General features: G+C 54.2%; 101 protein-coding genes, 1 tRNA gene and 2 riboswitches. Of the genes, 20 read left to right on the top strand and 82 right to left on the bottom strand.

Annotated features, from left to right (window positions below; genetic code table 11):
- Window positions 1-167: 167 nt before the first annotated feature.
- The 13 genes from cobD to UCI88_RS05325 form a co-directional block, all read right to left on the bottom strand.
- The gene (cobD, locus tag UCI88_RS05385) at window positions 168-1,250 is read right to left on the bottom strand and encodes a threonine-phosphate decarboxylase CobD (protein ID WP_256179531.1); all 1,083 of its coding nucleotides are present in this window, start codon (window positions 1,248-1,250) and stop codon (window positions 168-170) included.
- 6 nt (window positions 1,251-1,256) lie between these two features.
- Window positions 1,257-2,117 carry a GHMP family kinase ATP-binding protein gene (locus UCI88_RS05380; RefSeq protein WP_044503914.1) on the bottom strand — a complete coding sequence of 287 codons (861 nt, stop codon included), beginning with the start codon at window positions 2,115-2,117 and terminating at the stop codon, window positions 1,257-1,259.
- Window positions 2,108-3,067, bottom strand: coding sequence for an adenosylcobinamide-phosphate synthase CbiB (gene cbiB, locus UCI88_RS05375; protein ID WP_044503915.1), 960 nt, complete (start codon window positions 3,065-3,067; stop codon window positions 2,108-2,110). The genes UCI88_RS05380 and cbiB overlap by 10 nt, the downstream gene beginning before the upstream one ends.
- A complete protein-coding gene (locus UCI88_RS05370) occupies window positions 3,064-4,593 on the bottom strand; it encodes a cobyric acid synthase (protein ID WP_256179532.1) in 1,530 nt (509 codons plus the stop codon). The genes cbiB and UCI88_RS05370 overlap by 4 nt, the downstream gene beginning before the upstream one ends.
- 139 nt (window positions 4,594-4,732) lie before the next feature.
- On the bottom strand, window positions 4,733-5,590 hold the full coding sequence (htpX, locus tag UCI88_RS05365; RefSeq protein WP_065360128.1) for a zinc metalloprotease HtpX: 858 nt from the start codon (window positions 5,588-5,590) through the stop codon (window positions 4,733-4,735).
- 93 nt (window positions 5,591-5,683) lie between these two features.
- Entirely contained in the window at window positions 5,684-6,232 is a 549-nt protein-coding gene (locus tag UCI88_RS05360; RefSeq protein WP_256179533.1) for a hypothetical protein, read from the bottom strand.
- Window positions 6,233-6,241: 9 nt separating this feature from the next.
- Window positions 6,242-6,868, bottom strand: coding sequence for a site-2 protease family protein (locus UCI88_RS05355; RefSeq protein WP_044503919.1), 627 nt, complete (start codon window positions 6,866-6,868; stop codon window positions 6,242-6,244).
- Window positions 6,869-6,975: 107 nt separating this feature from the next.
- Complete coding sequence (locus UCI88_RS05350) at window positions 6,976-7,596, bottom strand: cyclodeaminase/cyclohydrolase family protein (RefSeq protein ID WP_044503920.1); 621 nt, start codon at window positions 7,594-7,596, stop codon at window positions 6,976-6,978.
- A gap of 1 nt (window position 7,597) precedes the next feature.
- Entirely contained in the window at window positions 7,598-9,277 is a 1,680-nt protein-coding gene (locus tag UCI88_RS05345) for a formate--tetrahydrofolate ligase (RefSeq protein WP_256179534.1), read from the bottom strand.
- 45 nt (window positions 9,278-9,322) lie between these two features.
- A riboswitch (ZMP/ZTP riboswitch) is annotated at window positions 9,323-9,400 on the bottom strand.
- Window positions 9,401-9,487: 87 nt separating this feature from the next.
- A complete protein-coding gene (locus UCI88_RS05340; RefSeq protein ID WP_044503922.1) occupies window positions 9,488-10,999 on the bottom strand; it encodes a phosphohexomutase domain-containing protein in 1,512 nt (503 codons plus the stop codon).
- A 109-nt stretch (window positions 11,000-11,108) separates the two neighbouring features.
- Complete coding sequence (locus UCI88_RS05335) at window positions 11,109-11,927, bottom strand: Cof-type HAD-IIB family hydrolase (protein WP_256179535.1); 819 nt, start codon at window positions 11,925-11,927, stop codon at window positions 11,109-11,111.
- Between the two features lie 141 nt (window positions 11,928-12,068).
- A complete protein-coding gene (locus tag UCI88_RS05330; RefSeq protein ID WP_049917313.1) occupies window positions 12,069-12,533 on the bottom strand; it encodes a DUF2076 domain-containing protein in 465 nt (154 codons plus the stop codon).
- Between the two features lie 46 nt (window positions 12,534-12,579).
- Entirely contained in the window at window positions 12,580-13,023 is a 444-nt protein-coding gene (locus tag UCI88_RS05325) for an RrF2 family transcriptional regulator (RefSeq protein WP_256179536.1), read from the bottom strand.
- Window positions 13,024-13,257: 234 nt separating this feature from the next.
- On the opposite strand from UCI88_RS05325, the gene UCI88_RS05320 reads away from it, so the two are divergent.
- Complete coding sequence (locus UCI88_RS05320; protein WP_044503925.1) at window positions 13,258-14,868, top strand: peptide chain release factor 3; 1,611 nt, start codon at window positions 13,258-13,260, stop codon at window positions 14,866-14,868.
- 107 nt (window positions 14,869-14,975) lie between these two features.
- Here the strand turns inward: UCI88_RS05320 and UCI88_RS05315 are convergent, their stop codons facing one another.
- The 4 genes from UCI88_RS05315 to UCI88_RS05300 all read right to left on the bottom strand — a co-directional run bounded on the left by UCI88_RS05315 (window position 14,976) and on the right by UCI88_RS05300 (window position 21,644).
- Entirely contained in the window at window positions 14,976-15,899 is a 924-nt protein-coding gene (locus UCI88_RS05315) for a metallophosphoesterase family protein (RefSeq protein ID WP_256179537.1), read from the bottom strand.
- Window positions 15,900-16,042: 143 nt separating this feature from the next.
- Window positions 16,043-17,017 (bottom strand): Gfo/Idh/MocA family protein, encoded by a 975-nt coding sequence (locus UCI88_RS05310; protein WP_330024086.1) that lies wholly within the window; start codon window positions 17,015-17,017, stop codon window positions 16,043-16,045.
- A gap of 16 nt (window positions 17,018-17,033) precedes the next feature.
- Window positions 17,034-19,505, bottom strand: coding sequence for a homocysteine S-methyltransferase family protein (locus UCI88_RS05305; RefSeq protein WP_256179538.1), 2,472 nt, complete (start codon window positions 19,503-19,505; stop codon window positions 17,034-17,036).
- A gap of 12 nt (window positions 19,506-19,517) precedes the next feature.
- The gene (locus UCI88_RS05300; RefSeq protein WP_256179539.1) at window positions 19,518-21,644 is read right to left on the bottom strand and encodes an ASKHA domain-containing protein; all 2,127 of its coding nucleotides are present in this window, start codon (window positions 21,642-21,644) and stop codon (window positions 19,518-19,520) included.
- 258 nt (window positions 21,645-21,902) lie between these two features.
- On the opposite strand from UCI88_RS05300, the gene UCI88_RS05295 reads away from it, so the two are divergent.
- A tRNA-Ile gene (locus UCI88_RS05295) sits at window positions 21,903-21,977 on the top strand.
- Between the two features lie 353 nt (window positions 21,978-22,330).
- On the opposite strand, the gene UCI88_RS05290 is transcribed toward UCI88_RS05295, so the two are convergent.
- The 8 genes from UCI88_RS05290 to dnaG form a co-directional block, all read right to left on the bottom strand.
- Entirely contained in the window at window positions 22,331-22,480 is a 150-nt protein-coding gene (locus tag UCI88_RS05290) for a FeoB-associated Cys-rich membrane protein (protein ID WP_154651875.1), read from the bottom strand.
- A 21-nt stretch (window positions 22,481-22,501) separates the two neighbouring features.
- A complete protein-coding gene (gene feoB, locus UCI88_RS05285; RefSeq protein WP_256179540.1) occupies window positions 22,502-24,895 on the bottom strand; it encodes a ferrous iron transport protein B in 2,394 nt (797 codons plus the stop codon).
- Between the two features lie 600 nt (window positions 24,896-25,495).
- Window positions 25,496-26,752, bottom strand: a complete 1,257-nt coding sequence (locus UCI88_RS05280) for a hypothetical protein (protein WP_256179541.1) — start codon at window positions 26,750-26,752, stop codon at window positions 25,496-25,498.
- A 38-nt stretch (window positions 26,753-26,790) separates the two neighbouring features.
- A complete protein-coding gene (locus UCI88_RS05275; protein WP_256179542.1) occupies window positions 26,791-27,696 on the bottom strand; it encodes a Fic family protein in 906 nt (301 codons plus the stop codon).
- A gap of 45 nt (window positions 27,697-27,741) precedes the next feature.
- Window positions 27,742-27,990 carry a hypothetical protein gene (locus tag UCI88_RS05270; protein WP_256179543.1) on the bottom strand — a complete coding sequence of 83 codons (249 nt, stop codon included), beginning with the start codon at window positions 27,988-27,990 and terminating at the stop codon, window positions 27,742-27,744.
- Between the two features lie 65 nt (window positions 27,991-28,055).
- Entirely contained in the window at window positions 28,056-28,871 is an 816-nt protein-coding gene (locus tag UCI88_RS05265) for a RibD family protein (RefSeq protein ID WP_256179544.1), read from the bottom strand.
- 54 nt (window positions 28,872-28,925) lie between these two features.
- A complete protein-coding gene (gene rpoD, locus UCI88_RS05260; protein ID WP_256179545.1) occupies window positions 28,926-30,176 on the bottom strand; it encodes an RNA polymerase sigma factor RpoD in 1,251 nt (416 codons plus the stop codon).
- Between the two features lie 24 nt (window positions 30,177-30,200).
- Entirely contained in the window at window positions 30,201-31,994 is a 1,794-nt protein-coding gene (gene dnaG, locus UCI88_RS05255; protein WP_044503932.1) for a DNA primase, read from the bottom strand.
- A 320-nt stretch (window positions 31,995-32,314) separates the two neighbouring features.
- On the opposite strand from dnaG, the gene UCI88_RS05250 reads away from it, so the two are divergent.
- The 7 genes from UCI88_RS05250 to UCI88_RS05220 all read left to right on the top strand — a co-directional run bounded on the left by UCI88_RS05250 (window position 32,315) and on the right by UCI88_RS05220 (window position 39,128).
- Window positions 32,315-33,196, top strand: a complete 882-nt coding sequence (locus UCI88_RS05250) for an RluA family pseudouridine synthase (protein ID WP_044503933.1) — start codon at window positions 32,315-32,317, stop codon at window positions 33,194-33,196.
- Between the two features lie 37 nt (window positions 33,197-33,233).
- Window positions 33,234-34,199 carry a class II fructose-1,6-bisphosphate aldolase gene (gene fba, locus UCI88_RS05245; RefSeq protein ID WP_044503934.1) on the top strand — a complete coding sequence of 322 codons (966 nt, stop codon included), beginning with the start codon at window positions 33,234-33,236 and terminating at the stop codon, window positions 34,197-34,199.
- Between the two features lie 90 nt (window positions 34,200-34,289).
- Window positions 34,290-34,556 (top strand): 30S ribosomal protein S20, encoded by a 267-nt coding sequence (gene rpsT / locus UCI88_RS05240; protein ID WP_044503935.1) that lies wholly within the window; start codon window positions 34,290-34,292, stop codon window positions 34,554-34,556.
- 62 nt (window positions 34,557-34,618) lie between these two features.
- Window positions 34,619-35,956, top strand: a complete 1,338-nt coding sequence (locus UCI88_RS05235) for an MATE family efflux transporter (protein WP_044503936.1) — start codon at window positions 34,619-34,621, stop codon at window positions 35,954-35,956.
- Window positions 35,957-35,977: 21 nt separating this feature from the next.
- Window positions 35,978-37,210: an aminopeptidase gene (locus tag UCI88_RS05230; protein ID WP_256179546.1), complete on the top strand. Its 1,233-nt coding sequence runs from the start codon at window positions 35,978-35,980 to the stop codon at window positions 37,208-37,210.
- A gap of 59 nt (window positions 37,211-37,269) precedes the next feature.
- A riboswitch (SAM riboswitch) is annotated at window positions 37,270-37,367 on the top strand.
- An 83-nt stretch (window positions 37,368-37,450) separates the two neighbouring features.
- Window positions 37,451-38,494 carry a methionine ABC transporter ATP-binding protein gene (locus UCI88_RS05225; protein ID WP_225069536.1) on the top strand — a complete coding sequence of 348 codons (1,044 nt, stop codon included), beginning with the start codon at window positions 37,451-37,453 and terminating at the stop codon, window positions 38,492-38,494.
- Window positions 38,475-39,128 carry a methionine ABC transporter permease gene (locus UCI88_RS05220; RefSeq protein ID WP_044503940.1) on the top strand — a complete coding sequence of 218 codons (654 nt, stop codon included), beginning with the start codon at window positions 38,475-38,477 and terminating at the stop codon, window positions 39,126-39,128. Before UCI88_RS05225 ends, UCI88_RS05220 begins: the two co-directional genes overlap by 20 nt.
- A 249-nt stretch (window positions 39,129-39,377) precedes the next feature.
- Here the strand turns inward: UCI88_RS05220 and UCI88_RS05215 are convergent, their stop codons facing one another.
- From UCI88_RS05215 to UCI88_RS05190, 6 genes are all read right to left on the bottom strand, one after another.
- On the bottom strand, window positions 39,378-40,295 hold the full coding sequence (locus UCI88_RS05215) for a dihydroorotate dehydrogenase (RefSeq protein ID WP_256179547.1): 918 nt from the start codon (window positions 40,293-40,295) through the stop codon (window positions 39,378-39,380).
- The gene (locus UCI88_RS05210; RefSeq protein WP_256179548.1) at window positions 40,295-41,056 is read right to left on the bottom strand and encodes a dihydroorotate dehydrogenase electron transfer subunit; all 762 of its coding nucleotides are present in this window, start codon (window positions 41,054-41,056) and stop codon (window positions 40,295-40,297) included. Before UCI88_RS05210 ends, UCI88_RS05215 begins: the two co-directional genes overlap by 1 nt.
- A gap of 671 nt (window positions 41,057-41,727) precedes the next feature.
- Window positions 41,728-42,585: a MurR/RpiR family transcriptional regulator gene (locus tag UCI88_RS05205; RefSeq protein WP_256179549.1), complete on the bottom strand. Its 858-nt coding sequence runs from the start codon at window positions 42,583-42,585 to the stop codon at window positions 41,728-41,730.
- A 35-nt stretch (window positions 42,586-42,620) separates the two neighbouring features.
- A complete protein-coding gene (locus UCI88_RS05200; protein WP_044503944.1) occupies window positions 42,621-43,940 on the bottom strand; it encodes a gluconate:H+ symporter in 1,320 nt (439 codons plus the stop codon).
- A 15-nt stretch (window positions 43,941-43,955) separates the two neighbouring features.
- Window positions 43,956-45,368, bottom strand: coding sequence for a decarboxylating NADP(+)-dependent phosphogluconate dehydrogenase (gene gnd, locus UCI88_RS05195; protein ID WP_256179550.1), 1,413 nt, complete (start codon window positions 45,366-45,368; stop codon window positions 43,956-43,958).
- Between the two features lie 29 nt (window positions 45,369-45,397).
- Entirely contained in the window at window positions 45,398-46,960 is a 1,563-nt protein-coding gene (locus UCI88_RS05190) for a gluconokinase (RefSeq protein ID WP_256179551.1), read from the bottom strand.
- A 284-nt stretch (window positions 46,961-47,244) separates the two neighbouring features.
- Here UCI88_RS05190 and UCI88_RS05185 point away from each other — a divergent pair, with 284 nt between their 5' ends.
- The 8 genes from UCI88_RS05185 (at window position 47,245) to UCI88_RS11440 (ending at window position 54,817) form a co-directional block, all read left to right on the top strand.
- On the top strand, window positions 47,245-47,808 hold the full coding sequence (locus tag UCI88_RS05185) for a flavodoxin family protein (protein WP_256179552.1): 564 nt from the start codon (window positions 47,245-47,247) through the stop codon (window positions 47,806-47,808).
- Window positions 47,809-47,956: 148 nt separating this feature from the next.
- The gene (locus UCI88_RS05180) at window positions 47,957-48,604 is read left to right on the top strand and encodes a precorrin-2 dehydrogenase/sirohydrochlorin ferrochelatase family protein (protein WP_256179553.1); all 648 of its coding nucleotides are present in this window, start codon (window positions 47,957-47,959) and stop codon (window positions 48,602-48,604) included.
- A complete protein-coding gene (gene hemC / locus UCI88_RS05175) occupies window positions 48,594-49,529 on the top strand; it encodes a hydroxymethylbilane synthase (protein ID WP_256179554.1) in 936 nt (311 codons plus the stop codon). The genes UCI88_RS05180 and hemC overlap by 11 nt, the downstream gene beginning before the upstream one ends.
- A gap of 12 nt (window positions 49,530-49,541) precedes the next feature.
- Window positions 49,542-51,062: a uroporphyrinogen-III C-methyltransferase gene (gene cobA, locus UCI88_RS05170; RefSeq protein WP_302357022.1), complete on the top strand. Its 1,521-nt coding sequence runs from the start codon at window positions 49,542-49,544 to the stop codon at window positions 51,060-51,062.
- Window positions 51,059-52,048, top strand: a complete 990-nt coding sequence (gene hemB / locus UCI88_RS05165) for a porphobilinogen synthase (RefSeq protein ID WP_256179556.1) — start codon at window positions 51,059-51,061, stop codon at window positions 52,046-52,048. Before cobA ends, hemB begins: the two co-directional genes overlap by 4 nt.
- Before the next feature lie 2 nt (window positions 52,049-52,050).
- Window positions 52,051-53,319 carry a glutamyl-tRNA reductase gene (gene hemA / locus UCI88_RS05160; RefSeq protein ID WP_044503951.1) on the top strand — a complete coding sequence of 423 codons (1,269 nt, stop codon included), beginning with the start codon at window positions 52,051-52,053 and terminating at the stop codon, window positions 53,317-53,319.
- Window positions 53,320-53,331: 12 nt separating this feature from the next.
- The gene (hemL, locus tag UCI88_RS05155; RefSeq protein ID WP_256179557.1) at window positions 53,332-54,621 is read left to right on the top strand and encodes a glutamate-1-semialdehyde 2,1-aminomutase; all 1,290 of its coding nucleotides are present in this window, start codon (window positions 53,332-53,334) and stop codon (window positions 54,619-54,621) included.
- Window positions 54,503-54,817, top strand: coding sequence for a ribbon-helix-helix protein, CopG family (locus UCI88_RS11440; RefSeq protein WP_353867030.1), 315 nt, complete (start codon window positions 54,503-54,505; stop codon window positions 54,815-54,817). Before hemL ends, UCI88_RS11440 begins: the two co-directional genes overlap by 119 nt.
- Window positions 54,818-54,910: 93 nt before the next feature.
- Here UCI88_RS11440 and UCI88_RS05150 read toward each other — a convergent pair whose 3' ends face one another.
- The 24 genes from UCI88_RS05150 to UCI88_RS05035 form a co-directional block, all read right to left on the bottom strand.
- A complete protein-coding gene (locus tag UCI88_RS05150; protein ID WP_044503953.1) occupies window positions 54,911-55,630 on the bottom strand; it encodes an amino acid ABC transporter ATP-binding protein in 720 nt (239 codons plus the stop codon).
- Window positions 55,617-56,282, bottom strand: a complete 666-nt coding sequence (locus UCI88_RS05145; protein WP_044503954.1) for an amino acid ABC transporter permease — start codon at window positions 56,280-56,282, stop codon at window positions 55,617-55,619. Before UCI88_RS05145 ends, UCI88_RS05150 begins: the two co-directional genes overlap by 14 nt.
- A gap of 241 nt (window positions 56,283-56,523) precedes the next feature.
- Window positions 56,524-57,486, bottom strand: a complete 963-nt coding sequence (pfkA, locus tag UCI88_RS05140) for a 6-phosphofructokinase (RefSeq protein ID WP_044503955.1) — start codon at window positions 57,484-57,486, stop codon at window positions 56,524-56,526.
- Window positions 57,483-58,043, bottom strand: coding sequence for a shikimate kinase (locus UCI88_RS05135; protein ID WP_081651710.1), 561 nt, complete (start codon window positions 58,041-58,043; stop codon window positions 57,483-57,485). The genes pfkA and UCI88_RS05135 overlap by 4 nt, the downstream gene beginning before the upstream one ends.
- Before the next feature lie 346 nt (window positions 58,044-58,389).
- A complete protein-coding gene (bioB, locus tag UCI88_RS05130) occupies window positions 58,390-59,394 on the bottom strand; it encodes a biotin synthase BioB (RefSeq protein WP_256179558.1) in 1,005 nt (334 codons plus the stop codon).
- A 205-nt stretch (window positions 59,395-59,599) separates the two neighbouring features.
- Entirely contained in the window at window positions 59,600-59,941 is a 342-nt protein-coding gene (gene rplS, locus UCI88_RS05125) for a 50S ribosomal protein L19 (protein WP_044503957.1), read from the bottom strand.
- Window positions 59,942-60,124: 183 nt separating this feature from the next.
- A complete protein-coding gene (locus UCI88_RS05120; RefSeq protein WP_044503958.1) occupies window positions 60,125-60,685 on the bottom strand; it encodes a hypothetical protein in 561 nt (186 codons plus the stop codon).
- Window positions 60,686-60,818: 133 nt separating this feature from the next.
- Window positions 60,819-62,867 carry a glycine--tRNA ligase subunit beta gene (glyS, locus tag UCI88_RS05115; protein ID WP_256179559.1) on the bottom strand — a complete coding sequence of 683 codons (2,049 nt, stop codon included), beginning with the start codon at window positions 62,865-62,867 and terminating at the stop codon, window positions 60,819-60,821.
- A 1-nt stretch (window position 62,868) separates the two neighbouring features.
- Complete coding sequence (glyQ, locus tag UCI88_RS05110; protein WP_044503959.1) at window positions 62,869-63,747, bottom strand: glycine--tRNA ligase subunit alpha; 879 nt, start codon at window positions 63,745-63,747, stop codon at window positions 62,869-62,871.
- Window positions 63,748-64,106: 359 nt separating this feature from the next.
- The gene (locus tag UCI88_RS05105) at window positions 64,107-64,529 is read right to left on the bottom strand and encodes a F0F1 ATP synthase subunit epsilon (protein ID WP_044503960.1); all 423 of its coding nucleotides are present in this window, start codon (window positions 64,527-64,529) and stop codon (window positions 64,107-64,109) included.
- Between the two features lie 3 nt (window positions 64,530-64,532).
- Window positions 64,533-65,951 (bottom strand): F0F1 ATP synthase subunit beta, encoded by a 1,419-nt coding sequence (gene atpD, locus UCI88_RS05100; protein WP_044503961.1) that lies wholly within the window; start codon window positions 65,949-65,951, stop codon window positions 64,533-64,535.
- A gap of 58 nt (window positions 65,952-66,009) precedes the next feature.
- Entirely contained in the window at window positions 66,010-66,873 is an 864-nt protein-coding gene (gene atpG, locus UCI88_RS05095; RefSeq protein WP_044503962.1) for an ATP synthase F1 subunit gamma, read from the bottom strand.
- Between the two features lie 3 nt (window positions 66,874-66,876).
- Window positions 66,877-68,412, bottom strand: coding sequence for a F0F1 ATP synthase subunit alpha (gene atpA / locus UCI88_RS05090; protein WP_065360088.1), 1,536 nt, complete (start codon window positions 68,410-68,412; stop codon window positions 66,877-66,879).
- The gene (locus UCI88_RS05085; RefSeq protein WP_065360087.1) at window positions 68,412-68,978 is read right to left on the bottom strand and encodes a F0F1 ATP synthase subunit delta; all 567 of its coding nucleotides are present in this window, start codon (window positions 68,976-68,978) and stop codon (window positions 68,412-68,414) included. The genes atpA and UCI88_RS05085 overlap by 1 nt, the downstream gene beginning before the upstream one ends.
- 4 nt (window positions 68,979-68,982) lie before the next feature.
- Window positions 68,983-69,480, bottom strand: coding sequence for a F0F1 ATP synthase subunit B (gene atpF, locus UCI88_RS05080; RefSeq protein WP_044503965.1), 498 nt, complete (start codon window positions 69,478-69,480; stop codon window positions 68,983-68,985).
- Window positions 69,481-69,519: 39 nt separating this feature from the next.
- Window positions 69,520-69,777, bottom strand: coding sequence for a F0F1 ATP synthase subunit C (atpE, locus tag UCI88_RS05075; RefSeq protein WP_044503966.1), 258 nt, complete (start codon window positions 69,775-69,777; stop codon window positions 69,520-69,522).
- A 66-nt stretch (window positions 69,778-69,843) separates the two neighbouring features.
- Window positions 69,844-70,515, bottom strand: a complete 672-nt coding sequence (atpB, locus tag UCI88_RS05070) for a F0F1 ATP synthase subunit A (protein ID WP_256179560.1) — start codon at window positions 70,513-70,515, stop codon at window positions 69,844-69,846.
- Between the two features lie 19 nt (window positions 70,516-70,534).
- Window positions 70,535-70,903 carry an ATP synthase subunit I gene (locus UCI88_RS05065; protein ID WP_044503968.1) on the bottom strand — a complete coding sequence of 123 codons (369 nt, stop codon included), beginning with the start codon at window positions 70,901-70,903 and terminating at the stop codon, window positions 70,535-70,537.
- 19 nt (window positions 70,904-70,922) lie between these two features.
- On the bottom strand, window positions 70,923-71,159 hold the full coding sequence (locus UCI88_RS05060; protein ID WP_287770367.1) for an AtpZ/AtpI family protein: 237 nt from the start codon (window positions 71,157-71,159) through the stop codon (window positions 70,923-70,925).
- A gap of 222 nt (window positions 71,160-71,381) precedes the next feature.
- Window positions 71,382-72,527 carry a non-hydrolyzing UDP-N-acetylglucosamine 2-epimerase gene (wecB, locus tag UCI88_RS05055; RefSeq protein WP_044503970.1) on the bottom strand — a complete coding sequence of 382 codons (1,146 nt, stop codon included), beginning with the start codon at window positions 72,525-72,527 and terminating at the stop codon, window positions 71,382-71,384.
- 40 nt (window positions 72,528-72,567) lie between these two features.
- Complete coding sequence (locus tag UCI88_RS05050; protein WP_044503971.1) at window positions 72,568-73,605, bottom strand: glycosyltransferase family 4 protein; 1,038 nt, start codon at window positions 73,603-73,605, stop codon at window positions 72,568-72,570.
- 30 nt (window positions 73,606-73,635) lie between these two features.
- Complete coding sequence (locus tag UCI88_RS05045) at window positions 73,636-74,994, bottom strand: PFL family protein (protein WP_044503972.1); 1,359 nt, start codon at window positions 74,992-74,994, stop codon at window positions 73,636-73,638.
- 11 nt (window positions 74,995-75,005) lie between these two features.
- Entirely contained in the window at window positions 75,006-75,278 is a 273-nt protein-coding gene (locus UCI88_RS05040) for an ACT domain-containing protein (RefSeq protein ID WP_044503973.1), read from the bottom strand.
- 135 nt (window positions 75,279-75,413) lie between these two features.
- The gene (locus tag UCI88_RS05035) at window positions 75,414-77,051 is read right to left on the bottom strand and encodes a phosphoglucomutase (protein WP_256179561.1); all 1,638 of its coding nucleotides are present in this window, start codon (window positions 77,049-77,051) and stop codon (window positions 75,414-75,416) included.
- A gap of 202 nt (window positions 77,052-77,253) precedes the next feature.
- Between UCI88_RS05035 and UCI88_RS05030 the strand changes: the two genes are divergently transcribed.
- Window positions 77,254-78,009, top strand: a complete 756-nt coding sequence (locus UCI88_RS05030) for an exodeoxyribonuclease III (RefSeq protein ID WP_256179562.1) — start codon at window positions 77,254-77,256, stop codon at window positions 78,007-78,009.
- A gap of 81 nt (window positions 78,010-78,090) precedes the next feature.
- On the opposite strand, the gene UCI88_RS05025 is transcribed toward UCI88_RS05030, so the two are convergent.
- The 4 genes from UCI88_RS05025 to UCI88_RS05010 all read right to left on the bottom strand — a co-directional run bounded on the left by UCI88_RS05025 (window position 78,091) and on the right by UCI88_RS05010 (window position 81,292).
- Entirely contained in the window at window positions 78,091-79,992 is a 1,902-nt protein-coding gene (locus tag UCI88_RS05025) for a type I glutamate--ammonia ligase (RefSeq protein WP_044503976.1), read from the bottom strand.
- Window positions 79,993-80,153: 161 nt separating this feature from the next.
- Window positions 80,154-80,603 carry a GatB/YqeY domain-containing protein gene (locus UCI88_RS05020; RefSeq protein WP_044503977.1) on the bottom strand — a complete coding sequence of 150 codons (450 nt, stop codon included), beginning with the start codon at window positions 80,601-80,603 and terminating at the stop codon, window positions 80,154-80,156.
- A gap of 25 nt (window positions 80,604-80,628) precedes the next feature.
- Window positions 80,629-80,808, bottom strand: coding sequence for a 30S ribosomal protein S21 (gene rpsU, locus UCI88_RS05015; RefSeq protein ID WP_020311403.1), 180 nt, complete (start codon window positions 80,806-80,808; stop codon window positions 80,629-80,631).
- 238 nt (window positions 80,809-81,046) lie between these two features.
- Window positions 81,047-81,292: a hypothetical protein gene (locus UCI88_RS05010; protein ID WP_141669481.1), complete on the bottom strand. Its 246-nt coding sequence runs from the start codon at window positions 81,290-81,292 to the stop codon at window positions 81,047-81,049.
- Between the two features lie 135 nt (window positions 81,293-81,427).
- On the opposite strand from UCI88_RS05010, the gene UCI88_RS05005 reads away from it, so the two are divergent.
- A complete protein-coding gene (locus UCI88_RS05005; protein WP_256179563.1) occupies window positions 81,428-82,354 on the top strand; it encodes a helix-turn-helix domain-containing protein in 927 nt (308 codons plus the stop codon).
- 107 nt (window positions 82,355-82,461) lie between these two features.
- Here UCI88_RS05005 and hemW read toward each other — a convergent pair whose 3' ends face one another.
- The 18 genes from hemW to UCI88_RS04915 form a co-directional block, all read right to left on the bottom strand.
- Complete coding sequence (gene hemW, locus UCI88_RS05000) at window positions 82,462-83,583, bottom strand: radical SAM family heme chaperone HemW (RefSeq protein ID WP_256179564.1); 1,122 nt, start codon at window positions 83,581-83,583, stop codon at window positions 82,462-82,464.
- On the bottom strand, window positions 83,583-85,385 hold the full coding sequence (gene lepA / locus UCI88_RS04995) for a translation elongation factor 4 (RefSeq protein ID WP_226869802.1): 1,803 nt from the start codon (window positions 85,383-85,385) through the stop codon (window positions 83,583-83,585). The genes hemW and lepA overlap by 1 nt, the downstream gene beginning before the upstream one ends.
- A gap of 19 nt (window positions 85,386-85,404) precedes the next feature.
- A complete protein-coding gene (gene mnmA, locus UCI88_RS04990; protein WP_256179565.1) occupies window positions 85,405-86,484 on the bottom strand; it encodes a tRNA 2-thiouridine(34) synthase MnmA in 1,080 nt (359 codons plus the stop codon).
- A gap of 2 nt (window positions 86,485-86,486) precedes the next feature.
- On the bottom strand, window positions 86,487-87,629 hold the full coding sequence (locus tag UCI88_RS04985) for a cysteine desulfurase family protein (protein ID WP_256179566.1): 1,143 nt from the start codon (window positions 87,627-87,629) through the stop codon (window positions 86,487-86,489).
- Between the two features lie 112 nt (window positions 87,630-87,741).
- Complete coding sequence (locus UCI88_RS04980; protein ID WP_256179567.1) at window positions 87,742-89,874, bottom strand: DNA topoisomerase III; 2,133 nt, start codon at window positions 89,872-89,874, stop codon at window positions 87,742-87,744.
- Between the two features lie 96 nt (window positions 89,875-89,970).
- Complete coding sequence (locus UCI88_RS04975) at window positions 89,971-91,632, bottom strand: ATP-dependent nuclease (RefSeq protein ID WP_256179568.1); 1,662 nt, start codon at window positions 91,630-91,632, stop codon at window positions 89,971-89,973.
- A gap of 106 nt (window positions 91,633-91,738) precedes the next feature.
- Window positions 91,739-95,149, bottom strand: a complete 3,411-nt coding sequence (gene malQ, locus UCI88_RS04970; protein ID WP_256179569.1) for a 4-alpha-glucanotransferase — start codon at window positions 95,147-95,149, stop codon at window positions 91,739-91,741.
- Window positions 95,150-95,199: 50 nt separating this feature from the next.
- A complete protein-coding gene (gene glgA / locus UCI88_RS04965; RefSeq protein ID WP_256179570.1) occupies window positions 95,200-96,636 on the bottom strand; it encodes a glycogen synthase GlgA in 1,437 nt (478 codons plus the stop codon).
- Window positions 96,637-96,790: 154 nt separating this feature from the next.
- Complete coding sequence (glgB, locus tag UCI88_RS04960) at window positions 96,791-98,728, bottom strand: 1,4-alpha-glucan branching protein GlgB (protein ID WP_256179571.1); 1,938 nt, start codon at window positions 98,726-98,728, stop codon at window positions 96,791-96,793.
- An 18-nt stretch (window positions 98,729-98,746) separates the two neighbouring features.
- Entirely contained in the window at window positions 98,747-101,179 is a 2,433-nt protein-coding gene (locus UCI88_RS04955; RefSeq protein ID WP_256179572.1) for a glycogen/starch/alpha-glucan phosphorylase, read from the bottom strand.
- Window positions 101,180-101,207: 28 nt separating this feature from the next.
- Window positions 101,208-102,329 carry a glucose-1-phosphate adenylyltransferase subunit GlgD gene (gene glgD, locus UCI88_RS04950; RefSeq protein WP_256179573.1) on the bottom strand — a complete coding sequence of 374 codons (1,122 nt, stop codon included), beginning with the start codon at window positions 102,327-102,329 and terminating at the stop codon, window positions 101,208-101,210.
- On the bottom strand, window positions 102,326-103,501 hold the full coding sequence (locus tag UCI88_RS04945) for a glucose-1-phosphate adenylyltransferase (protein WP_256179574.1): 1,176 nt from the start codon (window positions 103,499-103,501) through the stop codon (window positions 102,326-102,328). The genes glgD and UCI88_RS04945 overlap by 4 nt, the downstream gene beginning before the upstream one ends.
- A gap of 407 nt (window positions 103,502-103,908) precedes the next feature.
- Complete coding sequence (locus UCI88_RS04940) at window positions 103,909-104,163, bottom strand: DUF4911 domain-containing protein (protein WP_044503991.1); 255 nt, start codon at window positions 104,161-104,163, stop codon at window positions 103,909-103,911.
- Complete coding sequence (locus tag UCI88_RS04935; protein ID WP_256179575.1) at window positions 104,156-105,394, bottom strand: peptidase U32 family protein; 1,239 nt, start codon at window positions 105,392-105,394, stop codon at window positions 104,156-104,158. The genes UCI88_RS04940 and UCI88_RS04935 overlap by 8 nt, the downstream gene beginning before the upstream one ends.
- Window positions 105,395-105,399: 5 nt before the next feature.
- The gene (locus tag UCI88_RS04930) at window positions 105,400-105,987 is read right to left on the bottom strand and encodes an O-methyltransferase (protein ID WP_256179576.1); all 588 of its coding nucleotides are present in this window, start codon (window positions 105,985-105,987) and stop codon (window positions 105,400-105,402) included.
- Window positions 105,984-107,045 carry an endolytic transglycosylase MltG gene (gene mltG, locus UCI88_RS04925; RefSeq protein ID WP_256179577.1) on the bottom strand — a complete coding sequence of 354 codons (1,062 nt, stop codon included), beginning with the start codon at window positions 107,043-107,045 and terminating at the stop codon, window positions 105,984-105,986. Before mltG ends, UCI88_RS04930 begins: the two co-directional genes overlap by 4 nt.
- A 29-nt stretch (window positions 107,046-107,074) precedes the next feature.
- Complete coding sequence (locus UCI88_RS04920) at window positions 107,075-108,913, bottom strand: DUF4127 family protein (protein ID WP_256179578.1); 1,839 nt, start codon at window positions 108,911-108,913, stop codon at window positions 107,075-107,077.
- Between the two features lie 56 nt (window positions 108,914-108,969).
- On the bottom strand, window positions 108,970-109,635 hold the full coding sequence (locus UCI88_RS04915) for a trimeric intracellular cation channel family protein (RefSeq protein ID WP_044503996.1): 666 nt from the start codon (window positions 109,633-109,635) through the stop codon (window positions 108,970-108,972).
- A gap of 67 nt (window positions 109,636-109,702) precedes the next feature.
- Between UCI88_RS04915 and tadA the strand changes: the two genes are divergently transcribed.
- A complete protein-coding gene (gene tadA, locus UCI88_RS04910) occupies window positions 109,703-110,197 on the top strand; it encodes a tRNA adenosine(34) deaminase TadA (protein WP_256179579.1) in 495 nt (164 codons plus the stop codon).
- Here tadA and galU read toward each other — a convergent pair.
- The 5 genes from galU to UCI88_RS04885 all read right to left on the bottom strand — a co-directional run bounded on the left by galU (window position 110,163) and on the right by UCI88_RS04885 (window position 115,087).
- Entirely contained in the window at window positions 110,163-111,038 is an 876-nt protein-coding gene (galU, locus tag UCI88_RS04905) for a UTP--glucose-1-phosphate uridylyltransferase GalU (RefSeq protein ID WP_044503998.1), read from the bottom strand. The two genes, tadA and galU, sit on opposite strands and share 35 nt — an antisense overlap.
- Window positions 111,039-111,042: 4 nt before the next feature.
- Window positions 111,043-112,137 (bottom strand): UDP-galactopyranose mutase, encoded by a 1,095-nt coding sequence (gene glf / locus UCI88_RS04900; RefSeq protein WP_256179580.1) that lies wholly within the window; start codon window positions 112,135-112,137, stop codon window positions 111,043-111,045.
- A gap of 108 nt (window positions 112,138-112,245) precedes the next feature.
- On the bottom strand, window positions 112,246-113,226 hold the full coding sequence (locus tag UCI88_RS04895) for a P1 family peptidase (RefSeq protein ID WP_256179581.1): 981 nt from the start codon (window positions 113,224-113,226) through the stop codon (window positions 112,246-112,248).
- Between the two features lie 13 nt (window positions 113,227-113,239).
- Window positions 113,240-113,770 carry a dCTP deaminase gene (dcd, locus tag UCI88_RS04890; protein WP_044504001.1) on the bottom strand — a complete coding sequence of 177 codons (531 nt, stop codon included), beginning with the start codon at window positions 113,768-113,770 and terminating at the stop codon, window positions 113,240-113,242.
- 27 nt (window positions 113,771-113,797) lie between these two features.
- A complete protein-coding gene (locus UCI88_RS04885) occupies window positions 113,798-115,087 on the bottom strand; it encodes a tetratricopeptide repeat protein (protein ID WP_256179582.1) in 1,290 nt (429 codons plus the stop codon).
- Window positions 115,088-115,343: the final 256 nt, after the last annotated feature.

Here is a 115,343-nt window from a genome sequence, read left to right as displayed (position 1 = left end):
CCTCCTAACAATTAATCGTGTCAATAAATAATAAGGACGCTGAATCGATTAAATTAAATAATTTAATCTTGAATTTATTCTATCATAAAAAAGGAAAAAAATCACGAATTCATGTCAACTTTAATCTAATTCTAATAGACAAAGGTCCATCTTTTAATATTTTTTCGTTAATCATGTAAATTCGTTAGTTTTTCTTGTAAAATCTGTATAAACGATTTGTTATCCAAAGGAGAACGGACGGCTGTCCTTATATAGGACGGCGATAAACCGACGTAATTGGCACAGGAGCGGACTAAGATTCCCTCTTCACGAAGGGCGGATATGAGCGGTTCTGCCAAGGATCCGTCGACCAGGCGCCATAGGAGGAAGTTGACGCAGGGCCGCCAGACTTCGATGCCGGGCATATGGGTTAAGGCCTCATAGAGCCGATCGCGTTCCGCGGCGACGAGGCGACGCGACGCGTTTTGGTAGTCCCGGTCCCCTAAGGCGGCGACGCCGGCATACTGGGCCAGGACGTTGACGTTCCAATCGTCTTTATGGCCTTCCATGAGACTTCGCCGTAAGGGCGTCGTCACGCCAAAACCGAGGCGCAGCCCCGGCAGGGCATAAAATTTAGTCAGGGATCGAATGACGAACAGCGAATCCGTCTCCTGTGCCAGTTCTCGGACGGAATAAGCCTCTTCCGATGGGAGAAAATCGAGAAAAGACTCATCGACGAGAATGTCCGTCCCCTTGCGGGCCGCAAGATCCGTAAGGGCTTTCAGCTCATGAGCCGAGGCCAAAGTCCCTGTGGGATTATTGGGATTGCCGATAATGATGCAGTCGACGTGACCACAGGCAGAGCGCAGGGTTTCCCAGGGATAAGAAAAATCCCCTTCCGCCGACAAATGACAGTAGTCAATGACGGCTCCGCAGGCCCGTGCCGCCCGTTCGTACTCGCTGAAGGACGGCACGGGAATCAAGACCCGCCGGGGCCGAAACGTATGCATATAGAGATAAAAGAGTTCGGCTGCCCCATTTCCCAGGAGGAGAGAATCTTTGGAGACGCCGTACGTTCTTTCAAGGGCTTCCCGAAGGGCCGTCCCCTTGGGATCGGGATAGTGGACGACGGCGTCTATGTGAGCCGTCATGGCATCTCTCACATCCGGCGAGAGTCCCAGTGGATTGATGTTGGCACTGAAATCGAGCCAGGCCTTCCCCGGCGGCGGAGCCGCATAAATATTGCCGCCATGTTCAAATCGTTTAAGCACTGCCTATCACCTCCTTTCCATAAAAATGCCGCCCTCTTGGAGACGGACCGTATCGACGTAGGTCCAGTCGGGAAAGGCAGCCGTCAAGGGGCGGACGATGTCCGCTCGGACGTCAAGGCCCTCCCCTTCGGTAAAAAAGACACCGGCAACGGTCCCGCTATGGGCCGTATTGACACCGACGACACAGGGCTTTTGGAGGGCCCTTTCGACGAAGGCCGGAAAGTCCGGCTTTTCGAGGAGAGCCTGATTGGCCAGGGCGCTGTACGTCGCCGCCCGCCCCAGGTTCTCGGCCGTAAGTGGGTCCTGTAAGAGGGCCATGCCGGCCGCCATGGCCTTTGAATCGGGATGTCTTCGGCGCCGCCCCTTTTCGTGGAAGGCGACGGTATCGACGATGCCGCCGGAGTCAAAGACGGCGATGGAAAGCTTGGGAACCTGTGAAAATACGGCCTTGATGCGTCCCGTATCGGGCTCGATGACGGCCATGCCCCGACAAAAAATGCCGTCGGTCGGCTCGATAGAAGCGGCCAGGCGGCCAATCTCTTGTTCACGTAAGGGGCGTCCTAAAACGAAGCCGACGGCGGCCAGGACGGCGCAGATATCGGCTGAACTCGAGGCCATGCCCTTGCCTTCCGGGAGATCAGACGTAAGGTAAAAATCATAGGGCAGCTCGGATACCCGGCAGTAAGTCAGGGCCAGAGAAAAAGCGCGTTTCGCCTTGGCCCCGCCGCCGACAAGGCGTCCCGTCCCCGAACGGACCGTAACCGTACTGTAGCGGTCGATGGGACAGGTCACCAAAAAGGGCTCGCCCTGCCAATAGCCCTGCATGATTTCCCCGCAGGAACCGGGTACGCGGACGATCAGCTCCATAGGCCGTACCGTGCCCAGGACAAGAGGGCCGTCATGGCCCCTGCCAACAGGGACGCGCCGTACATCAGGCGGATGGTCTGTTTAATATGGATCGGTTCCAATTCGCGGCCGGCATCGCCCATGTATTCCCGGAAGGTATCTTTTCCGAAATAGCGATTGTGGCCGCCCAGGCGGATACCGAGGGCACCGGCCACGGTCGCTTCAGCGTAACCGCCATTGGGGCTGGGGTGCTTTTTCGCATCGCGGCCCATGATGTTCCAGGCCTGTTTGTAGTCATGGCCCAGGATGGCAGCGACGGCGATGAATAAGAGGCCGGTCAGTCTTGCCGGGATGTAGTTTAAGACGTCGTCGATGCGGGCAGCGACGCGGCCGAAGTAGAGGTAGCGGTCGTTCTTATAGCCGATCATGGAATCGAGGGTATTGGCCGCCCGATAGACGACGGCCAAAGGCAGCCCGCCGAGGGCGAAGAAAAATAAGGGCGATACGATGCCGTCGACGGTATTTTCGGCAATCGTTTCCACCGTCGCTCTCGTCACTTCCGGACTGTCGAGGTGCTTCGTGTCCCGGCCGACGATCTGGCCGACCTTGATGCGGGCCATGCGCAGGTGGTGGCGCAGGAGATAATTATATATATCCCGGCCGGCTTTGGCCAGGCTGTGAGGGCAGATCATAAAGGACAAGATAAGGCCCTGGATGGCGTAATTCACCCCTTGGTGAGGAAGAAATTCCAAGATCAGGACGATGGCCAGGGTCAGATTATAGAAAAATAACAAGGTGATGAAAACCAAGAGACCGCCTAAGATGAAATGCTCCCACTTCGATGATTTTTCATTGTAAAAGAGTCTTTCGAGCATGCTGATAAAGGACCCCATCAAGGCGACGGGATGAAGCGTCGTCCGCGGGTCGCCGATGATAAAATCGATAATGAATGCCGTGATGACCGTAATCATCGTATCCCCTCCTCTATGATGCGCTGCAGGCGTGGCATGTCGAGGGATTCTCTCACGACGGCAGCCAAGCGATCGTACTTTTCTTCTTTTTCCTGTCGGTAGTGCAGGGAAACGGGAAGATCCTGCCAGCCTTTGCGGCGGCGCAGGACGTTCAGGAACCGGCACCGGAAGTCATCGTTGTCAAAGATGCCGTGAATGTAAGTTCCCCAGGCCAGGCCATCAGCCCGGGCCGCACCGACCGTTACTTGGCAGGGCGCTTTCGAGCGGCTGGTTACGATAAAGGGATGGGCATCGCTGCCATCAACGTCGGTCCGTCCCATATGGATTTCGTAGCCCGTAAGCGTCCCGGCGTCGATAGACTCGCCCAAAAAGGGCAGGCTCCGGCATTCGGCCGTCACCTGAAAGGTCAGCTTCTCCGGGCTGAAAGTCGTCGTCCCCTGAAGGATGTGAAGGCCTTCGACGGATCCTAAGTCGGATTCGCTCCCGTCGGGATCGACGACGGCATCGCCCATCATCTGGTAGCCGCCGCAGATGCCGACGACCGGTTTTCCCTGCTCCATGAAGGCCACAAGCGCCTGATCCCAGCCGTGTTCTTTCAGGAACAATAAGTCTTCCGTCGTATTCTTGCTGCCCGGCAGGATGACGGCGTCGGCACCGTGAAGTTCGTCAGGTCGACTGATATAATAGAGATTGGTATCTTCTTCCCGCGACAGGCTGTCGAAGTCGGTGAAATTGGAAATCTTGGGAACTTTCACAACGGCGATGTTTACCGTATCGGCCAGCGGCCCGCTTCCCTTGTCCTCCAAGGACACGGAATCTTCGTCGTCGATGCCGAGGTCGCCGATATAGGGAATGACGCCTAAGACGGGCTTTCCCGTCTTTTTTTCTAAGAACTCGACAGCCGGCGTAAAGAGGGAGACGTCGCCGCGGAATTTATTGATGATGAGGCCTTTGACGTGAGCCCGTTCTTCTTCATCGAGGAGTTCCAAGGTGCCCACCAGTGCCGCCAGGGACCCGCCGCGGTCGATATCGGCTACTAAGAGGACCGGTGCGCCCAGGTATTTGGCGACGCGCATATTGACGATGTCATGATCTTTTAAGTTAATCTCGGCGGGACTTCCGGCGCCTTCGATGACCAAGGTGTCGTAGGCCTTGTCGAGACGTTTTAGAGCCGCCTTTACGGCGTCAAAGGCTTTTATGGCATAGCCCTTGTGGTATTCCCGGGCCGACATATTGCCTACGGGCCGGCCGTCAATGATGACCTGGGAGCAGGCATTTCCCGTCGGCTTCAAGAGGACGGGGTTCATGTCGACCATGGGAAGGAGGCCTGCCGCCTCGGCTTGGGCGACCTGGGCCCGGCCCATTTCCAGCCCGTCGGCGGTTACATAAGAATTGAGGGCCATATTCTGGGCCTTAAAGGGAACGACGCGCTGTCCCTCTTGTAAAAAAATACGGCACAAGGCCGTCGTAAGGATGCTCTTGCCGACATGGGAACTCGTCCCCTGCAGCATGATATATTGTGCCAACCCTTATCCCCTCCTGTCATAAAAAAAACGGTGTGGCTGCAATGGTTTAATTATATCGTTTCTGCAAAAAAATGCAAACGCCGGGAAACGGAAAAAGCCGCCCTCCGGAAATAATTTCCAGAGAGCGGCTGCATAGGTTTTATCCGTGTAATTGTCTGTCTAAGTCTTCGAGGCGTGCAATGCGTTCTTCTGTCGGCGGATGAGTGCTGAACAAGTTCATCAGCGTGCTGCGGGCGCCGGAAAAGGGATTGATGATGCACATGTGGGCCGTTGCCTTGCTGGCACCGGGCAATACCTGATAGTGGGCGTAATTGTCGATTTTCGCCAAGGCACGGGCCAAGGCGATGGGATCGTCGATCATGCGTCCCCCTTCTTCATCGGCCATGTATTCCCGCGTCCGCGAGATACCCATTTGGATGACCGACGCCGCTAAGGGCGCTAAGAGAGCCGTTGCGATGAGGGCGATGGGATTGCCGCCTTCGCCGTCATTATCGCGGCCGCTGCCGAAGATGGCAGCCCACTGGGCCATATTGGCAATCATGGCGATGGCACTGGCAAAGGAAGCGACGATGGTACTGATGAGGATGTCGCGGTGAAGGACGTGGCTCATTTCATGGGCCAAAACGCCGCGGATTTCATCTTCATCGAGGAGATTCATGATCCCTGCCGTTGCCGCTACGGCTGCGTGGGACGGATTTCGTCCGGTTGCAAAGGCGTTGGGCACGTCGGTCGGAATGATGTAGACTTTGGGCATAGGCAAATCGGCACGCTGCGCCAAATCGGCTACGATGCGGTACAGATAGTGATCTTCTCCGACTTGTTCGGCCTTATAAGCCCGCAGTACCATGGTATCGCTGAACCAATAGGAGAAGAAATTCATACCCATGGCGATAATAAACATAATCATGACGCCGCTGCGGCCGCCGAAAATGCCGCCCAGAGCCATGAGGATACAGGCCAGGGCCGTCATGAGGAATACCGTTTTCACACTGTTCATAAAACTCACCCTCTTCAAAAAAAGCTAAAGGTCAAAAGGTTAAATCAACTATGACCCTATTATATACGTTCTCAGGTTCATTGTCAACAAAGGCTATTTCAGGATCTCGTTGTTGTAGCGGCGGATGTAGACGATGTAGTCGCCGTCACTGTCCTTTTGGCCGTCAAAGGCGACGGTGATGGAGACGTCGTCTTGTTTCCATTCCACTTCCTTATCGCTCTGTTTGACCGGGAAGTTTTCCATATTGGAATAGATAGTGGCTACGAGGCGGGTGTAAATGGACTTGGCCGTGGCCTTGTCCTTGGTCTTGAAATAGTTGTCAAAGGCAAGGACCCGGCCTTTGGCCGACGTATCAGCGGAGAAGATTTCAATGCCTTCCGTGACGGAAACGTTCTTGACGACCGACGTCCGTTCGGCTTTTTCCGTGAAGGACACGGTGCTGCCGTAGAAGGTCCAATCCGATAAAACCGAGAAGTTGCCGTCAAAATCGGCTCTCGGCATGCCGAGGTACACCGTCTGATAGGCCGTCAAGGGATTGGCCGCGATTTCATCGACGGACTGGTTATAGTCAAAAGCGCCGGCCGAGGCCGTAAGGGCCGTCCACAATAAACCGGCTGCGATTATTTTCTTATACATCATCATAAACCCTCCTTACCAAAAGGGAGCCAAAAGCAGCGAGAACAACGTGAAGATCAAGCGCTGCAGGGGAATCAAAATATACGTAAAAACAGGGGTCATCATCAAGGCGATGAGGATCAGGAAGCTGTAGCGTTCGATGCCAGCCAGCTTATACGACCATTCCGTCGGCAAAAAGCACATCAGGACCCGTGAGCCGTCGAGGGGCGGCAAGGGCAGCATGTTGAAGATAGCGAAGTTGACGTTGTACAAGACGATGAGCTGCAGCACCATGGGCAGGGCCGTCGAGGTGAAGAGGTTCAGCTTGGCGAAAATCAGCTGGACGACGAGGGCGATAAAGCCCGTGATCAGGTTGGATACGGGGCCGGCTAAGGCGACGCAGATCTCCCCTTTCCGCCAGTTGCGGAAGTTGCCGGGGTTGATCATGACCGGTTTCGCCCAGCCAAAGCGGGCTACGAGGAGCATCATCAGTCCTACCGGATCGATGTGAGCTACGGGATTCAGTGTCAGGCGCCCCATCATTCGCGGCGTATCGTCCCCCATCCAGTCTGCGACTTGGGCGTGGGCATATTCGTGAATGACCAGGGCAATGAGCAGGCCGGGGATACCGGCGATAATCGCGAGTATATTAAAATCAAACATTGTATTCTCCTTTCGTATACTTTATATTATACGGTATCTTGCCCTATATAACAAGAGAGGCTGCCGCACACGGGTACGACAGTCTCTCTCAGGTTATGCTGTTTTTATTATCGCTGACGATATTCGTATTCTACATTCTGTTCGACCATGACGGCCTTTTCTTCAATTTCGCGAATCTGGGCAATCATCCGGGCTACGAAGGCTTCGTCTTTGATGGACCGCAGATTGATGCGGACGCTGTAGAAGGCAGACCTCATGGCGGCTCTGGCGTTCATGGCGGCAATGGCCCCGTCAGTGATGACCCAGGCGTTGCCGTAGCGGACGACCTGTTCCGCTAATTGCAGGAGGGCGAAGATGTCCTTCCCCAACTCAAAGGGCGACGTAGCCGCATCTTTAAAGGCCTGCTGGACGATGGCCGCCCGATTGGGCGTATCCTTGGGCAGGCGGACAGAACGGATGACGTTGTCGAAGGCCGCCGCGTCTTCGGCGATGCCTTCGAGATACCGCTGCCGCAGCACCCGGGCCTTATCGCGAATGGAAATCATGAGTTTTTCGATTTCTTCATACCCTTTTTTCCCAATGGTCAGGTTGGCCACCATTTCGACCAAGGCTGCTGCCGACGCAGCCGTCATGGCAGCGATGCCGCCGCCGCCGGGAATAGGTTCTTTCGATGCCGTAACGGTCAGGAGCTCGTCGAGGGGCATCGATTGGAACTTCGTATAATCCATCTTAGAAGAGACCTGTAATGACGCCGTTTTCGTCGATGTCCATGCGGTTGGCCGCCGGGACCTTCGGCAGGCCCGGCATGGTCATGATATTGCTCGTCTGGCAGACGATGAAGCCGGCACCGGTGCAGACGCGGACGTCTTTGACGGTGACCGTAAAGTTTTTGGGAGCACCGAGGAGGGCCGGATTGTCCGACAGGGAATATTGGGTCTTAGCGACGCAGATCGGCATGTGGTCGAGACCGAAGGATTCCAGTTCCTGAATCTGTTTTTTCGCGTTGCCTTCAAAGACGACGCCGTCGCCGCCGTATACTTTTTGGACGATGGCCGTCAGTTTTTCCGGAATGGAGGCGTTGACGTCGTAGATCGGTTTGTACGGCGTCTTGGGCTGTTCCAGCATCTTGAGGACCTTTTCGCCCATTTCGACGCCGCCCTTGCCGCCTTCAGCCCAGCAGTTGTTGAGGGCTGCTTCGACGCCGTAGTCGGCGCAGAGGTCGCGCAGGGCCTGGATTTCCGCATCCGTATCGCTGATGAATTTATTGATGCCGACAACGACGGGAACGTCGAAGAGGCGCATGTTTTCAATGTGTTTGGCAAGATTGGCAAAGCCTTTCTTCAAGGCTTCGACGTTTTCTTCCTGGAGGTTCTTCTTATCGACGCCGCCGTGCATCTTGAGGGCCCGGACGGTAGCGACGATGACGACGGCATCGGGTTTGATCCCGGCGAAACGGCACTTGATGTCCATGAACTTTTCAGCGCCGAGGTCGGCACCGAAACCGGCTTCCGTAACGGCGATGTCGCCCATCTTCATGGCCAGTTTCGTGGCGACGACGGAGTTGCAGCCGTGGGCGATGTTGGCAAAGGGACCGCCATGAACGAGGGCCGGCGTATGTTCGATGGTCTGGACCAGATTCGGTTTGATGGCATCTTTCATGAGGATGGCCATGGCCCCTTCGACGCCGAGCTGACGGGCCGTAACCAAATTTCCGTCCAGGTCATAAGCGACGGTGATGTCCCCCATCCGCTTCTTGAGGTCCATGAGGTCACGGGCTAAGCATAAAGCAGCCATGATTTCCGAAGCGACGGTGATCATGAAGTGGTCTTCCCGAGGGAAGCCGCAGACCTTACCGCCCATGCCGACGACGAGGTTTCTAAGGGCCCGGTCGTTCATATCCATGACCCGCTTCCAGATGATGCGGCGCACGTCGATGCGAAGGGCGTTGCCCTGATGGACGTGGTTGTCGATGGCCGCTGCCAGAAGGTTGTTGGCCGCCGTAATGGCGTGCATGTCACCGGTAAAATGGAGGTTGATGTCTTCCATGGGCAGGACCTGGGAATAACCGCCGCCGGCAGCGCCGCCTTTGATGCCAAAGACAGGGCCCAGAGAGGGTTCGCGCAGGGCGACGACGGCCTTATGGCCCATGTAATTCAAAGCCTGTGCCAAACCAATGGTCGTTAAGGTCTTGCCTTCGCCGGCCGGCGTCGGCGTAATGGCCGTAACCAAGACAAGTTTGCCGTCTTTTTCTTTAGAAAGGCGCTTGATGGCGTCAAAGGAAATCTTAGCCTTGTATTTCCCGTAGAGTTCCAAGTCGTCGTCGGTCAGTCCGACCTTTTTTGCAATGGTCGTAATCGGTTCTAATGTCGTCTGTTGTGCAATTTCGATATCGCTTAATACCTTTGCCATGGTAGTCACTCCTTGTCCGCTGCATAAAAAAAGGCCGCTCCGCTGGTAAGTTGCCCAGACGGTCGGCTTCAAGAAATCATGCTCCCCGTGGTAACTCCACTTCCGTCAGTCACATGATTGTGCATTTATTATACAAAAAAACAGCCCTCGTCGTCAAGGGCTGTTTTTACGTACGGTATGAATGGACGTTGGAACAAGACGCCGCCGGTCTTAGTCCGGAAGGACGGTAATGTCTAAGCGGTCAAAACCGGCCAGGAAACCTTTTACGGTCTTGGCGATGGTTTCACATCCGCCGACGGTCTTGCTTTCGATGTTAAGGGGCATATTGGGGTCGTGGAGGGACATGCGCAGGAGGGCCCAGCCGCCGTCGAATACGAGGCGGACGCCTTCATAAGACGGTTTGGCAATGGCAATGCCCTTTTCTTCGGCCCGCTGTTCAAAGGCCTTGAGGACGTCAGCCCCGTAGGCCTGTACGTCGCCGTCACCGGTGATCTTAAGGCGATATTCCACGCCTTCCGCAGGCTGGCCGAGGGCTTTGATGAGGTCGCCTAAGGGTTTTCCGGCCTTCTTGGCTTTGGCGGCAGCCATGAGGAGTTTGACGGCCAAATAAGCGCCGTCGTCGAGGTAGTAATTTTCGCTTAAGGCGCCGTGGCCCGACGTTTCGATGGCCAAGGGCGATACGGTGCCGGCCTTGTTGAGGCGGATACATTCGTCGATGACGTTCTTATAGCCCCGCATGTAACGATGATGGACGAGGTGCAGTTCGTCCTGAAGGAAGGTCGTCAATTCATCGGACGTGACCGAGTCGGTAATGATGGTACTGCCCGGATAGTCCGGCGCCAAAATGGCAGCCATCATGGCGATGAGGGCGTTGCGGTTGATTTCTTCCCCACTGGGCAGGACGGCGCTCATGCGGTCGACGTCGGTATCGAAGATGAGGCCCAGGTCGGCCTTGTTGTCGAGGACGGCTTTCCGGATGGAGGCCATGGCTTCTTTGTTTTCCGGATTGGGGATATGGTTCGGGAAGTGGCCGTCCGGTTCGAGGAACTGGCTCCCCGTCGTATCGGCGCCGAGAGGTGCCAAGACCTTCGTCGCAAAGAAACCGCCGCTGCCGTTGCCGGCGTCGACGACGATGTGCATCCCTTCTAAGGGGCGGTCGAACATGCCGGCACAGAGGCCGGCGCAGATCTTCTGACGCAGGTGGAGGGCGTAGCGTTCAATGAGGTCCAAAGAGGCGATGGCTGCCGTCGATACGGCCGTTGCCGTAAGGTTCGACGCCAGCGTCAGGACTTCTTTGACCTCCTTCTTTTCAAGGCCGCCGTCCTTGGTAAAGAATTTGAGGCCGTTTCGATTGTACGGCAAGTGGCTGGCCGTGATCATGATGGACCCGTCCATGGCCGTGTCTTCAAAAATGATGGACATGAACATGGCCGGCGTCGATGCCAGACCGCAGTCCGTAACGTAAACGCCCCGGCCGAGGAGACCGGCAAAGACGGCTTCTTTCATCATATCAGCCGAGATGCGCGAGTCGTGACCGACGGCGATGCGTAAGTCCCCTTCCTTTTTTCCCAGCTTCTGCGCTAAAAATTTGGCAAAGCCGGCGGCAATGCGGTTGACCGCTTCCGGCGTCAGGTTGACCTTTTCGTCAGGGACGCCTTCGACGGCGATGCCGCGGACGTCACTGCCATTCTGTAATTTTAAGATAGCTTCGGTAGAGTTCATATGCCTGTTCCTGCTGCCTATTCCCGATAAGACAGCTTTTCCTTTCTGTAATCTACATCTATCATACTGAAAATCGGCCCCTGACGCAAGGCGTGCAGGGACCTGTCCCTTATAATACGTATTTTTCGACGGCTTCAGCGACGGCGCCTTCGTTGTTGGTAGCTTCCGTCACGACGTCGCAGTACGGGCGGATGGCCGGATTCAAGTTGCGGACGCCGACGGACAGGCCGGCGGCTTTGAGCATGTCGATGTCGTTGATGTTGTCGCCGATGGCCATCGTTTCTTCCGGACGCACGCCGAGGATGTCGGCCAATTTCAAGAGGCCGGCGCCCTTATTGACGCCTTTATGCATGAATTCGATGTAGCGGTTGCTGGAGAAGCTGACCGTAATGTCGTCGAGGAGGGGTTTCAATTCGGCATGAACTCGTTCCAAATAGTCGTAGTCCGTATTGGTCAGGATCAATTTCCCGACTTCTTCTTTACCGCGGATAAAATCGAGGGTCGTTTCTTCGCAGGGCGTGTAGGCCATGCGGCCCTTCAGGAAGGCTTCTTCGTCAGGCGTAATATTGGTGATGTAGACGACGTCCCGCGTATAGATGTGCAGGCACTGGCCGTAGGAAGCACACTTGCAAAAAATCTGATCGGCCAGGTCAAAGGGAATAGGGTCCCAGAAAAGGGAGCGGCTGCCCTTATTTTCCGTGATGTTGCCGCCATTGAGGCCGATGACGTACTGGTCGGGCTGTTCAAAAAGACGGAGTGTCTTCAAGACGCCGTCAATGGTGCGAAAACTCCGACCCGTGCAGGGCACGAATTTGACGCCCTTTGCGACAGCCTTGGCAATGGCTTCGATATTGCGCTGACAAATCGTCGCATCGCTGCTGAGCAGCGTTTCATCCATATCACAAGCAATGATTTTATAGTTATTCATGACCTACTCCTTTACAAATCGCATGACGGGATAGTTACTAACTGATACTACGAACATATCATGTCTGAGGCATTCCCGCCACCCCAGGGACAGAATCAGTCCCATTATAGTCAAAAAAGAAGGGCTTCTGCCCTTCCTTTTTTATGATCGATGCCGCCGGTCGCGGATGGCCCGCCACACAGCCGACACGGCCTTAAACAGCACATAAATGAGTACTACATTAAACAACAGGCCGAGAAAATCGGCGGCCCAGCCAAAGTTCCCCATGCCAAAGAGGCTGCTCAACATGCTGCCCAGGAACATGCCCCCGGCAAAGAGGCCGATGCCGCGCATAGCGCCGCCCCAAGCCGACGAGCGATTGGCTGTCGTATTGGCGTTGGCCCGAGGCGCAGCCGTCTGATTGCGAGTCTGGGATTGTGCCGATGAAGCGTTATTATTCGTATTGGCCTTAGGCGCCGCTTTGGGAGCCGTCACCGCCGGTGCCGACCGCGGGGCCGACATGCGAATACCGCCTTTTGCAGCTTGGACCGGCTGGTACACAGGCGCCGCAAAAAAGGCCGTCTGGAGAAGTAAGAGACAAGTCACGCAAAAAAGCTTTTTCTTCATGGTAATTCCTTTCCTATCTATCGATGAACCGGAACGGCGTCCGGCGTTATTCTGCTTTCTCTGCCGGAAGCGGATCCGTTTTTTCCCCCGAAGCAGAGATCAAAGTGTGTAAGGGGATAGCCGCCAAGTTTTCCGCCAGTTTATCCTGAATGGCTGCATAGGCATCATGGGTCGGGCAAGAGCCGTGACGGCGGCGATACAGGCATTCAAAGTTGCCGTCGAGGCAGCTGATGATCATGTTATCCCGATCCATAACGGTGATAACGTCCATCAGGTTCAATTCATGCAAATCTTTCACCAGTCGGCAGCCGCCTTGGGCTCCGCGGATGATTTCAATATATCCGGCCTGTTCGAGCTTCTTGGAAATCTTGTAAGCAAACTGACGAGGAATCAGCTGTTCATCGCTGATTTCCCGAATATTCTTCTGTTCCCAATCGGCCAGGGACCGTAAAATACGTATTGCGTAGTCAGTTTCTCTTGTTATTATCACTTTAACATGCTCCTTCTCTATTCTCTATGGATTAAGTCTATTATAACCTGAAATCAAGAGGAAGGCTATACTTTACTCATAGGAAATGATAAAAAATTCATATCTATCTAAAATTTATAAGTAAGGGCCTGAAGGACCCGTTTTATGCATAATAGAATCTTGCCAGTGACTGCAAAAACTTATATAATAAAGAGTACTTGCATATTTTAGCTTTAACAATAGATGAGGTGTACTATGTCATTAATCGATGAAGTAAATAATCGCCGTACTTTTGCCATCATCTCTCACCCCGATGCCGGTAAGACGACGCTGACTGAAAAATTGCTGCTCTACGGAGGCGCCATCCACCTGGCCGGTTCCGTCAAAGCCCGGAAAACGGCCAAGCACGCCGTTTCCGACTGGATGGAAATCGAAAAGCAGCGTGGGATCTCGGTTACCAGCTCGGTCCTGCAGTTCGACTACGAAGGCCATCACATCAACATCCTCGATACGCCGGGCCATCAGGACTTCAGTGAAGACACGTACCGGACGCTCATGGCCGCCGACAGCGCCGTCATGCTCATCGACGTCGCCAAAGGCGTCGAAGCGCAGACAAAAAAGTTATTCCGCGTCTGTAAAGAACGGGGCATCCCCATCTTTACCTTTGTCAATAAAATCGACCACTTCGGCCGCAACCCCTTCGACCTCATGGATGAAATCGAAGACATCCTGGGCATCCACGCCTACCCCATGAACTGGCCTATCGGCCTCAACGGCAGCTACCAGGGCATTTACGACCGGGCCTCGTCGTCTATCGAACTCTTTGAAAAGGACACGACCCACGGCCAGAGAAAATTAGCCTCGACCAAGGGCTCGGCCGACGATCCGATTTTCAAGGAACTCCTCGAGGAAGACGTCCACCAGGGCCTCATCGACGACATCGAACTCCTCGACGAAGCCGGTGATGAATTCGACATGGAAAAGGTCAAGCGCGGCGAATTGACGCCCATGTTCTTCGGCTCGGCCATGACCAACTTCGGCGTCAAGCCCTTCCTCGAAGAATTCCTGCGCATGGCCCCGAAACCGCAGCCGCGAAAATGCCTCGAAGGCTCCGTCGACCCGACGTCGGATCAGTTCACGTCCTTCGTCTTTAAGATTCAGGCCAACATGAATCCCCAGCACCACGACCGCATCGTCTTCATGCGCATCTGCTCGGGCAAATTCGAAAAGGGCATGTCCGTCACCCACCGTCAGTCCGGCAAGACACTGCGGCTCATGCAGCCCCAGCAGTTCCTGGCAACGGAACGGACGATCATCGAAGATGCCTACCCGGGCGACATCATCGGCGTCTTTGACAACGGCACCATGGGCGTCGGCGACACCTTATACGACGGCAAAAAGAAGGTCACCTTTAAAGACTTCCCGACCTTCCCGCCGGAACTCTTCGCCCGCATCCGCGCCAAGGACTCCATGAAGCGCAAACAGTTCCTCAAGGGCATGACCCAGTTAGCCCAGGAAGGGGCCGTCCAGATCTATGAAAACATGGGCTCCATGGAAAGCTACATCGTCGGCGCCGTCGGCCAATTGCAGTTCGAAGTCCTCGAATACCGGCTGAAGCACGAATACGGCGTCGATTTAGAAATGAACCGCCTGCCCTACACCGTCGCCCGCTGGATCCAGGACAACGGAAACGACTATAAGGACCTCAAGAATATCGACAGCGCCATGATCGTCAAAGACCATAAACAGCGCGTCGTCCTGCTCATCACCAACGAATGGCAGGCCAACTGGATCGTCGAACGGAATCCCGATTTCACCTTCTGCACGACGCCGGACCAACTGGCCATCGAAGACGAAGAAGAATAATCACAATCATCGTAAGCACGCTGAAAAGACCGGAAAGAAATGGAATGCACTTCTTTCCGGTCTTCTTTATATGCTGAACAAGATAAGGGTTGATTCCAATATACAGACTAAGCGACGGCGCGGCACCATTCCGGCAGGGTGATGGTGCGGTCGAAGGCCGGCAGCCAAATGCCCTCGGTATGATTATAAGTCCGAACGAGGATGCGGTCGTTGTAAAGATAGATAGAGTTGGAATAGATGGTATCTTCGTCCCAGTCGCTGTTATAGACGTTGAGGACCCGGCCTTCATAATAGTTCTGGTCATCCATAAAGGTCGCATCGTCCGGCATGGTATGGGTGTGTCCCGATACCCACAGGCGGACCTGGTGGTGGCGGGCCAGGATGCGGCGGATGTCGGCGGCGGGCTGGGCGGAGTTGCGCGGCGACGGCAGGCTGACGCCGTTCTTTTCGGGAACGGCTGTATTTTCTAAGGGAGCGTGACAGAAGATGATCGTCGGCATCTGACGGTGAGCGGCCAAAGTTTGGTCGAGCCAGGTCAGCTGCTGGTGAGATAATTCGACGGCAGCGCCGCCGGTAACCGTGTCCGGCGACAGGAAGACGAGGAGATAGCCCCGCTGTTCCTTGGCATAATAAAGGGGCCCGAAGGTCTTGGTATAGCGGGCAAAGTGCAGGATTCGTTCCGTACTGCTGCAGGGCCGGAGATCCTCGCCGTGGCCCGTATAGAGCAGTTCATGATTGCCGGCAATGAAGGCTTTCCGCTTTTTCAGGCCGTTGACGACGAGCCGCACCAGGCGGTATTCTTCGGCACTGCCGTTACGCTGGACCATATCGCCCGTAAAGACGGCTAAATCAAGGTCGCGCCAGTCGTTCATATCCTGCAGGGCCCCCTCTTTGGCAGCCATATAGCGCAGGCGCTCTTTCGGCGTGACCAGCTTTTTACACGGATAATGGAAATCACTAATGATGGACAGGCGCGAATAATTTTTTCTTTCCAGGTCGTCTCGATTCCTGGAAAACAGTGACGAAAACATGGCATCTCCTCCTCATCCCCAATAAAAACAGGCTCTCGCTGTACATACTAAGTATAGCGAGAGCCTGTATAACTTTTGCAAAGACTGGTGGAAATGTCTGTAAAAGGACGCGTTCTATAAGGTCCTTTCAGTCTCAATTATGCCTATTCTTCTTCCGGATAAGTCAGGCCCCACTGCTGACGGATGGCAGTCATGAGGTCCATGACGTCTTTCGTGTATTCCTGGCACATGCCCTTGCCGCCGTTAGCAACGGCCTGTTCCATGTCGAGGACTTCGTACTGCAGGGCCTTGGCCGTGCTGCCTTCCCGGATGACTTCCTTGCGGCCGTCTTCGGTGTAAGTAATAGTCGCTTCTTGAGCCCGGGGATAGTCGTAGATTTCGATATAGCCCTTATCGAAGGCGGCCATGCCTCGTTTCGGCTGCTTGGCGTGAAGGGACAGGGCTAAGGTTGCCATTTCCCCTTCTTTATTCTGAAGGAGGATGCCCGCCTGTTCATCGACGCCGGTCGGGGCCCGCAGGACCTGAGAGGCGATTTGGTCGGGCTGAGCCGTCATGAAGTAGCGCACGAAGGACAGGGCGTAGACTCCGATATCGAGGAGGGCGCCGCCGGCTAAGCTGCGGTTGAAGAAACGGTTCTTCATATCGTAGTCTTTATAGCTGCCGAAATTCATCTGGACGAAGCGCATTTTCCCTAAAGCACCGGAATTTACGAGTTCAGAAAGTTTCTTATAAATCGGCATGTGGTACAAGGTCATGGCTTCGGCCAGGACGACGCCTTTTTCGTCGGCGACCTTACGGGCCCGGGCCAGTTCGTCACTGTTGAGGGTAATCGACTTTTCACAGAGGACGTGCTTGCCCGCTTCAAGGGCCGGAATCAGGTACTGGATATGGGTATTATGCGGCGTCGATAAGTAGACGATATCGACGTCGGGGTCGGAAAAGATGTCTTCCGGCTTGTCATAAACTTTGGAAATGCCGTATTTTTCGGCAAAGGAGACGGCTTTAGCATGGGTCCGATTGCCGACGCCATACAAGTTTCCCCCTAACTGCTGCATGGCCTGAGCCAATTCATTGCCGATAACACCGCAGCCTAAGGTTGCCCAACGATAAGATGTCATGATACAAATCCCCCTTTTACGATAACAGGCGGCTGACGAGTTTCACACAGTCTGCCGCGTCTTTAGAATAGCCGTCGGCACCGATTTCATCAGAAAAGCTCGGCGTCACAGCGGCGCCGCCGATAATGATTTTTCCGTCATAATGCCGTTCGGCGGCTTCAGCAATGACATCTTTCATATGCATCATGGTCGTCGTCATCAAGGCCGACAGGCCGACGACAGACGCCTTGTGGCAAAGGGCCGTTTCGATGATCTTGCCGGCCGGCACGTCTTTGCCGAGGTCGATGACCTTATAGCCGTAGTTGCGCAGCATGAGGCCGACGAGGTTCTTGCCGATGTCATGGACATCGCCTTCGACGGTGGCGATGATGATGGTCGCCATGTCGCTCTCGCCCGGTGCCTTTTGGATGAGGGGCTCAAGGTAAGCAATGGCCGTCTCCATCGTATTAGCGCTGGCAATGAGCTGGGGCAGGAAATAAATCTGCTTGTCGTATAAGTCACCGACTTTCGTAATGGCCGGAATGAGCTGTTCATCGATGACGGCCCCAGGGGTCATCCCCTTGGCCAGCTCCGCTTGAGCCAGGGCAACGATGGCCTCTTTCTCGCCGTCTAAGACGGCCTGATAGACGGGACTGACCGGCTTTTCGTCCGTGCCCTCAGACTCCCCCGAGGCCGGTCCGGACAAGGATTCACCATGACGGGCCAAGAGTTCCGCTTCCTGCTGACGTTTCGCTTCGGCTTCTTTCTTGTCGAAATACTGCATGCGGCGAATATACCCGAGGTCGCTTCCTTCGCGGTTCATGAGCATATTGGCAGCGGCTGCCGTATTCATCAAGAGGTCCTGAGACGGATTGGCAATGGCCATGGTCAGGCCGCTGGCAATAGCCATGGAAAGGAAGGCGGCATTGACGTACATCCGGTCGGGCAGGCCGAAGGAAATGTTGGACAGGCCGCAGACCGTGGCCAGGCCCAAATCTTTTTTACAGTGGGAAAAGGTCGCCATGCAGTCGAGAGCTGCCGACGGCGCCGCGCCGACGGTCGCCACTAAGGCGTCGACGACGATGTCTTCCGGCTTAAATCCGGCCTTATAGGCGTGATCCAAGAGTTCGTCGAGGACGGCGTGTTTTTCCGCTAACGTCTTGGGAATGCCCTCATCCGATACGGGAAGGGCGATGAACATGGCGCCGTACTTCTTGACAACGGGCAGGAGCTTTTCGTATTTTTCCGTTTCACAGGAAATGGAGTTGACCAAGGCCCGTCCGGGATAGATCCGAAGGGCCGCTTCCATGATGTCCGGCGAACTGGTGTCAATGCTCAGCGGCAGTCCCGATACACCGGTTACTTCATAGATGGCTTTGAGCATCATGTCTTTTTCGTCGATGCCGTTGGTCCCCATGTTGACGTCGAGAATGGACGCCCCGTACCGTTCCTGTTCGCGGGCCATGGAGCGGACTAAGTCGAGTTTTCCCGCTCTCAATTCAGCCTGGAGTTTTTTCTTGCCCGTCGGGTTGATGCGTTCGCCAATGACTTGAAAATCGCCGTCGAGGTGAATTTCTAATACCTGCCGTTCCGAGGCCAGTACGCGGGAATGGACGGCCTGAGGAACTTTCGGCGTCAAATCTTTTACGGCGTCGGCCAAGGCCTTGATATGAGCCGGCGTCGTTCCGCAGCAGCCGCCGACGATATGGGCCCCGGCTTCGATGAGGAGGAGTCCGTCTTTGGCAAATTCTTCGGGCGTCGTCTTATAGACCGTCTTGTCACCGTCAAGTTCCGGAAGGCCCGCATTGGGCTTGGCGATGATAGGGATATTGGCGTACTCGTACATCGTCCGCACCGTATCGACCATGTCGGCCGGCCCTGTCGAGCAGTTAAGACCGACGGCGTCGACGCCTAAGTGTTCGAGGACGACGACAGCCGCTTCCGGCGGCGTACCGTATAAGGTGCGGCCGTCTTTCTCAAAGGTCAGGGTGGCCAGGATGGGCAAATCGCAGACTTCTTTGATGGCCAGGACGCAGGCCCGCGTTTCTTGAAGGCTCATCATCGTTTCGACGACAAAGAGGTCGACGCCGGCTTCATAAAGGACCTTCGCCTGTTCCTTATAGACCGTCACCAATTCTTCAAAGGTCAAATCCCCCATGGGATAGAGCTGGCGGCCGGTCATGGTCATGTCGCCGGCGACCAGGGCCTTGTCTCCAGCCGCTTCTTTCGAAATGGCCACCAACCCCTCATTGATGGCTTTTAAATCATCGTCTAATCCGTATTCCGCCAGTTTCAGGCGGTTTCCCGTAAAGGTCGGCGCATAGACGATCTGCGTGCCGGCATCGATGAATTTCCGCTGCAAGTCGATCATGACTTGACGATTTTCCAAAATCCATTGTTCCGGGCAGACGCCGATAGGCATGCCGGCCTGCTGTAAATTGGTTCCCGTGGCGCCGTCGAGGAGGACGACGCCGCTGTCTAAGAGCCGCTGAAATGCTTCGTTGGTCAATCTACCTTCCCCCTAAAAATTCATATATGAAATGTACAAGCGTTGAAAAGCTTCTTCGTTGCCAAGGACAATTTCTTCAGCCCCGGCGGCAGCCGTCCGCAGGTTCTCCTCCGAAAGGGATCCTGACAGGAAGGCCGCTGCCCCTTGGAGGGCCGTATTGCCGACAGCTGTCGCCTTAGCCGCTAAATCAGGCGGCAAGAGGCCGATGACGGCGGCTTTCTCCGGGTCGAGGCGATAACCGAACCCCCCGGCCAGGCAAACCCGATCGATGCGTCGGCGATCGATGCCGCTCCGTTCGATGAGGGTTTCAATACCGGCCCGAATGGCACTCTTAGCCATTTGGATTTCCCGAATATCCTTCTGGCTGAGGACGATGCGTTCATAATCGAGGGTCGACCCCAGGGTAAAGCCCATGGTGAAATAAGGTTCCTCTAATTTTCCCGTCTCATCGACGAGTCCTTCTGAAACGAGGCCGGCCATGGCTTCGATGATGCCGGTCCCGCAGATACCGACGGGAACGGCGCCGTCAATGGTGCGGACAACGGCTTTACCGCCTTCGATTCGGACGCCGCAGATGGCGCCGGAGACGCTGGCCGTCCCCCACTTTAGTTTGCCCCCTTCGAGGGCCGGTCCTGCCGGCGCCGAGGCGATGAAGCGCTGATTCCGATTGCCCAGGACCAATTCCCCATTGGTACCTAAATCGATGAATAAGGTAACTTCGTCGGAATCCATGAGGCCGCAGGCGGCAATGCCGGCCGTAATGTCGCCGCCGACGTAGGTACTCATACCGGGAATCAAGGTAACCTGACAGTCCGTCAGGAAGCCGCCCTTTCCAAAGACCTCGCTGAACGAATAGGTCTCGCCGCCTAAGGAGACCGGCGTAAAGGGCCAATTTCCAAGGCCTTCACAGGACCAGCCCATGAGCAGGTGAATCATGGTCGTATTGGCCGCGATGGCAACCTTATGGCACGAGGCTTTGGCTTCGGGATGATCGTCAAAGAGTTTTTCCATCAGTCCCAGAATATCCCGGCGAACGGCTTTCTGCAAGGCCTTGCCCTTGCCCTTATTGGCCGCATCGATACGGCTGATGACGTCGGCCCCAAAGGAGCGCTGATGGCTTCCGGTCGTCGCCGCAGCCACGATGCGGCCGTCCCTTTGATCGACGAGGGCCGCAGCAATGGTCGTCGTCCCGATATCGACGGCAATGCCGCAGCCATGGTTCGCCAAAAGGTCATCGCCGGAGGTCTCATCTTCATGAAGGGCCAGTGCCGAAAATCCCTGCTGTTCGCGAAGAGGTACGGCGATCTCCGTGTCTTCCGTCGTTTCGGCCTGACAGGCCAGCCGCCAACCTTCACGCAATTGGCTGTCGGAGAAGACGTTGCGGTCGGCCGGCGTCACGGCAAGCGTTCCCGACACGACGCGGACGCGGCACTTTCCGCAGCGGCCCTTGCCGCCGCAGGGCATGGGAAGGCTCGTTCCCTGTCCTTGGATGGCCTCATCGACCTTAACCCCGGCCGGAACGGTCACGACGGCTTCGCCGCCCTTATCCTGCCGGCGGTCACAGTCGGTCTTAGGGCAGGCCGCACAGTCATGGGCCGCGCGAAATACGTTGGCATCGGGCCCGACGTCAAAGACCAGGCTCATCGATTTGGCCGGCGACAGGACGGAGTCTCGATTCACGGTGACGCCGACGGACTGACGGGCCTTCGTTTCTCGCACAGCGTCGGCCTGGGCCGTTATGGGAATGTCACTGCCCGGTTCGTGACGGCCCGTAATGCCGCAGCCCTTTTGCCGGCAGATGAGTTGAAGCTTCTGAAGGACGTCTGCTTCAAGGGCCATGAGGCAAGTATCGGCCAAGGCATTGAACAAGAGAGAATCCATGACGTCGCCGTCTTTTTCATATCGGTCAAGCTGGCGGCTGACGGCCTCGCCTAACGTCAGGATCGCATAGACCTTGTCGTCGGTAAACGCCAAAACGGCCTTAGCCTGCATCAACGGGCGCAGGACCGGTACCAATTCCTGACAGCGAGCAAGGCTCTTGTCCCGGCCAAGACCGGCCTTCTGATAGCCGGCAAAGTGCAGCGCCTGATCGACGTCGGGAACAATCCGTTGTCCCCTTAAAATACGAATATCAGCCATGACCTTTTCCCCCTTACATAATTATTTAAGCTATATTATAACGAAAATCGAAGGAGACTGCCACCGATAATTGCAAATTTATGGGATTTTGCCGCTGACAGGCTAAAAATCGTCCCACTTCCACGAGTTTAGGCACGGCTTCCTCGTCAGTTCCCCTCATAGACCGGCGTACCGTCGGCGACCATGCCATCTCCCTTCTTGACGGCCCTTTCCGATTGGCGTATAATAACTTGGTAAGACTTTACGCGCTGATTACATGGGCCTATAGCTCAGCGGTAGAGCCACCGGCTCATAACCGGTTGGTCCTTGGTTCGATCCCAAGTGGGCCCACCAATTACAACGCTTTCTTCAGCAAAGGAGAACCCGTTACAGCACGACACAAAAATACGACGACCTTATCCCAGAGATAACAGGTCGTCGTATTTTTTTGCTTTTTATGCCGTTAAAAAGGGCCTGGCCGCGGCACCTGAGGCGGGATTCCAAGAGGCTGCCGTCAGGTATCCTTGAGACTTCCCGCTTCTTATAAATCAATAATATGTGTAGTTCCTGTTGTCCGACGACGCGGTCCATAACCGATTCTGACGCATCCCTATGCCGCAGGCGTCCATAATTTCAAAGATGCCTTAAAGGACGCGCGGAAACGACTTTACCGGGTGACTGTCACCGCCAGGTTTTAGCAGCATCCCTCACCCTTTTCGTCTCCCTTCCTTGCAGCGCATCGAGCATCCGGAACAGTTGCCGCCGCATGAATTTCCGCCGCCTTTTAGAACGCTGCGGACGGCAAGGACGAATAACACGCCGATGACGGCCAATAACAGAAAACTCGCCGCATTCATGCGTATCTCACCTCACTTTCGCTAGACGAACCCCATGAGGAGTCCGATTTCACGGACAATAAAAGCGACAACCCAGGCAATGGCACACTGTACCACGACGGTAACGGCGGCTGCCCGGGCCGACCCCATCTCCCGACGCACCGTTGCCACCGCTGCCACGCAGGGCGTATAAAGCAGGGTAAACACCAGGAATATAAGGGCCGTAAAGGGCGTAAACAACGTCGACAGGGCCGATACATCATCACCTAATAATACGGACAGCGTCGAAACGACACTCTCTTTGGCCGTAAAGCCCGTTATCAGGGCCGTCGCCACCCGCCAATCGCCAAAGCCCAGGGGCTTGAAAATCGGTGCCGTCAGGCTGCCGATCATGGCCAGCAGACTCGTATCCGGCGAGGCCGCCACGTTAAGCTGCGTATCGAAGGTCTGCAGGGCCCAGATGATGATCGTCGCCGCAAAAATAATGGTAAAGGCCTTCTGAATGAAGCCCTTGGCTTTCTCCCAAATGAGGCGGACGACACTCTTGGCCGACGGCAGCCGATAGTTCGGCAGTTCCATGACGAAGGGCACGGGTTCGCCTCTATACACCCGCCCTTTCAGCAGCAGCGCATAGAGGATACCGCAGAAAATTCCGAAGAAATATAAGCCGATCATGACCACAGCCTGCCACTGTTTCGGGAAAAAGGCACTGACCATGAGCCCGTAAATCGGCAGTTTGGCACTGCAGCTCATAAAGGGCGTGAGGAGGATGGTCATTTTGCGATCCCGTTCACTGGACAGGGTCCTCGTGGCCATAATGGCCGGGACAGAACAGCCAAAGCCGATCAGCATGGGCACAAAACTCCGACCGGACAAGCCGACGCGCCGCAGCAGTCTATCCATGACAAAGGCGACGCGGGCCATATAGCCGCTGTCCTCGAGGATAGAGAGGAAGAAAAACAAGGTGACGATGGTGGGAAGAAAACTCAAGACGCTGCCGACGCCATTACAGATCCCATCGATGACCAGGGCATGGACCAGGGGATTGATGGCGGCGGCCGTCAGTCCCGCGTCGATCAAGCCCGTCACGGCATCTACGCCCATGGCCATGAGCTCCGACAGGCCGGCTCCGATAAAGTTGAAAGTCATGACAAAAATGAAGGCCATAATTCCCAGAAAAGCCGGAATGGCCGTATATTTTCCGGTCAATATCCGATCCAGGGCGACGCTGCGTCGGTGCTCCCGGCTTTCATGAGGCTTTACGACGGTCTTCGCGCAGACATTTTCAATGAAAGTAAAGCGCATATTGGCAAGGGCCGCTTCCCGATCAAGGGCGCTGTCCTTTTCCATGACGCGTACGATTTGTTCCAACGCCGTTTGGGCTTCCGGCGGCAAGGCCAGCGCTTTCCCGATCAAAGGGTCATTCTCAATCACCTTGGTCGCCGAAAAACGGACCGGAAGATCGGCTGCTTTCGCATAGGGCTCGATGAGATGAACCGTGCTGTGAATGGCTCGATGCACGGCGCCGACCTGATCTCCCGGCATGTCGCTTTCGGCACAGAAATCAATCCGGGCCGGGATTTCCCGATGCCTTGCCACATGAATGGCATGGTCAACGAGCTCGTCAATCCCTTCATTTTTTACAGCCGAAATAGGCACTACCGGAATGCCCAGGGTTTGCTCTAATTCGTTGATGCGGACAGAACCGCCATTGGCCCGTACCTCATCCATCATATTCAGCGCCAGGACCATGGGGATTCCCAACTCCATGAGCTGCATGGTCAGGTACAAATTGCGCTCAATATTGGAGGCGTCGACAATATTGATGATCCCGGACGGCCTGGTTTTCATCAGGAAATCCCGGGTTACAATTTCCTCACTGGAATAGGGCGACAGGGAATAAATCCCCGGCAAATCGGTAACCGTAGCTTCCGGATAATGGCGAATGGTCCCGTCTTTTCGATCGACGGTGACACCGGGAAAATTCCCGACATGCTGCTTGGCTCCGGTCAATTGATTAAACAAGGTCGTCTTGCCGCAATTCTGGTTCCCGGCTAAGGCAAAGGTCAAGGGCTGCCCTTTGGCAATGGCGTCCGCCTTGTCATGGACATGGTAGTCCCCGTCCGTTCCCAATTCCCCCACGCCGGGATGGGCAATGGGTCGGTAGGATTCCGATTGGCTCTTGGGCTGCGCCTTTTGATGAATATCCTCTACCTCTATCTTTTTCGCTTCATCGAGGCGCAGGGTCAATTCATAGCCGCGCAGTTCAATTTGGATCGGATCTCCCAGGGGCGCGATTTTACGGAGCGTAACCTCGGTCTTCGGCGTCAGCCCCATATCCAATAAATGATGCCGAAGGGCACCGCTGCCGCCAATGGCACGGATATAGGCACTCTGTTTCGGCCTTAATTGATCCATGGTTATCATGTCGTTCATCGTATGTCTACTCTTTTGCAATGTGTTCCCGGCCTTTCTCAATCACAGGGCATATCTGCCTGTCAGCCAACGGATTGCAGATTTGTCGGCCGATACTGTGTGTTTTATCAAAGGGCTTGCTTTCCGTATCTTGTCTGCAACCCCTTCCCTTCAAGGATTGCAGGCAAGATACCTGCATCCTATATGGATAGGACTCAATGGCTTTATACATCTATTCAGGCAGCCATCAAATAATCGTTTAATCGTTATATCTGTAGTATGATGCTATATGAGAATAAAGTCAATCCATTCCCTTACAGTCTGCCAAAAGGGCGGAAACCATGTCCAAACGAGCAGCAGAGGGCACCTTGAGAGATTCCGCATGACACCATCACCGAGAAACAGCCAGCCGCATCGGGGCGGCACCTGCGTTTGATATGAGGAAAACCATGGACCCCCTGACAAGAAAAGCAGTCCCGAACAAGGGGGACTGCTTTTCTGCTATCGCCTGATCAACATCCTATAATGTACACTCGGACTGCTTCACCAAGGCGTCGGCGCATATTTTTTTACTTTGCAGCCGTTATCACAAGGCCAAGACATTTTTTCTCAACGAGGCTCTTAATCGGTAGCCGTCAGGCGATGGTGCTTCTCCCGGGCTTCATATAAATCAATAATACGCTGAGCCCGCAGGCGAACGAAGTTCGTCAGCCGTGCCAAGGTCTTTTCCGGCAAGGGACAGGTCGGATGATTTTCAAAGGAAAAGACCGTCAGCCTCTTAAGAGCCTCTATATGGCGGGGCTCCACAAAGAATTGGGCCAGGATATCGAAGGGCATCGACGCGCCTTGCCTGCCGGACGTCCGCAGGTATTCATCGATATGTTCCAATTCATAGGAATTGGCATCATAGAGCAAAGAACAACCATTATCAAACAACGGTGCCGGCTGTAATAATCGGCCCGTCCGGGTATCGTAAAGATAGCCGAAATTTCCATAGTGGCGGTCCTTATTGCAGATTAGGCTGTCAAATATCATCATATCAGCATATTCGCACCGTCCGTAGAGCTCAGCCATGACGTGCTGCATCTCTAAACTATAGGTCTGAAAAGCATTCCTATCAAGACCTTTATAGGAAAAATACGTATAGGCATCGACATAGCCCACATCGGTACTGGTGAACAGTTTTCCCAGGCATACCGTTTCCCTCGTCCCGTCGGAATGAGTATAGGTTTCCAGCTCATAAAGAGCGTGAGAAAATGCCATGACGGCAGCGACCTTAGCGGCGTACCATTCCAGCACGGCCTGATTCAAGCCTTCAGGAGACGGCATAAAATCGACTCCCTTTCTTAAATAGATATCGCCGCCTTTTCGAATCCAGCATTTTCTCAGCATCCCGCAAGTCGTGATTTCCGGCGTCGCAATCATGCCGGACACAGAGCCTCCCGCCCCGGTAAAAGCAATCTGTGTCAGCCTGTCATCGAAGGGATTATCGTATAAATTACAGTCCGCCCAGGAAGTCGAATCATCCGCAGCGGTAATCCAATAGACATCATTGAGGGACAAGGCTCGCGTCACATCAACATAACCGAGGAACCGGCCGCCGTCAAGGGAAGCGCGGATAGACTCGGAAAAACGACGATTCCGGGGAACTTTACGGCACTGTATCCAGTGGAAAAGCCTTTCTCCCGTAAGAGGGCCGCCTATTTTAAGAGCCATGGGCAAGAGGGCCTCCTGTTCTGAATAGAACTTATTGATTTCAATCCGATACTTTGTATACGAGGCGTGAGCGATCATGGCTTTCTCTAGATACAGGGAAAAATCAAGCAATGCCGTATCGTGAGATCGCAGGGTATAGCTCTTACTTCTCTCTTCTTTCATCACACTCCCCTCCTTAAGTGCTCATCGACAGCCGTTGACTAGTAAGAGCGGCCGTACATCGAAAAAAATTCAGCCAAGCGTTCTTCCAAGCACTCCATTAAAAGCTCCCTCAAGGGCTGGATCTCGTCGTCCAGCTCATAGGCTTCGAGGGCCTGAAAATACTCCGCCTGCTGTGCTTTTTGTATCGAAAGAGGCGGATAGCCGGCCGCTACTAAGGGGTAATTCATCATCAGGCGGGCTGTCGGTCCGTTTCCCGACAAAAAAGGTTGGATCTTACTGAATTCACCGTGGATCCGGGCGGCCCGCTCAAGGGGACTAGAAAAGTTGTCGGCGGCAATATAATCCGCCAATGTTTTCATTCTCTCACCCACACTCTCGGCCGTCGCCAAAACAGCCTGTGATCCGCGGATATAGACGGGGTACTCCCTATAACGACCGTCCATCGTATCTAAAGGCGCTGCCAATCTACGGATGTCTCCTATCAGCGCTTCTGTCAAGGGAAGGCCCGCCGCTGCCGCCTCTCTCAGCGCTGTCCAGGCCCGGTCGTAACCGCGTACGGCCTCGTAGTCAGCGACTTTGGTCCCGGCCGGAATGATGCCGTCGAAGAGGATCATCTTGACGTCGAGGACGGTCAGAAGGCTCCCTTCAATCCCCGTCGAATCATGGGTAAAGCGGAGGCGAAATTCTTCCTGCCAGTCCCATTTTTCAAAATCACTGAGGGTCCTTAAGCGACGACGAAAACGCTCTATCTTGTCTTGCAATCGATCCATGGCTGACCTCCCATAAAGCTCCGTAATTCGACCGCCTGCCGAAACGATGCTTATCGCCTTCCAATTCGGCTGTACCGGCCCCGGACCGTCGGCAAAGGCCATCACAACCGTCCGCGGACAGACGCCAAAGGCGTCTCCCGTCCCTATGCCGGATTGGGCAGTGTCTCTCTCCAAAGGGCCTTACTCCTTTTGCGTCTTCATAATATATATACCATTATATCATAAAAAGAACGGCCCTTCCCCATGAAGGCCAAAGGCAAAAAAAACTCCTCCGACAGGCCGCACGACGGCGACACTTGTCAGAGGAGTTCGTTTTTTGTTAAATCGTCTGTTTGCACGTTTCCGGTGTAAAGACCAGACGCGGTTAGTAAAGGCGCATTTGTCCTTCATGGCGTCAAAGAAATCGCCTTCTTTAAAGAATTCAGCCTTGCCGGTCAAAAGGCATCCCATGCCCATCTTGCCCTGCACTTCGTGGCTCCCGAGGGAGACTTCGATGTACGGATTGTCATGGACGTTCTTTTGGGAATCCTCCTTTACGGATTACCGACCTTGGCCAGCATATCCTGAACGGCCTGATATTCACTGTCAGCGGCAAAATCGTGTTGACTCTTCCCCTTTACGTCATAGCGCAGCCAAACCTTGCCGTCGGCCATGACCTTACAGTCTTTCACGGAAAAGACGACGGGCTGGTCGTCAGAAAAACCGGGCCGGGCCATGAACAAGGTCTGCGTGTCGGCACTGCCGTCGGCTGCCGGGGCGATGACGACGCTCACTTCGTCGCATAAGCCCTGTTGGAGGAAGCTCCAGTTGATGGCTCCGCCTCCGCCGAGCATGACCGAATCGAGGTGAAGGACGTCTTTCAATTTGCGGCAGGTCAGCTCCAAGTCGATATTGTCTTTCCCGCAGATCAAATAGCTGACGCCCTTGTCGCGCAGGTAGGCTTTATAGGCATTCGTCGCCTGTTCCGACAGGACTTCGACGACCTGGGCTTTTTCATGGCCGTAGAAATCGGTGAGCTGTCCCTCTTCCCAGGCCACGCGGCCCTTGGAGTCGGTGACGATGAGGTAGAAGCCCGTCTTGCCGTCGTCGGCTAAAAAGTCTCCGTCGGGAACGGGAGCGGCGCTCTCATCGACGTCAGGTGTCTTATAAAAGGTGAAATTGTCTTCCACCGTCGTCCGGCCGTTTAAGAGTGCCTGGGGCTTAAAGTACGCCTTGGGGCCGGAAAACAAGGTGTAAAACGAATCTTCTTCAGCGTTTGTTTCTTCGATCCAAAGGTACTTCCCCATGATCTTGCCGTCAAGAGACGTCTCCATATGGCAGAAGATGTAGGGGCGATTGGCTTTATCCATGAAACTGCCTCCTTCGAAAGAAACGAGATCCTATATAATAGAAATATAAATGGCTTAGAGGAAATCCTTGATTTTTTCCCGCTTGCCCCAGTTGCGAAGCTTGCTCAACGCCTTGCCTTCAATCTGGCGGATACGTTCACGGGTGACGTTAAAGTGCTGCCCTACTTCTTCTAGGGTCCGCGGCCGGCCGTCTTTGAGGCCAAAGCGAAGGTAGAGGACCTTTCGTTCGCGGTCCGTGAGACACGAGAAGACGTCTTCGATCTGTTCTTTCAAGAGGATGAAGGACGCTGCGTCATCGGGGGCAACGGCTTCCGAGTCTTCGATGAAGTCGCCTAAGTGGGAGTCTTCTTCTTCGCCGATTGGCGTTTCGAGGGAGACCGGTTCCTGGGCGATCTTCATGATTTCCCGAACGCGTTCGACGGGGATATCCATCTTTTCAGCGATTTCTTCCGGAAGGGGTTCGCGGCCCTTGTCCTGGAGGAGCTGACGGGAAATGCGGATCAGTTTATTGATCGTTTCGACCATGTGGACCGGGATTCGAATGGTCCGGGCCTGGTCGGCAATGGCGCGGGTAATGGCCTGGCGGATCCACCAAGTAGCATAGGTACTGAATTTATAGCCCTTGCTGTAGTCGAATTTATCGACGGCTTTCAAGAGGCCCAGATTGCCTTCCTGAATGAGGTCGAGGAACAGCATGCCGCGGCCGACGTAGCGCTTGGCGATACTGACGACGAGACGCAGGTTGGCGTCGGTCAGTTTTTTCTTGGCAATGGTGCCGGCTTTGATATCTTCTTCCGTCGCATCGGGAGCGTTCCCTTGCTCAATGGCCTTAGCCAGGGTAATTTCTTCCGTTGCCGACAAGAGGGGCACGCGGCCGATTTCTTTTAAATACATGCGGACCGGGTCGTCGATGTTGATGCCTTCGGGCACGCTGAGGTCGACGGTATGCATATCCGGTACTTTTTCCGTATCTTCATCATCTATGTCATCACGATCGCGCATGGAGTCATCTTCTCCGATGATGTCGATGCCCTTATCGGCAAAGAGTTCATACATCTTGTCGATTTGGTCCGGCGTCAAGTCGTCTTCTTCCATGAGGTTCATGATTTCCGTATAGGTCAGGCTGCCCTTCTTCTGCCCCGTTTGCAGGAGTTGCTGTATGTGCTGCAGGGCCAGTTCCCGACGTTCTTTTTCCGTCAGGGCCGGTTTCGCCGACGCGTCTTTCTTCTTCGTCGTCTTGCGGCGTACGGTCTTCTTTGTCGTTTTATTCGTTTCGTTCATATCGTCTGTCTTTTTATTCACCATGGTGTACAGGCTCCTTTCTGCTCCTTAAGACCATTGCTTCATTTCATCGTTAATTTGTTTGCAGATGGCAAGCTCAGCTGCCAATCTTGCATCGCCCGTGCGGCTGTAGCCGGCAGCCAGGCGGCTGTGTTCAAGGTACTGTTTTTGCAGGTCCGCCAGGCGAAACCGTTTGACATAATCCATCAACACGTTTTCGTCCAACGGGACATCTTGCAGAACCATAATTCTTGCAACTTCTTCGGCCTCCTCAGGAGTTAATTTTTGCTGGATGTCATGTAGTGTGTACATCCCTTGGTGTGCATATGTATCTAATATAATTTGATAAATACGGCGGCGCCGTTCATCGGCAAAGAACACCGGGTCTACTTTCGCGCGGATGCGCTCACAAGCCGCCGGCTTTTCCAAGAGAAAGCGCAGGATGTTTTCTTCGGCGACTGCCATGGTTCCCGTGCCGCGGGCGGCAGCATTGTGCTGCGATACAGACGGCGAGATGACGACCTGCTGTTGTCCGGCCTCCGGATGGGCTGCGACGTATTTATTAAATTCACTGCGAACGGCGTCTTCGCCGATTTGCAGCTGACCGGCCATTTTTTTCAAAAAAGCCTCTAAGAGGACCCGATTGTCGACGGCGGCCACGACGGGGAGGACCATGGCCGTAATGGCCGACTTTCCTTCCAAGGTCGCCGCATCGTAAAGGGTCAGGGCCCGTCTCAGCATGTAGTCGAGAACGTTGGGCGCATCGCCTACGGCTTCCCGGAATTTATCCGGCCCGGCAGCATTGATGTATTCATCAGGGTCCTTCCCTTGAGGCAGGGACAGGATGCGAATGTGCATGCCGAGGCCTCTGACGATGGTCATGGCCCGCTGGGTGGCCTGGCGGCCGGCGCCGTCCATATCGTAGGCCAGGACGAGTTCTTTAGCCTGACGCTGGAGGAGCCGCGCCTGTTCATCTGTAAAGGACGTCCCCAAGGACGCTACGACGTTGTGAATGCCTCGGTTATGGGCCGAGATGACATCCATATAGCCTTCTACCAAAATGGCCCGCCCTTCTTCGAAAATCGCCTTATGGGCCATATCCATGGCAAACAAGAGGCGCCGTTTATTGAAGATCGGCGTTTCCGGGGAATTGAGGTATTTCGGCTTGCTGTCGTCGAGGACTCGCCCGCCGAAACCGACGATGCGGCTGCGGCCGTCGCGGATGGGAAACATGACCCGGCCGCGAAAAGCGTCGTAAAAGTGGCCGTTTTTTTCTTTTGCCAGACCCAGTGCAACCAGTTCTTTGCCGGTGACGCCCTTTTTCATAAAGGCGCCGGTCAGCTTATCCCAGCTGTCCGGTGCAAAGCCCAGCTTAAAGGCGTCAATCGTATCGCCCGATACGTGACGCTTGTGAAAATAGGCCAGCCCCGGTTCCCCGTAATGGGTCTTTACCAGGCAGTTATGGAAGAAATTCCCTGCCATTTCATTGATTTCATAGAGTCGGTCCCGCAGTTTATCGCGGGCTACTTCTTCAGCCGACCGTTCGATGACGGGCAGGGCAATATGGGCCCGTTCGGCCAATCGCTCGACGGCGTCTGCAAAGGAAAGGTTTTCTTTTTTCATAATGAACTGAAAAACGTCGCCATGGGCATGGCAGCCGAAGCAGTAGAAAAATCCCTTATCGGCCGTGACGCTGAAGGACGCCGTCTTTTCATTATGGAAAGGACAGCAGGCCCAAAAATTGCGGCCCCGTCTGTTCAGCGAGACGTAATCCGAGATGACGCTGACGATGTCATTGGCCTGGCGAACCTGTTCAATAAATTCGCTGGAAAACCGTTTCACTCCTTATCACCTGCTTTGTTTCAATTAAGCTGATGTATTTATATATTCTCTGTCGACCTGTCCAATTCCTTCTTTTTGAAAGGCCCTTTTCGCAGAAATGCCGAAAACGGATACATAGCCTTTCTATGTTATACTATTTCGACGCATAGCGTCAAGTTTCCTGTTTATGAAGATGAAATTTTCTCCATTTTCTCAAAATCAGCGTATTTCCTTGCTTGCGGGCTAAAATATAGCCCACCTCTTTTCCTGAAATGTGTGGATTTATTTATTTCTATTGGGTATAATAAGAATAGACAACGCCAAGATAGAGGAATATGCCAATGATTCATTTTACAGTCGGTCCGCTCCACCGGCCTACGACCGTAGCCGGCGCGATGAAACACTTCGGCGTCTCATCCACACTAAGACGCCGCATCAAGCACAGCGGCAGCTGTACCATCAACGGCCAGCCTGCCTCGACGCGCGATTTCGTCCGGGAAGGGGATGTCGTGTCCATCGTCATTCCCGTCAAAAACGAATTTGCACCCGAGGATATCCCCATCGGCATCGTCTACGAAGACGACTACCTCATGGTCATCGATAAGCCGGCAGGCATCTTAATGCATCCGACGTCGGCCGTTCGAGACGGGACGTTGGCCAACGCCGTGGCCTATCACTACGCCGCGACGGGTCAACACTGCTCATATCACCCCATGCATCGCCTCGATAAAAATACGTCGGGCCTGTGCATGGTCGCCAAAGAACCGCAGATTCAGTACGCCTTCGACAAAAAAGATCTCAGCTATAAACGGCTGTATCTGGCCATTTGTCAGGGACGATACCCTGCGCGGGTCACAACTGTACACGCCCCCATCGGAAGATGTCCCGACAGCATCATTACCCGCTGTGTCAGGCTCGACGGCAAGCCGGCTCATTCCGATTTCACCTGCCTGGCGAGGTCCTCTGAATACAGCCTGCTCCAAGTGGTGCTTCATACCGGACGGACTCATCAGATTCGGGTCCACAGCAGTTACCTCGGCTATCCCCTCTTAGGGGACGACCTCTACGGCGGTTCCCGCCGACTCATGCAGCGTCAGGCCCTCCACGCCTACTGCCTGCAGTTTACCCACCCCATGACACATCGCTTCATTACCGTTAATTCCCGGCTGCCTGAAGATATGGACGCCCTCGTCCGTCAGGCCGGCTGGAATTATATACATTAACACTATTCTATACGTAACTTGTAGGAGGAATGTAAACATGCCATTAATTGGAACTACAGAAATGTTTAAAAAAGCCTATGAAGGCCACTATGCCATCGGTGCATTCAACATCAACAACATGGAAATCGTCCAGGCTGTCACAGAAGCTGCTGCTGAATTGAAATCCCCGATCATCCTTCAGGCTTCGGCCGGTGCCCGCAAATATGCGAAACCGTCGTACTTGAAACATCTCGTAGCCGCAGCCCTGGAAGATTACGATCTCCCCATCGCCCTTCACCTCGACCACGGTGCTGACTTTGAAACCTGCAAAGACTGCATCGACAGCGGATTCACGTCTGTCATGATCGACGGCTCCAAACATTCTTTCGAAGACAATATTGCTTTGACGAAAAAAGTCGTTGAATATGCTCATTCCAAGGGCGTCGTCGTCGAAGGCGAACTCGGTCAGCTGGCCGGCATCGAAGACGATGTCAACGTCTCGGCTGAAGAAGCTCACTACACTCGTCCGGAAGAAGTCGAAGAATTCGTATCCCGCACGGGCGTCGATTCCTTGGCTATCGCTATCGGCACCAGCCACGGCGCTTTCAAATTCACTCCGGAACAGTGCACGCGCAACGCCGACGGCGTTCTCGTACCGCCGACGCTCCGCTTCGACATCCTCGAAGACATTTCCAAACGCCTGCCGGGCTTCCCGATCGTACTCCACGGTGCTTCCTCTGTCGTACCGGAATACGTCAAGATCATCAATTCCAACGGCGGCGACCTCGCTGATGCTGTCGGTATCCCCGAAGATCAGCTCCGCAAAGCAGCCTCTCTCTCGGTCTGCAAGATCAACATCGACTCTGACCTCCGTCTCGGCCTGACTGCCGGCATCCGCCAGCACATGGCTCAGCATCCGGATCACTTCGACCCGCGCCAGTACCTGACCGACGGCCGTCAGTTCGTTCACGACATCGTAGCTCACAAAATTAAATCCGTCCTCGGTTCGGAAGGTAAAGCCTAATCGCATGTCCTGCAAAAAAACTATTGATTTTTTCTGTGGCATATGGTAAAATTTTTTCTAGTGTTCTTGTAAATTAGGGAGGTGAATCCATTGCCGCAGATTAAATCCAACATGAAAACGATGGAAAAAGACGCAGCTCGTCATGCAGCTAACTCTCGAGTAAAATCTTCCGTTCATACCGCTATCCGCCGTACGAACGAAGCCATCCTCGGCGGTGACGCTGATGCCGTTAAACAGGCATTTGATAAAGCTAGCAGCGTAATCGACAGCGCCGCACGTAAAGGCGTTCTCCATAAAAATACGGCAGCTCGTAAAAAATCCCGTTTGGCTTCCAAAGTCAATGCGATGGGCAAATAAGTTGAACTGTAGAAAAAGCGTTGTCCTCTGAGACAACGCTTTTTTCGTATAAGGAGGTTTCTATGTTCCCCCATCGCAGCCAATGGCGTCATTTTCTGACCCTGTTTTTTCCCCTGCTCTTGACCCAGATGGCCCAAGTCGGCACGTCGGTCTTCAGCTCGATTTTCAGCGGCCGTGCCGGTACGGTCGATCTGGCCGGTGTCGCCGTTGCCGTCAACATCTGGATTCCCGTCTTTGCCGGCCTGTGCGGCATCTTCTTCGGCATCTCGCCGATCATCGCCCAGCTCCGCGGCGCCAAAAAGACGGAAGAGATTCCCATATATATCATGCAGAGCCTCTATCTGAGCCTGGCCTTTACGGTCGTGATTTTCCTCTTAGGCTATGTGCTGCTGCCGCCCTTTCTCGACTTCATGGGCCTTGAGCCAAAGGTTCATTATATTGCCTGGGAATATCTCAAGGCCCTGGCTTTGGGACTGGTTCCCATTTGTCTTCAGGCGACGATTCGCTACGTCGTCGACGCCCACGGCAAGACCCAGATATCGATGGCCATCCTCATGACCAACTTGGTTCTCACCATTATCCTCTTTCGCCTGCTCATCTTCGGCGCCGGCCCCATTCCGGCCATGGGCGGCATCGGCACGGGCTATGCCATTACCATCGCCGGCTGGGTGTCCTTTTTACTCTTCGTCGCCGTCCTGACCTTTATGGAACCCTTTCGCTCGTACGATTTATGGCGCCGCCTGCGTCCTTTCAGCTGGCATCACGCCTATCACCAGTTGGAACTGGGCATTCCCATCTTCATCGCCGTCTTCTGTGAGACCAGCCTCTTTTCCATCGTCAGCCTTTTGATGGCAGAATTCGGGACCTTATATCTCGCCGCCAACCAGGGCGCCATCAGCTTCACGACCTTGACCTATACCATTCCCTGGAGCATCAGCCTGGCGGCAACCATCGTCATCGGCTACGAAGTAGGCGCCAAAAACTATCAGGGTGCCCGGCAATACGCCGTTCTCTGTCAAATCACGGCCCTCATCATCGCCGTCGGCGTTACCTTATTCACCTACGTCTTCGTCGACGACATTGCCGCCATCTTTACGACGGATGCCGAAACCTTCCGGGCCCTCCGAACCTTCCTCTTGTGTGCCGTAGCCTTTGCCTTCTGCGATGCTATGGGTACGCCCGTCCAGGGGATCCTCCGCGGCTATAAAGACGTCCGCATCATTACCTACATCGCCTTTATCACCTACTGGTTCATCAGCATTCCCATGGGCTATGCCATGGCCCATCTCACGCCCTACGGCCCCTTCGGCTACTGGCTCAGCCTGATCATCAGCCTGGCCATCAACGCCGCGGCCCTCAACTGGCGGCTGTGGAAACAGACGGCCTGGCGTTTATCATAGTTATATAAAGGAGTTGATTCTATGCCAACGATTGAACAATTAACGGCCTACGCACAGGTATTACTGCAAAAAGGCCTCAATCTTCAAAAAGAACAGACCTTAGTCATCAATGCCCCCGTCGAAGGCCACGACTTCGTCACCTTACTGAGTAAAGAAGCCTACACCATGGGTGCCTCTGAAGTCGTCGTCAACTGGCGTTCCGACGACATGACCCGCCTGCGCTACGAACACGAAGACCTGTCGTCTTTTGAGTCCCTGCCCGACTGGCGCCGCGACTTCAGCCTTCATTACTATCATAAAAAAGCGGCCTTCCTGAGCCTCATTTCGGCCAATCCCAAACTCCTGAGCGGCATCGATACGAAGAAAATCTTTGCCCAGCAAAAGGCGCACAATAAGGCCTTAAAAGAATATATCGACGGCATGATGGCCTCGAAGACGACGTGGCTCGTCGCCGCCGTACCGAGCGCCGTCTGGGCCAAGCTCCTCTATCCTGATCTTGACGCCGACAAAGCCTATGACGCCCTTTGGAACCAGATTCTCCAATCGTCAAGAGCCGATGGAAAAGACCCCTTGGCCGACTGGGATGCCCATCTGGCCAACCTCAAGGCCCGCCGGACGTGGATGACGAATCAGCACTTCACGAGCCTTCACTACACCAACAGCCTGGGCACGGATCTTACCGTCGGCCTTCCCGATAACCATATCTGGCAGGGCGGCATGGAAGAAACGGCAAGCGGCATCTTATTCAATGCCAACGTGCCGACGGAAGAAATCTACTCGGCTCCCAAGGCCGATGCCGTAAACGGTACGGTATACAGTACGCGGCCCCTCGTATACAACGGCAACACCATCGATCAATTCCACCTGACCTTTAAAGACGGCAAGGTCGTCGACGCCGCCGCTAAAGTCGGTGAAGACGTCTTACAGAAGCTCGTCGCCGTCGATGAAGGCGCCGGCCGCCTGGGCGAAGTGGCCCTCATCCCCTACGCCTCTCCCATTTCCCTGTCGGGCATCTTATTCTACGAAACCTTATTTGATGAAAATGCCTCCTGCCATTTAGCCCTGGGCGCGTCGTACCCGACCTGCCTTGAAGGCGGCACAGAACTCGACAAAGAAGGCCTTTCTAAAGCCGGCCTCAACGATTCCATGATCCACGTCGACTTCATGGTCGGTTCCAAAGACCTTACCATTACGGGCCTAAAAAAAGACGGCACCGTCGTCCCTGTATTCACCAACGGAAACTGGGCCGAGTAAAGATTACTTATTGACAACGGCAAAAAGCCGTGCTATTATAAGTTGCAACAACGATATACCTTTCATCCAGAGCAGCTGAGGGACTGGCCCGATGACGCTGCGGCAACCCCCATTCGGGAAGGTGCCAAGTCCACCGGAACATTCCGACAGATGAAGTAACACCGTATTGACGGCCGTCATCTGCATGACGGCCTTTTTTATTGTCTTTATCCCTGTACGCCTGGCTCAAGGAGTGATACTGTGATTACCTTAAAGAACATTACCAAAACCTACGGCGGCGCTGCCCAAATCCAAGCCTTAAAGGGCATCAACCTGACCATCGAAGACGGCGAGATCTTCGGCATCATCGGCAAGAGCGGCGCCGGTAAATCGACCCTCGTCCGCTGCATCAATATGCTGGAAAAACCGACCAGCGGCGAAGTCATCATCGACGACAAAGACCTGTGCAAAATGAGCGAATCCCAGCTTCGGGCAGAACGCAAAAATATCGGCATGATTTTCCAGCACTTCAACCTCCTCTCCTCGCGGACGGTTGCCGAAAACATCGCCTTCCCCTTGGAACTGGTCGGCGCCTCGAAAGACGTCATCCATAAAAAAGTCGAATCCCTGTTGGAACTGGTCGGCCTCAGCGACCGCGCTGCCAACTATCCGTCTCAGCTCTCAGGCGGTCAAAAACAGCGCGTCGGCATTGCCCGTGCCCTGGCCAGCGACCCCAAGATTCTCCTTTGCGACGAAGCGACGTCGGCCCTCGACCCGCAGACGACGAAATCCATCTTGGAACTCCTCCAGGACATCAACCAGCGCCTGGGCATTACCATCGTCATCATCACCCATGAAATGGCCGTCGTCCAAAACATCTGCCATCGGGCAGCCGTCATCGAAGGCGGCGTCATCAAGGAACTGGGCCGCGTCGTCGACATCTTCACCAATCCCCAGTCCCAGACCATGAAGGACTTCGTCACGTCCGTCATCAACATGGAACTGCCGAAGGGGATCAAGAATCTCGGCGTCTCCGACCAACCGACGCCGGACCGGGATATGCTCGTCCGCCTGCGCTTTAAAGGTCAGGCTACCCATGAACCGGTCGTCTCGGAAATCGTCAGCACCTTCCACGTCAAGGTCAGCGTTCTCTACGGCAACATCGACTACATCCAGGATGAACCTTTCGGTTACTTGATCATCGTCATCATGGGCGATATGGAAACCCAGGCCAAGGCCTTCTCGTATATTAAAACATTACCGATAGGAAGTGAGGTATTAGGTTATGTCCCAAGAAATCATTAAGTTAATGCTCCAAGGCATTGAAGAAACGTTCTATATGGTCGCCGTAGCCACGGTCATCGCCGGCATCATCGGCATTCCCCTGGGCGTCACCTTAGTCACGACCAGCAAGGGCCACATCCTGCAAAACCTCTTCATCAACCGGATTTTGGGCACCATCGTCAACATCATCCGTTCCGTGCCCTTCATCATCCTCATGGTGGCCATCATCCCCTTGACCCGACTCATTGCCGGCACGTCCATCGGTACGGCAGCGGCCTGCGTCCCCTTGACCATCGTCGCCATTCCCTTCCTCAGCCGCCTCGTCGAAACGTCGATCCGCGATGTCGATTACGGCCTCGTCGAAGCTGCTGAATCCATGGGCGCTACGCCTTTCCAGATCATCCGCAAGGTCCTCCTGCCGGAAGCCCTGCCGACGATCATCAACAACGTTACGGTCCTCATCGTCAACCTCATCGGCGCATCGGCCATGGCCGGTGCCATCGGTGGCGGCGGCCTCGGGGACATCGCCATCCGCTACGGCTACCAGCGCTTCCGTCCCGACGTCATGTTAGCGACGATCATCATCCTCATCGTCGTCGTCAACCTCATCCAGTACGGCGGCGACCTGGCATCGCATAAGAAGAATAAAAAATAACAGATCTGCCAAAAAAGACATGAACAGCTATTTTCGGTTCATGTCTTTTTTTATATCCCTTGGTCACACGCTCCTTGCGCAGAACGTTACATTCAGCCGCAAATAAATGCTTCATAGCCGAAGTGAGGCATACCCTATCGATCAAGCTTCCATCGCTTAGGCAGCGCGTCATAAAAAGACGCACTCAGGACACGACAAAAAACGCCCTGCGAACGGGAATGTCCGCAAGACGTTGTTGTATAAGCTTTCTTATGCTTCTAATTGACCGACGATATCGCTGATATGGGCGATGCCCTGGTCTTTACAGTATTGGTCGAGGCCTTCGGCGACGGTTTCGACAGCTCGGGGGTCGACGAAGTTATGGGCGCCGACAGCGACCGTGCTGGCGCCGGCCAGCATGAATTCTACCGCATCCTGCCAAGTCACAATACCACCGAGGCCGAGGATGGGAATAGATACGGCCTTCGACGCCTGCCAAACCATGCGCAGGGCGATGGGCTTTATGGCAGGACCGGACAGGCCGCCGGTGATGTTGCCCAAGATGGGCCGACGCGTCGTGATGTCGATGGCCATGCCGGTCAGGGTGTTGATGAGAGAAATGGCATCGGCACCGGCTGCTTCGACAGCCTTGGCCATGGTCGTAATGTCCGTAACGTTGGGCGATAATTTGACGATGACCGGCTTTTTCGTGTTGTCCTTGACACTGCGCGTAACGGCGGCAGCCGCTTCGGGCTGGGTACCGAAGACGATGCCCCCTTCTTTGACGTTGGGGCAGGAAATATTGACTTCAAGGCCTGCGACGCCGTCGACGTCGAGGTCGGCTGCGATTTTTCCGTATTCTTCGACGCTGCCGGCGGAGACATTGACGATGAGCGGCGTTTGACAGGAAGCCGTTACCTTCGGCAGGATGTCCCGTTTAAAGGCGTCGACACCGGGGTTTTCCAAACCGATGCAGTTGAGCATGCCTGCCGGCGTTTCGGCGACGCGGACACCGGGATTGCCCGGCCGCGGCAAGGGCGTAATCCCTTTGGAAATGATGGCCCCGACGGCGTCGAGGTCGAGAAAGTCACTGTATTCGATGCCGAATCCGAAGGTTCCCGATGCCCCCATGACGGGCGTTTTCATCGAGATACCGGCAAATTCGACGGCAATCCGTTCACTGATCATCAGAAGACCTCCTTTGCCGAAAATACGGGTCCGTCGCTGCAGACTTTATAGCGCTTGCCGTCCAGCTTGCTTTCAAAGGTACAGCCCAGACAGACGCCGAAGCCGCAGGCCATCCGTTTTTCCATGGAGACTTCGCAGTCGATGCCGGCCTTGGCCGATCCTTCGGCAATGGTCTTCATCATCATCGTCGGACCGCAGACCGATACGCGATCGATAGGATGCTCGGAAAAGATGGTCGGCAGGGCATCGACGGCAAAGCCTTTGATTCCCTTAGAGCCGTCATCAGTAGTGACATAAATCTGTTCGGCATAGGGTTCAAAGAACTCCGTCCAAAACGTTTCGGCTGCCGTCTTGCCGGCGACGAGCACGATGGGATGATCAAGCTGTTTCGCCAAGAAGATGAGCGGCGCCAGGCCCACGCCGCCGCCGGCCAGGAGGACCTTCCCCGGCGTCGTCGTAAAGATGCCGTCGCCCAAGGGCCCTTCGACGTTGATCATATCGCCGGGACGGAGGTCCTTCATTTCTTCCGTGCCGACGCCGACCAAGCGGTAAATAATGGTCACCGTTCCCGCATCGACATCGGCATCGACGATGCCGAAGGGACGGCGCAAAAAGGTCTGTCCCCCATCGCGATGGACGTTGACAAATTGACCGGCCTTGGCTTCCTTGGCCGTCTTCGGCGCTTGGAAGACCATTTTCCAAACTTCCGGAATGATGGCTGTATTTTCGACAATGGTCGCCATTTCCACAAATTTTTTCACCCTCTGATCATCCTTCCTCATTTCTATATAGCGATTCTATTATTCCACAAATTGCTCAAAAAGTCCACATCTGAGTTGACGCCTTTTAGATCTCTTCACCCTATCATTGACTCCGCGTAACGATTCTGCTACACTGATTGTATCAGGAACCATGTTCTGCTGTTGAACAGCAGACAAGCCTTCGCGGTTTGCCATCCTATGTACGTCACTTGTGGCGTATTGGATGGGCATGGCCCTTTTTTTATGATATCATGAAATAGCCTTACTTATGTTTCTAATCGAAGCGGCTAACATCGACTCATGCACGATCCCTGTTGTCCATTTTTGACGCCGGACTGTCCTTTGCCTTTAGATGATGTGACGGTTTTGCGCCTTATCAAGGCTGCCTTCGATTGCCGGATCTCAGCTCGGACTCTTTTGAAGGTATTATTGACGCCAGTTCGTAATTCGGCTATACTTATGGGACTAGGAACCATGTTCTGTCGTTTGTGAACGACAGACAGACCGTCACGGTTTGCCACTGATGTACACCATTTACGGTGTATTGGTGGACATGGCTCTTTTTTATGGACTCCTAACGGGAGATTCCCTTCATAATCCTTTCCTTGGCGAAAAAAGCAGTCTGCTGCTTCATGAACAGCAGGCTGCTTTTCCATGCGTAATACCAAAGATCAATACTGCCGCCGCTTGCCGATTTCTTTTCGCATCTTTTCCATATTGCCCCGGAAAAGGCTCTTTTCCTGCATGGCAATCCGCGTGTAGAGGACATCGCCAATGGCCATGTGGATCAAGCGCGAGGCCCCGGCTTCCGACGTGTACTGGACTTCGCGGCCCATGCCGCAGAGGCAGATATCGGCTTCTTCCGCCAGGAGCGACCGGCCGTGGCTGGTGATGACGATGATGCCGGCACCGGCCTTCTTGGCCGCCCGAACGGACTGGAGGAGTTCCTTTGTAGCCCCACTGTGAGAGACGGCAATGACGACGTCGTCGGCCGTCATCAGGGCTGCTTCGGTAACCTGCATATGGGAATCGGATTCGGCCCGGATGGCCAAGCCCAGGCGCAAAAACCGGGTCTCCATATCGGCACAAACCGTGGCCGAATTGCCGAAGCCGAAGACATAGACTCTGTTGGCCGCCAAAACCATAGCCGCCGCCCTATCGAGGGCCTCATAATCGAGGAGACTCAGCGTATCCTGAAGTCCTTCAGATATATTGGCAAAGATTTTGGAGGCTACGTCGCGGCCGCCGTCGCCGGACGCAATATCGTGAAAATCTTTTTGCGGCGCTGTCGACAGCCCTGCGGCCAACATCACTTTCAATTCTTTCAGGCCGCTGCAGCCTAATTTCTTACAAAACCGTGAAATGGTGATTTCTGAACTTTCCGTCTGCGCCGCCAAGTCGGCTACGGTCTGTTCCATGACGACGCCGGCGTGATTGGCAATATAATCGGCAATACGGCGCTCTGACTTGGTCAGACCGCCGTATACACTGCGCAGGACGGGAAATCGCTGGATGTTTGCTTCTTCCATAAGATTCTCTCCTACTCATTATTTACTTTCTTATTTTACCCTACAAATACGTTTAAGACAAGGACGCCGATGAGGCCCATGACGGCGATGATCGTTTCCAGGGCGCACCACGTGCGGACCGTTTCTTTGATGGTCAAGCCGAAAAATTCTTTGAACAACCAGAAACCGGGATCATTGGGCGGGCTGAAGATGAGTGACCCGGCACCGGTTGCCAGGACCATCAATTCCGGGTTGGCACCGGTAGCGACCGCAATAGGAGCGGCAATCCCGCCGGCCGTGAGGGCTGCGACGGTGGCCGAACCGCAGGCCGTGCGGATGACGGCAGCTACCAGCCAAGCCAGGAAGAGCGGCGAGAGGTCGGAGTTAGCGACAAGTTCCCCGATATAAAGACCGAGGCCACTGTCGATGAGGACCTGCTTCAAGGCACCGCCGCCGCCGACGATGAGTAAAATCATGGCAATGGCAAGGACCGCATCCTGTACGGTCTTCATGACGTCTTCCATCGATTTGCCGCGGCCGATACCGAAGGTATAGATAGCGATGGCCACCGAAATGGTCAGGGCAATATCGGGCTGGCCGAAGAAGGTCAGGACGTGACGCAGGGGCAAATCAGCATCCATGGTCAATTTAGAGATAGCCGATGCGGCCATGAGGATGACCGGAACCAGGGCCGTAAAGACGGAGATGCCGAAGCTTGGCATTTCTTCGTCCTTAAAGATTTTCGGATTGTACATACCCTTGGGGATTTCCGGATTGATATCCTTGGTCAAGTTGCAGTACAAGGGGCCGGCGACGATGGCCGTCGGAATGGCAATGGCAGCGCCATACAATAAGGTCGTGCCGATATCGGCATTATAGATGATGGCAATGGCCGTCGGACCGGGATGAGGCGGCAGGAAACCGTGGGTGACCGACAGAGCCGCTGCCATGGGGATACCGACTTCGAGGAGAGGGATTTTCGCTTCCGCGGCGATAGTAAAGACTAAAGGAATGAGAAGGACGAAGCCGATTTCATAGAACAAGGCGATGCCGACGATGAAGCCCGTCAGGCAGACGGCCCATTTTACCTTTTCCCGTCCGAAGACGTTAATCAGCGTCGTGGCGATGCGCTGGGCGCCGCCGCTTTCGGCCATGAGCTTGCCCAGCATGGCGCCGAAGGATACGACGATGGCAAGGCCGCCTAAGGTACCGCCAAGGCCCTTTTCAATGGTCGGGATCAATTGATCGATAGGCATGCCTTCAGCAAGGCCGACGAGGCCGGCGACGAGGAGCAAGGCCAGAAAACTATTGAGTTTTACTTTTACAATGAGGAAAAATAAGATGAGAATGCCAATGGCAAGGATGACGAGTGGCATGATGAAAAACCCCCTTTATTTCGTATAGTGTTCGTGCCACTGATGATGGAAGGTACCTTCTTTATCGACGCGCTTAAAGGTATGAGCTCCGAAGTAATCGCGCAGGGCCTGGATGAGGTTAGCCCCAACCTTAGGGCTGCTGTAGGCATCGACGTACTGGAGTGCTGCCGAGAAAGCCGGAATGGGAAGTCCCTGACTGACGGCGAGGCCGATGATGCGGCGCAGGGCACCTTGGTTGTCATTGATTTTTTTGAGGAAGAAATCGTCGAACAAAAGGTTGTCGAGGTCGGGATTCTTGCCGTAAGCTTCGGTGATCTTGGTCAAAAATTCGGCCTGGATGATGCAGCCGGCCCGGAAAATGGAAGCGATGGCGCCGTAATCAAGATGCCAGTCATACGTTTCCGAAGCGCTCTTATAGAGGGAGAAGCCTTGGGCGTAGGCGACGATTTTAGCGGCGTACAGGCTCTGGCGGACGGCTTCGATGAAATCGTCCCCGCTCTCGGGCGTAATAGCCGGTCGGACGATGGCCTGCTGCGCTTTGACACGGCTCGGTGCATTGGACATGACCCGGGCGTTGCAGGCTGCCGTAATCATGGAGATATCGACGCCTTGTTTCATCGATTCGATGCTGGTCCAGCGACCGGTCCCCTTCTGGCCGGCGGCGTCGACGATCTTGTCGAGGACCTGACCGCCGTCTTCGTCGTCTTCGGCAAAGATATCGGCGGCGATACCGATGAGGAAGCTCTTGAGTTCCCCTTGGTTCCAGTCGTGGAAAATCTTGGAGATAGCCGCGTTATCATAGCCGCCGACGTATTTCAGCAACAAATAAGCTTCGGCAATGAGCTGCATATCGGCGTATTCGATGCCGTTGTGAACCATCTTGACGTAGTGGCCGGCACCGTCGGAACCGATATAGGTGCAGCAAGGCTTGCCGTCCGAGGCTTTGGCGGCAATGGCTTCATAAATGGGCTGGATTTCGGCGTACGTTTCCTTATTGCCGCCGGGCATGATAGCCGGGCCGCGGCGGGCTCCCGTTTCCCCGCCGGAAATGCCCATGCCGTAGAAGTGAATCCCCGCTTCTTGGCAGCGTTCGCAGCGGCGCTGAGTATCACCGAAGTAGGAGTTGCCGCCGTCGATGATGATATCTCCCTTATCGAGGCGCGAGAGGAGCTGGTCGATCATGCTGTCGACAGGCGCTCCGGCCATGATCATGAGCATGATTTTGCGCGGCCGTTTGAGGGAGGCCAGGAATTCATCGAGTTCTAAAAAACCATGGATCTTATCGTGAGGCCGTTCTTCGAGGAATTTTTCCGTCAAATCCGGCGTGTAGTTGTATACAGCGACGTCATAACCGTGGTCGGCCATGTTGAGGGCCAGGTTACTGCCCATAACAGCCATGCCGACGACGCCAATATCATGAAGCATCATAAGTACATCCCCTTTTCTGCTGAAAATGATTATTTTGATTTCTGCTGGTATGCCGCAATATCGGCAAATTCACCTTGTAATTTTTGGTAGAGACGAGTGAAAATATCGTAGAGCTCACGGTATACGGCGGCGTTTTCTTCAATGGGCGTATAGACTTTCTTGGCGTGAACCAAGTTGGCCGTATCGGCGATGCTCTTTAATTTACCGCTTGAAATGAAGCCCAGGACGGCGGCACCAAAGGCTGCGCCTTCACTGTTGTCGGGCAAGGTAATCGGTTCATTGAAGACATCTGACATGATCTGAAGCCAGAGCTTCGATTTGGTAAAGCTGCCGCTGACCCGGATGTCCTTGACCTCGCCGAATTCCCGCAGGGCGGCCATGACGCTGTTCAAGCTGTAGCAAATGCCTTCCATGACGGCACGGATCATATGGGATCGACTGTGATTGAGGGAAAAGCCGAAGAACATGCCCCGCAGTTCGGAGTTCCAGTGCGGTGCCCGTTCGCCCGTAAAGCAAGGCAGGCAGATGAGGCCGTCGGCACCGGCATCGACGTGTTCGGCCTTCATGGTCATCAGGTCGTAGGGATCGATGTCGAGCATTTCCAGGGCGTTTCCGCCGTAATGGCAAATCTTGTCACGGACCCAGCGCAGGATCATGCCGCCGTTGTTGATGGCCCCGCCGGCGACCCACATGTCGTCAGTCAGGTTGTAGCACCAAGTACGCATCTGCGGATCGATCTTAGGTTGACGGGTCAGCATGCGAAGAGCCCCACTGGTACCGATGGTACCGCTGATCTGTCCCGGTTCGACGGCACCGATGCCGACGTTGACCAAGACGCCGTCTGTGGCGCCGATGACGACGGGAAGGCCTTCGGAAAGGCGAAGATCCTTGGCTGCCTTTTCACTCAGTCCATGGCTGTACGTCGTCGAGACGACGGGCGGAAGCTGGTCTTTGGTGATACCGGCATAGGCGATGATTTCGTCGTCCCATTCAAGGGTGTGTTCGTTGTACATGCCCGTCGTGCTGGCCGTCGACTTATCGACGAGCCACTCACCGGTCAGATGATAGTATAAGTAATCTTTCAGGGAACCGACGAAACGCATTTGGCGGAACAGTTCGGGCTGGTTCTGACGGAGCCAGATGATTTTGGCCAAGGGATAGCAGGCGTGAATCGGGCAGCCTGTCCGTTCGTAGAAAGAGCGGCACAAGGCTTCGTCTTTCTTCATGTCCCGGACGATGGCAGCACTGCGGCTGTCGGCCCAGGTCTGCATATCATGGAGAGGTTCAAAATTTTCGTCGAGGGCGGCAAAGCTGTGCATGGCCGTACTCAAGGCAATGCCTGCCAGTTCCTTATTCTTATAGCGGAGCTGGCCTGTCGTCTTACGGATGACATCCTGGACGGCTTCGAGAATCTGGAGCGGGCTTTCTTCGGCCCAATCGGGACGAGGTGTCAACAACGGATAAAAGGCTTCGGATGAGCAGACATTGATCCCCTCTTCCGTATAAGCAATGGCACGGACACCGGTCGTTCCGACATCGACGCCAATCCAGACTTCCTGATTGGCGGAATCCATCGGCGTAATTGTATTCATAAGTCATACTTCCTTTCATGAATCATGGCTAGTCTTTTCGATGCCCTTATGATACCACGCCTATTTCCTAAATGCAATAAAAAATATCATTTTTAATTTTATATTTTGATATTTTTATTTCATAAGAAAGACTTTTTCTATGCTAAAAAGGCAATCATCCTTCCTGACGATGACCGCCTTGCTCCATTTCCCTTCCTGTGGTATAGTTATCTTGGTATATATAGATATATATGATCGTTTTGTTGGCTGAGCCTATTCAGTCACCCATCTAGGAGGGATTTTCCATGAAGGTTATCTTATTAAATGGCAGCCGCCGCGAAAAGGGCTGCACCTATACGGCCCTGTCCGTCGTCGCCGATACGCTCCGTGAAAACGGCATCGATGCGGAAATCATCCACGCCGTCCCTGATAAAGCCGTCGTCACGGCCGTTGCGGAAAAGTTGAATGCAGCTGACGGCCTGGTTATCGGTTCTCCGGTCTACTGGGCTTCGCCGACAGGCGAAATCATGTCCTTCATGGACCAATTAGCCGGCATGGCAGGTTCGGCCTTGGTCCATAAAGTCGGTGCTACCGTCGCCTCTGCCCGCCGGGCCGGCACGACGGCGACCTTAGACGTCCTCAATAAATACCTGGCCTACCATCAGATGATCAGCGTCGCTTCGAGTTACTGGCCCATGGTCCACGGCAACACGCCGGACGAAGTCAAACGCGACGAAGAAGGCCTTCAGATCATGCGCACCTTAGGCCGCAACATGGCCTGGATTTTGAAATGCATCGAAGCCGGGAAAAAAGCCGGTATCGACGCACCTCAGACGGAAGCCAAGATCATGACCAACTTCATCCGCTGATTTTTTTCTTCCAGCCAATCAATCCGTACAGTCCCGCACTGTACGGATTTTCTCATATCCCTCTTTCCAAAAGTGTTGTCGTTGCCACGCTTTTTTCCGGAGAATTGTGTATAATAAGGAATATATTATAAAAAAGCGAGGATTCCCTATGTATCCTATAAATGTAGATCTCCGAAACCGCCCCTGTCTGGTCATCGGCGGCGGTACCGTTGCCGAACGAAAAGCGGCCCGCCTCCTCGACGAAGGCGCCGCCGTCACCATCATCGCTCCGACGGCAACGAACACGGTAAAAGACTGGGCCGCTTCCCACCGGCTCACGTGGAAGGCCCGTCCCTATGAGGTGGGCGACGAAAAGCCCTTCTTCCTCATCATCTGCGCCACCGATGATGAAGCCGTAAGCCGTATAGCCTCGCAGGCCGCTGAAGAAGCAGGTAAACCGATCAACGTCTGCGATGTCCCCGAACTATGCAGTTTCACCCTGCCGGCCGTCGTCCGCCAAGGGGACTTGCAGCTTGCCATTTCAACGAACGGCAAGGGGCCGGCCTTCTCGCGCTGGCTGCGGCAACGATTAGAAAAACGCTTTGATGACCGCTACAGTCGCTGGCTCGACGAAGTGGCCCGCGTCAGAAGTGCTGCCAAAGAGGCCCTGCCGTCCTCGAAAGACCGTCATGCTTTTTGGCGCACGGCCCTTTCGGACGACATCATGGACCTCGTCGAAGCCAATGACATCGACGAAGCCGGCCGCCGCCTATTCCAAAAGCTTATCGAATTTGAAAGGAGCCGCCATGAAACGTAACCTGACCATCGGCACCCGCAAAAGCGCCCTGGCCTTATGGCAGGCCGAATACATCAAAAAAGCCCTCGAAGGTCACGATTCGGAACTGACCGTAACCCTCGAGCATATCGTTACGAAAGGGGACAAGATCCTCGACGTCCCCTTGGCCCGCATCGGTGGCAAAGGACTCTTTACGACAGAACTCGAATCGCGGCTCCTCACCGGTACCATCGATTTAGCCGTCCACAGCCTGAAAGATTTGCCTGCCGACCTCCCGGACGGTCTCTGCTTAGCCGCCGTCACGGCCAGGTCTCATGTCCACGACGTCTTGGTATCGAATCGCTATACATCCCTCGACGCCCTGCCGCAGGAGGCCTGCGTCGGCACGTCGAGCCTGCGCCGAAGGGCCCAGCTTCTCGCCTACCGTCCCGACCTTACGGTTCGGGACCTTCGGGGCAACGTCGATACGCGGCTCAAAAAACTCGATGACGGCGAGTACGATGCCATCATCTTAGCCGAAGCCGGCCTCCATCGCCTGGGCCTTGCGAACCGCATCAGCCAGCTTCTCCCGACGGACATCATGATTCCTGCCGTCGGCCAAGGGGCGCTTGCCATCGAGACCCGCACCGACGACGATGAACTGAAACAGGCCTTAGCCTTTCTTTGCGACCCGGGCACGACGGCGGCCACGACGGCGGAACGGGCCTTTTTAGCCGCCATCAACGGCAGCTGCCAGGTCCCCGTCGGCGTCTACGGCAAGGCCAAAGACGGGCAGCTTACCTTGTCCTGCATCATCGCCGCCCCCGACGGCAGCCGCGTCTTCCGCCATACGGCGACAGGCCCTGTTTCTGACAGCCGGGCCCTTGGCCAAGCGGCTGCCAAGACCCTCCTCGACTGTGGGGGCCGCCAAATTTTGACAGACCTCGGCATCACCCCTGCCGAATAAAGGAGGTTTTCCATGAACGGCATTGTATATCTCACCGGCGCCGGCCCCGGCGACTACCGCCTCTTGACCTTAAAGGGCCGCGACGTCCTCCGTCTCGCCGACGTCGTCATCTACGACTACCTGGCGGATGAACGGCTCCTCGATTTTACCCGGCCCGATGCAGAAAAAATATACGTCGGCAAAAAAGCCGCCGACCACACCCTCTCCCAAGAGAAAATCATCGACTTACTCCTTGAAAAAGCCCGTGCCGGAAAGGTCGTCGTCCGCCTCAAAGGCGGCGACCCTTTCGTCTTCGGCCGCGGCGGCGAAGAAAGCCGGGCCCTTCACGACGCCGGCATCCCCTTTGAAATCATTCCCGGCGTGACCTCAGCCATCGGCGCTGCGGCCTACGCCGGCATTCCCGTCACCGACCGGACAGCGGCTTCGTCCTTTGCCGTCGTCACCGGCCATGAAGATCCGACGAAGAAAGAATCGTCCATCCGTTGGGACAAACTGGCAACGGCCGTCGATACCTTAGTCTTCCTCATGGGCGTCCACAACCTGCCCTTGATTACGAAAGAATTAATGGCCCACGGAAGAAGGGCCGACACGCCGGCGGCCCTCGTCCGCTGGGGCACCAAGCCCATCCAGGAAACGTTAGTGGCTACCGTCGGCGATATCGCCCAAAAGGCTGCCGAACAAGGCTTCAAGGCGCCGGCCATCTTCGTCGTCGGCGACGTCGTATCCCTTAGGCCATCCATGCAGTGGTTCGATACGAAACCGCTCTTTGGCCTGCGCATCGCCGTCACCCGCACCCATGCCCAGGCGCCGGCCCTGACCCGGCAGCTGGAAGACTTGGGCGCATCGTGTATCGAAGTCCCGACGATCCGCATCGAACGGCCGAGCGACGATTATGCCGCCCTCGATACCGCCATCGACAAGATTTCAGGCTACGACTGGCTGATTTTCACCAGCACCAACGGCGTCGACACCTTTTTCCGCCGCCTGTCGAAAAAAAATCTCGACAGCCGCGCCTTAGGACGGGCTAAACTGGCCGCCATCGGCAGCGCCACGGCAGAGGCCCTCTTAACACACGGCCTGACCGCCGACGTCGTCCCCCGGGCCTACTGTGCCGAAGGACTCTTCGAAGCCTTATCACCCCACCTTAGAGGCGGCGAAAAAATCCTCATCCCCCGCGCCAAAGAAGCCCGCTCCTTCTTGCCCGATACCCTCCGCCGTCACGGGGCCTCCGTCGATATCTGTGAAGCCTACCAAACCGTCGGCGCCGTCGAAAATAAGGAACGCCTGGAAAAACTATTGACGGACGGAAAAATCGACGTCGTCACCGTCACCAGTTCGTCGGCAGTCCGCCATTTTCTGGAACTCACCAAAGATGCCGGCACCGCCCTCGACGACCTGACCTTTGCCTGCATCGGTCCCATTACGGCCCGGACGTGCCGCGAACAGGGCCTGAACCATATCCTGACAGCCTCGACCTACACGACAAGAGGTCTGACTGATTGTATAAAAGATTGGAGATTAGAAAAACAATGACCATAAATACCCTCCGTCCCCGCCGTCTGCGCCGTTCGGCACCGATGCGGGCTATGATACGGGAAAATCACCTGTCCCTGAACGATTTCATCTACCCCATTTTCGTCGTCCCCGGAACGAAGGTCAAAGAAGAGATTCCCAGCATGCCCGGCTGTTACCACCTGTCCGTCGACAATGCCGTCGCCTTAGCTGAAGAAATCCGGGAACTCGGCATCAAAGGCATCGAAATCTTCGGCCTGCCGGCCTATAAAGACGACATCGGTTCCAGTGCCTGGGATCCGGAAAGCCCGGTCCAGCGTGCCATGAAGGCCATCAAAAAAGCCGTGCCCGACATGGTCATCGTCGGCGACGTCTGCCTCTGTCAGTATACGAGCCACGGCCACTGCGGCAAACTTTGCGGCCACGAAGTCGATAACGATGCCACCTTGGAACTCCTCAATAAAGTTGCCCTCAGCCAGGCAGAAGCCGGTGCCGACATCATCGCCCCGTCAGACATGATGGACGGCCGCGTCGCTTCCATCCGAAAGGCTCTCGACGATCATGGTTTCACGGACATCAGCATCATGTCCTACGCCGCTAAATACGCCTCGGCCTATTACGGCCCCTTCCGCGATGCGGCCGATTCGGCACCTCACTTCGGCGACCGCCGGGGCTATCAGATGGACCCGGCCAACAGCCGCGAAGCCATGAAAGAAATCGACCTCGACCTCGACGAAGGTGCCGACATCATCATGGTCAAACCGGCCCTGGCCTACCTCGACATTGTCCACCAGGCCCGGGAACGCTGCCAGCGGCCCATTGCCACGTACAACGTCAGCGGCGAGTACGCCATGGTCAAGGCGGCGGCCCAAAAAGGCTGGATCGACGAAAAGCGCATCGTCACCGAATCCCTGCTCAGCATGAAGCGAGCCGGTTCGGACATCATCATCACCTACCACGCCATCGACGTCGCCCGATGGCTGAAAAACGGCGACATCGAGGTTTAGCCATGGATTTAGTCATCGTCGGACTCAATCATAAAACGGTCCCCGTCGCCATTCGGGAACAATTTGCCATGACACCGGACGCCATCGGCAGCAGCCTTCAGCACCTCGACGACTACGGCGGCCTTCGCGAAGCCGTTGTCCTGTCGACGTGCAACCGCTCCGAAGTCTACGCCGTCGTCGATGACATCCGGGAAAACGAACAGGCCCTGCGCGACTTCTTCCTCGATTTGGCGGGAAAACCGACCTATAACCCGTCCTATTTCTACCGCTACACAGGAAAGGAATGCATCGCCCATTTATTCACCGTCGCCGCCAGTCTCGACTCCCTCGTCATCGGCGAAGGCCAAATCTTAAGCCAGGTCAAACAGGCCTACGTCATGGCCCATGAACACGGGGCTACCGGGGCCATCTTAAATATGCTCTTTCAGCAGGCCATCGCCGTCGGAAAAAGGATCCGAACGGACACGCACATCGCCTACCACGCCGTATCGGTCAGTTATACGGCCGTCCAAATGGCGGAAAAGGTCTTCGGTTCCTTAAAAGGAAAAGGGCTTCTTCTCTACGGTGCCGGCCAGATGGCCCGCCTGACGGCCCAAAACTTTCTCGGAAAAGGCGCCGATAAACTCTACATCGTCAACCGCCACTTAGAACGCGCCCAAGAACTGGCCGGCGACGTCGGCGGTCAGGCCGTTCATTACAAAGAAGCCGAAACGATCGTGGACGACGTCGACATCGTCATCGCCTCGACGGGGGCACCGCATTACGTCGTCACCGTCCCCCGCCTGCGCCGCTTCCAGGAACGGCGTAAGGGGCGGCCCCTCCTGCTCATCGACATCGCCGTCCCCCGCGACATTTCTCCCGATGCCGCTGCTATCGACGGCGTCACCTTATACAATATCGACGATTTAGAAGACATCGTCCACGACAACGAAGCGGCCCGACAGCGAGAAGCCGTCGCCGCCAAAGTCATCGTCGACGAAGCCGTCACCGCCATGGTCGAGCGCTACCGCTACCTTTCGGTCCGGCCCGTCGTCGTCAGCCTCTCTCAGCAGGCCGAACAGACGCGGCGCCACTTCGTCAAAAAGGCCCGCAGCAAACTGCCGGAACTGACGGACGAACAATTTCGCGTCGTCGAAAACTTATCGCACATCTTAGTCCGCAAAATCCTGCGTGCGCCCTTGCAGCGCACCGTCGAAGCGGCCCATACGCCTGACGAAGCGCAGGTCGTCCGCGAACTGCAAAACGTATTCAAGTTAGACATTAAAGAGTAAGGAGGCCTTTCCATGATTTCCTTAGAAAAATCAAGGGCCGCGTTTTCCGAAGCGCAGACCCTCATGCCGGGCGGCGTCAACAGCCCGGTCCGTTCCTACAGCCGTATCGGCTGCCCGCCGCCTTTTATCGCCCGGGCCAAGGGCAGTACCATCATCGACATCGACGGCAACGAGTATATCGACTACGTCGGATCCTGGGGTCCCATGATCGTCGGCCACGCCCATCCCCGCGTCGTCAAAGCCCTCCAGGAAGCGGCCGAACGGGGCACGAGCTACGGCGCACCGACCCTCGTCGAGTCCGATTTGGCCAAACTCGTTCGCCAGGTCTACCCGTCCATCGAAAAACTGCGCATGGTCAATTCCGGTACGGAAGCGACGATGAGCGCCATCCGCGCCGCCCGAGGCTATACGGGCCGGGAAAAGATCGTCAAATTCATCGGCTGCTATCACGGCCACGGCGACAGCCTCTTAGTCAAGGCCGGCAGCGGCGCCGCCACCTTCGGTCAGCCTGACAGCCCGGGGGTTACGGCCGGCACGGCCAAAGATACCCTGACCGTCCCTTATAACGATGCCGCCGCCTTTAAGGCCCTGATGGACCGTAGCGGCGACGATATCGCTGCCGTCATCGTCGAACCCATTGCCGGCAACATGGGCCTCGTCCTCCCCCAAGAAGGCTACCTCGACCTCCTCCGGGAAGAAACGAAGAAACACGGCACGGTCCTCATCTTTGACGAAGTCATGTGCGGTTTCCGCTCGGCCCTTCACGGGGCTCAGAGCCTCTACCATATTGAGCCCGACATGACGACCTTAGGGAAGATCATTGGCGGCGGCCTGCCCGTCGCAGCCTACGGCGGAAAAAAAGCCATCATGGACTGCGTCTCGCCGGAGGGTCCGGTCTACCAGGCAGGCACCTTAAGCGGCAACCCCCTGGCCATGGCAGCCGGCCTTGAAACGCTGCGCATCATTACGGAAGATCCGAACTATATCGAAAAGGTCACGGAAAAGACATCGACCCTTACCGAAGGAATCCGTCAGGCCGCCGAAAAAGCCGGCGTCCAGGTCCAGGTCCCCCAGGCCGGCACCATGTTCAGCGTCTTTTTCAGCGACCGACCGGTCACGAACTACGCCGATGCCGAAGGCTGCGACGCCGAGGCCTTCAAGAGCTACTTCCTGTCTATGCTGAATGACGGCATTTACCTGGCTCCGTCGCCCTTTGAAACGAACTTCGTCTCCGGCGCTCACAGCGATGCCGACATCGAAAAGACGATTAAAGCTGCTGAAAAGGCCTTCCGCACCTTATAATATATATAAGACCGAAAGAAGGTACATCGTGATAAATCAGCCCGACAAAAAGGAAAAGACAAAAGCAATACAATTCAGAATCGATGAAACGTTACTTAAGCGATTTAATGAAGTGACAGAACGCTATAGCGTTAATAAGAGTGCATTAATTAGAAGCTGGATAGAACAATACCTGGAAAAGCATAAAGATGATTAAATAACAAACTTATCCCCACACAAAAAATCCCGTCTGAGCCATCGCTCAAACGGGATTTTTTCACAGCCCTTCTCTTTTAGGAAAAGCTGTCTCTTATAAGATTTTCGACAAGAAAGCCTGGGTCCGTTCTTCCTTCGGATGAGAGAAGAGATCGTCCGGTTTCCCCTGTTCCAGAATCTTGCCTTCATCGACGAATAAGACTCGATCGGCCACTTCGCGGGCAAAACCCATTTCGTGGGTGACGATGGCCATGGACATGCCGTCGTGGGCCAGGTCTTTGATGACGTCGAGAACTTCGCGGACCATTTCCGGGTCAAGGGCCGACGTCGGTTCGTCGAAGAGGATGAATTTCGGCTTCATAGCCAAGGCGCGGGCAATGGCCACACGCTGCTGCTGGCCGCCGGATAAGGTTTCGGGATAGGCATCCTTCTTATCGGCCAGACCGACTTTTTCGAGGAGCTGAAGAGCCACTTCCGTCGCGGCTTCCTTGCTTTCCCCACGGGTCTTCATGGGCGACAAGATGATGTTTTCCAAGACCGTCATGTGCGGGAAGAGATTGAACCGCTGGAAGACCATGCCGACTTCCTTGCGGACGCTGTTGATGCTCTTAGCATCGTTCATGCTGATGCCGTCGACGATGATTTCGCCGGCCGTCGGTTCTTCCAGGTAATTGATACAGCGGAGAATCGTACTCTTGCCGGACCCGGACGGGCCGATGATGACGACGACTTCTTTATCTTGAATGGTCAAATCGATGCCCCGAAGAACCTCGTGTTTGCCAAAGCTTTTTTTCAACCCTTTAATTTCTATCATCCGTTGCAAACCTCCGTTCCAAATAGCTTACCAACTGGGCGATGGTAAAGGTCATGACCAAATAAATAAAAGCGACGGTCAGCCAGATTTCAAACGAGCCGTAGGTCTTAGCGATGATCAGCTGGCCCCGGCGGGTCAATTCTTCAAAGCCGATGACCGAAACCAGGGACGTTTCTTTGGTCATGGAAATAAATTCATTGCCAAGAGGCGGAATGACGTGTTTGAAAGCCTGGGGCAAAATGATGTAGCGCATAGTCTGCATCCACGACAGGCCGAGAGACCGACCGGCTTCCATTTGTCCCTTATCGACAGACTGAATGCCGGCACGGAAGATTTCTGCCACATAAGCCCCACTGTTGACAGAACAGGCGGCAACGGCAGCGACGAAGGGGTTGATCCGTTCGCCGATGATCATGGGCAGGGCAAAGTAAATCAAAAAGATCTGGACTAAGAGCGGCGTCCCGCGGATAATATTGACGTAGCAGACAGCCAGGATGTTCAATATTTTGACTCCTGACAAGCGGCACACACTGGTAATCAGGCCGAATACAAAACCTAAGCCGACGGCAATGGCCGTGATTTCAATGGTAACACCGGCGCCTGCCAACAGCAGAGGCAATGAATTCCAAATCAGGCTAAAATCAAATGACATGAATAACACTCCTCTTGATGATACAGATAAATATACAAAAACACATGCTATCTTATTATACTTGCATATTTATGTGATGTCAATTCAGATTTAATAAATTTTCTTCATCTCCTGCCGCTTTTTTGCCCGTATTTGACAGAAAACGACAAAAAAAGGAATGCATAAAGGAAGGCTCCCTTATGTATTCCCTATTTGCAGGCACAGCGGCAAAAGCCGACGGGCAGCCGCTGTGAGAAGATATCTATCGGCCTAAGAAATGAACCAGTTCAAAGAGGTTTTCGTCAATGGGATAGCGAAGCTTGGCGGCTTCTTCATAGGGCGTGGCAACGACCTTGTTGTCGATGAGGCCGATGACACTGTTATAAGTGCCGTCTAAGAGGCTGTCGACAGCTTTCTGGGCAAAGCGGCCGGCCATGATGGCATCGTAAGCCGACGGAGCCCCGCCGCGCTGTACGTAGCCGAGGACGGTCAGGTTCGGCGACAGATACGTATGTTCCTTGATATAGTCGACGACGTCAGAGCCTTTAGCAGCCCCTTCGGCGACGATGACGATGCTGCTCAGCTTCTTCATGCGGTGCGATTCTTCCAAATGCTCGCAGAGCGCCGCCAGGTCGACTTTATGTTCCGGAATCAAGACGGCTTCGGCACCGGAGGCCATGCCGGCGTTAAGGGCGATGAAGCCGGCTTCGCGGCCCATGACTTCAATGACGGCGACGCGGTCGTGGGAAAAGGCCGTATCACGGATCTTATTGACCGATTCGAGGACCGTATTGACGGCCGTGTCGAAACCTAAGGTATACTGGGTCCCGACCATATCGTTGTCGATGGTCCCGGGAATGGTAACCGTCGGAAAACCAAAGCCGGCCAAGGCTTCGGCACCGCGCATGGAACCGTCACCGCCGATGACGACTAAGGCGTCGATTTCCTGTTCCCGTAAATATTCAGCAGCTTTCTGCTGCGTTTCTTTTTCTTTGAATTCCAAGCAGCGGGCTGTCCGAAGTACAGTCCCCCCGTGATGAATGATCGCGCCGACATCGCGTCGACCCAAGGGACGCGTTTCATGACGCAGTAAACCTTCATAACCGCGAATAATCCCTTCGACGGTCAGGCCGCGCTGAATAGCATACCGCGTGACCCCGCGGATGGCCGCATTCATTCCCGGCGCATCCCCGCCGCTGGTCAATACTCCGATTTTGTTGATCATTTTACATCAGTCTCCTTCTTTTCCCTGGCAATAAACTGCACATGCCTTTCATTGATTTTATGGACAATGGATTCGACGATCTGTGACGCTCCCCCGCGTGTCGTATCGACGACGCCGTCGCAGTACGGATAGATCTCTTCCCACTGTTTCATCATAGTATGGACAAAATCATGAAGATTGTCGTAGTCCACGGTCGGCCGCTTTCCAATGTGGCGGCTGACTCTTTCCTCGACGCGAAACGGCTCGGATAAGAGGGCAACGATAAAGCCATGACGATGCAAGATACGATACGTATCGACATTCATGGGAAAGTTGCCGCCAAAAGAAATTACCGCTTCATGATACCGGCTGACTTGCTGTAAGATATTGAGCTCCCGCTCTCGAAACGCCTGTTCTCCATGGCTGGCAAAGAAATCGGCAATCGTCATGCCTACGGCCCGCTCGATACGCCTATCCGTGTCGACAAACTGCCAATTGAGGCGTTGCGCCAGCTTACGGCCAATATGACTCTTACCGCTCCCCATCATCCCGACGAGGACGATATTCCGCTTCATCATGATCGGCACACCTCCTCCAAGTAGTCTATTCTGCATATGTACCTTCCTATTTTATCATACTTCTTTCCTGTTGACACAAAAAAAGCCGTACTTTTTCTTCATATTACTATAAATAGAGCGGGACAGTCAAAAAAGAAGAACCCTCTCCACGATTGCCGAAAACGTGCTCGAGCCCGTCATTCTGCCAATCGTCGCGGCCCTTTTCCAAGGGGAATAAAAAAACAGAGTGTCCCTACGGGGTCTATTTAGGTCCCACTTTGTAGGACCTTATAAAAAAAAGAGACCTGCCCAAGGCAAATCTCTTGTATCGTCAGCCGAAAGCTCCCGAAGGGCCCTCACAGCTTTTTTACGAAGCGCAGGTCGTGCCGCAGTTTCCCCCTTCTTCAGCAGCGTCATTGGTCAGTCCCAGGCGCTTGATCATGGCCATGTCTTCGACGATGGTCGAGCCCGACGTGGTCAGCATATTGCCCGTAATCGACGCCGAAGCGCCGGCAAGGAGGGCCGTAGCCCCGTTTTCAGGTAAAAGTTTGCGGCCGGCAGCCAGGCGGATGTTGGCTTCGGGATTGATGAAGCGGAAGAAGGCAATGGTCCGCAGGATATCGTCGCCGGACAGTTCTTTCCTACCTTCAAAGGGCGTGCCGGGAATGGGCATCAAGGCGTTGATGGGGATCGATTCGATGCCGAGTTCGGAGAGGCTAAGGGCCATATCCAAGCGGTCTTCCCAGGTTTCGCCCATGCCGATGATGCCGCCGGAACAGACGCAGAGGCCTTCGGCCTGGGCATCTTTAATCGTCCGGATGCGGTCGTCATACGTATGGGTCGTGCAAATCTCCGGGAAGAATCGCCGCGACGTTTCGATGTTGTGATGGTAGCTGGTAACGCCCGTTTGGCGAAGAGCGTGGAGCTGCGCTCTCGAAAGCAAGCCGTGGGAGGCGCAGAGACCGATGTGGAGTTCCCCCTTCATCGCCCGATAGGTGTCGAGGGCTTTTTCAAAATCCTTCCCCGACAAGGCCCGGCCGGAGGTAACGATGGCAAAGCGGTTGGCTCCGGCGTCCTGATTGGCCTTGGCATTGGCCATGATTTCTTCTTTGGGAAGGAAATCGTATTCGTCACAGCCAGTATGATGACAGGCCGATTGCGCACAGTATTTACAGTCTTCGCTGCAGCGGCCGCTGCGGCCGTTGATGATGGTGCAGAAGTCGACGTGATTGCCGCAAAAATGGCGCTGCAGTACGCCGGCCCCTTCTTGCAGTTCAGCCAGCGGTGCCGTCAAAAAAAGGCTCAGATCGTCACCCCGTTTGATGCGATAGCCTTGTAAAATTCGTTCCGTTAAACCTGCGATTGTATTCATTGTTAACCAATGCCCCTCTTTCTATTAGTGACTATGGGATTATTATACGCGCTGAAAGGCCTCTAGTCAACCAATTATTTCACGGTAATAGGTTAACAATAAACTCGTACTTCTCCGTGACAGGCGCTGTCAACTCCCCTAAGGGCACAAAAAAAGGCCCGTCGCAGTTGCGACAGACCTTTTTTCAAGTGTTCTTGCCAATAGCTTATCGGCGTTCGCGGATACGGGCAGCTTTGCCGGTAAGACCGCGGAGATAGTGCAGTTTTGCACGGCGAACGATACCGTGGCGAACGACTTCGATTTTAGCCAGACGCGGCGAATGTACTAAGAAAGTACGTTCAACACCGACGCCATAGGAAATGCGGCGGACAGTGAAAGTTTCGCGGACACCGCCGTTCTGACGGCCGATAACGACACCTTCAAAGATCTGGATACGTTCACGATTGCCTTCGACAACCTTTACGTGAACTTTGACAGTATCCCCAGGGCGGAATGCCGGGATATCGTCACGAAGCTGTTCCTGTTCAAGTACGCTGATAATGTTCATTGCTCTTTTTCCTCCTATAAGACATTCTTACCCCGTTGCCGCCATGGTACGCAGCAATCGTCATATGATACCGATCATATCGGGCAGCGGACTGCCTAAAATAACAAAGGAATTATATCATAAAAAATCCTTTGTGTAAAGCCTTTTTTCTCGCAAAATCGCAAATACGAAGAAACCTGAGGCCTACATCCGGACGTTCGGCAGGAAGGTACGGGACATGTGGGAGATGATAGCCTGGTACTTATCCCGCTTGTCCGTCGGATAGGTTACGGTAAAGGCCACATAGGTCTTGTTCTTGTCGTTGATGTAAAGTTCGTGATAGTAAGACGTCTTGCCGTCGGTCCAGCCGATGGCGTAGCTGTCCTTGGTCTTGATGTTGGTCGTCAATTCCGGCGATTCGTTCATGCCGATAGCCATGTTATACAATTCATCGATGGAAAAGCCCATGGTATTCTTGGCGGCATAGGTCCGGAAAACGGCATCGTCCTTCGGGTCCTGGAAGTAAGCCCCGTCCCCGTCGGTCGTCATATCGGCGGCCGTCGCACTGCGCGGGATGTCGACGGCATACTGATAGGCGCTGTTGTAATACTGATAGTAGTCCTTATCCTTCGTCGTCATGACCTGAACGACGTCATAACTGTCGGCATTGGAGCTTTTGATGTTGACTTTTTCAGCAGCCAGTGCCGTCGAGCCTGCGATACAGGTCAAGGCAGCGACTAAGAGGGCAACGTTCTTTAATTTCATGGATATCACTCCTTTATTTTCTGGTGCGATGGAACTTGCGAAAAGAGGGCTTTCAAATAAATAACAGATGCAGGCAGGCTGCATCTGTCATCTATTATACCATATTCAAAATTAGCTGCACAAGAAAGGCGGCTTACGATAATTTTTTGATATCGCCCAGCGGCTGAATAAGGCTGTACGTCAAGGCCAGGAGATGGAGTCGGTTTTCTTTGACGGCTTCATCCTTATGCATGACCAGAACGTTGTCCAAGAATTCGTTGATGACGGCAATGCCTTCGGACAAGGTATTGGCTACGCTCTGGTAGTCATAGACGGCGTACTGCTGGGACAAGTTGACCTGCATAGCCTGGCAGGCGCTGTAGAGGGCCCGTTCTTCGTCGGTTTCAAAGAGGTCGGGATCGACGTCGGTATCATCGGCGCCTTTGATCATATTGCTGACCCGGGTGAAGGCCTGAAGAAGATCGGTCTTGCTCATGATATCGGCATCGATGAGGGCCTGAGCGCGGCGAGCCGCTTCATTGGCATTGAGCGTATCGGAACTGAGGACGCAGTCGATGATATGGTAATCCATGCCCTTGTCCTGGAAGATGTTCTTTAAGCGCAGGGTAAAGTAATCGTCGAGTTGACCCATGACAGAAGCGGCATCTTCACCGGTGACGCCGAGGAGGTTTAAGATGAAGGCAAAGACTTCATGGCAGTTGATATTCCAACCGGCATCCATGACGATGTTCAAGATGCCGATGGTCTGGCGGCGCAGGGCAAAGGGGTCCTGGGAGCCCGTCGGAATGAAACCGCGGCTGAACATGCCCGTAATGGTATCGAATTTATCGGCAATGCCGAGGATTCGGCCCATGTCGGTCGCCGGCAGTTCGTCGCCGGCAAAGCGCGGCTGATACTGTTCGTTGATGGCTTCGGCAACGCCTTCGTCTTCCCCGTCGATGAGGGCGTATTCCTTACCCATGACGCCCTGGAGTTCCGTAAATTCCATGACCATCTGGGTGGCAAGGTCGGCTTTGGCCAGTTCAGAAGCCCGTTGGAGTTTGGCATCGTCGAGGCCGAGATCGAGTTTCTGATTAAGGAATACCGTGATCTGTGCCAGGCGCTGAGCCTTGTCGTGGAGCGTACCGAGGCCGTCCTGGAAGACGATCTTCTTCAATTTTTCCGTATAATCGACCAGTTTATGTTTCTTATCTTCTTCAAAGAAGAACTTGGCGTCGTCGAGGCGGGCACGAAGGACGCGTTCGTTGCCGTGCTGAACCGTTTCCAAATGGTAGTCATTGCCGTTGCGGACGGTCAAGAAGAGGTTCATGAGCTTGCCTTCTCCATCACGCATGGGGAAATAGCGCTGGTGGTCCTTCATGGGCGTAATGATGGCCGCTTCAGGGAGCTTCAAATAATCTTTATCGAATTCACCACAGAGGGCCGTCGGATATTCGACGAGGTAAACGACTTCTTCCAGGAGGTCGTCGTCCATGATGACCGTCCCTCCCTTTTCGTCAGCCAGTTTCTGAAGGCCGTCGAGGATGAGCTGACGGCGCTTTTCCGGGTCGACGATGAGGAAGTGTTCTTCGCAGACGGCTTCATAAGAGGCCGGATTTTCGATGGTAAAGTCGCCCGTGCCGAGGAAGCGATGACCGCGGCTGACCTTTCCCGACGAAACGTTGGCCAATTCAAAGGGAATGACGTCTGTATCAAAGAGGGCCACGAACCAGCGGATAGGCCGTACGAAGTGGAAGTCGAGGCTCCCCCAGTGCATGCTCTTGGGGAAGTTGAGGCCCGTTACGATGCCTTTCATGAGGTCCGGCAAAAGGCCCTTTGTTTCAGCACCGACGCTGGTGACGTTGGCGTAGACGTAACCGTCTTCAACGGTCAAGTCTTCGACGGCAATCTTCTGACCGCGGGCAAAGCCCATGGCAGCCTTGGTCGGCTTGCCGTCGCCGTCATAGGCGATAGAGACCGACGGGCCCTTGTGTTTGGCCGAGACGTCAGCCTGTTTTTCAGCGACACCTTTCATCAGCAAGGCGATGCGGCGCGGCGTGCCCAAGGTGCGGACCGATTCATAAGCGATATTGGCTTCGCCAAACGATTTTTCAGCCAAGTCTTTGACCTGGCCGAGGATACTCGGCATATAATGAGCCGGGATTTCTTCGGTACCGATTTCAAGTAACAAATCTTTGCTCATCTTATTTTTCCTCCTTGGAAAGCATTGGGAATCCTAATTTTTCACGCTGTTCCAGGTATGCCTTAGCGCAGGCCCGGGCCATACTGCGGACGCGGCCGATGAAGGCAGCTCGTTCGCTGACGCTGATGGCGCCGCGGGCATCGAGGAGGTTGAACGTGTGCGAGCATTTCAATACGTAGTCATAGGCCGGAAGGACGAAGCCGGCTTTGATGACCCGCATGGCTTCTTTTTCATATTCATCGAAGAGGTGGAACAAGAGGTCGGCGTTGCTCAGTTCAAAGGCATACGTCGACTGTTCGACTTCGTTCTGATGGAAGATGTCGCCGTAAGTGGCCGTTTCGTTCCACTGGAGGTCATAGACGTTTTCTACGCCCTGGATATACATGGCCAAGCGTTCCATGCCGTATGTGATTTCCGACGATACGGGTGCGACGTCGATGCCGCCGACTTGCTGGAAGTAGGTAAACTGCGTGACTTCCATGCCGTCGAGCCAGACTTCCCAGCCAAGGCCCCAGGCGCCGAGGGTCGGCGATTCCCAGTTGTCTTCGACGAAGCGGATGTCGTGTTCAGCCGGGTTGATGCCCAAGGTTTCCAAACTCTTTAAATAGAGTTCCTGAATGTTGTCCGGCGACGGTTTGCAGATGACCTGGAACTGATGGTGCTGATAAAGGCGGTTCGGATTGTCGCCGTAGCGGCCGTCTGCCGGGCGGCGCGACGGTTCAACATAAGCTACGTGCCACGGTTCCGGGCCGAGCGTTCTGAGGAACGTCGCCGGGTTCATGGTCCCTGCCCCTTTTTCTACATCATACGGTTCGTAGATGATACAGCCCTGAGAAGACCAGAAGTTCTTCAATGCGAATATCATGTCTTGAAAATTCATCGTATTCCCTCCTACATGCAAAAAAGTCCCTGTAACATAGATAAGTATGTTACAGGGACGAGTATACGTACCCGCGGTTCCACCCTGATTGGTCCAAAAGACCCGCTTGATTTACCGGCCATACACATCGACTGACTTCCGGCCGCGGCCTTCAGAGCGCCTTCCGCATCGGCAGCCGGCTCACACTGTCCCGGCCTCGCTGATAAGATACGTACTTGTTCTCTTGCATCGCCTATGTAATTGTACGTTCCTTATCATAGCAAACTTAAGGGTAAAAGTCAATCTTTTCCCCCATCAAAAAAGGATTGTCGCTAAAGGCATAAAACCTTTAGGAGACAATCCTTTTCAATCGGGTAATCCTATTGCTTGCCGTATTTGCGGGCTACGTCGATGCGGCGCAGAGCACGCTGCAGGGACGCTTGGGCACGGGTTTCGTCGAGATCGGCAGCGTGTTTCGCCAATAAGGCTTCGGCACGCTTTTCCGATTCGATGGCTCGCTCTAAGTCGATGTCTTCCGGCTTTTCCGAAGCCGGCGTAATGACCGTGACCGTATTGCCATGGACTTCGAGGAAGCCTCCGGCAACGGTGACGCAGCCGCGGCTTCCGTCCTTGTCATAGCATAAGGGCCAAATCGACAGGGAGGCGATGAGCGGCGCATGGTTGGGCATGATGCCCAAATCGCCGTCTAAGGCACGGACGAGGATGAAATCCACGTCTTCATGGAGTACGGCAGCATCGGGCGTTATGACTTCCAAATGGAGTGTCTTTCCTGCTTCTGCCATAGACTATTCCCCTTTCAGCGTCTTGGCCTTTTCATAGGCTTCTTCAATATTGCCGACCATGTAGAATGCCTGTTCAGGCATGTCGTCACATTTACCGGACAAGATTTCTTTGAAGCCTTCGATCGTTTCTTTCAGCGGGACGTAACGGCCTTCCTGACCGGTAAACTGTTCAGCAACGGCGAAAGGCTGGCTGAGGAAACGCTGTACTTTACGGGCACGGGCAACGGTCAGCTTATCTTCTTCTGACAGTTCGTCGATACCCAAGATGGCGATGATATCCTGCAGGTCGTTGTACTTCTGGAGGATTTCCTGTACGGCACGGGCCGTATTGTAGTGATCGTCGCCGATGATGTTCGGGTCGAGGATACGAGACGTGGAGTCCAAAGGATCGACGGCCGGGTAAATCCCGAGTTCGGCGATCTGACGGGACAGAACCGTCGTCGCATCGAGGTGCGCGAAGGTAGCAGCCGGAGCCGGGTCCGTGAGGTCGTCGGCAGGGACGTAAACGGCCTGGACGGACGTGATAGAACCGTCTTTGGTCGACGTAATGCGTTCCTGCAGGGCGCCGACGTCGGTACCCAGGGTCGGCTGGTAACCGACGGCAGACGGAATACGGCCGAGAAGGGCCGAAACTTCGGAACCTGCCTGGATGAAACGGAAGATGTTGTCGATGAACAACAAGACGTCCTTGTGTTCCTTATCGCGGAAGTATTCGGCCATGGTAAGACCGGTCAGGCCGACGCGCATACGGGCTCCTGGCGGTTCATTCATCTGACCGTAGACGAGGGCCGTCTTGTCGATAACGCCGGATTCCTTCATTTCGTTCCAAAGGTCATTGCCTTCACGGGTACGTTCACCGACACCGGTGAAGACGGAATAACCGCCGTGGCCCGTAGCAACGTTGTGAATCAATTCCATGATGAGGACTGTTTTACCGACGCCGGCACCGCCGAAGAGGCCGATCTTACCACCCTTAGCATAAGGGCAGATGAGGTCGACGACTTTGATCCCCGTTTCAAAGATTTCTGTTTCCGTCGCCTGGTTTTCGAATTTCGGAACCGGACGGTGGATCGGCCAGTAATCATCGGCTTCGACCTTGGCGTCGACTTTGTCAACGGTATTGCCGAGGACGTTGAAGATACGGCCTAAGACGCCTTTGCCGACAGGGACCTTGATCGGGTCGCCGGTATTTTCGGCTGCCATGCCGCGGACGAGGCCATCTGTGGAGTCCATGGAAACGCAGCGGACGACGTCGTCACCTAAGTGCTGCATGGCTTCTACAATGAGGTCGATCTTCTGGTCGCCTTCACCGCCCGTGATATGGATGGCGTTGTAGATGGACGGCAAGTCTGCTTCGGAAGCAAACCGCACGTCGACGACCGGGCCGATGACCTGGACTACTTTCCCAATGTTATTGCTCATGAAGAGGTTCTCCTCTCTTTCAAGAATTGTAACAGCAGCGCGTGACGAGAATCACGTCTTATTTCAAGGCGTTGGCGCCACTTACGATTTCCGTCAGTTCGTTGGTAATACCAGCCTGGCGGACTTTATTGTAGGTAACAGTCAGTTTTTCGATCAGCTCACCGGCGTTGTCCGTAGCCGACGTCATGGCCGTCATGCGGGCACCGAGTTCACTGGCAGCTGACTGAAGGAGACTGTTGTAGATAAACAGATCTAAGTACTGGGGCAGCAAAGAATCGAGGACCTGGGATGCATCGGGAGCAAACAAGTACTCTTCCCGCGGCCCCTGGTCACCGGCCTGTTCTTCCTGAGAAATAGGCAGCATCTTCACGATTTTTGCTTCCTGGGACAAGGCCGTTTTGAAGTGCGTATAGATGACATAGACTTCATCGACTTCGCCGTCGAGGAACTTCTGCGTCGCCAAATGGGCGATTTCCTGGGCATTGATGAGCTGCGGCTTATCCGAAAAACCGGACCATTTTTCTTCCGGCGTAATATGCAGGTGCTTTAAGTACTCTGCCGGTTTGCGGCCGGAGACGAAAAGGACCGACGCACTGCGCGGCTTATCCTTTAAGACGGATACCATGGTCTTGTTGATGTTGGCGTTGAAGGCACCGGCCAGGCCCTTGTCAGCCCCGATGATGATATAGCACGTCTTCTTGACGTCATCGCGGGACTGGAACAAAGGGTTCCCGGAATCGGGGGATGCCGCCGACAAGCGGCGCAGCATGCCTTCCATTTTTTCGGTATACGGGGCAGTAGCCAGTGCCCGTTCCTGTGCACGGCGCAGTCGCACGGAAGAGACCATCTTCATGGCCTTGGTGATCTGCTGAGTATTGGTAACGGATTTTATCCGTCGATTTATTTCGCGTGCACTCGGCATAGCTTATTCCTCCTCTTTAACCAGTTCGTGAGAAGTACCGTACTGCTTGAGGTATTCCGCAATGGCTTTCTTGAGGGTTTCTTCTGCATCTTTGCCGAGTTCCTTCGTCGATTTAATGCTTTCACCGACTTCCGGATAGTTGCTGTGCATGAAGGTAACGAAGCCGTCTGCAAATTCTGCAACTTCATCGACCTGGACAGGCATCAGGTAGTTCTTAACGGCCAAATAAATCTGCATGACCTGATCTTCAACGGCCATCGGCTTATACTGCGGCTGAATGAGGAGCTGCATCGTCCGTTCACCGGCATCGATCTGGGCTTTCGTGTTCTTATCGAGGTCGGAGCCGAACTGAGCAAAAGCTGCCAATTCGCGGTACTGGGCCAGGTTCAAACGGAGCGTACCGGCAATGCTCTTCATGGCCTTGATCTGAGCCGAACCGCCGACACGGGATACGGAGAGGCCGACGTTGATAGCCGGACGGATCCCGGAGTTGAAGGCTTCTGTTTCGAGGAAAATCTGGCCGTCGGTAATGGAAATGACGTTGGTCGGAATATAGGCCGACAAGTCACCGGCCAAGGTTTCGATGATCGGCAGGGCCGTAATCGAGCCGCCGCCCAATTCATCGGACAGTTTAGCCGCCCGTTCGAGCAGACGGGAATGTAAGTAGAATACGTCGCCGGGATACGCTTCACGTCCTGGCGGACGACGGAGAAGCAAACTCATGGCACGGTATGCCTGAGCGTGTTTGGACAAATCGTCGTATACGCAGAGGCAGTCTTTGCCCTGGAGCATGAAATATTCGGCAATGGATACGCCGGAATACGGAGCAAGATACTGGAGCGGAGCCCCGTCGGAGGCCGTTGCGGCAACGACGATGGTATAGGCCATAGCGCCGTGTTCTTCGAGGGTCCGTACGACGCGGGCAACGGTCGACGATTTCTGACCGATGGCGACGTAGACACAGATGACGCCCGTATCCTTCTGATTCAAGATCGTATCGATGGCAATGGCCGTCTTGCCCGTGCCGCGGTCGCCGATGATGAGTTCACGCTGGCCACGGCCGATAGGGACCATGGAGTCGATGGCTTTCAGACCCGTCTGGAGCGGTACCTTGACCGGCTGGCGGTCGGCAATACCGTAGGCCTTGACTTCGATAAGACGGGATTCCGTCGTCTTGATGTCCCCTTTGCCGTCAATGGCCATCCCTAAGGGATTGACGACGCGGCCAATCATGTTTTCGCCGACAGGGACACGCATAACGCGGCCTGTACGACGGACGGTGTCGCCTTCTTTGATGAGGGCGTCATCGCCGAGCAGTACGGCGCCGACGTTATCTTCTTCCAAGTTCAGGGCCATGCCGTAAACGCCGTGCGGCAGTTCCAGTAATTCCCCGGACATGGCTTTTTCCAAACCGTAAATGTGGGCAATGCCGTCCCCGACTTCCAAGACGGTACCGACGTCATCGACGTTCATTTCCACATTATAATCTTCGATTTGTTTCTTGATTATAGCCGTAATTTCTTCTGGCTTCATATTCATTATTCGTCCGTCACCCCATTCGTCGCGTCAGCCTGGAGCAGGCTATTCTGCATATCCTGCAGATGCCGCTTAAGGCTGCCGTCTATTAATTTATCGCCAATTTGGATGACCATGCCGCCGATAAGCGACGGATCGACGTAGTACAGCGGTTCTATCTGCTGTCCCGTCATGGCTTCCAGGCTGGCTACGAGCTTGGTCTGTTCTTTCTTGGACAGCGGCTTGACGACGCGGATTTTGGCCACTTCGATGTTCTGAGCCTTACGGGCCAAATCGATAAACCCGTCAATGCCCAAAACCAAAGCCGCTTCACGGCGCCGGTCGATCATGACATACATGAACTGCATGACCATCGGCGACACGCTGTCCCCAAAAATCTTTTTCAATGTGTCCTTTTTGGACTGCGGCGGTACGAGGGGATGATTCAGGAATTTCCATAAATCGGGATTTTCCTGAAACGTATCCCGTACGCCTTTTAATTCTGTTCCGAACTCGGTAAGCTTCTTCTGTTCGCTGGCAATGTCAAACATAGCCTGGCTGTATTTGCTGTAGATCGTTTCGGGTATCATAAGATCAGTTCCCCTTTACGCGCTGCGTCTGGATCTGGTCAATGCAGTCGGCTACGAGTTTCGCGTTCATATCGGAATCGATATTCTTCTTGAGCAGTTTTTCTGCCACAGCCATCGACAGATTGACTACTTCCTTACGCATTTCCCGGATAGCCGCTTCCCGTTCATTGGCGATTTCAGCCTGGGCAATCTGTTTTTCCCGGGCGATCTGATCGCGAATGGCTTCGAGCTGGGCCTGTGCTTCTTTATCGGCCTGCTTTACCGCCTTGTCGACGATGGCCTGCGCTTCTGCACGGGCATCGCGGATCTGAGCTTCATAATCGGCTCTCATCTTTTCAGCCGTTTCTTTAGCTTTCGCGGCATCGCTGAGATCGGAGGCAATCTTATTGCGGCGGTCTTCCAGCACTTTGAGCAGCGGTTTGTAAGCGAACTTCGCCAAAATAGCAACTAAGACGAAGAAGTTGATAAACTGGAACAGCAAGGTACCATTAATACTAACCAATGTACTTCCCTCCCCGGCTGTATAGTAGAATCATTCAGATTAAAGCAGGCTGACGAACGGATTGGCAAAGACCAATACGATGGAGATGACAGCTGCGATAATCGGCATGGATTCGATCAAGCCGATGGAGATAAGCATGTTGACCAAGAGTTTGCCGCCCATTTCAGGCTGACGAGCCGTACCTTCGAGCATTTTCGATGCGGCATGACCGTCACCGATAGCAGCGCCGAGAGCTGCCAAACCAATACCCAAGCATGCACCAAAAGCGGACAATGCCAATACGATAGCTTTTTCCATAATAAATAACCTCCTAGTTTCTGTGAATAAGATGAAAATTTCAGTGTAAAACAGTATCCGGCACGATTAGTCGTCTGCAAAAGACGGAGCCAGATAAGACGTGGTCAGGATCGTAAAGATAAATGCCTGAATGAGACCGATGACCAGGCTGAACACCAGCCAGATGATTGGAATGCCGATAGGCACGAGGAAGTACAGGACTTCCAACAAAATTTCCCCGGCCAGTATATTGCCAAATAGACGGAAGGCCAACGTTAACGGTTTGGTAATTTCTTCCATCAGATTGATGATAACAAATGGCGCAAAGGGTTTAAAGAAGCTCTTGAAATGTTTTTTGAACCCCTGGTTCTTCAAGGCCATAAAATGGACCATAAAAGAAGATACCAGTGCCAGGGCGACAGTCGTATTCAAGTCATTCGTCGGCGAAGCCAGGATTTCCGGATTCGGAATCATGCCCAATTCGTTGGCGAACAGGATGAATAAGAACATGGTCAATAAGACCGATACGACTTGGCCGTATTTCGGTCCCAACGTTTCCCTGAACTGATCGAGGAGGGATTCGATGACCATTTCCATGGCATTCTGCAGGCCCGACGGGACGAGGGAACGTCCCCTTGTGGCAGAGACGGTGACGATGATAACCAGCGCTGCAACGAGCCAGGTCATCATCAGCGTATCCAGGTTCACATTCAGACCCAGAAGCTGAACGACCACATGATGCCCTGCATGTAATTCCATACGCAATACCTCCTTTCCTTTACCGTCTGAAGCGTGCGGTCAACACATCTGCAAAGATCAGGACGCGGTATGAAAAGATACCGGCCACGGCAGCTCCCAGTGAAATGGACGGGAACTGCAAGATCACGATGACGGCCAGGCAGACGAAAATCAGCCGGAACACGGCACCGCCGCGGATGAATGCCGCCGCCTGCTCGGGCGGCAGTTTCAAGGCCCGTACCGAACGGCTGCTGAGCATGAAAAAATAGACGATGTTCAAGCCGCTGCCGATACACCAGCCACTTATGTACTGCCACCACCCGCCCAGTAAGAGCACGGCGGCGACGATACATGTAAAACCAATGAGTTTGCAAATTGTTGCCTTCACATAGGTGTAAAAAGCTTCCATAGACTATCCTCCGCGGTTCTCATCGGCTCGATGACGATCCATTCCGGCGGGATTCATCCCGTTCATAGGACAAGGCTTTTTTGTAAAGCGTCCAGAACCCGGAAACGGCACCGATCAGGGAAAAGAGGATCAATCCCCACGGCGATGTGCCCGTATAGACATCGATAAAACGGCCGATGGCGACGCCGACGCAGATGCAGACAAAGAGCGACAGGCCGAGAGATGCGGCAATGGCAACGATGTCTAAAAGCCTCATAGAAGACCTTTTGTCACTGTGAGAATCATTCTTTTTTCTCATAGCACACACACTCCTGCTCAGGCGATAGCAGTCTTTCCACAACCGCGCCGCGCATAGAAAACCTACGTTTAGCCGCGATTATTGCTTATTTTAGCACGGAAAAACAGGAAAATCAACACAAAATGAAAGAAAAAGCGAGTATATAGCTAAAAACTATTCTCAATATAACTGAAGCTTATTTTAACGGCAGAAGTCGTCAGGAACGGCTTCCTTGCCGGCAAAAACATGGAGAATGGCTTCGACGATGCGCCGCGATGCCTGGCCGTCGCCATAGGGATTTATGGCGTTGCTCATGGCGTCATAAGCGGCCTTGTCGGTCAAGAGGCGCTTCGTTTCTTCATAGACGACGTCTTTATGCGTGCCGATGAGGCGGACCGTCCCGGCTTCCACGGCTTCCGGCCGTTCCGTCGTATTGCGCAGGACCAGAACCGGTTTGCCAAGAGACGGCGCTTCTTCCTGGATGCCGCCGGAATCGGTCAGTACCAGATAGCTGAGGCTCATGAGGTTGGCAAAGGGTTCATATTCCATGGGGTCGATGAGATGGATCCGGTCGATGCCGGACAGTTCATCTTCGACGACCTTGCGGACTTTCGGGTTGCGGTGGACGGGAAAGACGATTTCCGTATCGGGAATCTCTTCGATGATGCGGCGCAGGGCCTTATAGATATGGCGCATGGGCTCGCCGAGGTTTTCCCGACGGTGCGTCGTCAAGAGGATGACTCGGTGGTGCTTGAAGTCCACCGATTTCAATTGGTCGCCGAAGTCATAGTCGCCGGCAACGGTCGTCATCAAGGCGTCGATGACGGTATTCCCCGTTACGTAAATCTGAGACGGATCTATATTTTCACGGACGAGATTGGCCCGTGCCGTCGAGGTCGGGGCAAAATGAATGGCCGCAATGGCCCCGGTGAGCTTGCGGTTCATTTCTTCCGGGAACGGCGAATATATATCCCCTGTCCGAAGGCCGGCTTCGACGTGGCCGACGGGGATCTGCTGATAATAGGACGCCAGGGCCCCGGCAAAGGTCGTCGTCGTATCGCCGTGAACGAGGACCAGATCCGGCTGTTCTTTGGCCAGGACATCCTTGAGACCCAGGAGCGACTTCGTCGTAATATCGTATAAGGTCTGGCCCTTGGCCATGATGTCCAGGTCGTAATCCGGCGTAATCCGGAACAACTCCAGGACCTGGTCGAGCATCTGGCGATGCTGGGCCGTGACGGCAACGACCGTCTGAATGCTGTCGGCATGTTTCTGTAATTCCTTGACGACCGGTGCCATTTTAATCGCCTCCGGCCGCGTGCCGAATACAGTCATTACCTTAATCATAATACAAATTCCTCCTTATATGACGAACCGATTCTTCCCGTCATGGTTTGCGGGTCGAATCGGTCGTTGATTTACGCAGTATGCCGATGCGCTTTGCCGAGTAGATGATAACGGCAAGAACGACCAAGACAGTCACGATCCCCGTCTGATAGCTTACGTTGGCTACGAAGAGGGCGACGATGCCTAACATCATGCTGACAAAATACATGATCAGTACGGCTTGCTTCTGTGTCATACCCAGGGCCAGGAGACGATGGTGCAGATGACCCTTATCCGGCTGAAATATGGGAACGCCGCTCATCCGGCGTCGGATGATGGCGAAGGTCGTATCGAGAATGGGAAGGCCTAAGGCGATGATGGGCACGACCAGTGCCACCGTCGCCGCCGTCTTGACCAGGCCGAGAACGGCCGAGACGGCCAGGGTATATCCGAGAAGCATACTCCCCGTATCGCCCATGAAGATTTTGGCAGGGTTAAAGTTGTACTGCAAAAATCCCAAGGCTGCACCGGCCATGGACACAATGATGAGGGCCGGCAGGAATTGATTGAGGTTTACCGCCAAGAGGAACATCGAAATCGAGGCGATGAAGGCTACGCCGGCAGCCAGTCCGTCCAGACCGTCGATGAGGTTCACCGTATTGGTAAAGCCGATGATCCAGAAAATCGTCACCGGAATGGCAATGACTTCCGGCAGGACCAGGATATCTCCGAAAGGATTGGTCAGCCATTCGATTTGAATGCCGAAGGCCACGGGAATACAGGCCGCTGCAATCTGGCCGACGAGCTTGACCCGGGCCGGGATGTTGCAGATATCGTCCCAAATGCCGATGGCGACGATGGCCGTACAGCCGAGGAGCATGCCGATGAGTTCATGGTGCAGGGGCACGCAGAACAAGACGGCCGCCATAAAGCCGATATAAATAGCCAGCCCGCCGAGCCGCGGGATGACATGAGTATGTACCTTTCTTGCATTGGGCCGGTCCACGGCGCCAACCTTGATGGCCACCTTCTTGACGCCCGGCGTCAAAAGATAGGAAACGACCAAGGCAATGATAAAGGGTACAACATATTGGAGCACAACACACGCCTACTTTCCGTTAATCTATCATCAGTTGGTCAGACTGCGCATGGGCGCCGGAATGCGGCCGCCGCGGGCAATGAATTCATCTGACTTATATTTATTGACATTGATAATCGGGCAATGGCCGAGAAGGCCGCCAAACTCGACGTTATCGCCGACGCCCTTGCCCGGTACGGGGATGACGCGGACGGCCGTCGTCTTGTTGTTGATCATGCCGATGGCTGCTTCATCGGCGATGATGGCCGAAATGGTCGACGCCGGTGTATCGCCGGGAATGGCGATCATATCGAGGCCGACAGAGCAGACGCAGGTCATGGCTTCGAGTTTTTCAAGGCTCAGGCTGCCGCGGCCGACGGCTTCGAGCATGCCCTTGTCTTCGCTGACCGGAATGAAGGCGCCTGACAGGCCGCCGACGCGGGACGAAGCCATGAGGCCGCCCTTCTTGACGGCGTCATTTAAAAGCGCCAGGGCTGCCGTCGTACCGCAGGCCCCGCAGCTTTCAAGACCCATTTCTTCAAGAATGGAAGCCACACTGTCACCGACAGCCGGTGTCGGTGCCAAGGATAAGTCGATGATGCCAAAGGGCATATTGAGGCGTTTCGACGCTTCCATGGCGACCAATTGGCCGACACGGGTAATCTTAAAGGCCGTCTTCTTAATCGTTTCGGCGACGACATCGAAAGGTTCGCCCTTCACGTTTTCTAGGGCTACTTTTACGACGCCCGGGCCGCTGACGCCGACGCTGATACAGGAATCGCCGTTAGTGACGCCGTGGAAGGCGCCGGCCATGAAGGGATTGTCTTCTACCGCATTGGAGAAGACGACCAGTTTGGCACAGCCTAAGGCATCCTGTTCCTTCGTCCGTTCGGCCAAATCCTTAAAGACCCGCCCCATTTCAGCGACGGCATCCATGTTGATGCCGGCCTTCGTCGAGCCGACGGCAACGGAGCTGCAGACGAGATCGGTCACAGCCAGGCTTTCGGCGATGGAATCGATGAGGATCCGGTCGCCCTTGCTCATGCCCCGTTCGACGAGGGCCGAAAAGCCGCCGATGAAGTTGATGCCGATCGTCTTGGCCGCCTTATCAAGGGTCCGGGCGATATCGACATAACTCGTCATATCGCTGGCCCCGGCGACGAGGCTGATGGGCGTCACAGACACGCGTTTATTGATGATGGGCACGCCGTATTCGCGGGAAATGGCTTCCCCCGTCTCTACCAGGTGCTCGCCGTAGCGCGTAATCTTATCGTAAATGTTGCTGCACAACGTCTTGCCGTCACTGGCACAGCAGTCGAGGAGACTGATGCCCATGGTAATCGTCCGGACGTCAAGGTTGTTCTTTTGAATCATTTGATTCGTTTCAAGTACGTCATGGATTGTCAGCATATTCCCTCTCCTTAGCCCACACGATGCATGGCATCAAAAATAGCCTGGTTCTGGGCTCTGATTTCGACACCGAGGGTTTCACCCTTCTGCTTGAGCAAATCCTGAAGAGTATCTAAATCAATATCTGCAGGGTCCATATCAACAATCATGGCCATGTTGAAAATGCCATCTAAAATAACCTGATTAATGGTCAGTATATTTACCTTATGTTCCGCCATGATCTGACTGACGGCGGCGATGATACCCGTACGGTCCACGCCGACTACCGTGATTACAACTTTCACAGCTGCCCACCCCTTTGAGTTAGATTCTACGCTCCCCATTATAGCACAGGTAACGCAGTAAATGCCACTTTCGGCCCATGAAAAGGCCTTATGATACGAAAATCGAGTAAATCATTTCGATTTGAAAGAAACTTTCTATGCATCCAAAGCCTTACTGATGAGGGACTTCCCTTCTTCAAGAAGCTTTCCGGCCTGTTCCTGGGAGACGAAGCTTTCGGCATAGAGCTTATACATGTCTTCCGTTCCCGACGGGCGGGCTGCGACCCAGCCGTCATCGGTCGTAATCTTGACGCCGCCGATAGCCGAATTGCCGTAAGGCGAACGGGACAGGACGGCCGTAATGGGACTGCCGCAGAGATTCTTTTCGGTTACATCCTTTTCCGTAAGCGAGCTGATCTTGTCCTTTTCTTCAAGCGTCGCCGGCGCATCGCTGCGCACGGTGTAGGGCCGGCCCAGTTCTTCACAGAGGCCTTCATAGTAAGCCAGGGGCGATTTTCCCGTAACGGCGTAGATTTCCGCTGCCAAGAGGCAGAGAATGATGCCGTCCTTGTCCGTCGTCCAGACGCTGCCGTCTTTAGCGATAAAGGAAGCACCGGCACTTTCTTCGCCGGAAAAGGCGATTTTCCCGTCTTCATAGAGGGGGCCGAAATACTTAAAGCCGACGGGGACTTCATAGAGAGGTACGTCGAGTTTTTTCGCCGCCCGAGCCAGCATATCCGTCGTAACGACGGTTTTAGCGATGCCCAGACCGTCGAAATGGCGATGGGTCATGAGGTAGTGCGCAGCGACGGTCAAAAAGGCGTTGGCCGTAATCATGCCGTCCGTGCCGCAGACGATGCCGAAACGGTCATAGTCGGGGTCATTTGCCAAAATGAGGCGATAATCGGCTGCCTGACCGGTAACGGCCGACATGACGTATGCCGACGAGCAGTCCATACGGACCTTGCCGTCGTGGTCGTAATTCATAAAGGTGAACTGCGGATCGTACGTATCGTTAACAAAAGACAGGTTCAAATGGTAGCGTTCGGAAATACGGTGCCAGTAATTCATGCCCGAACCGCCGAGGGCATTGACCAAAATGGGAAGTCCGGCATCGCGGATGGCCTCCATGTCAAGGATGGACGCCAATTCAGCGACATATAAGCCTTTATAATCATAAGGGACGACAAAATCGCTCTTAGCCGCTTCTTCATAAGAAATAGCTTTGACATCCTGATTATGCCCTGCAAGGATGCGATTGGCTTCGGCTTCAATGGCCTTGGTCATGTCAGAACCTGCCGGTCCTCCCGTCGTCGGGTTGTACTTAATACCGCCGTGTTCCGGAGGATTATGGGACGGCGTGAGGATCAGTCCGTCGGCTAAGTTTTCCTTACGGTGGTCATTAAAGCGCAGGATAGCCCTTGAAACAGACGGCGTCGGGACAAAATCGCCGTCAGCGTCGACGTAGGCCGTAACCTTATTGGCCGAAAGGACCGACAAGACCGTTTCGAAAGCCAATTTCGATAAATAATGGGTGTCGGCCCCGACGAACAACGGTCCGTCGGCACCAAAGTCGTGGCGGAAATTACAAACGGCCTGGGTAATGGCCGCAACGTGGTCTGCCGTAAAACTGCCGCTGCCGGCCTGACCGCGATGGCCTGACGTTCCGAAGCGCACCTGTTGATGAGGATCAGAGGCGTCGGGATGAATCGAATGATACGCCTTGGTCATGGCGTCCAAGTCGATGTAGTCTTCCGGTCTTACTTTCGTTCCTGCTAATTCATGTACTGCCATACTATCACCTGCTTTATTATTTTGACAAGGATTCAACGATTTTATACAATAAGAAAGAGTGCTGCCAATATCCTTGCGGATACTGTCATCACAGCATCTCATCGCGGCAATTCGTTTGTTTTCATTATAACAAAAAACGCATCATTATCCTAGATAAAAATGGCTTATCATCGAGGATATCTGAAAAAGAAAGGTGGTTTCTATGACAAAGTTTATCTCTTGGAATGTCAACGGTCTGCGGGCCGTCATGAAAAAAGGATTCTTAGATACATTTAACGACCTCGACGCCGACCTGTTCTGCCTGCAGGAAACGAAGCTCCAAGAAGGCCAGATCGACATCAATCTTCCGGGCTACGAACAGTATTGGAACTACGCCGACCGCAAGGGCTACAGCGGCACGGCCATCTTTACCCGCATCAAGCCCCTGTCCGTCCGTTACGGCATGGATAAGGACGAACACAATCACGAAGGGCGTTTAATTACCCTCGAGTTTGACGACTACTTCTTCGTCACCTGCTACACGCCCAATTCGCAAAGCGAACTGGCCCGTCTGCCCTACCGCATGCAGTGGGAAGACGACTTTAAGGAGTACCTCCTGTCCCTCCATCAGGAAAAACCGGTCATCGTCTGCGGAGACCTCAACGTCGCCCACCAGGAAATCGACCTCAAGAACCCCAAGACGAACCGCAAGAACGCCGGCTTCTCCGATGAAGAACGGCAGAAGATGACCGACCTTCTGGCTGCCGGCTTCACCGACACGTGGCGTCACTTCTACCCTGATAAAGAAGGCGTCTATTCGTGGTGGAGCTACCGCTTTAGAGCCCGCCAGAACAACGCCGGATGGCGCATCGACTACTTCCTGACGACGACCGACCTCGACGACCGCTTAGAATCGGCTTCTATTTACACCGACATCCTCGGCAGCGACCACTGCCCTGTCGGCCTCACGTTAAAATAAAACATATATTATAGCAAAAATGAGCTGCCCCCATGTGCGGAGCAGCTCATTTCTATATAGCTAAAACTTTATCAACTGGGTTTAGAAAGCGTTATACGAATATTCGTAGTACATATCGGTCAAGAGGTCCATCTTATCACTCATTTCGACCATGAGATTGGATGCCGTATCGTAGTCTTTGGCAGCCAGGGCTTCTTTGATCTTCGAGAAAATGGACAGGCTCTTTTCCGTATCGCGGCCCAGTTCCGTACGCAGGGCGTTGATTTTGGTCCAGCGTTCGACTTCAAGGGCATTGCTGTCGCCGTCGGCATGGAGCTGTTTGGCAGCGATGACCTTGGAGAGGTTTTCCGGAATGAGGCGGTACTGGAGTTCGAGGGCCCAGCGGTTGAGGGCGCCGAGGCGGAACGATTCCATGATGCGCTTCTGGAAAGCGTCACAGGCCAGGGTATCTACTTTATCCGGATGGAGGTCGAGGGCCTTGAAGTTTTCCCAGACCGTCCGCGGTGCCTTGCCGAACATGGCATCCCGTTCTTCACTGGTGAAGTTTTCAAAGACGTCGACTTCCGAGCGATAAGCCCGGTCTTTTTCAAGATAATCTGCATCTTCGCCGGGCTTCTTGGACAGTTCAGCCAGGAGGGCTTCGCCGTTCTTACCGCTGGAGAGAGCATATTTGATGCCGTCGAGGGCGGCCAAATATCCCATGGCGATGGCGATGTAGGTATTGGTGAAGGGGTTCGGAGAACGGAGTTCGAACCGTGTAGCCGCCGGGCTTGCGATGTTGCGGATGAGGCCGATGAGGACCGAACGGTTACGGGTCTGGACGTCCGGACGATCACCGCCGAGGGCCGTTACGATGCAAACAGGGGCTTCAAAACCCGGTTTCAAGCGGTTCAGGGAGTCTGTCGTTGCCGAAACGAAGGGGTTCATGACTTCGTAGTGTTTGAGCATGCCCATGATGGCGCCGTAACCGACGACGGACAGGAAGTCGCTCTTCATATCAGACGGGTTGAAGAGGTTGACGAATTTGCCGTTCTTCATGATGGCCCCGATGCCGAAGTGTGTATGTTCACCGGAACCGGCAACGCCGTGAATCGGTTTTGCCTGGAAGGTGACTTCAAGGCCGTTTTCACGGAATACTTCACGGACGATGATACGGGCTGCGATTTCATTATCTGCCGTCTGGACCGGGTCGTTGGCAAATTTCCAGTCGACTTCGAGCTGTTCGAGGACGAAGGTCAATTTACCGGAATCGTCGATCTGGGCTTTGACGCCGCCGACTTCCTTATGGCCCATTTCCGGTTCGAGACCGTATTTTTCGAGGCGTTCGATGGTCTGTTCAAGAGCCGTACGAACGACGCCGTGCGTGCGCTGCCAATACTGTTCCTGCAATTTCTGCGAAGCCGACAAGAGGCGCGTCGCTACATCCTGGCTCGGCGTCTTGACCCAGAATTCCAGTTCCGTCGCCGTCGTGAGGACGATTTTTTCGATGTCATCGACATTGACCGACGTACCGGGCAGGCCATACTGTTTGACCAGCGCCAAGACCTGGTCACTGACGTAGTCGCAGGTGTTGCGGAGGATCGACCGGGAGTCGATGTAGCCCGTGGCATGACGAAGGAAGCTGGGAATACGCAGAGTCCCTACGGGTTTTCCCGTTTCCGGGTCGATATTGTCGTCGTTGTAGTCGACGAACCAGCTGACCGACGGGTCGGCTTTGATGTCGACGCGGGCATTGGACAAGATGGCGATGCCCGGCAGGACGACGGACGAACCATCGGTCTGGAATGCCGTCGCATTGAAGAATTTATCGTAGTCATCAAAGAAAACGCTGATAGGAATCTTTTCGTCCGTATCATTGCCTGCCAAATCGATGCCTACGAGGGATACGAATTTGATTTCCGGATGCTGTTCCAATAAAGCCAGCACCCCTTCTTTACCATACTGACCTGCCGGAATTACGTATACCAACTCATCTTTTGTCATTATGACTCCTCCTTTAGGTGAAAAAAAGACTCCGATCCCACAGTCGGGATTCGGAGTCTTCCTTGACTCTTGTTTCATGATTTATTTTGTTTTCAAATCATGTTAAAATAATACAATCATTTAGTCTATTTGTCAATAGATTTTTAAGGAATCTATGGCAATCAACGATGTTGTAAAATTTCTCGAACAATCTGTGAAACAACCTTGCCATCGGTCCGTCCCTGCACTTTCGGCATGACGAGCTTCATGACAGCCCCCATCTGAAGGCCTTCCTGACCTTTAATGGTATCGGTGACGATTTGGCGGACTTCATCTTCCGTCAGCTGCTTCGGCATGTACTTTTCCAGTACTGCCATTTCAGCCTTCGTTTCTTCGACTAAGTCGGCACGGCCGGCTTTTTCGAATTCAGCTAATGACTCCCTGCGTTGTTTCATTTCTTTGGCAATGACGGCGCCGACACCGGCATCGTCGAGTTCGCAATGACCGCCGTCGATTTCCGCGTTGCGGATGGCCGAACGGACCATACGAATAACGGACAAAGCCGTCTTACCGGCTTCTTTGGCTTTCATTGCCTCTTTCATGTCCTGAAGAAGTTCGTTCTTAAGAGACATGGTATCACCCTTCTTACATTAACGATTATGCTCTGTACTTCCGTTTCCGTGCTGCTTCGGACTTTTTCTTTCTCCGTACACTCGGTTTTTCGTAGTGTTCACGTTTCCGAACTTCGGAAAGAACACCAGCCTTTTGGCAAGAACGTTTGAAGCGGCGAAGAGCGCTGTCTAACGTTTCGTTTTTACCAACTCTGATTTCTGCCATTCTGTTATCCCTCCCTCCAAGGTATGATAGGGAGTGCTGTTACTGCACACAATGAAATTATACTCAGATTATGGCTGTTTGTCAATAACTTATGAGGTTCTGATACGATTTATCAGAACTTTGTCAACGCCCTTGGAGTCGGCTTTCACCTGCATCGGCCCCGGATCGAATAAAACTTTCCGCTATGGAAATTGTTTTTTTTCATCGTACATTTATCCGTTACGGCACGTATATTCTGTCAATTGTAAAGACAAGCCCCGACCATGAAGCGGACGAAGGAAAAGTAATCCCGCGTATCACTCAAACGAATTTCTACGCCGCGGCCCCGCGCGGTTCTCTCCTTTATAAAGGACAAGGCGTCGCCATCGCCTTTAAGGCTTTGAAACGCTTCATCCCGCCGGACCAGGACCGATCCCCGGCTGGCGGCGACGAGAGCCGTAAAGGTTTCCATGTTGGGAATGAAGTAAAATTTTAATACCATCATCAAGACCTCCTTCGCCGCATCGCGGCCGTGTGGTTTCTTCCCTTCTCTATTATAAGAATACCGTCATATAGGTCTTGATACAATGAAAATTCAGCCGTATACTATAATAAAACAGCCAAATAAAGAGGTGTCCCCATGATATTGACAGACTGTTCTATCCCGGTCGACGACCGATCCCAAGAAATAAAACCCCACGGAAACGCAGCCTTCCCCTGTGCCGGCTACACCGTCCATTACCAGCAGGAAATAGGCGATAACGTCCCCTGGCACTGGCACGATGAACTGGAAATCATCTACATCGCAGGCGGGAAAATGACCGCAAAGGTCCCGGCTCACACGTTCCATCTGACCGCCGGCGATATATTGGCCGTCAACGGCAATACCCTTCATGCGGCCCTGGCCAATCCGGAATGCGACCTGCGCTCCTTTGTCTTCAGTCCGTCGCTGATTTCCGGCAGTGACGACTCGATTCTATGGGTGAAGTATATTCGTCCCCTCCTCACCTGTCCGGCCTTTTCGGCCTTTTACTGCCGGGGAAGCCAAGACGACACGACAGCTCGCCGCTTCCGCACCGCTTTTAAAGCCATGACGGACGAACCGTCAGGCTTTGAATTTACCGTCCGAGAAGAACTGTCACAAATCTGTCTCTTTCTGTACGATCAATTCCGTCCCGACGGAGATGCCCCTTCAGAGATGCAAAGTCTTGACGAAGAACGGATCAAAAAGATGTTGACTTATATCCACACCCACTTTGAAGAACCCCTCACCGTCACCGATATTGCCGACGCCGCCGCAATCAGCCAGCGTGAATGCCTGCGCTGCTTTCAAAAGACGATCCAGTTGTCGCCCATCCAATACGTCTTAAAATACCGGATCATGCAGGGCGCTGACCAGCTCTTGACGAAGCCGACTAAGAGCATTGCCGCCATCGCCGCCGCCTGCGGCTTCGACAGTCAGAGCCACTTTGCCAAGACCTTTAAGCGCTTTTATGCCCATACGCCTCGAGAATACCGAAAAAAACACGGCGAAAGCCGAAGCACAGATCCGGGCCGAAGCGAATGAGCGTCGAACCGACCTCAGAGAAGATACAGAAAAACCGTCAGGAACGTCGATTCCTGACGGTTCATTTTTTTGCTTATCCCGGGTTGGGGATTATCCGCGTAAAAAGTTCAGCGGATGAACTTGCCAAAGACGTAGTTGCCGTAAGAAAGTCCTCTATCGCTTAGGCGGACCCATTCTTTCGTATTTTCCAAAAGGCCCTGAGCGACGAGCGAATCGATGACCGGACCGAAATCGGCTTCGATGGGCTGCCCGAAACGGCGGTCATAGTCTTCTTTATCGATGCCGACGCGGCGGCGCAGGGCTAAGAAGCAGTAGTCCTCGACGGCTCGCTTAGCGTCGATAAGGATGCGTTCGCCTTCGACGCTCCCCTTTCCGGCCCTTTCGATATACTGAGGGATATTGGCCATGTTGGCCCAGCGGGCCGTACCGTCAAAGGAGTGGGCTGACACGCCAAAGCCGATGTAGGGCTCATAGATCCAGTACTTGCTGTTGTGTTTCGATTCAAAAGGCCCTTTTGCATAACTTGAAATTTCATAGTGGTGGAATCCCAGGTCGTGCATCTGATCGTGGACGGCCTGGCCCATGGCTTCGACAACCTCGTCATCGGGAAGTGTCCAAAGGCCCTTAGAAAGACCGTGTTTCAAAGGCGTCCCGTCTTCGACGATGAGGCTGTAAATCGAGGCGTGGTCCACGGGAAGGTCTCCCAAGCGCTGAACATCGCGCCGGACGTCCTCGACGGTTTGGCCCGGCAGGCCGTACATCAGATCGATAGACAGGTTGCGGATGCCGGCGTCCCAGGCGGCACGAAGGGCCCGCTCCCCTTCCTTTGCCGTGTGAATGCGGCCCAAAAAGGACAGCATCTCATCGGAAAAAGATTGGATGCCGAGACTCAAACGGTTGATGCCGTAGGAAACGTAGGCTGCCGCCTTTTCCCCGTCGAGGCTTTCCGGATTGGCTTCGATCGTAATTTCAGCCTCCGCCGTAACCTCGAAGGTCTGCCGCAGCTGCCGAAGGATGTCTCCCACGGCCTTTGCGGAAAGAATGGACGGCGTACCGCCGCCGATATAAATCGTATCGACGGACTTCCCGGCATAGGGCGTGGCCGCAATTTCCCGGCAGAGGGCCGGAACATATCTTTCCAGATAGCGTTCGAGGCCGCTGTAGGAGGGAAAATCGCAGTACAAACATTTATGCCGGCAAAAGGGAATGTGAACGTATAAGCCTAGCATTACGATTCGTCGACTTTGAGGACAGCCATGAAGGCTTCCTGAGGAATTTCGACGGTGCCGAACTGTTTCATCCGCTTCTTGCCTTCCTTCTGTTTTTCAAGGAGCTTGCGCTTACGGGAAATATCGCCGCCGTAGCATTTGGCCAAAACGTCTTTACGCAGGGCCGCTACATTTTCGCGGGCGATGATCTTATTGCCGACAGCGGCCTGGACGGGGATCTGGAAGAGCTGGCGCGGAATGAGGCTGCGCAGCTTTTCGACCAGGGCCCGGCCGCGGCGGGCGGCAAAGTCGCGGTGGACGATGACGCTCAAGGCGTCGACGACGTCGCCGTTAATGAGGATGTCCATCTTGACCATAGGCGACGACTGGTAGCCGTTGAGCTCATAGTCGAGGGACGCATAGCCGCGGGTCGCCGACTTCAAGACGTCGAAGTAGTCGTAAAGGATTTCGCACAAAGGCAGGTTATAGACCAAGGAGACCCGCGTATCGTCGAGGTAGTCCATGGTGACGTACTGGCCGCGGCGGCTCTGGGAAATTTCCATGACCGTACCGACCATGTCCTTGGGGATGATGATCGTCGTCTTGACCAAGGGTTCTTCGATGTGGTCGACCTTGGTCATATCGGGCATCTGCGACGGGTTGTCGACTTCGACCATCGTCCCGTCCGTGCAGTAGACGCGATAAATAACCGACGGCGCCGTCGTAATCAGGGACAGGTCGTATTCCCGTTCCAACCGTTCGCGGACGACGTCCATGTGGAGGAGGCCCAAGAAGCCGCAGCGGAAGCCGAAGCCTAAGGCCGACGACGTTTCCGGTTCAAAGAGCAGGGCCGCGTCGTTGAGATGGAGTTTTTCCAAGGCGTCGCGCAAATTATCGTAATCATTCGTTTCGACCGGGTAGAGGCCGCAGTAGACCATGGGCACGGCCCGTCGATAGCCCGGCAATGCTTCCGACGCCGGCCGTTCGGCCAAGGTAACCGTGTCGCCGACGCGGCAGTCGCGGACGTTCTTCATGCTGGCTGCCAAATAACCGACGCTGCCGCAGCCGAGAGACGGCACGGGATGCATCTGAGGCAGGAAGACGCCCGTTTCGATGACTTCAAATTCTTTGCCCGAAGCCATCATGCGGATCCGCTGGCCCGGCTTTAAGCTGCCTTCCATGATGCGGATGTTAGCGATAGCCCCCTTATAGGCATCGAAGTGGGAGTCGAAGATGAGGGCCCGCAAGGGCTTATCTTCTTCGTCGGCCGGGGCGGGAATGCGCTGGACAATGGCTTCCAGGACCTGGTCGACGCCGAGGCCCGTCTTGGCGCTGATCATGATAGCGTCGGAGGCATCGAGACCGATGACGTCTTCGATTTCCTTGCAGACTCGGTCCGGGTCTGCACTGGGCAGGTCGACCTTATTGATGATGGGGATGATTTCTAAGTCATGTTCCAAGGCAAGGTACACATTGGCCAAGGTTTGGGCTTCGACGCCCTGGGTGGCGTCGACGATGAGCAGGGCCCCTTCGCAGGCGGCCAGGCTTCGCGATACTTCGTAGTTGAAGTCGACGTGCCCCGGCGTATCGATGAGGTTCAGCGTATACTGTTTGCCGTCTTTGGCATCATAAATGAGGCGGGCCGACTGCGCTTTGATAGTAATGCCTCGTTCTCGTTCAAGGTCCATCGTGTCGAGTAACTGGGCTTCCATTTCCCGTTCGGGCACAGTGCCGGTCATTTCCAGCATCCGGTCGGCCAAGGTAGACTTGCCGTGGTCGATATGAGCAATGATTGAAAAGTTTCTGATATGATCTGTGGACACCGTATGTTTCCCCTCTTTCTTATTGGATGACGCCGCCGCCGAGGACGCGTTCCCCTGTTTCTTCATCGTAGAGCACGAGGGCCTGGCCGGCCGTAACGGCACGCTGGGCTTCATCGAACTCGACGCGCATGTCGTCGCCGTCAGGATAGACCGTGCAGGGCGATTCGTTAGCCGCATAGCGTATCTTGCCGAGGGCCCGGAAGGGCGCTGTCGGCACCTGTTCGACCCACGTCGCTTCGCTGGCTTCGACAGTCTTTGAAAACAGGTCTTTTTCCGAACCGACGATGACCCGATTATGTTCGACGTCTAAGGCCGTGACGTAGTAGGGACCGCCGGGACCGCCGAGGTTGAGTCCCCGCCGCTGGCCGACGGTATAGGCGGCAATGCCCTGATGACGGCCGATGACGCGGCCCGATTCATCGACGAAGTCGCCGGGCTTAAAGATATCCTTCTGTTCCTTTTCCAAAAAGCCCTTGTAGTCGTTGTCGGGAATGAAGCAAATATCCTGACTTTCGGGCTTGTTGAAGACCGGAAGGTTCCACTCTTTGGCCAGTTTCCGCGTGTCGGCCTTCTCGAGATCGGCCATGGGGAACAGGAGGTGCGGCAAGATGTCCTGGGTCAGCTGATAGAGGACGTAGGACTGATCTTTGCGGCGGTCTATACCGCGTAAGAGCGAATAGATTCCCGTCTGTTCGTCTTTTGCCAGACGGGCGTAATGGCCGGTGGCCAGGAAATCGGCGCCAAACTGCTTGGCTTTTTCCCAGAGCAGGCCGAATTTAATAAATTTATTGCAGGCAATGCAGGGATTGGGCGTCTTGCCCCGGCGATAGGAATCGACGAAATAGTCGATGACATCGCGGCGGAACAGTTCGCGGAAATCCAAGGTATAATGGGGAATGCCCAGAACCGAAGCGACGGCTTTGGCGTCGTCGACGGAACTGAGGGAACAGCAGGCGTGGACGTTGTCGATGGTGCAGGCCGGGTCTTCTTCCCACAGGCGCAGGGTGATGCCGATGACGTCATACCCTTGCTGCTTTAAAAGACCGGCTGTAACCGAGCTGTCGACGCCGCCGCTCATAGCTACTGCGACTCGTTTCATGTCTAATCTCCTCTACTGGTCGTCACGGCGTCCCGGATCCGGGACACGGCGTGTTCAATATCTTCTGTCGTATTGTCTTTGCCGACGGACAGGCGGATGCTGCTGCGCAGCCACTTTTCTTCGACGCCCATGGCCTGTAGGACGTGGGACGCTTCGACGGCACCGGCTTCGCAGGCCGACCCGGCCGATACGGCAATGCCCTGTAAATCGAGGGCGATGAGTAAAATGGCACTGTCCACCCCGTCGACGCTGAAGTCGATGATATTGGGCAGAACCTGACGGCGATTGCCGTTTAAGCGGAACCGATCGTCGCCTTGAATGAGCTTGTCATAGACGATGTCGGTCAAAACCCGGGCGGCTTTGGCCCGATCGTCCCGTTCTTTTTCAAGTAAGGCCGCTGCCTCGCCGAAACCGACGATGGCGGCGACGTTTTCGGTCCCTGCCCGCAGGCGGTGTTCCTGAGGACCGCCGTAGGCTTCGGCTGTCACCTTGAGTCCGTGGCGGATATACAAGGCACCGACGCCTTTGGGACCATAAATCTTATGGCTGCAGACGGTGAGCATGTCGATATTTTCTTCCATAGGCCGGACGGGCAGATAGCCGAAGGCCTGAACGGCATCGACATGAAAGGCAACGCCTTTTTCCTTGGCTACTGCTCCGATGGCAGCAATGGGCTGGATCATGCCCGTTTCATTGTTAGCGTACATGACCGAAATGAGGGCCGTATCGTCCCTGATGGCAGCTTCCACATCGTCTGCTGAGACGCAGCCGTCTCCATCGACGGGGACGTAGGTCACGTCATAGCCCTTTTCTTCCAGGGCCTGGAAAGTTCTCAGGACGGCATGGTGTTCGACGGCCGTCGTAATGACGTGGCCGCCCTTGGGAAAATTGGCCCGCAGATAGCCTAAAACAGCCAGGTTATCCGCTTCCGTTCCGCCGCTGGTAAAGACCAGGTCTTCACCACTGACACCGAGGCAGTGTGCGACTTGACCGCGTGCCTTCTGAACGGCAGCCCGAGCCTGTTGACCAAAGTAATGGAGGCTCGACGGATTGCCGTAAGATGTCGTCAGATACGGCATCATGGCGTCCAGGACGTCCCGATCCATAGGCGTCGCTGCGGCATTATCTAAATAAATGCGTTTCATTTATGATTCTTACTCCTATATGGACAAAAAGCTATGAAAAAAAATAGCTTAATCTTTATAATACCATAGGGCGGCCCTTTTGTATATCCGTCCTTTTGACATATGGCCGTCATCAGGACTTGGCGTACAGGCTGGGCACGCCGTCGACGTCGGCACACTTGGTGTTGCACGTCGCTCCGCTGCAGACCCAAAAGGCGCCGTAGGGCCCGGTCCTTTTCTGGAAGGTCCCCTTCTTACAGCGCGGGCAGGGATAGGGCGACGGTTTGGCCTCCCCGTCCTTCCCCTCTTCGGTAATAGGTTCCGTATGGCGGCACTTGGGATAGTTGCTGCAGCCGTAAAAGTCGCCGTACTTGCCGTGGCGCTTGACCATGGGGCTGCCGCATTCCGGGCAGGCCTTGGCGCCTTCGGCTTTCATGACGACGCCGCCGGCAGCCGTGACCAAGGCTTTTAAGAAATCGAGTTGGTCGCGGAGGAAGGCTTCGAGGTTGTCCTTCCCGAGGCTCATCTGATAGAGCCGTTCTTCCCAAATGGCCGTTTCATCGGGATAGAGCATTTCGTCGGGCAAAGCGTCGACGAGGAGATAGGCATTGTCCGTCGGCTTGAGGTATTTCTTTTTCCCTTCGGCCATGAGGAACTTCCGCTGGATCAGCTCTTGAATGATCGTCGCCCGCGTCGCTTCGGTACCGATGCCCTGGACTTCTTTCAATTTCTTCTTCAGGCTGTCATCTTTGACGTATTTATAAATCTCTTTCATAGCCGCCAATAAGGTCGACGGCGTAAACCGCGGCGGCGGCTTGGTGGCCTTCTTGTCAACCTGGCCGTTTCGGTAATGGACGGCATCGCCTTTGCGGACGACGGGAAGTTCTCCCTTTTCTTCGTCGTCTTCATTCTTGTCGCTCTGATAAAGGGCTTTCCAGCCAAGAACGGTAACGGCCTTGCCGTGGGCGACGAAGGTCTCGTCGGCGCAGTCGATGGTAATCCGCGTCTGGTCGTATTCGTGGATGGGATAGAACTGGGCCAGATATGCCTGGGCAATGAGGTAATATATGCGCTGCTGGACGGCAGTCAATTTGTCGAAAGGGCAAGGAACGGTCGTCGGGATGATGGCGTGATGGGCCGTAATCTTGCTGTCGTTCCAGGCCCGACTCTTGATCTTGCCGTCAGCCCCGGCCGCCCATTCAGGAAGCTTCCCGGCCGGGATGGCCGCGATATTCGCTAAGATGCGGGGCACGTCTTTTCGCTGATTGAGGGGCAGGTATTCACAGTCCGAGCGGGGATAGGTCGTAAGCTTCCGTTCGTACAGGGTCTGGGCCGTGTCGAGGACCTGCTGGGGCGTGTAGCCGTAGCGCTTGCCTGCGAGGACCTGGAGGGACGACAAGGATAAGGGCAAACGCTGGGGTTCTTTCTTCTTGGATTTCTTATTCTCGACGATGGTTCCGTCGGGATTGGCCACTAAGCGGGATAAGATATCCTTCGCCGCTTCTTCTTTGATACAGCGCCCTTCGGAATCGAGGCCGGCCTGGGTATCCTTCGGCTGCCACTGGGCGCGGATCATGCCATTTTTATGCTCAAAATCGGCTTTCACGACGTAATACGTAACCGGCACGAAATCGTCGAGTTCCCGCTGGCGGCGGACGACGAGGGCTAAGGTCGGCGTCTTGACTCTTCCGATGGGAAAGACGACGCGATGGCCCTGACGACGAGCCGACAAGGTATAGGCTCGGGACAGGTTCATGCCGATGAGCCAGTCGGCCCGGCTCCGAGCTAAGGCCGAATCCTTCAAGTGGACGAAGTCGCCGTTGCTGCGAAGATCGCCTAATGATTCATGGATGCTCTTTTCATCAAGGGCATTGAGGAGAATGCGCTCGACAGGCTTTTCGTTTCCCACGTAGTCGAGGATCTCATCGATGAGCAGCTGCCCTTCCCGGTCAGGGTCACCGGCGTTGACGATGGCATCGACATCGGGACTTGAAATGAGGCCTTCAATGATATGGAACTGCTCCTTGCTGGCCGGACTGATGAGGAGTTTCCATTCCGTCGGAATGATGGGTAAATCTTCCGCCTTCCAGCGTTTATATTTGGGGTCGTAGTCTTGAGGTTCGGCCTGCTGCAGGACGTGGCCGTAAGCCCAGGTGACGATGCCGCCTCCCGTACGGATACAGCCGTTTCCCCGCCGATGAGGTTCCGGCAGGCACTTAGCCAGTTCCCGGGCCATACTCGGTTTTTCGGCAATAAAAAGTTTCATACCACATCTCTCTTTCTGCAATAGACTGTACCTTATAGCATACCATATTTTGAGGTTTCTTTACAGAGTGCCATCGGCACAAAAAGCAACCCAGGCCTATACGGCTTGGGTTACTTTGGCTAATTGTCCGACGGCCCGGATGACGTTGGCAAAGGCCGGCGGAATATCGTCTTTTTCAAGGGATTGGCCAAGGAGGCGTCCGAGAATGACGCCTTTATTACTGTACAGCCAGGCAAAATAGTAGACGTACAGGGCCCGCTTATTGCGAGGGTTGACGTTCCACAACCGGCGTGCCGGATAGTCATGGTAATTGATATCCAGCTTACGGCAGGCCTTTTTGATCATGTCCGTCGTAGCCCTGGCGTGGTCGCCGCAGGCCGTGTTGATGATGCGGTCCAAATCGCGGCGCCGTCCCCTGTCGAGGAGGGTCTTGGCCAGATCCATTTCAAAACAGATTTCATGGGTAAAATAGACACCGCGTTCACCCTTGTGGGCCGCCTTGACGTCAGCGTCATACAAGGCGGCGACGGGAATCTTGAAGTATTCTAAAAGAGCTTTGATCTTAGAAATAGAGCTTTCACCGCGGGCGTTGATAAGACAGATGCCGTAGTAGTCAAAGGGTATGTTTAAGGTCACGCCGAACTGCTGGAAGCAGCCGTACTCCGTTTCGCCTTCGACGATGAGGGCGCTTCGCGAATAGAGGGCCGCCTTGACTTCCGGGAAGTGCATGATCAGGTGTTTTTCAATTTCTTCGCTGAAATGGAAACAAGAACCGCAGGCCGCTCGAACCATCCCCTGCTTATCGCGGTACAGGCGGATGATGTTGCGATAGTCGTCGATGAGGGAGTCCGTCGAATGAGTGACGATAAACAGCTGGCCCCGCAGGCCGTCGATGTTGAACAGATCCTTGAGGATCCGGCAGAACTGGGGATCTTCGTTCTGGAGAAGCTGCTGATAATAATGGAGGACCGACCGCTGCATATACGGATGCAGGTGGATTTCAGGTTCGTCGATGGAGATGATGAGCGGCAGATACCGCCTTCCTTTTTCATCGACGATGAGGTTGTGTTCCATGGGCACGGCCCGGCTGAGGGACATTTGGTAGACATGGGTAATGACGCAGAGCGCCGCCAGGGAAATGAATTTCATATTGTCCGCCCGGGGCCGATCCGTGCGGCACAAAAGCTTCGACAAGAGGAAGATATTGACGAAGTAGGAAGAATCGAGGCTGCCGACGGCCACTTCATGATGGATAAAGGCTCGCGCATCTTCTGACAAACCGTCCCAATGCTCCTCTCCCCAAGCCGAGAGCTTCTGCTCTAAGGCCCGATAGATTCGAGGAGCCACCCGCTGCTCTTCGGGAATGGTCGCCGAATAGGACACATAGCGCAGGCGGCGGATCAATTCTAAGGGCAGCTCTTCCCCCGTGTCGTCGAGGTAGAGATGGGGATACATATCGCTGATATGCATTTCCATACGGATGCGCAGGTCTTGGCGATGTTCATCGGGTTTATCGGCAAAGTACTCCTTGTCGCTCTCGAGGAGATAAAGCCCCATGGTGATGATGATGGGCTGTGACGGATCGGCATAATCGTCTTCGTCGACGTTGCGGCCGTCGCTCATATATGCCAAAAGGCGCAGGAGACCGCTCTTGCCGATGGCATTTTCCCCGACGATATAGTTTGCCTTTTCATGAAAGGTCATGTCGACATCTTGTAAGTTTCGATAATTTTGAATGCGCATGTGTGTGATATACACAACGATTCCTCCTTTTTCCGGATATCCTTACTATAGGTATTCGACAAAAAACGCGCTGCTCCCTTCTTTTGAGAGACAGCGCGTTATTCCATTTCGGCAAGGAGACTTAGCGGCCGCTTTTACGGCAAAGTTTCGCCAATCGGCGAGCCAAATCAAAGGTCGTCTGGCCTCCCTTCATCTGCCACTGCCAGTTGCCGTCGGCGACGCCGGGAACGTTCATCCGAGCTTCTGCCGGGAGGGCCAACAGATCCTGCATGGGCACGATGACCGTTTCAGCCCGGCGGCGGTAGGTGTAGGCGATGACAGCCTGTACCAGCTCTTCCGGCGAGACGTCGTCAGAAAGGTCCAGCATGCGGCGAATATGAAGCTGTTCGCTTTCAGAAAGTTCCTGTTCATACCATCCCCGAATCGTATTGTTGTCGTGGGTCCCCGTATAGGCGATGCAGTTCGGTTCTGTATCGAAGGCGCGAATGCCGTCGGAACGGTCTTTAAGATGGAACTGGAATACCTTCATACCCGGGAGATCAAGGGCGTCTTTTAAGGCGCAGACGTCATCGGTAATGACGCCTAAATCTTCGGCAACCAGGTTCAGTCGGCCCAGTTTTTGATAGACGGCGCGGAACAAATCGAGGCCCGGCCCTTCTTTCCAGGCACCGTCTTTCGCCGTCAGCGCTCCCTGAGGGACGGCCCAGTAGGCGGCAAAGCCTCGGAAGTGATCGACCCGCAGTTCATCGAAGAGGTCTTTCATGCGGCGGAAACGATCGGTCCACCACTGATAGCCGTCGGCGGCCATGGCTTCGTAATCATACAAGGGATTGCCCCAAAGCTGGCCGTCGGCACTGAAGTAGTCAGGCGGTACGCCGGCGACCGATACGGGCCGCCCGTCTTCATCGAGGTCGAACTGATCCTGATGAGCCCAGCAGTCGGCACTGTCATGGGCGACGAACATGGGCAGGTCGCCGAGGATGGTGATGCCGTTTTCTTTGGCATACGCCCGAAGCTCGTGCCACTGACGGTCGAAGATGTACTGCATGAATTTGACATGGGATACGGATCCTGCCAATTCCTTTGCATACCGCGTAAGGGCTGCGGCATCGTGGCGGCGGATGTCATCGGGCCATTCCGTCCAAGGACGCCCCTTAAAGAAATCACGGATACTGCGGAACAAGGCGTAGTCGTCGAGCCAGTAGGCATTGGCCTCACAGAAGTCCCGGAAGGGCTGCCAGGAAATGATGAGGTCCTTATCGTGAGACAGATTCCATAAGATGCGGGCCTTTTCGGCCGCCACCTCCGATGGCGGCAAGCCTTTCCCCATAGCGATGAAATCGGCGACGACGTCTTTTTTCAGCCAGCCCCAGTCACACAGTCGTTCTAAAGAAATGAGGGATTCGTTTCCGGCAAAGGCCGATTCCGAGAGATACGGCGAATCGCCGGCCAAGGGCGGCATCAGAGGCAGGATCTGCCAGACCGATTGACCGGCCGTCTTAAGGAAGTCGACGAATCGATACGCCGCCGTCCCTAAGACGCCCTTTCCGACAGCTGCCGGCAGTGACGTCGGATGGAGAAGGACGCCGCTGCGTTTCTTTTCGGCCTCACCGGCCTGTAAGATGACCGCTTCTAAGGGCGGCAGGGTCAAGGTCAGGCGGCTGTTCAAGGTCACTTCCGGTTCCATTCGCTTATTCAGGGCATTGGTAAACTTGCCGTAAGCCAATCCGTCGGTATACAGGCTGATGGTCCGAAGCGCCGACGGATTCCGGTTCATGGCGACGATGAACAGCCCGTCTTCTGCCGGTTTCCCAAAGACGTCTCGGCCGCCTTCGATGAGCCTGGCAAAGGCGTAAACGTCGCCGTCGGCGTAGAGCGGGATGAAACGGCCCGTCTGTAAGGCATCATGAGCCGTCCGCAAACGCGTCAAAGCCTTGGTCCAACCGAGAATATCCCAGTCTTCCCGTCCCCAGGGGTAGGTCCGACGGTTGTCCGGATCTTTACCGCCGGTGAGACCGGCTTCATCACCGTAATAGATACAGGGCGCACCGGGCATGGTCATCTGCCACGTCGTCAAGAGTTTCAACCTCTTTTTGGCCGTCGTTTCGACATCTTCTACGTCGGTGCCGCCGGCGGCACTCAGGACGGTCAAGATTCGTTCGATGTCATGGCTGCTGATGAGGTTGAGCATGGCATAGAAATTTTCCGGCGGATAATTTTCCCGAAGGCGGGTCAATTCATCATTCATGCGCCGTGCCTCTTTGGCTCCGGTGACAAAATCCACCATCAAGGCCCTTTGGGCGTAGTTCATGGCGCTGTCGATGTCGTAGCCCGAGAGGTATTCCCGCTGCTCGCTGTAGCTGACCTTATTCGACGCGTCTTCCCAGACTTCGCCGATGAGGACGGCGTCGGGATTTTCTTCTTTCAAGGTCTTATAGAACTGCCGCAAGAAAGGAACGGGCAGCTCGTCGATGACATCGAGGCGCCAGCCGCGGATGCCCTGATTGAGCCAGTATTTGAGGACGCTTTCTTTCTTGTTAATGATGAAATCCATGTACGACGGCGTCGTTTCCTCGACATCGGGCAGATCCGACACGCCCCACCACGATTCGTATTCATCCGGATAGTTGGTGAATCGGAACCATTCGTAGTACGGCGATTCCTTCGATTGGTAAGCGCCGACGCCGGGATAATGACCGAAGCGGTTGAAGTAGATGCTGTCGGCCCCGGTATGGCTGAAAACGCCGTCGAGGATGACGGCCATGCCGGCCTCTTTGGCAGCTTTACAGAAGGCGGCAAAGTCTTCATTGGTCCCCAGCATGGGATCGACGCGGAAATAATCGGCCGTGCCGTAGCGGTGATTACTCGAGCTTTCAAAGATGGGATTGAGGTAAATGGCCGTAATACCCAATTCTTTTAAATAAAGCAGTTTCTCCTGAATGCCCTTGATATTGCCGCCAAAAAAGTCATAATAAACGATATCGCCGACGCCTTCCCGCTTGCAGTAGTAAGGCTTATCATACCAATTACTGTGAATAACGGCCCCTTCTTTGCCCCAAAGGTTTTCTCCGTCGCCGCTGCGATAGAAGCGGTCGGGGAAAATCTGATAGACGATGGCATGCTTAAACCAGTCCGGCGTATGGGCCTCTTTGTCGTAGACCGTAATCTGATAGGCCGGCGGCGCCGCTTCATAGACGGCCCCTTCCCCGCCGAGCTGTTCGTAATTATTCCCGTAATAACGCGTCGTGTCTCCGTCGCTTACGATGAAGTAATACCATAAGAGGCAGCCCTTATCGGGAATGGGCACGACGGCTTTAAAGGCCTGGTCCTCATAAGTCATGGAGAGATGCGATTCACCGACGTTACTCTGCCACAGGCGCACCTCGGCCCGGCAATTCTCCCCCTGTCCCGAAGCCCCCAGGCGCAGGATAAGCCGGCTTCCTGACGGGACGGCACCGAAGGCAGACCGATAATAAAAATCATGAGAGTTGTGATACAGTCGTAAGTCCATAGAAAATCCTTTCTTCTTCATCAAGAATCCCCCGTCGCGCATACCCGACGGGGGACCCGATACTGAGCCCCTTACAGCTGCAGTACACTTTCATATAAACTTATATAGGCGTCAGCCGATTGGTTCCAGCTGTAATCGCTGGTCATGGCGTTGCGGACCAGCTGATCCCAAAGGGAATCGTCTTCATAATAACCGAGAGCCCGTTTCGTCGTAAACAAGAGTTCGTGGGCATTGAAATTCGGGAAGGTCAGGCCGTTGCCCTGTTTGCTGTACTTATCGAAGGGCTGTACCGTATCCTTGAGTCCGCCCGTTTCCCGGACGATAGGAATGGATCCGTAGCGAAGGGCGATGAGCTGGCTGAGACCGCACGGTTCATAGCGCGACGGCATGAGGAACATATCCGACGCAGCGTAGACCTTATGAGCCAGGGCTTCATTGAACATGATATTGGCCGAGACCTTGTTGGGATGGCGGTAAGCCAGTTCCCGGAAGGCATCTTCATAGCCGGCATCGCCGGTCCCGACCAGGACCAGCTGGACTTCGTCATCGACGAGTTCATCCATGATCCGCATGACAAGGTCCAGGCCCTTGTCTTCGACGAGGCGCGTGACCATAGCGATGAGGGGTACGCCGCGTTTGATACGAAGGCCGAGTTCAGCGCGCAGGGCGTCTTTATTTTCCCGTTTGTCCGCCCGGGCCGTATCGACAGAGTACTGCTTTTTAATGTACGGATCCGTTTCCGGATTGTAAGCATCGACGTCGAGACCATTCAAAATGCCCGACACTTTGCCGCTGTTAGCCCGGATATAGCCGTCCAGGCCTTCCCCGAAGTAGGGATAGGTGATTTCCTGAGCGTACGTCGGGCTGACCGTCGTAACCCGGTCGGCATAGACCAGGCCGGACTTCATGTAGTTGACGCAGCCGTCGCATTCGAGGTTGCCCTTATCAAAGAGTTCCTGCGGCAGGCCGATGATGTCGCGCATAATCGACGGCGGATAGATGCCCTGATACTTCAGGTTATGGATGGTATAGACCAGCTTCATATCCTTATAAAAGTCGTCGTGGCGGAAGTCTTCTTTGAGGAAGACGCCCATGAGCCCTGTATGCCAGTCGTTGCAGTGGATGATATCGGGCTTAAAGCCGACGGCGGGCAGCATGGTCAGAACGGCACGGCAGAAATAGGCAAACCGTTCGGCGTCATCGCCGTAGCCATAGAGATTGTCCCGCTTGAAATACCATTCGTTGTCGACAAAATAGACGGTCACCCCGTCTTGTTCTACCGCTTCGACGCCGTAATAGAGCTGGCGCCAAGACAAGTTGACCGTACCGGTCACGACGGTCTTCATCTTTTCTTTGACAGCATCGGCAATACCGCTGTATTTCGGAATGACCAGCCGGACGTCCACGCCTTTTTGGGCTAATGCCTTCGGCAAGGCCCCCATGACATCGGCTAAGCCGCCAGTTTTAATAAATGGCACTGCTTCTGAAGCCACAAATAATACCTTCATCGTCTGTCCCTCCCTTTTACGGTCTGATGTCGTCCGCGCCGCTTCTCGCGTTGCTTGGGCACGGCTTTCTATAGATGGTGATGGATGTGTTACTGATACCCGCCGTCTCGTTTGATGCCGGCGTGTTCCCTTTCTCATGCCTTTGCCTTCTTTCTCAGCCATTCAGCTGTTCTTCTTCGCAGTCCGGTTTCTCCGCCTCGCAGCCCTTTCGGCGCAGATAAATCGTCGCCAACGGCGGCAGGGTCAATTCGATGGACTGGTCCATGCCGTGCATGGGTACATCCTGAGCGGCAAAAACGCCTTCATTGAGGACGTTCGACCCGCCAAAGGCTTCGGCATCGCTGTTAAAGACTTCGACGTAATCGCCCTTGACGGGAACGCCGATGCGGTACGAATGGCGGACGACAGGCGTAAAGTTGCAGATGACGACGGTCGAATCTGTTTCGTCTTTGCCCGTCCGGAAGAAGGCAATGGCGCTGTTATCGTTGTCATCGCAGCTGATCCAGGAAAAGCCCGACCAGTCGCAGTCCTCTTCCCACAATTCAGGATGGTCGACGTAGTACCCGTTCAGTTGGCGCACGTAGTCATGCATGGCCGAATGCATGGGGTAATTCAAGAGGTGCCAGTCGAGACTGTCATCGTACTTCCATTCGATGAACTGGCCGAATTCACTGCCCATGAATAAGAGCTTCTTGCCGGGATGAGCCATCCAGTAACCGTAGAAGGCCCGAAGGCCGGCAAATTTCTGCCAGTAATCGCCGGGCATCTTATCGAGGAGCGAGTGTTTGCCGTGGACGACTTCATCATGCGACAAGGGCAGGATGAAGTTTTCCGAAAAGGCGTAGCACAAGGAAAAGGTAATGAGATTGTGATTGTCCTTGCGGAACAAGGGATCCATGGACATATAACGCAGCATGTCGTTCATCCAGCCCATGTTCCACTTATAATTGAAGCCCAGGCCGCCGACGTCGACCGGTTTGGTGACGAGGGGCCAAGCCGACGATTCTTCGGCGATCATGAGGGCCTGAGGAAATTCTTTAAAGACGGCCGCATTGAGATGGCGCAAAAAGTCGATGGCTTCCAAATTTTCCCGGCCGCCGTACTTATTGGCCTGCCATTCTCCGTCGGGATGGCCGTAGTCGAGATACAGCATATTGGCCACGGCGTCGATGCGAAGGCCGTCGATATGGAACTGGCTCAGCCAAAAGAGGGCGCTGGAAATGAGGAAGGATTGGACTTCCGTCCGGCCGTAGTCGAAGTTCATCGTATCCCATTCCTTGTTTTCCGCCAAGATCGGATTTCCCGATTCGTAGCACGGTTCGCCGTCGAAGTGGCGCAGGCCGTGGGCGTCGCGGCAAAAGTGGCCCGGCACCCAGTCGAGGATGACGCCGATGCCGTTTCGGTGGCAGTGGTCGATGAGATACATAAAATCTTCCGGCGTGCCATAGCGGCTGGTCGCTGAAAAATAACCCGTTCCCTGATAGCCCCAGGAACCGTCAAAGGGATATTCACACAGCGGCATGAGCTCGATATGGGTATAATGCATGTCTTTTACGTAAGCGACCAGCTCTTCGGCGATATCGCGGTAAGTCAGCATGCCGCCGTCTTCGCCGCGCCGCCACGAGCCGAGATGGACTTCATAAGTCAGCATCGGTTTACGATACGAATCGTAAGCCTCACGGCTATCCATCCATTTCTTATCGTGCCAGGTATAGTGGAGCTTGGTCAGTTTCGATGCCGTATGAGGCCGTACTTCCGACCAGAAAGCGTAAGGGTCGCTCTTTAAGATGCGTTCTCCTGACGCCGTCGTAATGGCGTATTTATAAATATCGCCTTCTTTAAGGCCTTCTATATATGCGACCCAAATGCCATTGCCTTGGCTGCTTCGTTCCATCGGATTGGCATCGTCATCCCAATGGTTGAAGTCACCGACGACACTGACCTTCTGTGCATGCGGTGCCCAAAGGGCAAAACGCACGCAGGATTTCCGGCGCCACCCTGTAAAGTGAGCGCCGAACAGTCGATAGCTGGCATAATTCGTACCCTGGTGATACAAGAAGGTACTGTATTCGTCGATTGCACTGAGTTTCATCGCATATCCCCCTGTCTTTCAGTCGTGCTTAGATGGCTTGATGTGCCAAATATCGTCGGCGTACTGCTTGATCGTCCGGTCACTGGAGAAATATCCCGACTGGGCAATATTGACGACACTGGACCGCCACCAATCTGATTTATGTCCATACCGCTTGGCAATTTCCTGCTGTGCCTCACAGTAGGCTTTAAAATCTTTCAAGACGAAGTATTCGTCGTTCTTATCGAGGAGTGATTCGTAGAGCAGACCGAAACTTTCACCGCCCAGAGTTCCGTCGACGAGGGCATCCATGAGGCGCCGTATATCGGAATCACTGCTGTACATCTTCCAAGACGAATAACCGCCGCGAATATAGTAATTCATGACTTCATCGGCTCGGAGACCAAAGATGACGCAGTTGTCGTCACCGACGAGATCGTGGATTTCGACGTTGGCCCCGTCCATGGTCCCAAGGGTAATGGCTCCGTTCATCATGAATTTCATATTCCCCGTCCCGGACGCTTCCTTGCCGGCTGTCGAAATCTGTTCGCTGACGTCGGCAGCCGGGAAAAGGAGCTGTCCCAGAGATACGTTGTAATTTTCCAGGAACAGGACCTTCAGCTGCTGGCTGACCGTCCGGTCGCCATTGATCATGCGGGCGATGACGTTAATCAGGCGAATCGTTTCCTTGGCTTCGCCGTAACTGGCTGCGGCCTTGCCGCCGAAGAGATAGGTCCGCGGGGTAATGGTCAGGGACGGATTGTCCTTTAAGAGGAAGTAGAGGTGCAGGATATGGAGGATATTCAAGGTCTGGCGTTTGTATAAATGAATGCGCTTGATCTGAATATCGAAGATGGAATCGGTCCGGATATCCTGATTATACTTGTCCCGAATGTAGCGGGCCAGCCATTCCTTGCGTTCGGTCTTGACCTTGGCCAGCTTTTCCTTAAAGGAAGCGTCGTCTTTATAGGCCATGAGGTCGGCCAAACGCGACGGCGTCTTACGCCACTTGTCACCGATCGTATCGTCGATGAGGGACGCCAGTTTCGGATTGGCCTCGATGAGCCAGCGCCGATGAGAAATGCCGTTGGTCTTATTGGAAAAGCGGTGCGGGAAACAGGTATAGAATTGGTGCAGCGTCGAATCCTTCAAGATCTGCGAATGGATTTCGGCGACGCCGTTGACGCTGTGGCTGCCGAGGACCGAGAGGTGCGCCATGTGAATCTGGCCGTCCCACAAGATGGCTACGTCACGGGCCTTATTTTCATCGCCCGGATAGAGACGGCGGACTTCTCGGAGCCAACGGTTGTTAATTTCTTCAATAATTAAATAAATTCGCGGCAAGAGGTCCTTAAACATGGGAATGGACCATTTTTCCAGGGCTTCCGGAAGGATCGTGTGATTGGTATAAGCGACGGTCCGGACGGTAATATCCCAGGCGGCCTGCCACGAGAGGCCTTCTTCATCCATGAAGATGCGCATCAGCTCGGGGATGACCAGAGCCGGATGGGTATCGTTGATGTGGATGGCAACGTATTGGTCGAAACGATAGAGACTTTCTCCGTATTTTTTCTTATAATGGCGGACAATACTTTGGACGCCGGCCGATACGAAGAAGTATTCCTGCATCAGGCGCAGGCGGCGTCCGTCTTCGGTGCTGTCATCGGGATAGAGGAAACGGGAAATCTGTTGGACGCTGTCTTTGTAGCGGAAGGCCCGGTGCCGGTCACCCATAGACAGTTCCTTATACATTTCTTCCCGGGAATACTCGGCCCGCCACAGGCGAAGGGTATTGACCGTATCGTTTTGAAAGCCGATGACCGGCACGTCATACGGAACGGCCTTGACCGTCGAGAACTGTTCGTGAACACATTCGAGGCTGCCGTCACCGGTAGGCCGCATATAGGCATTGCCGCCAAAGCGGACGTAGACGGCCTTGTCGACTTTCTTGACTTCCCAAGGATAGCCTTTGACCAGCCAGTTATCGGGCAGCTCGACCTGCTGGTTATCGACGATGCGCTGGTTAAACAGACCGTACTGATAACGGATGCTGTTGCCGTGACCGGGAAGGGACAAGGCGGCCAGGGAGTCGATGAAGCAGGCTGCCAGCCGGCCGAGTCCCCCATTCCCGAGGCCGGGATCGCGTTCGGCCGGGATGACGTCTTCGAGATCCCAACCGAGGTCCTTCAAACCGTCCCGGCAGATGTTGTCCATATCGACATTGAGGAGATTCGATTCCAACAAGCGGCCCATGAGAAATTCAATGGAAAAATAATAGACTTGTTTGACTTTTTTCGCAGCATAGGATTGGTTGGTACGGATCCAATCTTCACTGACCAGATCGCGGATCATGTAGGCAATGGTCTGATAGACTTCGTTCAAGGTTAACTCTTGCAATTCCTTTTCCCACAGTCGGTAGGCTTTGTCGGTAAACAACCTTTTGAATTCTTCCTTGTCCTGCCATGTTTTCATATGCTTATTATCCCCTTTTGTCAAAACACTAACGTACGGAACATTTGCCAATGCACAACAGATCATCAGCGGTACGCTGTAAGTCGGCTTCCGGCTGGATGACCGAATTCTTATCGCAGACGACGTAGTCAAGCTGGGCGTCGTCACCGATGACCGAGTGCTGCATGATGATGCTGTTGCGGACGACCGCATTCTTTCCGACCCGGACGCGGCGGAAGAGGATCGAATTTTCAACGCGCCCTTCGATGATGCAGCCGTTGGCTACAAGGGAGTTGGAAACGTGGGATTCTTCCATGTACTTGGCCGGAGCTTCGTCTTTGATCTTGGTATAAATACGGTGATCCAAGTCTTTTAAAAGCAGTTCGTGCCAAATGCGGCTGTCGCGCAGATCCATGTTGACTTCAAAATAAGATTGGAGTGAATCGATTCGTTTGGCGTACCCTTGATAATTATACCCGAAAATGCGCAGGCGGTCGACGTTTCGCTGGAATACATCGGTAATGAGATGGGTATACCCTTTAGAGTAAGCCCGGCGGATGCAGTCCTGGAGAACGTCGCAGTCGATGATGATGCCGCGCTGGTAGAGGTTATCCCCGGCTTTGACTTCCATCTTGGAGTCGATGGCCCGGACCCGGTCGGTGCAGTCTGTATCGATGGTCAGTACATAGCCTTCGCGGTTAAAATCATACTGCTGTTTCTGATAAATAAGGGTTACGTCGGCATTGTGGCGGCGATGGAAGTGCAGGACTTCATCGTAGTCGATATTCTGCACCATGTCGCAGCCCGACAGCAGGGCGTAGCGCTTATTGGCCCGCCGGATAAAAATCAGGTTGCGGTAATAAGCGGCGATGTCACCTTCGACGGGATTTTCGATGTCGGCCCGTTCTTCCGGCAGATAAAACAGACCGTCCCCCTTATGAGCCAATCCCCATTCCTTCCCGGAACGGATGTGATCAAGGACCGACCGCGACTGACTCGAAAGCATGAGGCCGACGTTTTCGATGCCGGCATTGACCATGTTCGACAAGGTAAAGTCGATGAGGCGATACTTGCCGCCAATGGGAAGGGTCGCCAAAGGGCGTGTGTCATTGATTTCCTTTAACGGGCGGTCTTCACGCATGTTGATGAGACCGATCATATTGCTGTTCATAGCGAGTCTTCCCCTTTCACGGTAACGTCTTCCGGTTCGCCGTCTGTAAGCTTTGCCTTGCGGCCGAGAACGGCGACAGAGCCGTCTTTATTGCGCAGGACGGCACCGGGATAGATATGGCATCGTTCCCCTAAGATGGCCTTGTCGATGACGGCGTTCTCTTCAATGACGGTGCCGGGCATGATAACGGAATTGGTAACCTTAGCCCCTTCCTTGATGGTAACGCCGTAGAAAATGACGGAATTGCTGACATTGCCGAGTATTTCAGAGCCTTCGGCGATGAGAGAACTCTTGGCCGACCCGTTAGGTCCGATGAGATGAGGCGGAAAACTCTGGTTTCCCGAATAGATGCGCCACTTGCTGTCCCGAAGATTGATGGGCGGTTCATCTGCCAAAAGGTCCATGTTGGCCTGCCAGAGGCTGTCGATGGTACCGACATCCTTCCAGTAGCCTTCAAAGGGATAGGCGTAGAGCGGAACCTGATCGGCCAGCATGGTGGGGATGACATTTTTCCCGAAGTCATGTTCTGACTTTTCATCTTTGGCGTCGGCCCGGAGATACTCTTCGAGGACGGCCCGGTCAAAGATGTAGATGCCCATGGAAGCCAAATTGCTTTCGGGCTTGGCCGGTTTTTCCTGGAACTTGTTGATGCGCATGTCTTCATCAGCGACCATGATGCCGAAGCGGCTGGCTTCGTCCCAGGGGACGCGGATGGTACCGATGGTAACCTGAGCCTTATGCTTCTTGTGGAAATTGAGCATCTTGTCGTAATCCATGGAATAGATATGGTCACCGGACAAGATGAGGACGTAGTCGTCGCCGACCATATCGACGAAATTCAGATTCTGATAGATAGCGTCGGCCGTGCCGCGATACCAGTTAGAACCGCCGTCGCTCTGATAAGGCGGCAGGACATAGGTACCGCCTCGATTGGAATCGAGGTTCCATGAACTGCCGTTACCGATGTACCAGTTCAGTTCGAGAGGCTGATATTGGGTCAGGATACCGACCGTATCGATGCCGGAATTACGGCAGTTGCTCAAAGGGAAGTCGATGATGCGGTATTTTCCTCCGAACAAGAGGCCCGGCTTGGCTTGGTCTTTGGTCAGGACGCCAAGGCGGCTCCCCTTCCCACCAGCCAGGATCATAGCCAGGCAATTAGATTTTTTCATAAAAGCGCCTCCTAACGCGACTTCGGTCCGGCGGATGGTGAAAAGGAATGCCCTATGTCGAAGATGAGCTGACGGACCTGCATCGGACCGTACACATTACATACAATATAATATATACAGCCATTCATTTTATGATTATAGTATTAATTATACACCAAATCTGTTAGAAATTTAAAGGGATAACGATTAAAAATAGGGTAACAAATATCACAATTTTTCATTTTCCTTTAGAATTTGACTACAATCAGGAACTATTATCAGCCAAAACGAGCAAAACAGGCACTAATTTCGGAGCGTTTTCGTCCCGCAAGGGAAAACAGCAAAAAAAGAGACAATCTCTCAAGAGATTGTCTCTAATCGGATAAACGTATAACTATAAATTTTACTAAAAAAATACCTTACGTTTATCAGCCTTTTTCATTCGTCTGATTCGTTCTTTTCAGGACCTGTTCAAAGGACAGGATCTCGACAGGAATGGGAAGGTCTTTTAAAACGTCGCGTGTCTCCCCTGCCGTATCGGCCGTCGTCCGGACGAAGCCGATCCCCGCCTTTCCATCGAGGGCGGTGACGACGCCGAGGTAGCCGCAGCCTTCGATAATGCGGTTGACGAAGGTCATGTCCGTCGGCGCCACGCGAAAGTAGACCCAATCGGCATCAAGCATGGTCTTCTACCTGACGGCGCATCATGGAAAAGGCTTCAAGGGGCTCGGAAATGGCCACCCCCACGAGCTGCCGCGGATGGCGGGCGGCATCGAGGGCTTCCCCGTCTTCATTGATGATGGAGCCGATGGTGCAGGTGACTAAATGGCCTTTGGGCTGCAAAAACTCGACGGTCTGACCGACTTTGAAGTGGTTCCGCTGTTCAATCCAGGCAGTCCCCTTTTCGGCATCATAGGAGCGGACCAAGCCGATGAAGTCGTGGGTCTGAGTATTGCTCGATTCACTGTATACCTGGTCGGCCTCCGTCGGCCGCGATACGGAGAAGCCGCGGGTATAAGGCCGGTGGGAGATTTTTTCCAATTCATCGAGCCATTCCGGGCGGACCGTGAAGTGTTCGGGATCGGCTTCATAGGCGTCGAGGGCTTCGCGGTAGACCTTGGTCACCGTTGCCACGTAATGGATACTCTTCATGCGGCCTTCGATTTTGAGGCTCGACAGGCCGGCGTCGTAGAGGTCCGGCAGATACGGCAGCATGCACAGATCTTTCGAGTTGAAAATGTAAGTCCCCCGTTCATCTTCGACGACGGGGAAATACTGACCCGGCCGTTTTTCTTCGACGACGTTGTACTTAAAGCGGCAGCACTGGACGCATTCGCCGCGGTTGGAATCGCGGTCCCCCTGGGTAAAGTAATTGCTCAGCAGGCAGCGGCCGGAATAAGAAATACACATCGCACCGTGGACGAAGCCTTCAAGTTCGACATGCGGCACTTTTTCGTGAATGGTCTTGACGTCGGCCAGGCTGACTTCGCGGGCCATGACGACTCGCGCCGCCCCATTGTCGGCCCAAAATTTCACCGAAGCCCAGTTGGTCGTATTGCCCTGGGTCGAAATGTGAATCGGAAGATCCGGTACCAGCTGGCGAGCCAAGGCAAAGATGCCCGGATCGGCGATGAGAACGGCGTCGACGCCGATATCGCGAAGGTAGATGAGGTATTCCGGAAGGCCTTCCAAATCTTCATTATGCGGGAAGATATTGACCGTGACATGGATCCGCTTGCCCAAGGAATGGGCGTAGTCGACGGCTTCTTTCAATTCTTCATTTGAAAAGTTGTCACTGAAAGCCCGCAGGCCGAAGGATTTCCCGCCTAAGTAGACGGCGTCAGCACCGTATAAGAAGGCCATTTTCAATTTATCCATACTGCCGGCCGGAGCCAGCAATTCTATTTTTCCCATGTATCTTATCCTTTCCATCGTGAAACGGTCATGCCGTCTCCATTTTCAAAAAACACCGTTTCAAAATGTGCCCGATCTTCGATAAGGGCCATAAATTCCCGCAGGCGGCTTATGGCCGTCCGGTGTTTGTGGGGCAAGGCGCCTTCGATATAAAACATCTCATGATAGCCGATGTTGTCGGCCATGATAAGGGCCCCGGGTAAAAGTTTCGGCATGAGCTGCCGAAGCTGGCGGACATACTGTCCTTTGGGCCCGTCGAGAAAAACCAGGTCCCACGGCCCGGAGAGGCTTCCGGAAAGTTCCGTTCCGTCTCCTAAGAGCGCCGTAATGACACCCTTATAAGGAGAGCGGCCGATAAAGTCCCGTGCCTTTTGCCAACGCCCTTCATCAAATTCGATGGTCGTAATCGTACCGCCGTCGCCGAGAAAAGGCGCCATGCGAAGGGCCGAATAGCCGATGCAGGTCCCGATTTCAAGGACCTTCACCGGCCGTTGGTTAGCTATGATACGTTCAAAAAGAGGGACTTCACTGTCCCTGAGGATAGGAAGCCCTTCTCTTTCGGCATAAGCCTTCATCTCACAGATCAGACTCATGGCATATGCTCCTGTACATTCTTCATGTGTTCGTCATACGTTGCGGCAAAGTAGTTATGTCCGTCCTTATCGGCGACGAAGTAGAGATAATTCGTCGTCGGCGCGTCTAAGATAGCTTCCATGCTGGGAAGACCGGGGTTTCCGATCGGTCCCGGCGGCAGGCCTTCATAGACGTAGGTATTGTACGGCGAATCGTACTGGGTCTCACTGATGCTGTACTCCGCCTTGTGGTTGCCCATGGCGTAGGCAATGCTGGCATCGGACTGGAGTTTCATGCCGATGCGCAGGCGGTTTTCAAAGACCGAAGCGATAAGGGGCCGATCCGGTTCGAATTTAGCTTCCTTTTCGATGAGCGATGCCAAGGTGACGAACTGGTAGATGGACATATTCTTCTTGGCAATGCGCTCTTTCATAGCCGGCGTCAGATGCTTATCGAAATTCTTCAACATCATGGCCACGACGTCGTCGGCTGTCGCATCGTAAGGGATGAAATACGTATCGGGAAATAAGAAGCCTTCCGTGGCAAAGGTCACTTGCCGGTTGCCCTTCATATACGGAAAAAGCTGGGCATCCGACGCAGCCGCCTTTAAAAAGTCCGCTTCACTAATACGGCCATTGGCAGCGACGGCCTTGGCAATATTCCATACCGTATAACCTTCGGGCACGACGAGCCGGTCAGCTTCAGACTTGCCGCTGGCCAGTTTCTGTAAAATCGTAAAGACGCTCATTCGCGAGTTAAAAGTATATTCTCCGGCGTGGATCGAGCCGGCCTGACCGGTCGCCATGGCCGCTGCGCGGAACCATAAAGGACTTGCAATATAGCCCTTATCTGTCAAAGCATCGCCGACGTCGGCTGCCGTCATGTCACTGCGAACATGGAGATAGCCGCTGGTATAGGGCAAGAGGAAGTTCGGGCCGAAAAAGCCATAGAGCACGACGGCGGCCGCGGCGATGAAGCACCCGGTCAATATTTTTTTAAGTCTCTTACGCGGAGGCTTAGGGGATGGCACGGGAGCTGTGTTTTTAATTTCCTTCGAGGTCATATCGTTTGTTTCCATATTCTCCTTTATCAATCCTTTTTATCGGGTTAACGGTCAGCAGTCCAAGTACGGCTCTGCTGAGCCTTTTCTTCACTGCGGCTCATGGCCTGGGCCTGCTGTTCCTTATCGTACTGCGCCTGGGCGGCGTCTTTGGCAGCCTGGAGCTGAGCCTGAACGGCCGGATCCGGCGGAACTACGGTGCCGTCTTCATCGACGGTCTGGGCCGCATCGAGCTGAGCTTGGGCTGCGGCGACGTTATTGGCCAGGTTCTGAAGGCGCTGGTTATTGATGCCCCGGCGCACATCGGCTTCAAGGGATACGGACGGCGTCTTTTTGACGTCGACGTAGACTTCGAACAGGCGCTGCCAAGGCAAGGTGACGTCAATGGTCCGCGGATTGACACCGAGGTACGTCGATGCATAGCGCTGGAGCTGTGTTTTGGCCAGGCTCTGCAGTTCCTGATTCCGCGAAGCGTACACCGGCGTGATGGTGTGGGCTTCGAGTTTTTGATCCATGCGGGATACGTAGTCGCGGACGTTGGCCTGATAAGCCCAGTTATCGAGATACTGGGTGGTCAGCATGTCGCGGTGGTCAGCGGGCGTCATATACTTGGCGAGGACGCCCTGCGAAAGGCCGTAGCCGACGGAGTTGCTGGCCGTATTCCAGCCGTTGTAGGCTGCCAGGCGATACATCATCTTGTCCTGGTAGAGGCCGTAGACCAAGGTGTTATCCGAGCCGTTGGAAAAGGCCATATCGACGAGGCTAACCGGGATATTGAGGTTGACCGCCTTTTCAATCTGGTTCAGGAAGTCTTTCGTCGACTGGAGCATGATCGGGAAGTTTTCAAAATTTGCCGATTCCGTCGTCGTTGTAGTCAGCGGCGTATTGACGGCGAGCAGGAGATCCGGCCGTTCATTGTCGACAATCGTGCCGCCAATGGCTTCGACGTGAGAGGCAATAGTCTTGCCAATGGCCTGTCCGTCATAGCGGGGGACCGTCTTTTCTCCCCCGCCCAAGGGGTAGATGACCGAAATTTTCGGATGATAATTATTGAAGTCGTTGCTGGCTCTCGTAATGAGCAGCAATCCCAACTGGTCGGCGCCGGGGAAGGAACCGAAGGATGTCTTAGGAATGCCTTGGCCGGCCATTTCGAGATACTTCGATTCCAAAGAAGACTGGGTGCTGACCGAGTTGTCGTCGTGGCCCAGGCTATAGTAGGTAAAGACGCCCTTTCGAGCATCGTCGATGAGCCGATAATTGATGCTCATATTCTTGCGGCGCCGATTGTACCAATCCTGCAGGTATTCCATGGGAATGCGTCGCATGATAGCGAACCAATCGTTCCGTTCCTGGGGATTGAGCCCTTCTTCATCCATCTTGGCCTGAAGAGAGGCTAATTGATAGATATCGGAGCCCATGGTCAGGTAGTAGTCCGGTTCAACGCCCTTGCCGCCGGCCCAGGGACTGCGCATGACCGTGCTGAATACGTAGAGGGGCACTTTGGTATTGGCCTTGTGCAGGGCTTCTACTCTTTCAAGGCGCGTCAAGAGGGTCGACATGGGAAGGTTGTGCTTCCGGGAATCGACGAGACCGCCGTAGACTAAAGAATCAATGGACAGGACCATGGCATCGGCTTTATTCGCGTTATTCTCTACCCAAGACATGAGCCGGTCCGGCGAACCGTGGAAATTCATGCCCGACAGATACTGTGCGGGCGGCGTCAAAATCGTATAGCCTGCCGATTCTGCCGTACTGACCGTATATTCGTAATCTACAGGCCGGTCGTCCTGCGGTACGTATAAAATCGTCTTAGCCAGTGTCGACGGCGTAGCACACAGGAACAGGGATACGACGGCCATGCTGACTGCCTTCTGTAACAGATTCACATTATCCTCCTATCGTAAGAAAAAACAAGTATTTTTTATTATAGCACATCTGCCCTCTAAAAAGAAGAACCTTGCTTCTTACGGCGGATGCGGGGCACATTGAGGTGGAAGCGAATGGCAACCAACCGGATGGCAACGGTAACCGAAAAACTGACGATGGCCCCCACTTCAAAAGGCACTTCAAAGGGAATGACGGCGCCGTACAAGAGGACACTGCCGAGGAGCGACGCCGTAGCATAGACTTCAGTCCGCAGGACGACCGGAATCCGTCCGGCCAAGACGTCGCGGATGACGCCGCCGCCGACGGCCGTGAGGACACCGAGGGTAATATCTAAAATCCAGTAATCAGGATAATAATAACAGCCGAGAAGGGTCCCGGTTACGGTAAAGGAACCCAGGCCAATGGCATCACACAAGAGGTAGATGGCCGACAGATGACCCATAAAGCGGCGCCACATGTGGATATTGAAGTAGCGGACAGTCAAGGTGACGATAACGATGGAACCTAATATAATCCATAGGTAAATGCTGTTTTTAAAGGCCGCCGGAGGAATATTGCCGATGAGGATGTCACGGACGATGCCGCCGCCGACAGCCGTCGCTGCGCTGAGGACGAAGATGCCGAACAGATCCATGCGACGGGAAAGGGCTGCAAAAACGCCGGATACGGCAAAGGCCGTCGTCCCCAATAAGTCAAAAATATGCCACCAAATCGCATCCATAGGAATTCCCCTTCCCTCTCTTTCGTGATATGATAAATGAACCATGTTAATTACTAAGGAGATCATCATGACTAAAGATGAATTTTATATGGGCAAGGCCCTCGCCGAAGCCAAGACCGCCTATACCGTCGGAGAAATACCCATCGGCGCCGTCATTGTCTATCAGAAAAAGGTCATCGCCCGAGCCTATAACCTGCGGGAATCCCTTCCCTGTGCCACGGCTCACGCCGAACTGTTGGCCATTGAAAAAGCCTGTCGCGCACTGAATCGCTGGCGCCTGACAGGCTGTACCCTATACGTCACGGTCGAGCCGTGCCCCATGTGTGCCGGCGCCATCGTAAACAGCCGCCTGGACCGGGTCGTCTACGGCTGCGACGACCCCAAGGCCGGGGCAGCCCGTTCCCTCTTTCACCTCATCGACAGCGACAGTCTCAATCACGCCGCCGTCGTCACAGCCGGGGTCCGTGCGGAAGAATGCGCCGCCCTTATGAAAAGTTTCTTCAAAGAGCGGCGTAAGAAAGAGACGGTTATCCCTTCAACAAGTCCTTCAGATAAGCCTTGAAATCATGGCCCAAGTCGTCACGACGCAGGGCGTATTCGACAGTGGCCTTCAAAAAGCCAAGCTTATTGCCGGCATCATAACTGGTTCCCGTAAAGGTATAGGCATAGACGCCTTCGCGGTCAGCCATGAGGCGCAGGGCATCGGTAAGCTGGATTTCACCGTTCTTCCCGGGCTGGACGCGGCGCAGGATTTCAAAGATATCCGGCGTCAGGATATAGCGTCCGAGGGCAGCCAAGCGACTCGGCGCTTCTTCGACAGACGGTTTTTCAATCATATCGATGAGCCGCACGATGCGTTCGTCTTTCGTCGGCATCCCGTGGACGATGCCGTAACGCGATACCTGGTCGAGAGGTACTTCCTGGCAGCCGAGGAGGGTCGAACCGACTTCGCTGAAGGCCTCGATCATCTGACGCAGGGCCGGCCGCTCCGGTTCATAGACGATATCGTCGCCTAAGAGGACGGCAAAAGGTTCATTATCGATAAAGGATTCGGCACAACGGATGGCGTCGCCGAGACCGCGCATATGCTTTTGCCGGATATAGTGGACGTTGATACTGGAAATATCCTGTACCATCCGTAAGAGGCGGGTCTTTCCCTGCTGGCGCAGCTGCAGTTCGAGGTCGATATTGGTATCGAAGTGGTCTTCAATGGCCCGTTTTCCGTGGCCGGTGATGATTAAAATTTCTTCAATGCCGCTTTGCAGGGCTTCTTCGACGATATACTGGATGACCGGTTTATCGACGATAGGAATCATTTCCTTAGGGATAGCCTTGGTCACCGGTAAAAACCGCGTGCCGTAGCCGGCCGCCGGAATGACGGCTTTGCGAACTTTTTTCTGCATCTGTTCAAATCTCCTTTTCGGCGACAGTCAAAGCGCGTTCAATGACGTCGTCCATATCGTAATACTTATATTCAGCCAAACGACCGCCAAAGATGACGTTCCGTTCATGGCCGGCGAGCCGGGCGTACTGCTTGTAGAGGGCCTGGTTCTTGTCATCGTTGACCGGATAATAGGCTTCTTCCCCACGGTGCCATTCCGACGGGTATTCCCGGGTGATATAGGTCACCGGTTGGGTTCCGAATTCAAAGTGCTTGTGTTCGATGACTCGCGTATACGGCGTCTCCCGGTCGGTATAATTCATGACGGCTACGCCCTGATGATTGACTTCTTCCAAGCGTTCCGTTTCAAAGCGAAGGCCCCGGTATTCCAAACAGCCCAGTCGGTAGCCGAAATATTCATCGATAGGGCCGGTATACACGACCTTGCGGGCAATATCGAGATAAGACGACCGTTCTTTATTGTAATCGATGCCGGTCCGCACTTCGATTCCCTCTAACAGGGCGTCGATGAGGCCATTGTAGCCGCCGATAGGAATCCCTTGATAGCTGTCATCAAAGTAGTTGTTGTCAAAGGTATAGCGGACGGGCAGACGCTTGATGATAAAGGCCGGGAGGTCGGTGCAATTCCGTCCCCACTGCTTTTCCGTATAGCCCTTGATGAGTTTCGTATAAATATCGGTACCGATGAGGGAAATGGCCTGTTCTTCTAAATTTTTCGGTTCCGTAATATGGGCCTTTTGACGCTGTTCTTCGATCTTGGCATCCGCTTCCGCCGGCGTCACGATACCCCACATCTTGGCAAAGGTATTCATATTAAAAGGCAGGTTGTAGAGCTCTCCCTTGTAATTGGCGACCGGCGAATTGACGTAATGATTAAACTCGACGAACTGGTTGACATAGTTCCAAACTTTTTTATTCGACGTATGGAAGATATGGGCCCCGTAGCGATGGATGCGGATACCCTCTTTTTCTTCGCAGTAGACGTTACCGCCGACGTGCGCTCGCCGTTCCAGGACCAGGCACTTACGCCCGGCTTTTTTCATTTCATGGGCAAAGACGACGCCAAAGAGACCGCTGCCGACGATGACATAATCATACATTGCAAAACACCACCTGATAGAAAATGTACAGCTGTACTGAACTGCCTTTTAGGATAACAAAAATTACGATGCGCTGAAACAGTGCCTCCCCAAGTCCTTTCGCAGACTTCAATCGAGGGAAGCGGGGATGCCGTACATCGGTTCAGCCTGCAAAACGGCACGGCGGACCGCCTGTTCGACGGCGTAAGCTGCAAGGGTTCCGGTCAAACTGATTTCGGCTGAAACGGTGCCGATGCTGGCTGCATACAGGGAATCGCCGTCGGCCGTCGTATTGACCGGTCGAATCGTGCGGACCATGCCGTTGCTGCCGAGGGCGGCTATTTTTTTCAGCTGAGCCTTGTCAAAGCGGCCGTTGGTCACGACAGCACCGATGGTCGTATTGGTCGTCGTACCGACGGCTCGCTGCGAAAAGAGGGTCGGTGTGATTCCTGCTTCTTCGAGCATGACCCGCCGCGTATCGGCAAATCCTTTGCCATCACGGCTTCTCATGCCGGAGAGGATTTCCCCCGATTCGCCGAGGACGTCGCCGACAGCGTTGACGACGACGATGGCACAAACCTTGAGGTCTCCGACGGAAACGGCATAGGCACCGACACCGGATTTCATCATATAGTCCGGGCCGCAGAGCTTTCCGACCGTAGCCCCCGTACCGGCACCGTAACAGCCCTCACGGAAGTCGCCTTTAAAGGCCGCATCACAAGCGGCATAGCCCATGGCCGCATCGGGACGGACATCGTCTCCGCATCCGAGGTCAAAGATACACGAAGCGACGACTAAAGGGACTTTGGCGATCCGCGTTTCAAAGCCGATGCCCTGTTCTTCCAAACAGGTCATAACCCCCGTGGCCGCATTGAGGCCGAAAGCACTGCCGCCGCTTAAGAGGATGGCATGGATGCCCGACGCTGCCGCCATGGGACTTAGCAGCTCCGATTCCCGACTGGCCGGACCACCGCCGCGGACGTCGACGGCACAGGGTGCGCTTTCAGGGAAGACAAGGACCGTGCAGCCGGTACCACCTTTTCGGTCTTCAGCACTTCCCAAGCAGAACGTTTCTTTCGACAACAGTTCCTGAATATCGATTTCTCTCATGGTCATACCTCTCCTATTTTTTCAGCTTTTCAAAGTCTTTCCAAAGCATGCTCGGCTGAATGCCCGTATTGTTCTGATATTTTCCGTGGGTATACTTGTCGTACTCCCCATCGATATCGTGATAGTAAATCTGGCAGATTTCGACATTGGGGTAAATCCGTATGGGCTGAACACAAAAGATTTCAAGGGTCCAGTAACCGGCAAAACCGACGTCGCCAAAACCGGCCGTAACGTGGATGAATACGCCGAGACGACCGACAGACGACCGACCTTCCAGCATGGGGATGTAGCCGTCGGTCCGGGTGTATTCATTAGTCCGGCCCAAGTAGAGCGTATTAGGCTGGAGGACATAGCCCGATTCCGGAATATGAATCGTCGACGCCGGATTGGGCTTAGCCATGTCCAATTCGGCATGGTCGTAAATCATCAGTTCGTTATGAAGAGACAGATTATAGCTATTGGGATTGACCCGTTCGGGATGAAAGGGTTCGATGATAATTTCTTTACCTAAATGTTTGACAATTTCCTTGCCTGATAAGATCATAAGGGCCACTCGCTTTCTCTGGTAATTTCATTTCTTATGATATAGCAAAACAGGCTCGATGTCCACGGCGCGACGGGCCGGTTTTTTCTTGTTTATATCGAAAAAGTCTTCGACATAAAAAGTGACCTTCTCCCCTTCTTGCGCTCGGACCCGATACAGGGAGGCCGTACGGAAATAATACTGACCGCCGCCGTATTCCCGGATGAAACCGGCCTTGCCGCCGGGAAGAATCTTATCGATAGTCCCCGTATGCTGTTCCTCACCGGCATGCTTTTCCGCCATCCAGAAGGACTGCAGGCGACGAAGCAGTTCCGGCCGATCCGCCGGGGAATAATCATAACTGTCGACCTTGGCGATGAGCTGGGGCGAAATTTTCCAATTTTGTTCGGTCCGGATGAGTTTCGCCAAGAGATAATGTTCATAAGCCTCTTTATCGTAACTGCCCATATTTTCCAAGGCTCCTGCCAACTGGACGAGGAAGTTGACCTTAGCCTTAAGCTCGCCGGGAGCGGCCATGGCCGATGCTCCATAGCGGCGCATGGCCTCACTGTCGCCATTGGCTTGGGCCGCAAAAAAGAGGCCGCGATAGACGATCCAGTGTTGCTTATACTTTAATAACTCTTCAAACCGCTGCCGGGCGTCCTCGATCTGTCCCAACCGCAGCTCACAGAGGCCGATGCGGTAGGAAAACCAAATGTCGTTGTCGTGGTGCAGTTCCGGAAAGATTCCCAAGGCCATTCGGCAAAGACGAATGCAGTCATCGTACTTTTCTTCCTTGATGAGGGTCCGGCTCATGAGGGCATACCAGTGTTCTCGATCGGAGGCGATAACCTGTTCCCGTCCGCGAAGGGTCACCTTTTTTTCTTCATCGGACAAGAGATCCGGATCGAGACGGCGCAAATAGTCACCGGCCATATTCGCCATAGAAGGCGGTTTTGTCTTTAAGACTTCGACCATCCGCCATACGGCTAAGGTATACGGCGTGTACGGACCTTGTTGACTGTACTTTAAGATGGCGTCGACGGCGCGGCGAAAGTCTTCGAAGGTATGGAGCCGTTCATCGAATTTTTGGATGTATAAATAGTAAAGGCACCAGCAGTAGATGCCGTGAAGATTGGTAAACTCCGGAAAGGCGATGATGCCAGCCCGGGCAATTTCCCGCCCTTTAGCGTAATTTTTGACCTTGCGCAGGGCATAGGCATAATAGTAATAGTCCCAGTTCGTCCAGGAACCGTCAGGCCTTGCCTTATCGTACATGGCAAGGACGTCGTTGTATCGGCCCTCCTGACAGGCCTCGCGGGCTGCAAAAGAATCCATAGAAAAACCTCCTACCCGTTTATTACACAGTGTTCATTATGCCTATTATAACATAAAGAATCTTCCTCTTCGGCATAACAGCCCCTAAAAAACCTTGAAAACGCAAAAAAGAGCTTTTCCACAATACGATGATATGCTCCCCTTTAGGTAGACATGAGAAATAATAAAATCTCATGCTGCTTGAAGGGGAGTATTTTTAATGCGAAAAACAAAGATATGTGCTCAAGAGAAATTACATACCGTCAAAGACATCCTC

Source organism: Megasphaera massiliensis, assembly GCF_036305205.1.
In the GTDB taxonomy this organism is placed as follows: domain Bacteria; phylum Bacillota; class Negativicutes; order Veillonellales; family Megasphaeraceae; genus Megasphaera; species Megasphaera massiliensis.
Note: the sequence above shows the minus strand (reverse complement) of the source record. Positions and strands in the feature narration are given on the sequence as shown.

Bases quoted from the DNA above. Each gene is read 5' to 3' on its own strand.
- UCI88_RS05180 (WP_256179553.1), top strand. From the start codon at position 47,957: ATGTATCCTATAAATGTAGATCTCCGAAACCGCCCCTGTCTGGTCATC.
- UCI88_RS04935 (WP_256179575.1), bottom strand. From the start codon at position 105,394: ATGGGAAAAATAGAATTGCTGGCTCCGGCCGGCAGTATGGATAAATTG.
- pfkA (WP_044503955.1), bottom strand. From the start codon at position 57,486: ATGATCAACAAAATCGGAGTATTGACCAGCGGCGGGGATGCGCCGGGA.
- UCI88_RS04915 (WP_044503996.1), bottom strand. From the start codon at position 109,635: ATGGATGCGATTTGGTGGCATATTTTTGACTTATTGGGGACGACGGCC.
- hemL (WP_256179557.1), top strand. From the start codon at position 53,332: ATGATTTCCTTAGAAAAATCAAGGGCCGCGTTTTCCGAAGCGCAGACC.
- UCI88_RS04945 (WP_256179574.1), bottom strand. From the start codon at position 103,501: ATGAAAAAATCTAATTGCCTGGCTATGATCCTGGCTGGTGGGAAGGGG.
- UCI88_RS05250 (WP_044503933.1), top strand. From the start codon at position 32,315: ATGATTCATTTTACAGTCGGTCCGCTCCACCGGCCTACGACCGTAGCC.
- UCI88_RS05230 (WP_256179546.1), top strand. From the start codon at position 35,978: ATGCCAACGATTGAACAATTAACGGCCTACGCACAGGTATTACTGCAA.
- UCI88_RS04895 (WP_256179581.1), bottom strand. From the start codon at position 113,226: ATGAGAGAAATCGATATTCAGGAACTGTTGTCGAAAGAAACGTTCTGC.
- UCI88_RS05315 (WP_256179537.1), bottom strand. From the start codon at position 15,899: ATGTTTTCGTCACTGTTTTCCAGGAATCGAGACGACCTGGAAAGAAAA.
- atpG (WP_044503962.1), bottom strand. From the start codon at position 66,873: ATGCCGAGTGCACGCGAAATAAATCGACGGATAAAATCCGTTACCAAT.
- bioB (WP_256179558.1), bottom strand. From the start codon at position 59,394: ATGAATACAATCGCAGGTTTAACGGAACGAATTTTACAAGGCTATCGC.
- UCI88_RS05320 (WP_044503925.1), top strand. From the start codon at position 13,258: ATGTCATTAATCGATGAAGTAAATAATCGCCGTACTTTTGCCATCATC.
- dcd (WP_044504001.1), bottom strand. From the start codon at position 113,770: ATGATCTTATCAGGCAAGGAAATTGTCAAACATTTAGGTAAAGAAATT.
- UCI88_RS05145 (WP_044503954.1), bottom strand. From the start codon at position 56,282: ATGTCATTTGATTTTAGCCTGATTTGGAATTCATTGCCTCTGCTGTTG.
- UCI88_RS05310 (WP_330024086.1), bottom strand. From the start codon at position 17,017: ATGACATCTTATCGTTGGGCAACCTTAGGCTGCGGTGTTATCGGCAAT.
- htpX (WP_065360128.1), bottom strand. From the start codon at position 5,590: ATGAACAGTGTGAAAACGGTATTCCTCATGACGGCCCTGGCCTGTATC.
- galU (WP_044503998.1), bottom strand. From the start codon at position 111,038: ATGCAGAAAAAAGTTCGCAAAGCCGTCATTCCGGCGGCCGGCTACGGC.
- UCI88_RS05265 (WP_256179544.1), bottom strand. From the start codon at position 28,871: ATGGATAAAGCCAATCGCCCCTACATCTTCTGCCATATGGAGACGTCT.
- hemB (WP_256179556.1), top strand. From the start codon at position 51,059: ATGACCATAAATACCCTCCGTCCCCGCCGTCTGCGCCGTTCGGCACCG.
- tadA (WP_256179579.1), top strand. From the start codon at position 109,703: ATGACTAAAGATGAATTTTATATGGGCAAGGCCCTCGCCGAAGCCAAG.
- UCI88_RS05005 (WP_256179563.1), top strand. From the start codon at position 81,428: ATGATATTGACAGACTGTTCTATCCCGGTCGACGACCGATCCCAAGAA.
- mnmA (WP_256179565.1), bottom strand. From the start codon at position 86,484: ATGAAACGAGTCGCAGTAGCTATGAGCGGCGGCGTCGACAGCTCGGTT.
- UCI88_RS05025 (WP_044503976.1), bottom strand. From the start codon at position 79,992: ATGACAAAAGATGAGTTGGTATACGTAATTCCGGCAGGTCAGTATGGT.
- UCI88_RS05120 (WP_044503958.1), bottom strand. From the start codon at position 60,685: ATGAAATTAAAGAACGTTGCCCTCTTAGTCGCTGCCTTGACCTGTATC.
- wecB (WP_044503970.1), bottom strand. From the start codon at position 72,527: ATGATTAAGGTAATGACTGTATTCGGCACGCGGCCGGAGGCGATTAAA.
- UCI88_RS04955 (WP_256179572.1), bottom strand. From the start codon at position 101,179: ATGAAAACATGGCAGGACAAGGAAGAATTCAAAAGGTTGTTTACCGAC.
- malQ (WP_256179569.1), bottom strand. From the start codon at position 95,149: ATGAAGAAGAAAGGATTTTCTATGGACTTACGACTGTATCACAACTCT.
- gnd (WP_256179550.1), bottom strand. From the start codon at position 45,368: ATGATGCTTCATGATATTGGCGTCGTCGGCATGGCTGTTATGGGCAGT.
- UCI88_RS05200 (WP_044503944.1), bottom strand. From the start codon at position 43,940: ATGCCACTCGTCATCCTTGCCATTGGCATTCTCATCTTATTTTTCCTC.
- UCI88_RS05380 (WP_044503914.1), bottom strand. From the start codon at position 2,117: ATGGAGCTGATCGTCCGCGTACCCGGTTCCTGCGGGGAAATCATGCAG.
- UCI88_RS11440 (WP_353867030.1), top strand. From the start codon at position 54,503: ATGACGGCATTTACCTGGCTCCGTCGCCCTTTGAAACGAACTTCGTCT.
- fba (WP_044503934.1), top strand. From the start codon at position 33,234: ATGCCATTAATTGGAACTACAGAAATGTTTAAAAAAGCCTATGAAGGC.
- UCI88_RS05185 (WP_256179552.1), top strand. From the start codon at position 47,245: ATGAAGGTTATCTTATTAAATGGCAGCCGCCGCGAAAAGGGCTGCACC.
- UCI88_RS05190 (WP_256179551.1), bottom strand. From the start codon at position 46,960: ATGAATACAATTACGCCGATGGATTCCGCCAATCAGGAAGTCTGGATT.
- UCI88_RS05020 (WP_044503977.1), bottom strand. From the start codon at position 80,603: ATGTCTCTTAAGAACGAACTTCTTCAGGACATGAAAGAGGCAATGAAA.
- UCI88_RS05030 (WP_256179562.1), top strand. From the start codon at position 77,254: ATGACAAAGTTTATCTCTTGGAATGTCAACGGTCTGCGGGCCGTCATG.
- glgA (WP_256179570.1), bottom strand. From the start codon at position 96,636: ATGAAGGTATTATTTGTGGCTTCAGAAGCAGTGCCATTTATTAAAACT.
- UCI88_RS05330 (WP_049917313.1), bottom strand. From the start codon at position 12,533: ATGAAGAAAAAGCTTTTTTGCGTGACTTGTCTCTTACTTCTCCAGACG.
- rpoD (WP_256179545.1), bottom strand. From the start codon at position 30,176: ATGGTGAATAAAAAGACAGACGATATGAACGAAACGAATAAAACGACA.
- UCI88_RS05220 (WP_044503940.1), top strand. From the start codon at position 38,475: ATGTCCCAAGAAATCATTAAGTTAATGCTCCAAGGCATTGAAGAAACG.
- UCI88_RS04885 (WP_256179582.1), bottom strand. From the start codon at position 115,087: ATGGATTCTTTTGCAGCCCGCGAGGCCTGTCAGGAGGGCCGATACAAC.
- UCI88_RS05215 (WP_256179547.1), bottom strand. From the start codon at position 40,295: ATGATCAGTGAACGGATTGCCGTCGAATTTGCCGGTATCTCGATGAAA.
- glyS (WP_256179559.1), bottom strand. From the start codon at position 62,867: ATGAGCAAAGATTTGTTACTTGAAATCGGTACCGAAGAAATCCCGGCT.
- UCI88_RS05340 (WP_044503922.1), bottom strand. From the start codon at position 10,999: ATGAACTCTACCGAAGCTATCTTAAAATTACAGAATGGCAGTGACGTC.
- UCI88_RS04930 (WP_256179576.1), bottom strand. From the start codon at position 105,987: ATGAGTCTGATCTGTGAGATGAAGGCTTATGCCGAAAGAGAAGGGCTT.
- UCI88_RS05345 (WP_256179534.1), bottom strand. From the start codon at position 9,277: ATGGCAAAGGTATTAAGCGATATCGAAATTGCACAACAGACGACATTA.
- UCI88_RS05045 (WP_044503972.1), bottom strand. From the start codon at position 74,994: ATGCTGACAATCCATGACGTACTTGAAACGAATCAAATGATTCAAAAG.
- cbiB (WP_044503915.1), bottom strand. From the start codon at position 3,067: ATGATTACGGTCATCACGGCATTCATTATCGATTTTATCATCGGCGAC.
- UCI88_RS05350 (WP_044503920.1), bottom strand. From the start codon at position 7,596: ATGGATTATACGAAGTTCCAATCGATGCCCCTCGACGAGCTCCTGACC.
- UCI88_RS05205 (WP_256179549.1), bottom strand. From the start codon at position 42,585: ATGGAAGAAGCAAACATCCAGCGATTTCCCGTCCTGCGCAGTGTATAC.
- UCI88_RS05300 (WP_256179539.1), bottom strand. From the start codon at position 21,644: ATGGCTGATATTCGTATTTTAAGGGGACAACGGATTGTTCCCGACGTC.
- UCI88_RS04985 (WP_256179566.1), bottom strand. From the start codon at position 87,629: ATGAAACGCATTTATTTAGATAATGCCGCAGCGACGCCTATGGATCGG.
- rplS (WP_044503957.1), bottom strand. From the start codon at position 59,941: ATGAACATTATCAGCGTACTTGAACAGGAACAGCTTCGTGACGATATC.
- glf (WP_256179580.1), bottom strand. From the start codon at position 112,137: ATGTATGATTATGTCATCGTCGGCAGCGGTCTCTTTGGCGTCGTCTTT.
- hemC (WP_256179554.1), top strand. From the start codon at position 48,594: ATGAAACGTAACCTGACCATCGGCACCCGCAAAAGCGCCCTGGCCTTA.
- atpE (WP_044503966.1), bottom strand. From the start codon at position 69,777: ATGGAAAAAGCTATCGTATTGGCATTGTCCGCTTTTGGTGCATGCTTG.
- UCI88_RS05105 (WP_044503960.1), bottom strand. From the start codon at position 64,529: ATGGCAGAAGCAGGAAAGACACTCCATTTGGAAGTCATAACGCCCGAT.
- glgB (WP_256179571.1), bottom strand. From the start codon at position 98,728: ATGAAACTCAGTGCAATCGACGAATACAGTACCTTCTTGTATCACCAG.
- cobA (WP_302357022.1), top strand. From the start codon at position 49,542: ATGAACGGCATTGTATATCTCACCGGCGCCGGCCCCGGCGACTACCGC.
- UCI88_RS05280 (WP_256179541.1), bottom strand. From the start codon at position 26,752: ATGAAAGAAGAGAGAAGTAAGAGCTATACCCTGCGATCTCACGATACG.
- glyQ (WP_044503959.1), bottom strand. From the start codon at position 63,747: ATGAATTTTCAAGACATGATATTCGCATTGAAGAACTTCTGGTCTTCT.
- UCI88_RS05060 (WP_287770367.1), bottom strand. From the start codon at position 71,159: ATGAGGCTTTTAGACATCGTTGCCATTGCCGCATCTCTCGGCCTGTCG.
- atpA (WP_065360088.1), bottom strand. From the start codon at position 68,412: ATGAATATGAAGCCAGAAGAAATTACGGCTATAATCAAGAAACAAATC.
- UCI88_RS05235 (WP_044503936.1), top strand. From the start codon at position 34,619: ATGTTCCCCCATCGCAGCCAATGGCGTCATTTTCTGACCCTGTTTTTT.
- hemW (WP_256179564.1), bottom strand. From the start codon at position 83,583: ATGCTAGGCTTATACGTTCACATTCCCTTTTGCCGGCATAAATGTTTG.
- UCI88_RS05290 (WP_154651875.1), bottom strand. From the start codon at position 22,480: ATGAATGCGGCGAGTTTTCTGTTATTGGCCGTCATCGGCGTGTTATTC.
- UCI88_RS05065 (WP_044503968.1), bottom strand. From the start codon at position 70,903: ATGGAAGCTTTTTACACCTATGTGAAGGCAACAATTTGCAAACTCATT.
- mltG (WP_256179577.1), bottom strand. From the start codon at position 107,045: ATGGAAACAAACGATATGACCTCGAAGGAAATTAAAAACACAGCTCCC.
- UCI88_RS04940 (WP_044503991.1), bottom strand. From the start codon at position 104,163: ATGCTTGATGCCGATTGGGTCTACTTTCGCGTGGCGCCGACGGACATG.
- UCI88_RS05360 (WP_256179533.1), bottom strand. From the start codon at position 6,232: ATGATGATGTATAAGAAAATAATCGCAGCCGGTTTATTGTGGACGGCC.
- atpB (WP_256179560.1), bottom strand. From the start codon at position 70,515: ATGGAATTACATGCAGGGCATCATGTGGTCGTTCAGCTTCTGGGTCTG.
- UCI88_RS05355 (WP_044503919.1), bottom strand. From the start codon at position 6,868: ATGTTTGATTTTAATATACTCGCGATTATCGCCGGTATCCCCGGCCTG.
- UCI88_RS05085 (WP_065360087.1), bottom strand. From the start codon at position 68,978: ATGATACCCGAAACGATCTACAGCAAATACAGCCAGGCTATGTTTGAC.
- glgD (WP_256179573.1), bottom strand. From the start codon at position 102,329: ATGAACAGCAATATGATCGGTCTCATCAACATGCGTGAAGACCGCCCG.
- UCI88_RS05010 (WP_141669481.1), bottom strand. From the start codon at position 81,292: ATGATGGTATTAAAATTTTACTTCATTCCCAACATGGAAACCTTTACG.
- atpD (WP_044503961.1), bottom strand. From the start codon at position 65,951: ATGAGCAATAACATTGGGAAAGTAGTCCAGGTCATCGGCCCGGTCGTC.
- hemA (WP_044503951.1), top strand. From the start codon at position 52,051: ATGGATTTAGTCATCGTCGGACTCAATCATAAAACGGTCCCCGTCGCC.
- UCI88_RS04980 (WP_256179567.1), bottom strand. From the start codon at position 89,874: ATGAAACTTTTTATTGCCGAAAAACCGAGTATGGCCCGGGAACTGGCT.
- UCI88_RS05335 (WP_256179535.1), bottom strand. From the start codon at position 11,927: ATGAATAACTATAAAATCATTGCTTGTGATATGGATGAAACGCTGCTC.
- UCI88_RS05035 (WP_256179561.1), bottom strand. From the start codon at position 77,051: ATGGCAGTACATGAATTAGCAGGAACGAAAGTAAGACCGGAAGACTAC.
- UCI88_RS05135 (WP_081651710.1), bottom strand. From the start codon at position 58,043: ATGATGAAGCGGAATATCGTCCTCGTCGGGATGATGGGGAGCGGTAAG.
- rpsU (WP_020311403.1), bottom strand. From the start codon at position 80,808: ATGGCAGAAATCAGAGTTGGTAAAAACGAAACGTTAGACAGCGCTCTT.
- UCI88_RS05150 (WP_044503953.1), bottom strand. From the start codon at position 55,630: ATGATAGAAATTAAAGGGTTGAAAAAAAGCTTTGGCAAACACGAGGTT.
- feoB (WP_256179540.1), bottom strand. From the start codon at position 24,895: ATGAACGACATGATAACCATGGATCAATTAAGGCCGAAACAGAGTGCC.